General features: G+C 61.7%; 114 protein-coding genes and 1 pseudogene (1 of these 115 cut by a window edge). 46 read left to right on the top strand and 69 right to left on the bottom strand.

Annotated features, from left to right (window positions below; genetic code table 11):
* On the top strand, positions 1–972 hold the 3' portion of the coding sequence (locus AC1DYF_RS07705; RefSeq protein WP_477876114.1) for a 3-carboxy-cis,cis-muconate cycloisomerase. The gene continues 90 nt to the left of window position 1, outside the view; the window shows 972 of its 1,062 coding nt (coding positions 91–1,062); its start codon lies off the left edge, out of view; the stop codon is at positions 970–972.
* 2 nt (positions 973–974) lie between these two features.
* On the opposite strand, the gene AC1DYF_RS07710 is transcribed toward AC1DYF_RS07705, so the two are convergent.
* The 9 genes from AC1DYF_RS07710 to AC1DYF_RS07750 all read right to left on the bottom strand — a co-directional run bounded on the left by AC1DYF_RS07710 (position 975) and on the right by AC1DYF_RS07750 (position 11,208).
* Positions 975–2,054 carry a DUF1513 domain-containing protein gene (locus AC1DYF_RS07710; protein WP_477876115.1) on the bottom strand — a complete coding sequence of 360 codons (1,080 nt, stop codon included), beginning with the start codon at positions 2,052–2,054 and terminating at the stop codon, positions 975–977.
* A gap of 1 nt (position 2,055) precedes the next feature.
* Entirely contained in the window at positions 2,056–3,138 is a 1,083-nt protein-coding gene (locus AC1DYF_RS07715; protein WP_477876116.1) for an imelysin family protein, read from the bottom strand.
* Entirely contained in the window at positions 3,138–4,661 is a 1,524-nt protein-coding gene (locus tag AC1DYF_RS07720; RefSeq protein ID WP_477876117.1) for a di-heme oxidoreductase family protein, read from the bottom strand. Before AC1DYF_RS07720 ends, AC1DYF_RS07715 begins: the two co-directional genes overlap by 1 nt.
* A 48-nt stretch (positions 4,662–4,709) precedes the next feature.
* A complete protein-coding gene (locus AC1DYF_RS07725; protein WP_477876239.1) occupies positions 4,710–5,930 on the bottom strand; it encodes an imelysin family protein in 1,221 nt (406 codons plus the stop codon).
* 274 nt (positions 5,931–6,204) lie between these two features.
* Complete coding sequence (locus tag AC1DYF_RS07730; protein ID WP_477876118.1) at positions 6,205–7,494, bottom strand: RsmB/NOP family class I SAM-dependent RNA methyltransferase; 1,290 nt, start codon at positions 7,492–7,494, stop codon at positions 6,205–6,207.
* An 84-nt stretch (positions 7,495–7,578) separates the two neighbouring features.
* On the bottom strand, positions 7,579–7,914 hold the full coding sequence (locus AC1DYF_RS07735) for a septal ring lytic transglycosylase RlpA family protein (protein ID WP_477876240.1): 336 nt from the start codon (positions 7,912–7,914) through the stop codon (positions 7,579–7,581).
* Between the two features lie 350 nt (positions 7,915–8,264).
* Positions 8,265–9,134, bottom strand: a complete 870-nt coding sequence (locus tag AC1DYF_RS07740; RefSeq protein ID WP_477876119.1) for an SDR family oxidoreductase — start codon at positions 9,132–9,134, stop codon at positions 8,265–8,267.
* A gap of 2 nt (positions 9,135–9,136) precedes the next feature.
* Positions 9,137–10,279, bottom strand: a complete 1,143-nt coding sequence (gene queG, locus AC1DYF_RS07745) for a tRNA epoxyqueuosine(34) reductase QueG (RefSeq protein WP_477876120.1) — start codon at positions 10,277–10,279, stop codon at positions 9,137–9,139.
* A gap of 236 nt (positions 10,280–10,515) precedes the next feature.
* Positions 10,516–11,208, bottom strand: coding sequence for a glutathione S-transferase family protein (locus AC1DYF_RS07750; protein ID WP_477876121.1), 693 nt, complete (start codon positions 11,206–11,208; stop codon positions 10,516–10,518).
* Between the two features lie 330 nt (positions 11,209–11,538).
* Here AC1DYF_RS07750 and AC1DYF_RS07755 point away from each other — a divergent pair.
* Both AC1DYF_RS07755 and AC1DYF_RS07760 read left to right on the top strand, forming a co-directional pair.
* Positions 11,539–12,327 (top strand): annotated as a pseudogene (locus AC1DYF_RS07755) (undecaprenyl-diphosphate phosphatase); the annotation flags it as partial.
* 192 nt (positions 12,328–12,519) lie between these two features.
* Positions 12,520–13,563 (top strand): SDR family oxidoreductase, encoded by a 1,044-nt coding sequence (locus AC1DYF_RS07760; protein ID WP_477876122.1) that lies wholly within the window; start codon positions 12,520–12,522, stop codon positions 13,561–13,563.
* A gap of 44 nt (positions 13,564–13,607) precedes the next feature.
* On the opposite strand, the gene AC1DYF_RS07765 is transcribed toward AC1DYF_RS07760, so the two are convergent.
* The 5 genes from AC1DYF_RS07765 to AC1DYF_RS07785 all read right to left on the bottom strand — a co-directional run bounded on the left by AC1DYF_RS07765 (position 13,608) and on the right by AC1DYF_RS07785 (position 16,764).
* Positions 13,608–13,769: a hypothetical protein gene (locus AC1DYF_RS07765; RefSeq protein ID WP_477876123.1), complete on the bottom strand. Its 162-nt coding sequence runs from the start codon at positions 13,767–13,769 to the stop codon at positions 13,608–13,610.
* A 370-nt stretch (positions 13,770–14,139) separates the two neighbouring features.
* The gene (locus AC1DYF_RS07770; protein WP_477876124.1) at positions 14,140–15,120 is read right to left on the bottom strand and encodes a complex I NDUFA9 subunit family protein; all 981 of its coding nucleotides are present in this window, start codon (positions 15,118–15,120) and stop codon (positions 14,140–14,142) included.
* A 65-nt stretch (positions 15,121–15,185) separates the two neighbouring features.
* Positions 15,186–15,473 (bottom strand): DUF1330 domain-containing protein, encoded by a 288-nt coding sequence (locus tag AC1DYF_RS07775; protein ID WP_477876125.1) that lies wholly within the window; start codon positions 15,471–15,473, stop codon positions 15,186–15,188.
* A 42-nt stretch (positions 15,474–15,515) separates the two neighbouring features.
* A complete protein-coding gene (pyrF, locus tag AC1DYF_RS07780) occupies positions 15,516–16,208 on the bottom strand; it encodes an orotidine-5'-phosphate decarboxylase (protein WP_477876126.1) in 693 nt (230 codons plus the stop codon).
* Between the two features lie 100 nt (positions 16,209–16,308).
* Positions 16,309–16,764: a carboxymuconolactone decarboxylase family protein gene (locus AC1DYF_RS07785; protein WP_477876127.1), complete on the bottom strand. Its 456-nt coding sequence runs from the start codon at positions 16,762–16,764 to the stop codon at positions 16,309–16,311.
* Between the two features lie 113 nt (positions 16,765–16,877).
* On the opposite strand from AC1DYF_RS07785, the gene AC1DYF_RS07790 reads away from it, so the two are divergent.
* Entirely contained in the window at positions 16,878–17,750 is an 873-nt protein-coding gene (locus AC1DYF_RS07790; protein ID WP_477876128.1) for a sigma-70 family RNA polymerase sigma factor, read from the top strand.
* A 9-nt stretch (positions 17,751–17,759) separates the two neighbouring features.
* On the opposite strand, the gene AC1DYF_RS07795 is transcribed toward AC1DYF_RS07790, so the two are convergent.
* From AC1DYF_RS07795 to dnaN, 3 genes are all read right to left on the bottom strand, one after another.
* Positions 17,760–18,365: a histidine phosphatase family protein gene (locus AC1DYF_RS07795; protein ID WP_477876129.1), complete on the bottom strand. Its 606-nt coding sequence runs from the start codon at positions 18,363–18,365 to the stop codon at positions 17,760–17,762.
* 2 nt (positions 18,366–18,367) lie between these two features.
* On the bottom strand, positions 18,368–18,964 hold the full coding sequence (gene pmtA, locus AC1DYF_RS07800) for a phospholipid N-methyltransferase PmtA (RefSeq protein WP_477876130.1): 597 nt from the start codon (positions 18,962–18,964) through the stop codon (positions 18,368–18,370).
* Between the two features lie 101 nt (positions 18,965–19,065).
* Positions 19,066–20,184, bottom strand: coding sequence for a DNA polymerase III subunit beta (gene dnaN / locus AC1DYF_RS07805; RefSeq protein WP_477876131.1), 1,119 nt, complete (start codon positions 20,182–20,184; stop codon positions 19,066–19,068).
* 227 nt (positions 20,185–20,411) lie between these two features.
* On the opposite strand from dnaN, the gene rsmI reads away from it, so the two are divergent.
* The 8 genes from rsmI to gshB all read left to right on the top strand — a co-directional run bounded on the left by rsmI (position 20,412) and on the right by gshB (position 28,289).
* Entirely contained in the window at positions 20,412–21,272 is an 861-nt protein-coding gene (gene rsmI / locus AC1DYF_RS07810) for a 16S rRNA (cytidine(1402)-2'-O)-methyltransferase (RefSeq protein ID WP_477876241.1), read from the top strand.
* Positions 21,269–21,637 carry a YraN family protein gene (locus AC1DYF_RS07815; protein ID WP_477876132.1) on the top strand — a complete coding sequence of 123 codons (369 nt, stop codon included), beginning with the start codon at positions 21,269–21,271 and terminating at the stop codon, positions 21,635–21,637. The genes rsmI and AC1DYF_RS07815 overlap by 4 nt, the downstream gene beginning before the upstream one ends.
* Positions 21,638–21,862: 225 nt before the next feature.
* Positions 21,863–23,212: an extracellular solute-binding protein gene (locus AC1DYF_RS07820; protein ID WP_477876133.1), complete on the top strand. Its 1,350-nt coding sequence runs from the start codon at positions 21,863–21,865 to the stop codon at positions 23,210–23,212.
* 121 nt (positions 23,213–23,333) lie between these two features.
* Positions 23,334–24,218, top strand: coding sequence for a carbohydrate ABC transporter permease (locus AC1DYF_RS07825; protein WP_477876134.1), 885 nt, complete (start codon positions 23,334–23,336; stop codon positions 24,216–24,218).
* A gap of 10 nt (positions 24,219–24,228) precedes the next feature.
* Entirely contained in the window at positions 24,229–25,143 is a 915-nt protein-coding gene (locus AC1DYF_RS07830; RefSeq protein ID WP_477876135.1) for an ABC transporter permease subunit, read from the top strand.
* A 13-nt stretch (positions 25,144–25,156) separates the two neighbouring features.
* Positions 25,157–26,257, top strand: coding sequence for a sn-glycerol-3-phosphate ABC transporter ATP-binding protein UgpC (ugpC, locus tag AC1DYF_RS07835; RefSeq protein ID WP_477876136.1), 1,101 nt, complete (start codon positions 25,157–25,159; stop codon positions 26,255–26,257).
* A complete protein-coding gene (locus AC1DYF_RS07840) occupies positions 26,254–27,240 on the top strand; it encodes an endonuclease/exonuclease/phosphatase family protein (protein ID WP_477876137.1) in 987 nt (328 codons plus the stop codon). Before ugpC ends, AC1DYF_RS07840 begins: the two co-directional genes overlap by 4 nt.
* A 101-nt stretch (positions 27,241–27,341) precedes the next feature.
* Positions 27,342–28,289, top strand: coding sequence for a glutathione synthase (gshB, locus tag AC1DYF_RS07845; protein ID WP_477876138.1), 948 nt, complete (start codon positions 27,342–27,344; stop codon positions 28,287–28,289).
* A 162-nt stretch (positions 28,290–28,451) separates the two neighbouring features.
* Here the strand turns inward: gshB and AC1DYF_RS07850 are convergent, their stop codons facing one another.
* Complete coding sequence (locus AC1DYF_RS07850; RefSeq protein WP_477876139.1) at positions 28,452–28,685, bottom strand: hypothetical protein; 234 nt, start codon at positions 28,683–28,685, stop codon at positions 28,452–28,454.
* A gap of 571 nt (positions 28,686–29,256) precedes the next feature.
* Between AC1DYF_RS07850 and AC1DYF_RS07855 the strand changes: the two genes are divergently transcribed.
* Together AC1DYF_RS07855 and AC1DYF_RS07860 are read left to right on the top strand one after the other, a co-directional pair.
* Entirely contained in the window at positions 29,257–30,789 is a 1,533-nt protein-coding gene (locus AC1DYF_RS07855; protein WP_477876140.1) for a YifB family Mg chelatase-like AAA ATPase, read from the top strand.
* A gap of 14 nt (positions 30,790–30,803) precedes the next feature.
* Entirely contained in the window at positions 30,804–31,250 is a 447-nt protein-coding gene (locus tag AC1DYF_RS07860; protein WP_477876141.1) for a hypothetical protein, read from the top strand.
* Here AC1DYF_RS07860 and cysK read toward each other — a convergent pair.
* The 4 genes from cysK to dut form a co-directional block, all read right to left on the bottom strand.
* Complete coding sequence (cysK, locus tag AC1DYF_RS07865) at positions 31,247–32,215, bottom strand: cysteine synthase A (RefSeq protein ID WP_477876142.1); 969 nt, start codon at positions 32,213–32,215, stop codon at positions 31,247–31,249. The genes AC1DYF_RS07860 and cysK overlap by 4 nt on opposite strands.
* Positions 32,216–32,341: 126 nt before the next feature.
* Positions 32,342–32,959 (bottom strand): LysE family translocator, encoded by a 618-nt coding sequence (locus tag AC1DYF_RS07870; protein WP_477876143.1) that lies wholly within the window; start codon positions 32,957–32,959, stop codon positions 32,342–32,344.
* A 156-nt stretch (positions 32,960–33,115) separates the two neighbouring features.
* A complete protein-coding gene (locus AC1DYF_RS07875) occupies positions 33,116–34,012 on the bottom strand; it encodes a GNAT family N-acetyltransferase (RefSeq protein WP_477876144.1) in 897 nt (298 codons plus the stop codon).
* Positions 34,009–34,482 carry a dUTP diphosphatase gene (gene dut, locus AC1DYF_RS07880; RefSeq protein WP_477876145.1) on the bottom strand — a complete coding sequence of 158 codons (474 nt, stop codon included), beginning with the start codon at positions 34,480–34,482 and terminating at the stop codon, positions 34,009–34,011. The genes AC1DYF_RS07875 and dut overlap by 4 nt, the downstream gene beginning before the upstream one ends.
* 91 nt (positions 34,483–34,573) lie before the next feature.
* Here dut and AC1DYF_RS07885 point away from each other — a divergent pair, with 91 nt between their 5' ends.
* A complete protein-coding gene (locus AC1DYF_RS07885; protein WP_477876146.1) occupies positions 34,574–36,157 on the top strand; it encodes a peptide chain release factor 3 in 1,584 nt (527 codons plus the stop codon).
* 369 nt (positions 36,158–36,526) lie between these two features.
* Here the strand turns inward: AC1DYF_RS07885 and AC1DYF_RS07890 are convergent, their stop codons facing one another.
* The 3 genes from AC1DYF_RS07890 to AC1DYF_RS07900 all read right to left on the bottom strand — a co-directional run bounded on the left by AC1DYF_RS07890 (position 36,527) and on the right by AC1DYF_RS07900 (position 39,224).
* Complete coding sequence (locus tag AC1DYF_RS07890) at positions 36,527–37,111, bottom strand: IMPACT family protein (protein ID WP_477876147.1); 585 nt, start codon at positions 37,109–37,111, stop codon at positions 36,527–36,529.
* A 43-nt stretch (positions 37,112–37,154) separates the two neighbouring features.
* Positions 37,155–38,099, bottom strand: a complete 945-nt coding sequence (locus AC1DYF_RS07895) for a threonine/serine dehydratase (protein ID WP_477876148.1) — start codon at positions 38,097–38,099, stop codon at positions 37,155–37,157.
* A gap of 240 nt (positions 38,100–38,339) precedes the next feature.
* A complete protein-coding gene (locus tag AC1DYF_RS07900) occupies positions 38,340–39,224 on the bottom strand; it encodes a LysR substrate-binding domain-containing protein (protein WP_477876149.1) in 885 nt (294 codons plus the stop codon).
* A gap of 106 nt (positions 39,225–39,330) precedes the next feature.
* Between AC1DYF_RS07900 and AC1DYF_RS07905 the strand changes: the two genes are divergently transcribed.
* Positions 39,331–40,038: a glutathione S-transferase family protein gene (locus tag AC1DYF_RS07905; RefSeq protein ID WP_477876150.1), complete on the top strand. Its 708-nt coding sequence runs from the start codon at positions 39,331–39,333 to the stop codon at positions 40,036–40,038.
* Positions 40,039–40,088: 50 nt separating this feature from the next.
* Here the strand turns inward: AC1DYF_RS07905 and AC1DYF_RS07910 are convergent, their stop codons facing one another.
* The gene (locus AC1DYF_RS07910) at positions 40,089–40,460 is read right to left on the bottom strand and encodes a VOC family protein (RefSeq protein WP_477876151.1); all 372 of its coding nucleotides are present in this window, start codon (positions 40,458–40,460) and stop codon (positions 40,089–40,091) included.
* Positions 40,461–40,661: 201 nt separating this feature from the next.
* Between AC1DYF_RS07910 and AC1DYF_RS07915 the strand changes: the two genes are divergently transcribed.
* Positions 40,662–41,645: an NAD-dependent epimerase/dehydratase family protein gene (locus tag AC1DYF_RS07915; protein ID WP_477876152.1), complete on the top strand. Its 984-nt coding sequence runs from the start codon at positions 40,662–40,664 to the stop codon at positions 41,643–41,645.
* On the opposite strand, the gene AC1DYF_RS07920 is transcribed toward AC1DYF_RS07915, so the two are convergent.
* The 6 genes from AC1DYF_RS07920 to AC1DYF_RS07945 form a co-directional block, all read right to left on the bottom strand.
* Positions 41,630–42,601, bottom strand: coding sequence for a sugar phosphate isomerase/epimerase family protein (locus AC1DYF_RS07920; RefSeq protein ID WP_477876153.1), 972 nt, complete (start codon positions 42,599–42,601; stop codon positions 41,630–41,632). The two genes, AC1DYF_RS07915 and AC1DYF_RS07920, sit on opposite strands and share 16 nt — an antisense overlap.
* Positions 42,598–43,473 carry a phosphotransferase family protein gene (locus AC1DYF_RS07925; protein ID WP_477876154.1) on the bottom strand — a complete coding sequence of 292 codons (876 nt, stop codon included), beginning with the start codon at positions 43,471–43,473 and terminating at the stop codon, positions 42,598–42,600. The genes AC1DYF_RS07920 and AC1DYF_RS07925 overlap by 4 nt, the downstream gene beginning before the upstream one ends.
* The gene (locus AC1DYF_RS07930) at positions 43,473–43,877 is read right to left on the bottom strand and encodes a GFA family protein (protein ID WP_477876155.1); all 405 of its coding nucleotides are present in this window, start codon (positions 43,875–43,877) and stop codon (positions 43,473–43,475) included. Before AC1DYF_RS07930 ends, AC1DYF_RS07925 begins: the two co-directional genes overlap by 1 nt.
* A 4-nt stretch (positions 43,878–43,881) precedes the next feature.
* On the bottom strand, positions 43,882–44,490 hold the full coding sequence (locus tag AC1DYF_RS07935; protein WP_477876156.1) for a glutathione S-transferase family protein: 609 nt from the start codon (positions 44,488–44,490) through the stop codon (positions 43,882–43,884).
* A 124-nt stretch (positions 44,491–44,614) separates the two neighbouring features.
* Complete coding sequence (locus AC1DYF_RS07940) at positions 44,615–45,556, bottom strand: class I SAM-dependent methyltransferase (RefSeq protein ID WP_477876157.1); 942 nt, start codon at positions 45,554–45,556, stop codon at positions 44,615–44,617.
* A 141-nt stretch (positions 45,557–45,697) separates the two neighbouring features.
* A complete protein-coding gene (locus AC1DYF_RS07945) occupies positions 45,698–46,609 on the bottom strand; it encodes a pirin family protein (RefSeq protein WP_477876158.1) in 912 nt (303 codons plus the stop codon).
* 240 nt (positions 46,610–46,849) lie between these two features.
* Between AC1DYF_RS07945 and AC1DYF_RS07950 the strand changes: the two genes are divergently transcribed.
* The 4 genes from AC1DYF_RS07950 to AC1DYF_RS07965 all read left to right on the top strand — a co-directional run bounded on the left by AC1DYF_RS07950 (position 46,850) and on the right by AC1DYF_RS07965 (position 49,630).
* Positions 46,850–47,278 carry a hypothetical protein gene (locus AC1DYF_RS07950; protein ID WP_477876159.1) on the top strand — a complete coding sequence of 143 codons (429 nt, stop codon included), beginning with the start codon at positions 46,850–46,852 and terminating at the stop codon, positions 47,276–47,278.
* 397 nt (positions 47,279–47,675) lie between these two features.
* Positions 47,676–48,494, top strand: coding sequence for a class II glutamine amidotransferase (locus tag AC1DYF_RS07955; protein ID WP_477876160.1), 819 nt, complete (start codon positions 47,676–47,678; stop codon positions 48,492–48,494).
* An 81-nt stretch (positions 48,495–48,575) separates the two neighbouring features.
* Positions 48,576–49,226 carry a DUF433 domain-containing protein gene (locus AC1DYF_RS07960; protein WP_477876161.1) on the top strand — a complete coding sequence of 217 codons (651 nt, stop codon included), beginning with the start codon at positions 48,576–48,578 and terminating at the stop codon, positions 49,224–49,226.
* On the top strand, positions 49,223–49,630 hold the full coding sequence (locus tag AC1DYF_RS07965; protein WP_477876162.1) for a DUF5615 family PIN-like protein: 408 nt from the start codon (positions 49,223–49,225) through the stop codon (positions 49,628–49,630). Before AC1DYF_RS07960 ends, AC1DYF_RS07965 begins: the two co-directional genes overlap by 4 nt.
* A 1-nt stretch (position 49,631) precedes the next feature.
* Here the strand turns inward: AC1DYF_RS07965 and coaBC are convergent, their stop codons facing one another.
* Positions 49,632–50,840 (bottom strand): bifunctional phosphopantothenoylcysteine decarboxylase/phosphopantothenate--cysteine ligase CoaBC, encoded by a 1,209-nt coding sequence (gene coaBC, locus AC1DYF_RS07970; RefSeq protein WP_477876163.1) that lies wholly within the window; start codon positions 50,838–50,840, stop codon positions 49,632–49,634.
* 165 nt (positions 50,841–51,005) lie between these two features.
* On the opposite strand from coaBC, the gene AC1DYF_RS07975 reads away from it, so the two are divergent.
* Positions 51,006–52,244: an aminopeptidase gene (locus AC1DYF_RS07975; RefSeq protein ID WP_477876164.1), complete on the top strand. Its 1,239-nt coding sequence runs from the start codon at positions 51,006–51,008 to the stop codon at positions 52,242–52,244.
* Here the strand turns inward: AC1DYF_RS07975 and AC1DYF_RS07980 are convergent, their stop codons facing one another.
* The gene (locus AC1DYF_RS07980; RefSeq protein ID WP_477876165.1) at positions 52,245–53,129 is read right to left on the bottom strand and encodes an EamA family transporter; all 885 of its coding nucleotides are present in this window, start codon (positions 53,127–53,129) and stop codon (positions 52,245–52,247) included.
* An 82-nt stretch (positions 53,130–53,211) separates the two neighbouring features.
* On the opposite strand from AC1DYF_RS07980, the gene AC1DYF_RS07985 reads away from it, so the two are divergent.
* Positions 53,212–53,706, top strand: coding sequence for a MarR family winged helix-turn-helix transcriptional regulator (locus AC1DYF_RS07985; RefSeq protein ID WP_477876166.1), 495 nt, complete (start codon positions 53,212–53,214; stop codon positions 53,704–53,706).
* Between the two features lie 4 nt (positions 53,707–53,710).
* Here AC1DYF_RS07985 and AC1DYF_RS07990 read toward each other — a convergent pair whose 3' ends face one another.
* Both AC1DYF_RS07990 and xseA read right to left on the bottom strand, forming a co-directional pair.
* The gene (locus tag AC1DYF_RS07990; RefSeq protein WP_477876167.1) at positions 53,711–54,301 is read right to left on the bottom strand and encodes an NAD(P)H-dependent oxidoreductase; all 591 of its coding nucleotides are present in this window, start codon (positions 54,299–54,301) and stop codon (positions 53,711–53,713) included.
* Positions 54,298–55,887, bottom strand: a complete 1,590-nt coding sequence (gene xseA / locus AC1DYF_RS07995) for an exodeoxyribonuclease VII large subunit (protein WP_477876168.1) — start codon at positions 55,885–55,887, stop codon at positions 54,298–54,300. The genes AC1DYF_RS07990 and xseA overlap by 4 nt, the downstream gene beginning before the upstream one ends.
* 176 nt (positions 55,888–56,063) lie before the next feature.
* On the opposite strand from xseA, the gene AC1DYF_RS08000 reads away from it, so the two are divergent.
* From AC1DYF_RS08000 to AC1DYF_RS08010, 3 genes are all read left to right on the top strand, one after another.
* Positions 56,064–56,405 carry a hypothetical protein gene (locus tag AC1DYF_RS08000; protein WP_477876169.1) on the top strand — a complete coding sequence of 114 codons (342 nt, stop codon included), beginning with the start codon at positions 56,064–56,066 and terminating at the stop codon, positions 56,403–56,405.
* Positions 56,406–56,746: 341 nt separating this feature from the next.
* Entirely contained in the window at positions 56,747–57,961 is a 1,215-nt protein-coding gene (locus tag AC1DYF_RS08005; protein ID WP_477876170.1) for an alpha/beta fold hydrolase, read from the top strand.
* A 3-nt stretch (positions 57,962–57,964) separates the two neighbouring features.
* A complete protein-coding gene (locus AC1DYF_RS08010; protein WP_477876171.1) occupies positions 57,965–59,341 on the top strand; it encodes a cytochrome P450 in 1,377 nt (458 codons plus the stop codon).
* A 34-nt stretch (positions 59,342–59,375) separates the two neighbouring features.
* On the opposite strand, the gene AC1DYF_RS08015 is transcribed toward AC1DYF_RS08010, so the two are convergent.
* Complete coding sequence (locus AC1DYF_RS08015; protein ID WP_477876172.1) at positions 59,376–61,220, bottom strand: hypothetical protein; 1,845 nt, start codon at positions 61,218–61,220, stop codon at positions 59,376–59,378.
* A gap of 124 nt (positions 61,221–61,344) precedes the next feature.
* On the opposite strand from AC1DYF_RS08015, the gene AC1DYF_RS08020 reads away from it, so the two are divergent.
* Both AC1DYF_RS08020 and AC1DYF_RS08025 read left to right on the top strand, forming a co-directional pair.
* Complete coding sequence (locus AC1DYF_RS08020; protein WP_477876173.1) at positions 61,345–62,358, top strand: glycosyltransferase; 1,014 nt, start codon at positions 61,345–61,347, stop codon at positions 62,356–62,358.
* Complete coding sequence (locus AC1DYF_RS08025) at positions 62,355–62,729, top strand: GtrA family protein (protein ID WP_477876174.1); 375 nt, start codon at positions 62,355–62,357, stop codon at positions 62,727–62,729. The genes AC1DYF_RS08020 and AC1DYF_RS08025 overlap by 4 nt, the downstream gene beginning before the upstream one ends.
* On the opposite strand, the gene AC1DYF_RS08030 is transcribed toward AC1DYF_RS08025, so the two are convergent.
* Both AC1DYF_RS08030 and AC1DYF_RS08035 read right to left on the bottom strand, forming a co-directional pair.
* Positions 62,702–63,487 (bottom strand): helix-turn-helix domain-containing protein, encoded by a 786-nt coding sequence (locus AC1DYF_RS08030; RefSeq protein ID WP_477876175.1) that lies wholly within the window; start codon positions 63,485–63,487, stop codon positions 62,702–62,704. The genes AC1DYF_RS08025 and AC1DYF_RS08030 overlap by 28 nt on opposite strands.
* Before the next feature lie 115 nt (positions 63,488–63,602).
* Positions 63,603–64,475, bottom strand: a complete 873-nt coding sequence (locus tag AC1DYF_RS08035) for a LysR family transcriptional regulator (RefSeq protein ID WP_477876176.1) — start codon at positions 64,473–64,475, stop codon at positions 63,603–63,605.
* A gap of 151 nt (positions 64,476–64,626) precedes the next feature.
* On the opposite strand from AC1DYF_RS08035, the gene AC1DYF_RS08040 reads away from it, so the two are divergent.
* The 3 genes from AC1DYF_RS08040 (at position 64,627) to AC1DYF_RS08050 (ending at position 66,974) form a co-directional block, all read left to right on the top strand.
* Positions 64,627–65,316: an isochorismatase family protein gene (locus AC1DYF_RS08040; protein WP_477876177.1), complete on the top strand. Its 690-nt coding sequence runs from the start codon at positions 64,627–64,629 to the stop codon at positions 65,314–65,316.
* A 144-nt stretch (positions 65,317–65,460) separates the two neighbouring features.
* Positions 65,461–66,357 (top strand): aldo/keto reductase, encoded by an 897-nt coding sequence (locus AC1DYF_RS08045; protein WP_477876178.1) that lies wholly within the window; start codon positions 65,461–65,463, stop codon positions 66,355–66,357.
* 56 nt (positions 66,358–66,413) lie between these two features.
* Positions 66,414–66,974, top strand: a complete 561-nt coding sequence (locus tag AC1DYF_RS08050) for an isochorismatase family protein (protein ID WP_477876179.1) — start codon at positions 66,414–66,416, stop codon at positions 66,972–66,974.
* A gap of 93 nt (positions 66,975–67,067) precedes the next feature.
* Here the strand turns inward: AC1DYF_RS08050 and AC1DYF_RS08055 are convergent, their stop codons facing one another.
* Positions 67,068–68,045, bottom strand: a complete 978-nt coding sequence (locus AC1DYF_RS08055; RefSeq protein ID WP_477876180.1) for an aldo/keto reductase — start codon at positions 68,043–68,045, stop codon at positions 67,068–67,070.
* Between the two features lie 98 nt (positions 68,046–68,143).
* Between AC1DYF_RS08055 and AC1DYF_RS08060 the strand changes: the two genes are divergently transcribed.
* On the top strand, positions 68,144–69,043 hold the full coding sequence (locus tag AC1DYF_RS08060) for a LysR family transcriptional regulator (protein WP_477876181.1): 900 nt from the start codon (positions 68,144–68,146) through the stop codon (positions 69,041–69,043).
* A 58-nt stretch (positions 69,044–69,101) separates the two neighbouring features.
* On the opposite strand, the gene AC1DYF_RS08065 is transcribed toward AC1DYF_RS08060, so the two are convergent.
* Positions 69,102–70,088: a Gfo/Idh/MocA family protein gene (locus AC1DYF_RS08065; protein ID WP_477876182.1), complete on the bottom strand. Its 987-nt coding sequence runs from the start codon at positions 70,086–70,088 to the stop codon at positions 69,102–69,104.
* A gap of 163 nt (positions 70,089–70,251) precedes the next feature.
* On the opposite strand from AC1DYF_RS08065, the gene AC1DYF_RS08070 reads away from it, so the two are divergent.
* The 3 genes from AC1DYF_RS08070 to relB all read left to right on the top strand — a co-directional run bounded on the left by AC1DYF_RS08070 (position 70,252) and on the right by relB (position 71,622).
* On the top strand, positions 70,252–70,698 hold the full coding sequence (locus AC1DYF_RS08070) for an N-acetyltransferase family protein (RefSeq protein WP_477876183.1): 447 nt from the start codon (positions 70,252–70,254) through the stop codon (positions 70,696–70,698).
* Positions 70,699–70,811: 113 nt separating this feature from the next.
* Positions 70,812–71,270: a calcium-binding protein gene (locus AC1DYF_RS08075; RefSeq protein WP_477876184.1), complete on the top strand. Its 459-nt coding sequence runs from the start codon at positions 70,812–70,814 to the stop codon at positions 71,268–71,270.
* A 133-nt stretch (positions 71,271–71,403) separates the two neighbouring features.
* A complete protein-coding gene (gene relB / locus AC1DYF_RS08080; protein ID WP_477876185.1) occupies positions 71,404–71,622 on the top strand; it encodes a type II toxin-antitoxin system RelB family antitoxin in 219 nt (72 codons plus the stop codon).
* Positions 71,623–71,769: 147 nt separating this feature from the next.
* On the opposite strand, the gene pheT is transcribed toward relB, so the two are convergent.
* The 6 genes from pheT to AC1DYF_RS08110 form a co-directional block, all read right to left on the bottom strand.
* Positions 71,770–74,199 carry a phenylalanine--tRNA ligase subunit beta gene (pheT, locus tag AC1DYF_RS08085; RefSeq protein ID WP_477876186.1) on the bottom strand — a complete coding sequence of 810 codons (2,430 nt, stop codon included), beginning with the start codon at positions 74,197–74,199 and terminating at the stop codon, positions 71,770–71,772.
* Positions 74,196–74,615: a GFA family protein gene (locus AC1DYF_RS08090; protein ID WP_477876187.1), complete on the bottom strand. Its 420-nt coding sequence runs from the start codon at positions 74,613–74,615 to the stop codon at positions 74,196–74,198. The genes pheT and AC1DYF_RS08090 overlap by 4 nt, the downstream gene beginning before the upstream one ends.
* A complete protein-coding gene (gene pheS, locus AC1DYF_RS08095; protein ID WP_477876188.1) occupies positions 74,612–75,694 on the bottom strand; it encodes a phenylalanine--tRNA ligase subunit alpha in 1,083 nt (360 codons plus the stop codon). The genes AC1DYF_RS08090 and pheS overlap by 4 nt, the downstream gene beginning before the upstream one ends.
* A 109-nt stretch (positions 75,695–75,803) precedes the next feature.
* Complete coding sequence (gene rplT / locus AC1DYF_RS08100) at positions 75,804–76,208, bottom strand: 50S ribosomal protein L20 (RefSeq protein ID WP_477876189.1); 405 nt, start codon at positions 76,206–76,208, stop codon at positions 75,804–75,806.
* Positions 76,209–76,247: 39 nt separating this feature from the next.
* Complete coding sequence (gene rpmI / locus AC1DYF_RS08105) at positions 76,248–76,451, bottom strand: 50S ribosomal protein L35 (RefSeq protein ID WP_477876190.1); 204 nt, start codon at positions 76,449–76,451, stop codon at positions 76,248–76,250.
* Between the two features lie 278 nt (positions 76,452–76,729).
* Positions 76,730–77,719, bottom strand: a complete 990-nt coding sequence (locus AC1DYF_RS08110; protein WP_477876191.1) for a lysylphosphatidylglycerol synthase domain-containing protein — start codon at positions 77,717–77,719, stop codon at positions 76,730–76,732.
* A gap of 93 nt (positions 77,720–77,812) precedes the next feature.
* Between AC1DYF_RS08110 and AC1DYF_RS08115 the strand changes: the two genes are divergently transcribed.
* On the top strand, positions 77,813–78,811 hold the full coding sequence (locus AC1DYF_RS08115; protein ID WP_477876192.1) for a glycosyltransferase family 2 protein: 999 nt from the start codon (positions 77,813–77,815) through the stop codon (positions 78,809–78,811).
* A gap of 1 nt (position 78,812) precedes the next feature.
* Positions 78,813–80,309 (top strand): glycosyltransferase family 39 protein, encoded by a 1,497-nt coding sequence (locus AC1DYF_RS08120; RefSeq protein WP_477876193.1) that lies wholly within the window; start codon positions 78,813–78,815, stop codon positions 80,307–80,309.
* Positions 80,310–80,312: 3 nt separating this feature from the next.
* On the opposite strand, the gene AC1DYF_RS08125 is transcribed toward AC1DYF_RS08120, so the two are convergent.
* From AC1DYF_RS08125 to infC, 5 genes are all read right to left on the bottom strand, one after another.
* Positions 80,313–81,668 (bottom strand): ATP-binding protein, encoded by a 1,356-nt coding sequence (locus AC1DYF_RS08125; RefSeq protein WP_477876194.1) that lies wholly within the window; start codon positions 81,666–81,668, stop codon positions 80,313–80,315.
* The gene (locus AC1DYF_RS08130) at positions 81,665–82,330 is read right to left on the bottom strand and encodes a response regulator transcription factor (RefSeq protein WP_477876195.1); all 666 of its coding nucleotides are present in this window, start codon (positions 82,328–82,330) and stop codon (positions 81,665–81,667) included. The genes AC1DYF_RS08125 and AC1DYF_RS08130 overlap by 4 nt, the downstream gene beginning before the upstream one ends.
* Positions 82,331–82,337: 7 nt before the next feature.
* Positions 82,338–82,796, bottom strand: coding sequence for a PepSY domain-containing protein (locus AC1DYF_RS08135; protein ID WP_477876196.1), 459 nt, complete (start codon positions 82,794–82,796; stop codon positions 82,338–82,340).
* 159 nt (positions 82,797–82,955) lie between these two features.
* Positions 82,956–83,327, bottom strand: a complete 372-nt coding sequence (locus AC1DYF_RS08140; RefSeq protein ID WP_477876197.1) for a hypothetical protein — start codon at positions 83,325–83,327, stop codon at positions 82,956–82,958.
* A 183-nt stretch (positions 83,328–83,510) separates the two neighbouring features.
* Positions 83,511–84,047, bottom strand: a complete 537-nt coding sequence (gene infC / locus AC1DYF_RS08145) for a translation initiation factor IF-3 (protein WP_477876242.1) — start codon at positions 84,045–84,047, stop codon at positions 83,511–83,513.
* Between the two features lie 169 nt (positions 84,048–84,216).
* On the opposite strand from infC, the gene AC1DYF_RS08150 reads away from it, so the two are divergent.
* Together AC1DYF_RS08150 and AC1DYF_RS08155 are read left to right on the top strand one after the other, a co-directional pair.
* Positions 84,217–85,020: an alpha/beta hydrolase gene (locus tag AC1DYF_RS08150; protein WP_477876198.1), complete on the top strand. Its 804-nt coding sequence runs from the start codon at positions 84,217–84,219 to the stop codon at positions 85,018–85,020.
* A gap of 117 nt (positions 85,021–85,137) precedes the next feature.
* Positions 85,138–85,749, top strand: a complete 612-nt coding sequence (locus tag AC1DYF_RS08155; protein ID WP_477876199.1) for a transglutaminase-like cysteine peptidase — start codon at positions 85,138–85,140, stop codon at positions 85,747–85,749.
* 42 nt (positions 85,750–85,791) lie between these two features.
* Here the strand turns inward: AC1DYF_RS08155 and mbfA are convergent, their stop codons facing one another.
* The 7 genes from mbfA to AC1DYF_RS08190 all read right to left on the bottom strand — a co-directional run bounded on the left by mbfA (position 85,792) and on the right by AC1DYF_RS08190 (position 93,995).
* Positions 85,792–86,775 (bottom strand): iron exporter MbfA, encoded by a 984-nt coding sequence (gene mbfA / locus AC1DYF_RS08160; protein ID WP_477876200.1) that lies wholly within the window; start codon positions 86,773–86,775, stop codon positions 85,792–85,794.
* A gap of 116 nt (positions 86,776–86,891) precedes the next feature.
* Entirely contained in the window at positions 86,892–87,257 is a 366-nt protein-coding gene (locus tag AC1DYF_RS08165; protein ID WP_477876201.1) for a hypothetical protein, read from the bottom strand.
* A gap of 317 nt (positions 87,258–87,574) precedes the next feature.
* On the bottom strand, positions 87,575–89,959 hold the full coding sequence (locus tag AC1DYF_RS08170) for an aldehyde dehydrogenase family protein (protein WP_477876202.1): 2,385 nt from the start codon (positions 89,957–89,959) through the stop codon (positions 87,575–87,577).
* 93 nt (positions 89,960–90,052) lie between these two features.
* On the bottom strand, positions 90,053–91,048 hold the full coding sequence (gene deoC, locus AC1DYF_RS08175) for a deoxyribose-phosphate aldolase (RefSeq protein WP_477876203.1): 996 nt from the start codon (positions 91,046–91,048) through the stop codon (positions 90,053–90,055).
* A gap of 126 nt (positions 91,049–91,174) precedes the next feature.
* Positions 91,175–91,906, bottom strand: coding sequence for a DeoR/GlpR family DNA-binding transcription regulator (locus AC1DYF_RS08180; RefSeq protein WP_477876204.1), 732 nt, complete (start codon positions 91,904–91,906; stop codon positions 91,175–91,177).
* A 97-nt stretch (positions 91,907–92,003) separates the two neighbouring features.
* Positions 92,004–92,768, bottom strand: coding sequence for an HpcH/HpaI aldolase family protein (locus tag AC1DYF_RS08185; RefSeq protein ID WP_477876205.1), 765 nt, complete (start codon positions 92,766–92,768; stop codon positions 92,004–92,006).
* A gap of 18 nt (positions 92,769–92,786) precedes the next feature.
* Complete coding sequence (locus tag AC1DYF_RS08190; protein ID WP_477876206.1) at positions 92,787–93,995, bottom strand: NAD(P)/FAD-dependent oxidoreductase; 1,209 nt, start codon at positions 93,993–93,995, stop codon at positions 92,787–92,789.
* Positions 93,996–94,215: 220 nt separating this feature from the next.
* Between AC1DYF_RS08190 and AC1DYF_RS08195 the strand changes: the two genes are divergently transcribed.
* Positions 94,216–95,094, top strand: a complete 879-nt coding sequence (locus AC1DYF_RS08195; protein WP_477876207.1) for a phosphotransferase — start codon at positions 94,216–94,218, stop codon at positions 95,092–95,094.
* A gap of 12 nt (positions 95,095–95,106) precedes the next feature.
* Positions 95,107–97,554: a GcvT family protein gene (locus tag AC1DYF_RS08200; RefSeq protein ID WP_477876208.1), complete on the top strand. Its 2,448-nt coding sequence runs from the start codon at positions 95,107–95,109 to the stop codon at positions 97,552–97,554.
* Between the two features lie 33 nt (positions 97,555–97,587).
* On the opposite strand, the gene AC1DYF_RS08205 is transcribed toward AC1DYF_RS08200, so the two are convergent.
* From AC1DYF_RS08205 to AC1DYF_RS08250, 10 genes are all read right to left on the bottom strand, one after another.
* Positions 97,588–98,574 carry a type II secretion system F family protein gene (locus tag AC1DYF_RS08205; protein WP_477876209.1) on the bottom strand — a complete coding sequence of 329 codons (987 nt, stop codon included), beginning with the start codon at positions 98,572–98,574 and terminating at the stop codon, positions 97,588–97,590.
* A gap of 13 nt (positions 98,575–98,587) precedes the next feature.
* Entirely contained in the window at positions 98,588–99,598 is a 1,011-nt protein-coding gene (locus AC1DYF_RS08210; RefSeq protein WP_477876210.1) for a type II secretion system F family protein, read from the bottom strand.
* 77 nt (positions 99,599–99,675) lie between these two features.
* Positions 99,676–101,163: a CpaF family protein gene (locus tag AC1DYF_RS08215; protein WP_477876211.1), complete on the bottom strand. Its 1,488-nt coding sequence runs from the start codon at positions 101,161–101,163 to the stop codon at positions 99,676–99,678.
* A 30-nt stretch (positions 101,164–101,193) separates the two neighbouring features.
* The gene (locus AC1DYF_RS08220) at positions 101,194–102,489 is read right to left on the bottom strand and encodes a CpaE/TadZ family protein (protein ID WP_477876212.1); all 1,296 of its coding nucleotides are present in this window, start codon (positions 102,487–102,489) and stop codon (positions 101,194–101,196) included.
* A 22-nt stretch (positions 102,490–102,511) separates the two neighbouring features.
* On the bottom strand, positions 102,512–103,243 hold the full coding sequence (locus tag AC1DYF_RS08225) for a CpaD family pilus assembly protein (RefSeq protein ID WP_477876213.1): 732 nt from the start codon (positions 103,241–103,243) through the stop codon (positions 102,512–102,514).
* A gap of 9 nt (positions 103,244–103,252) precedes the next feature.
* A complete protein-coding gene (locus AC1DYF_RS08230) occupies positions 103,253–104,791 on the bottom strand; it encodes a type II and III secretion system protein family protein (protein ID WP_477876214.1) in 1,539 nt (512 codons plus the stop codon).
* A 19-nt stretch (positions 104,792–104,810) separates the two neighbouring features.
* On the bottom strand, positions 104,811–105,641 hold the full coding sequence (gene cpaB / locus AC1DYF_RS08235; protein ID WP_477876215.1) for a Flp pilus assembly protein CpaB: 831 nt from the start codon (positions 105,639–105,641) through the stop codon (positions 104,811–104,813).
* A 119-nt stretch (positions 105,642–105,760) separates the two neighbouring features.
* On the bottom strand, positions 105,761–106,273 hold the full coding sequence (locus tag AC1DYF_RS08240) for an A24 family peptidase (RefSeq protein WP_477876216.1): 513 nt from the start codon (positions 106,271–106,273) through the stop codon (positions 105,761–105,763).
* Positions 106,274–106,283: 10 nt separating this feature from the next.
* Positions 106,284–106,445, bottom strand: coding sequence for a Flp family type IVb pilin (locus tag AC1DYF_RS08245; protein ID WP_477876217.1), 162 nt, complete (start codon positions 106,443–106,445; stop codon positions 106,284–106,286).
* Between the two features lie 203 nt (positions 106,446–106,648).
* Positions 106,649–106,819: a Flp family type IVb pilin gene (locus AC1DYF_RS08250; protein ID WP_477876218.1), complete on the bottom strand. Its 171-nt coding sequence runs from the start codon at positions 106,817–106,819 to the stop codon at positions 106,649–106,651.
* Positions 106,820–107,262: 443 nt separating this feature from the next.
* Here AC1DYF_RS08250 and AC1DYF_RS08255 point away from each other — a divergent pair, with 443 nt between their 5' ends.
* The 5 genes from AC1DYF_RS08255 (at position 107,263) to upp (ending at position 111,026) form a co-directional block, all read left to right on the top strand.
* On the top strand, positions 107,263–107,676 hold the full coding sequence (locus AC1DYF_RS08255; RefSeq protein WP_477876219.1) for a pilus assembly protein N-terminal domain-containing protein: 414 nt from the start codon (positions 107,263–107,265) through the stop codon (positions 107,674–107,676).
* A gap of 110 nt (positions 107,677–107,786) precedes the next feature.
* Positions 107,787–108,398 (top strand): TadE/TadG family type IV pilus assembly protein, encoded by a 612-nt coding sequence (locus AC1DYF_RS08260; RefSeq protein ID WP_477876220.1) that lies wholly within the window; start codon positions 107,787–107,789, stop codon positions 108,396–108,398.
* Between the two features lie 9 nt (positions 108,399–108,407).
* Positions 108,408–108,992: a TadE/TadG family type IV pilus assembly protein gene (locus tag AC1DYF_RS08265; RefSeq protein WP_477876221.1), complete on the top strand. Its 585-nt coding sequence runs from the start codon at positions 108,408–108,410 to the stop codon at positions 108,990–108,992.
* Between the two features lie 76 nt (positions 108,993–109,068).
* A complete protein-coding gene (locus tag AC1DYF_RS08270) occupies positions 109,069–110,289 on the top strand; it encodes a phosphopentomutase (protein ID WP_477876222.1) in 1,221 nt (406 codons plus the stop codon).
* 107 nt (positions 110,290–110,396) lie between these two features.
* Entirely contained in the window at positions 110,397–111,026 is a 630-nt protein-coding gene (gene upp, locus AC1DYF_RS08275; RefSeq protein WP_477876223.1) for a uracil phosphoribosyltransferase, read from the top strand.
* The last annotated feature ends 52 nt before the right edge of the window (positions 111,027–111,078 follow it).

Raw genomic sequence — 111,078 nt, forward strand, 5'->3', positions numbered from 1 at the left:
ATGCTGCGCTTCGAGGTGGCGCTCGCCGAGGCGGAGGCCGGATGTGGCCTGATCGGTCGCGAAGCCGCCGATCACATCGCGCTCAGTGCCAAGAGCTTCCGCCCGGACCTACCGCATCTCGGTGACGCGACACTGAAGGACGGTGTCGTGGTTGCTGACTTCGTCAAGCAGCTCAAGGCGCATGTCGCTGCGCCGCATGACGGGTCGGTGCATCTCGGCGCCACCAGTCAGGATGTGATCGATACGGCGCTGGCGATGAAGCTGCGTGGTGTCTTTGAACTCTTCGATGCGCGGTTGAACGGGTTGCTCCCGATACTGGATCGCCTGATCGGAGAATTCGGCCAAGCCGAATTGATGGGACGGACCCGGATGCAGGCAGCGATCCCGGTTTCCGCCGGCGATCGGCTTGCCGTCTGGCGCGGCCTCGTCAAGCGCGTCCACCTGGCGCTCGGACCCGTCCGGTCGCAAAACCTTATCCTTTCCCTCGCAGGGCCGGCCGGCACCGCGGAGAAATTCGGCGACAAGATCGATGCCGTCAGACAGGCCCTGGCCGCCTCGCTGGACCTTTCCGTCCCCGATTACGTGCCTCATGCCGCGCGGGATCGGATCGCAGCGCTGGGCGACTGGCTGTCGCAGGTCACCGGCGCGCTTGGCAAGATCGGCCAGGATGTCGCGCTGATGGCGCAGAACGAGATCGGCGAGATTGCGCTTTCGGGTGGCGGTGGCTCGTCGGCCATGGCGCACAAACAGAACCCGGTGCGCGCCGAGGTGCTGGTGTCGCTCGCCCGTTTCAATGCCGTGCAGGTCTCAGGCTTGCATCAGGCGCTGGTGCATGAGCAGGAACGCTCAGGCGCCGCCTGGACGCTCGAATGGCTGATCCTGCCGCAAATGCTGAATGCGACGGGGATGGCGCTGCTCCACGCGCACGCTTTGCTGGAAGCGGTGAAGCGGATCGGCAAAGCGTCCGGCTGAGGTCACGTCAGCGGCGTGATGTGATTGTCCCAGGCAACATCCGAGTGCTCACGATCGAACCATCCCTCTTCCGTCGAGCGCGCGAAGAGCTTTTGATCGCGCGCCAGGCCGCAGACGCTGGCGATTTTTTCCTTGTATGCGAGCTTGCCGGTCGTGGTTTCGAAGGCGGCCCATTGACCGCCGTGGGGCGACGAGATCGCGACAAGGTCCGCCTGGCGGTTGACGTCGACCGTGCCGACATAATTGGCGAAGCCCTCGAGCACATCTTCGGGCATATCGATGAACGTCAGGTCCTCGCCGCGCTTGAAATGGCCGAGCAGCGGCGGGTGGCGGTCCCGAGCGCCTTCGAATTGGCAGCCGAACCAGATGCGGCCCTGATTGTCGGTATCCATGTGGCGGGTCGAGAGCTGGCGTATATCGGTCGGCAGATCATGCTTCTCGACCATCCGGCCATCCCTGAGATCGACGATCACCAGCGACGGCTCCATGTGGTCGAGATTGAGCTTGGCGCGGCCGCTATCGGGATGCTGCTTGATGCCGCCATTGGCAATGGCGAGATAGCGGCCGCCTTCGATCATCTGGATGTCGTGGGTGTCCATGCCGTGGGCTGGGAACTCGCCGATCTTCCGGTAGCCGGAGCGGGTGTCGTAGATGCCGATCATGCCGGCAAAATTGTCAAAATCGTTCTCGGCGACGTAGAGCAGCTTGCCGTCGGCGGAAAAGGCACCGTGGCCAAAGAAATGCCGGCCCTCGGCCGCCTGGATAAGCTTGACCGGCTGGCCTGCGGCGGTGTCGAAGACGAAGGCGAATGTGCCGGGCCGGCGAGCGAAGGAGACCGCCCGCGAAGACACCGGATCGAAGGAGATATCGTGACCGCGCGCCGGAAGCTTCAACTGCGTGATCGGCTTGCCCTCCTCCGTCAGCAGCGCCACACCAAAACTCTTGTCCGCAGCCATGAAATTGGTGGCGAAAACCGCCTCCGCCCGCTCCAGCGCTTCGGACTGGCGCGGCAGCAGGCTCAAAGCAAAGCCGGCTCCGGCTGCTTTCAGGAAAGCGCGCTTGCCGATCGGGTCGGTGAACATATCAGTCTCCGTCTGCGAAGGAAAAGCCAGCTTCGAGGCCGACGGCGGCGCCGACATCATTGTTGATGCGCGTGGTGGCATCCTTCAGCGTGGAATCGATAAAAGCGAGTTTCGCCAGATATGTCTTATCCGCCAGGTTTTCGGCGCTCGGCGACGGCAGCTTGGCGACCGCTGCGGCGGCGGCCTTGTAGTCGAAGGTGACATTGCCGGCGAGAGCCTTTTTTTCCTCAGGCAGGAAGATGCCGGGATCGGCGGCTTGCCAGAGCTTTTCGAGGCCCTCGACATTGGCGGTGATGGTGCGGATCGTGTTGCCGGAGCGGCGGAAGATCGCGGCATTCGGCGTCGTTTTCTGGTTACTGCCGTCGTAGAAGGGCCGGATGCGCTTGTCGCGAACCATTTCGATACCGTGCACATGAATGCCGATCAGCGCCTGCATCGCCTCTTCGCCGGTGCGATAGACGGCATTGTCCTTGGACGGGTTTTTCCAGTCCTTGGCAACACCCTTCGGGTCATCCCAGGCTGCCTGCAGTTCCGCGGCTATGCTCTCGACATTCCTGGCAATCGCCAGGCCATAGCGGCAGCGGAAACCGTTCTTCTCGGCCATGATGCCTTCCGGATAGGAGCCGAAGAAGACATAGTCGAAGGCGCCAAGGCCCTGGATGCCGACGCTGCGCTCTTTCAGCGCCTTGGGGTCGGTTACGGCCTCGTCCGGCGTGGCGATCAGTGCCTGGACCTGTTTCAGCCCGATCGACTTGCGATCGGGATAATAGAGCACGCGCTCGAAGCGGTTCTCCTGCATGACCGGTCCTTCGGTGACGATCGATACCTTGTTCCAGGATTCGATCGCATCGGCGAAGCGGATGCTCATCGCTTTGAATTCGGCATCCGAGGGCGCGCTGCAAAGCTTTGCCGTTTCATTAGCAAGGGCAGATGCCTTGGCATGGAAATCGGCATAGGCGGGCCGGATATAGCCGTCCACCGCCTTGACCATGACCTCTCTGGCCAGCGTCTGGTCGATCGCCAGTGCCGGCGGGGCGGCAGCCAGCATCAACAGGGGAGACACGAGCCAGGCGAGCTTAATCATCAGAGCGACTCCAGGAAGGCGATGAGTTTGCGGCGATCCTCGGCCGCGAGTTTGGCATAGGCGTCCCGCGCCTTGGCGGCCTCGCCGCCATGCCAGAGGATCGCTTCTTCGAGCGTGCGGGCGCGGCCGTCGTGCAGATAGGCTTCATGGCCGCTGACCGTCTTGGTCAGCCCGATACCCCAAAGCGGCGGCGTGCGCCATTCCTTTCCGTCGGCCAAGCCCACCGGCTGGCCATCGGCGAGATCGTCGCCCATGTCATGCAGCAGGAAATCGGAATAGGGCCAGATCAGATGGAACGCGAGCGGCTTTTCCGGCCAGTCGCGGCGGGTGACATATTTGGCGCGGTGACAGGCGACGCAACCGGACTCATAGAAAAGCTGCTTACCCTTGAGCACATCGGCAAAGCCGGATTGGCGGCGGGCGGGAACGGCAAGGTTTTGCGAATAGAAGGTGACGAGCGACAGGACCTGTTCGGGTGCTTCACCCTTGCCGAGCCGCGTCTGCTCGCCGTTGGGCATTTTCAGGCAATCGGCCTCGATGGCGGTGCAATCGCCGCTGGGGTCCGGCAGGTCCGGCGTCGAGATCCCGATATCGCCGGAAAAGGCGTGTGCGGCCTGGTCGCGGATCGTGGCATTCTCTGCCTTCCAGCCGAAGCGGCCTATGCGCAGCTTGCCCTTGCCATCGGTGACCATCTGCAGCCTGCCGGAAATGCCATCATGGTCGCGATCATCGGGATCAGCATTGGCTTTGAGGTCGTCGTCGGAGAGCGCCTCGATCAGGCCGAGACCGATCATGGCCGGGGTCACGCGGGCGGAGACCGTCGTCGTCTTGTCGAGCGGGCCATAGCGCAGGTCGGTGGCCGTATAAGTGGGCTTGCGGAGATCGATCTTCGTGCCGTCCGGGAAAGTGAAGGGCACGGTTTCATAGGTGATCGCCATCCGGCCTTCGGCCGCAAGCCCCGGCACAGCCTTGTCCTGCAACTGCCGGCCATAGATGGGATCGGGGAAATTCAGCGCCAGATGCTGTTCCAGCGCTTGCTTTTCCTTGTCCGTGGCCGGCGCACGGGCCAGCCGCAAGAACATCGAGGTCATGTCCGCGGCACCATCCGGCGTATGGCCGCGGCCATCGTCCTTATGGCAGCTCTCGCAGGAACGCGCATTGTAGAAGGGACCGAGACCATCCGTCGCATGTGTCGAGGCGGGTGCCGCGACCCACATCTGGCGGAACAGCGCATTGCCGAGATGGAAGCGCATCACCAAATCGCTATGCAGATTGGTGGTGAAATGCGAGAAAGCGAGATGGTCCGGTTCCTCAACCGAGGTCGTCGCGCCGGCCTGCAGCGCCTCGAAGTGCTCGGCCTGGGAGAAATCCGTCGTCGGCCGGATCACCGCTTCGACACGGGCGCGGTCCTTGACGGAAAGATCCTTGCGTAGCGGCATATTGTCGGGCTGATCGCCGGATACGGCTTGCCCCGCCAGCACGAGCGCCAGCAGGGGAAGCGAAACGAGAAATGGACGCATCATGGTTATGCCGGGCGACGCTGGATTTTGGCCCGCGCCGCCGCGCCTTGCTTATTTGAACACGGCGCTAGGTTTATCGAGGCTGTCGGAACCTTCAAGTTCGATCTTGCCCAAATCCAGCGCAGTCACGATACGTTGAACGGTCTTGGCCTGGTCGACCAGGCCATCGATCGCTGCCTGGACGACGGCATTGCCTTCCTTGTTGCCCTCGGCGATCATCTGGTCATATTTCTCGATCGTCTCGCCACGCTTGACCATGAAATGCATGGCGTCGAGCGTGTGGTTGAGCTTGCCCATCATTTCCTTGTCGAGCGCCGGATTCTTTTCCGCCACAAGGTCATGCAGCGAAGCGCCTTCGATCTTGGTGCCGTCGAGACGCGTATATTTGCCGGTATAGACCTCGGCGATGCCGATGGCGTCGTTGAGATGCGAATTATAGGTATTGTCGGAGAAGCAATCGTGCTCCTGCTCCGGATCGTGGAGCAGCAGGCCGAGCTTCATCCGCTCGCCGGCCAATTCGCCGTAGGAAAGCGAACCCATGCCGGTCAGCATGGCCGACAGGCCCTTCTTCGCGTCGGCAAGGTCGTCCTTGGGCGCTTCACCCTCCGGCGACCATTGCTTGACCATATAGGTCAGGTCGCTGACCAGGAGCGTGGTGGCGGATTTCAGATATTCGGCGCGGCGACCGCAATTGCCATGCGTGCAGTTCTTGAGGTCATAGTCGGTCGCCGGACGCTCGCCGGCGCCCGGGCCGGTGCCGTGCAGGTCCTGGCCCCAGAGCAGGAATTCGATGGCGTGATAGCCGGTCGCGACATTGGCTTCGCTCTTGTCGGCTTCCTGCAGCGTGTTGGCGAGCAGGTCGGGGGTGATTTTCGTCGCGTCGACGTCCTTGCCGGCAATCTTGAAATGCGGATTGGCGATGACGTTGAGCGTATAGTCCGGATTCTCGTCGCTCTCGGTGCCATAGGACTTGGCGACATAGTCGATCAGCCCCTCGTCGAGCGGCCAGGAATTGACCTTGCCTTCCCAGTCGTCGACGATCTTGTGGCCGAAGCGGTAGGCTTCGGTCTGCTGGTAGGGAATACGGGCCTTGATCCAGGCGTCACGCGCCGCCTTCAGCGTTGCATCATTGGGATTGGCGAGCAGCGCGTCGACAGCCTTGTCGAGCGCCTTGGCGGTGATCAGCGAATCCTCATATTTTGCATGGCCGATCGCGACATAGTTCTTGACGATCGCCGCGGGATCGGTGGCGGCCTGCGCCGCGCTGGACATGAGGATGGCGGTGGCCGACGCGATCGTGAGCGCCAGCGGGGCAAATTTGCTGATCATGGTACTCCCCTTAGAGCAGCGGATGGGCTGGGCGGTGTCATGACTCAGAATGAAACTAGTGTCAAATAGTCTAGTTTAGAACAATTATAGGATCAATGGATCTGGATTTCCCTCAACCGGTCGCGTGGGAGAAACCGCCCTTGTCGTCACGTTGACGGTGGGCGCGACCGTGCTGCGCCAATGCCGCGGCAATATCCGCCGCGGAGCACGAAGTCGATCAGCCTTTTTTCCGGAGCATGGCGAAATAGAAGCCGTCGGTGTCGGTGAGCGCCGGCGACAGCGTCAGCGTCTTGCCGTCGCTGCTGTGCGGCCTGACCTGCTTGTCGCCGAACAGCTTTGTCCAGCTGTCGAGGGCAGAGACGACCTCGAAACTCGGATCGGATTGCAGGAAGAAATCGACCTGTGCCTGGTTTTCCTCCGGCAGGACCGAACAGGTGACATAGCAGAGCCAGCCGCCGGGACGCACATAGTTGGACGCCTTGGCCAGGGCTTCGCGCTGCTGACCGAGGCGCTCTTCGAGGTTCTTCGGTGTCAGCCGCCATTTGGTGTCGGGGCGACGGCGCCATGTGCCGGTGCCGGTACAGGGTGCGTCAACCAGCACGCGGTCGCATTTGCCGCGCAGACCGGCGAGCGATTTCTCATGCTCCTGGACCTGCACATTGCGCGTGCCGGCGCGACGCAGGCGTTCGATAATCGGCGCCAGACGCTTGCGGTCGGCATCGAAGGCATGCACCTGGCCCCTGTTGTGCATCGTCGCGGCAAGCGCCAGCGTCTTGCCGCCGCCGCCGGCGCAATAGTCGAGGATCTGTTCGCCGTCCTCAGCCATCACCAGGTCGGCGACGATCTGCGAGCCTTCGTCCTGCACTTCGAACCAGCCCTTGGCGAAGGACAGTTCCGCTGTGACATTCGGTAGCCGCGATGGTCCCTCACCCGGAGGAATGCGGATGCCCTGGCGGGCAATCGCGGCAGGCTGGGCCTGCGCCTCTTCCAGCGCCTGCACCACTTTATTACGGTCGGCCCGGAGTGTGTTGGTTCTGAGGTCGAGCGACGGGCGGGTGGCAAGCGCTTGCGCTTCCTTGAGCCAATCGTCGCCGAAATTTTCCTCAAGCAACGGTACGACCCATTCGGGCACATCCGCCTGGATATAGGAGGCAGCGTCTTCGAGCCGGCGCGTGGAGAAGGCTCTGAGCATTGCCTCGTCCAGCGGTTCGGGCGCGAACTTGTCGCCCTCGAATTCGGCAGCGAGCGCCTCCGGCGCAAAGCCCCACTGGCGCAGCATCACCGCATAGCCGAGAGCCGCGGGCGTGGCACTGTCCATGAGCCAGGCGTGCGAGAGCTTCATCCTGAGCGCATCATAGACGATGTTGCCAACTGCTGCCCGGTCGCCCGAGCCGGCAAAGCGCCGTGACAGTCCCCAGTCCTTCAACGCATCGGCAACGGGGCGACGTCGGGTCTCAATGTCATTGAGCACTTCGATCGCTCCAGATAGCCGTCCGCCCAAGCGCATTCACTGATCTCCATTGGTCCAAGCGGGCGTGGTAACCGCGATTGGCCTGAAGAGCAAGCTTTTGGGAAGGAAGGCGACCGGAAATCAGCCGACGACGTCGTAGCAGACACGCGCCGTGCCGCTATGGATCATGCCGATGCTGTTGGCGGCGGCACGGGAAAGATCGAGAACGCGGCCACGAATGAAGGGGCCGCGATCATTGACGCGAACGATGACAGCACGGCCGTTGCGGCTGTTGGTCACTCGCAGCCGGGTGCCGAAGCGGAGCGAGCGGTGGGCGGCAGTGAGCATGCCCGGATTCATCCGCTCACCCGAGGCAGTGCGGGAATGCGCCGCGTACCAGGAGGCGCCACCACAACCGTTTCTGGCCACGGCGACCCCCGACGACAGACTACAGATGAGAGCGGCGGAGGTAGCCATGGCCAAAACGCGGTACTTTTTTTCGAACATTAACCCGTCCCTGAACGTTTATTTCTGGGAACGAGTTTTGCCGGGTCAAAAGTGGCAAAAACTTGCCTGATGCGATCACGCAATGTTAAAATTGAAATATTAATCGATTGGCTAAATGGAACATGATGGAAACAAAATTACAACTTACAGTTTTTTATACCAAAGAATCAGTGTGAAGACCTTTTACGGTCGGGTGCGACATTTTATTCTGCCCGGCTTCACGAATTTCACGAAATTTTTCACAATTAACCTGATGTTAACCGGATATTTTAGGCTTTCATCCGCCGACATGACAGAATTGTGGCAGCTTTTGCCACAATTCAGCCCCGCCAGGCGCCCTCTTGCCACATCTGATCAAGGGAAATCCTGTAGTCCGGGAAGCGGAATTCGAACCCCAGGGCGCGGATGCGCGCATTGGAGACCCGCTTGTTCTCCGCATAGAAGGAGCGCTGCATCGGGCTCAGTTCCGCAGTATCGAAATCAATGTCCGGTGGTATCGGCAGGCCCATGAGCCTGGCCGCATATTCGACCGTATCCTGGGTCGGCCAGGGCAGGCTATCGGTGATGTTGAAGATGCCGCCTTCGTCGCGACCGATCAGGAACGCGGTTGCCAGACCGATATCCTCGACCCGGATGCGGTTGAAGACCTGATCCTTCTTGACGATGCGGCGCGCCGTACCGTTGGCGAGATTGACGAAGGGATTGCGCCCCGGACCATAAATGCCGGAGAGGCGCAGCACGGCGACCGGGATTGCCAGCCGCCGGCCGATGTCGAGCCATTGGTTCTCGGCCAGCACCCGTTCCTTCGAGCGATTGGACAGCGGCGTCGGCTCCGCAGTCTCATCCACCCAGGCGCCGTCGCGGTTGCCATAGACACCGATAGTCGAGAGATAGCCGATCCACTGCAGGCGCGGCATCCGTGCCCTGAGGTCTGGCGTGAGCCTGAGGAAAATGTCGCCGCCCTCGCCGGGCGAGATCGACTGGACCAGATGGGTGGCATCCGCCAATGCGGCCTTAAGCTCCGGCGAAATGGAATTGCCGTCGAAGAGCCGCGGTTTGATGCCGAGAGCGGCAAGTTCCGAGAGATTCTCGAGGCTGCGGCTGGTGCCATGAATCTCATCGAAATCCGGCGCACAGATCCGGCCAATCATCTTGCCTGAAAAGCCGGCACCGAGAATCACCATTTTCATATTCAAAACCCTGCCCTCTGCCATTCCGCGATCACGCCGGGATCTGTCTCTTCGGCACGAATGCGTCTGACTTCGTCATCGTCCATCGTCTTTTCAAGTCTGGACAGCGCCCAGACCGCCATGCCGCGCACCTCCGCCGAGATATCGGATAACAAAGCCCGACAGTGCGCAACAAGCGACGGATCGCCGGAATTGCCGGCAGCGATCAGACAATTGCGGACAAAGCGGTTGCGCCCGATGCGCTTGACCGGAGAGCCTGAGAACAATGAACGGAAAGCAGCATCGTCGAGCCTGAGCAACTCGCCGAGCGGGGGCGCGATTAGGTCTGGCCGGGCCGCAAGTTTCATCTCGCGGCCTGCTGAGGCGAACTTGTTCCATGGGCAGGCCGCCAGGCAATCGTCGCAGCCATAGATACGGTTGCCGATCAGCGGCCTGAATTCGGGATCGATCGACCCCTTGTGCTCGATGGTAAGATAGGAGATGCAACGCCGTGCATCGATCCGGTAGGGCGCTGGAAAGGCCGATGTCGGGCAGGCGTCGAGGCAGGCGCGGCAGGAGCCGCAATGATCGACCTCCGGCTCGTCCGGGATCAGGTCCGCGCCGGTGAAGATCGAACCGAGGAACAGCCAGGAGCCGAACTCACGGCTAAGCAGGTTCGTATGCTTGCCCTGCCAACCCAAGCCGGCGGAGGCAGCCAGCGGTTTTTCCATCACTGGCGCCGTGTCGACGAAGACCTTGATCTCAGCGCCCGAGCGGGCAGCAAAGCGTGTGCCGATCTCCTTGAGCTTGCCTTTGATCACGTCGTGATAGTCTCGATTGCGGGCATAGACGGAGATATTGCCCGTGCTTCGCCGGCCAAGATTTTCGCGAGGATCGGTCTCGGGGCCGTAATTCATGCCGAGCATGATGATGGAGCGGGCGTCCGGCCAGAGTGTCTTGGGGTCCGAGCGGCGCTCACGCGTCTCCGGCAGCCAGTCCATGGTGCCGTGAAAGCCCTGGCCGATGAAGGCAGCGAGATCATCGCCGGCATCGGGGATGGCGTCGGGGGTGGTGATGCGGCAGAGGTCGAAGCCGAGTTCGTGCGCCAGGGATTTGACGTGGGCGGTGAGCTTGGCGGCGGCCGGGGCGTTAGAAGGGGCGGCCATGAGGAGGCCTCGTATTTGAGCACCGAAGCTGCGGCACCCCCCTCTGGCCTGCCGGCCATCTCCCCCTCAAGGGGGGAGATTCGATGGGGCAGTGTCCCGGACCTCTCTTCTGTCGCATGCGCAGCGCTCGACAGTTATTCGGGACGGAGCGCGTGCCTCCTGCCGATCTCCCCCCTTGAGGGGGAGATGGCCGGCAGGCCAGAGGGGGGTGGCCGCGAGGCACGGCGATCAACGTCCTAAAAATCCAGATCCGCATAATGCGGCGCCGGTGTCACGCCCCTGATCCTATCATTGAGCAGCGGCCGGAAGCCGGGGCGCGATTTGATCCTCTGGTACCATTCCTTGATCTGCGGCATATCGTTCCAGTCGATCTCGCCGAGATAGTCGAGCACGGAGACCGCCGCTGCCGCGGCAAGGTCGGCATAGGTCAGGCGGTCGCCGGCGAGCCAGGTGCGCGAACCGGCAAGCCAGGTCAGATAGCGCATGTGCTGCTTGATATTGCCGCGCGCGGTGCGCAAGATTTTCGAATCAGGCGCGCCGCCGCCCTGCTCGGGCGTCATGTAAAGCTTGAAGACGCGCTCGCGCACCAGAGGCCGCGTCACGTCCTGCTCCATCTTGTTGAGGAACCATTCCGTCAGGCGGCGGATTTCGGCGCGCTGGAAAGGGTCTTCGGCCAGCAGGCGGCGGTCGCGTTTCAAGACGCCGCTCGTCTCGTCGAGGAATTCCGAGATGATCGTGGCGCCGCACAGCGCCCGCATATTATCGTCGACATAAACAGGCAGCGTGCCGGCCGGATTGAGCGCGATGAAATCCCGCCTTTTGTCCCAGATCGGCTCCTCCACCAACTCCGACGGCACGGCATATTCCGAGAAGATCAGCCGGACGAAACGGGAGGCGGTCGACATGGGATGGTGGTAGAGCAGGGTCATAGGGTACCGGCAGAAAGTTGGCTGCGGCGCTCCCGACCGCGCCAAAGCGGGAATCGGAAATTGCCGTCAGTGGATTAGACAATTGACAGGTATAGAAATTTGGCTCCGCCGACACAAGCAGTTCGGCTCATTCTTCGCACCCGCCGGCGGTTTCCGGTAAATGAATCGACAATTTGAGCCATCATTCCGATAAAATCTTAACGTTTACGAATCTGTAAACTGACTCCTTCAAAGAATGCTGGTAGAGCGAGTCGCGCCCTGCCGGCGGAACTCAGGCGGGCCACAGCATTCTCGGCCGGCTTCCTCCCAGCCCATCACCAAGAGGCATCCATGGATTATTTCAACGCCCTTATCCTAGGCATCGTCGAGGGATTGACGGAATTCCTCCCTGTTTCGTCAACCGCGCATCTGCTGCTCGTCGAGCATTTTCTCGGCTTCGACAAGAACAAAGTCGCCGCCTCCTTCACCATCCTCATCCAGCTCGGCGCGATCCTCGCCATCCTGCTGGTCTATTTCCGCAAGCTGCTCGACGTGGCGCTGACCCTGCATTCCAGCCAGCGGTCACGCTTCTTCGTCCTCTCGATCCTCGTCGCCTTCCTGCCCGCCGCGATCATCGGCTTCTTCGTGGCAAGTCACCTCGAAGCCCTGTTCGGCGATCCCGTCCGCACCTGCTTCGTGCTGATCATCGGCGGTATCATCCTGCTCGCCGTCGACCGGCTGAAGCTCAGGCCAAAATATTTCGACGCCATGGCCTATCCGCTGCCGCTGGCCCTCAAGATCGGCCTTTGCCAGTGCCTGGCGATGATCCCGGGCACGTCGCGCTCCGGCGCAACCATCGTCGGTTCGCTGCTGATGGGCACCGACAAGCGCTCGGCTGCCGAATTCTCCTTCTTCCTGGCCATGCCGACCATGGTCGGCGCCTTCGTGCTGACCGTGTGGAAGCAGCGTCACAATATCAGCGTCGACGACATGACCTATGTCGCGATCGGCTTTATCGCAGCCTTCGTCTCCGGCCTCCTCGTCGTGCGCTCGCTGCTCGCCTTCGTCTCCCGGCGCGGCTATGCGCCGTTCGCCTGGTGGCGCATCGTCTTCGGTCTCGTCTGCCTGTTCGGTCTGTATTTTTATCCGGCCAACAAGCCGGCGGAAGCGCAGCCGGCGGCGACGCAGACCAGCACCACGACGCAGTAATTGTCAGTCGGGCGGCAAGCCCGACCTTGCTACTCGCAATCAACCGTCAAACGACTTGCCAACCGGCAGTATTTATCCATCTTAACGTGAGGCCGGGCAATCTCGGCCTCAAAGAGGGTGGCCATGAGCAGAGTTCTCGTTACCGGCGGCACCGGCTTCGTCGGCAGCCATTGCATTGTCGCCCTGCTTGCCGACGGCCACGAGGTGCGTGCGACGGTTCGCAGCCTCAGGCGTGAGGCCGATCTGCGCGCCATGCTGAAGGTCGGCGGCATCGACGCTGGCGAGCGCCTGTCATTGTTTCCGGCGGACCTGGACCGGGATGCCGGCTGGGCGGACGCGGTCGCCGGCTGCGACTATGTGCTGCAGGTCGCCTCGCCCTTTCCCGCCGACGTGCCGCAAGACGAGGATGAATTGATCCGGCCGGCCCGCGACGGCGCGCTGCGTGTGCTCCGCGCCGCCCGCGACTCGGGCGTGAAGCGGGTGGTGATGACCTCGTCTTTCGCCGCCGTCAGTTACGGCCACCTGCCCGAAGGCGGCGTGTTCACCGAAAAGGACTGGACCGATCTCAACGCCCCTGACGCCCAGCCCTATGCGAAATCCAAGACGATCGCCGAACGTGCCGCCTGGGATTTCATCTCCCGCGAAGGCGGTGGGCTGGAACTCTCGGTCATCAATCCGACCGGGATTTTCGGACCAGTGCTCGGGCCGGATCTCTCGACCTCGATCGAACTGATCAGGATGCTGCTCTCCGGCGCCGTGCCCGGCGCGCCGCGCATCAGTTTCGGCGTGGTCGACGTGCGCGATGTCGCCCAACTGCATCTCACAGCCATGACGCATGCGAAAGCGGCCGGCGAGCGCTTTATCGCCGTTGCCGGTCCACCCATGTCGATCCATGAGATTGCCTTGCTGCTAAGACGCCGGCTGGGCGAAGCGGCATCCAGGACGCCGCGCTATCAGCTTCCGGATTGGATGGTGCGGATTGCCGGATTGTTCAATCCGGCGGCGCGGGCCGCGATTCCCCAACTGGGCCTTGTCCGACCTGGCAGCAGCGCCAAGGCAAGGGAATTGCTTGGCTGGAACCCGCGTTCGAACGAGGCGGCGATCCTTGCCAGTGCCGAAAGCCTGATCCGGCTCGACCTTGTCGGCACGAAATTCAAGGCAAAATAATAGGGCCGCATCCCGCGACCCCATATTCATCGTTCACAKATCGCTCAATGACCCGCGGGGATGGTCCCCGTGACCGTGCAGGGATCGACGCCGTAGGCCGGCGCGCATTTGGTCTTGTCGGCGGCGACCGTATGCGGCGCGACGAAGGAACCGGCGAGAATGACAAGCGCCGCAGACGCAAAGAACAATGCGATCGATTTGCCCATTAAAGTCCCCTAATGACTTGGATATTTGCCCGTGCATCCGCCAAATCAGTCGCATCCAATCGGGTTGTTGTTGGGGCGGGTTTTATTCAGTCGTGCACATCTAAGCAATAAAACATCGATGCTGAACGGCGGGTTAATGCGCTATAGTGAATTTGTGCGGCTTTTGTGCAACTTGTGCATAAATCGCCCGAAATTCGGCAATTTCCRGCCACAAAAAAGCCGCCACCAGGACCGGCAGCGGCCATATTTTTGCTAGCCAGGCCGAGGCTTAGAGCGCTTCGCGTTCTGATGGAATCAGAACCGCGCTCTAAACCCTTGTTTTGCGCATGTCGTTGTCCTGAAACCGGTTCCCACTTTCAGGCGACATGCTTCAGGCAGCAGAGCCGGAATGGGTGAACTGGCCTTCCGGCCGATAGCGAACGAGATAGCTCGGCAGGATGGCGCCGGCGAGCGTCGGTTCGATGCCGAGGCCCTGCAGCGTACGGCCCTCGGCCATGGCGGCGCCCGAAACGACGTTGTCGGAGCGCAGCAGCGTCACCTGGTCCGACGTGATCGTCGGCTTGACGAAGGGGATCAGCGAATTGACCGAGCCGATCAGGGACGCAAGGCCGAACGGCAGCGTGGCCATGCGCTTCTCGCGATAGGTGATCGCCATGATCTCTTCATAGATGTCCTTGAGGCTCTTCACCTCCGGACCGCCGAATTCATAGATCTTGCCGCCAGGGACGCGGCCTTCGACCGACCGCGCCACCGCCTCGGCGACATCGTCGACGAAAACCGGCTGGAAACGCGTCTGGCCCCCGCCGATCAGCGGCAGGAACGGCATCGACAGCATCATCTCGGCAAAGCGGTTATAGAACGTGTCCTCGGGCCCGAAGATCACGGACGGACGGATGATCACCGCATCCGGCACGGTGGCGAGGATCGATCGCTCGGCGCGGCCCTTACTCTTGGCATAAACGGAGGGCGAATCGACATCGGCGCCAATCGCGGAAATCTGCGTCAGGCCGCAGCCCTGGGCACGGGCCGCTTCAGCTATGGCGCGGGCGCCGAAATCCTGCACGGCATCAAACGTGTTGCGGCCCGACGGATAGAGCAGGCCGACGCAGTTGATCACATGGTCCGAACCCTTGACCGCCGCGTCAACCGAGGCGCGATAGCGCAGATTGGCCTGGGCGAAGGAAATCTGGCCGACATTGCCGAGCGGTTGCAGAAAGAAGGCGAGATCGGGACGGCGCACGGCGACACGGACGCGAAAGCCGCGCCGCGCCAGACTGCGAACCACGTGGCGCCCCAGAAAGCCCGATCCGCCGAACACGGTCACGAGTTTCGGTACATTCGCTAGCGTCATCGTCGTTCTCCTATAGGCCGCCTTTAATCCGTTCCTTAGCTGAAAGCGTCTCTGAGGTGAAGCGGCTAAATGCCTTCGACGACCACCATTTCGGCGTCGGCGACCTGATGGCGGATCGCGGCGGCGATCTGATATTCCGGCGAGTTATAGCAATCATAGGCCGCCTGCAGCGAAGGGAACTCGATCACCACGTTGCGTGCCCGGACCTCACCCTCGAGACGGTGATATTCGCCGCCGCGGGCGAGGAAATTGGCGCCATACTTTTCGAAAGCCGGCTTGGCGGCGGCGACATAGTCCTTGTAGCGCTCCGGATCACGCACATCGACGCGGGCGATCCAATATCCCTTGGCCATTTCTACCTCCGACGGTCAGTCTGTTGGGCTGTGCAAGGGGGTCTAAAGCACGGAATCGATTTCGGCAAGGATGGCGCGCGCCGCTTCCAGGGGCTCGGGCGCCTTGACGATCGGTCGGGCGACGACGAGATGGCTTGCGCCGGCGAGGATGGCTTCGGAGGGCGACATGACCCGCTTCTGATCRTCCCTGTCGATGCCGATGGGACGTATGCCGGGCGTGACAACGGCAAGGTCGGGACCGACGACCTTGCGCACCACCTGCGCCTCCTCGGCCGAGCAGACAATGCCGCCCATGCCGGCACGGCGGGCCTGTTCGGCGCGCCGGAGAACAAGCGCATTGGGGGCATAGTCATATCCCGCCTCGATCATGTCCTGTTCATCCATGGAGGTCAGCACCGTGACGCCGAGCAGGCAGAGGCTGGAACCCTTGGCCGCCTCGACGGCGGCGCGCATCGCCTTGGGATAGGCGTGCAAGGTGAGCATGGTCATGCCCATCTTGACGATGTTCTCGACGCCGCTCGCCACCGTGTTGTCGATGTCGAGCAGCTTCATGTCGAGGAAGATCTTCTTGCCGTCGCGTGCAAGCTCACGGGCGAAATCCAGTCCGCCGGCGAAAACGAGCTGATAGCCGATTTTGTAATAAGCGACGGCGGATCCGAGTTTCTTGACGATATCGGCGGCTTCGTTGACGTTCGGCACGTCCAGCCCCACGATCAGCCTGTCCCTCGCCGCCATGCCAAGCTCCCTTGCCTTGATTTGACCGGCCGACCAGTGCCACGCATGCCACCGGCCTGCAAGAAGAAAGGCAGGGAAATCACCGCTATTTATGGCACTATTACTTCCAGGGCGCGCCGACCACCTGTTTGACGGTGGCGTTCAGGCGGTTCCAGACATTGATCAGCGCAATCTCGACGATCAGTGCGGCGAGCGGCTTGTCGTCGAAATGCTTGCGCGCCTCTTCCCAGATGTCGTCCGGCACGGGATCGGCGCGGTCGGCGAGCCGGGTCACGGATTCGGTGAGAGCCAAAGCAGCCCGCTCCTCGTCGGTGAAGAAGGGCGTGTCGCGCCAGGCGGCAACGGCGAAGATGCGCTCGTCGCTTTCGCCGGCCTTCTTCAACTCATCCGCATGCATATGGACGCAGACGCTGCAGCCGTTGATCTGGCTGGCGCGCAATTCCACCAGCTTGCGGATGGTGAGCGGCAGTTCCTTTTCGGTCGATTTGCCGACGGCGTGAAGTGCGGTGAGCGTCTCGGGCAGCAGTCCGACCGGATGTTTCATTCTCACTTGCATGGTTGGTCTCCATCAGGTTTATCAATTTTCCGACGATCTTGCCGGCGACCCGTCACGCGGCCCGGCTTTCGTTCGTCATCGGTGTGACGGAGCGACAAAAGGAAACGTGACCGATGGACGAAGAAAATTTTCTCGCCGAACAATTCAGGGCAAATCGCACCCAGCTGAAATCCATTGCCTACAGGATGCTGGGCTCGACCAGCGAGGCGGAAGACGCCGTGCAGGAGGCGTGGATCCGCCTCTCCCGCGCCGATACCGTCGGGGTGAAGAATCTCGGCGGCTGGTTGACCACCGTCGTCTCCCGCGTCTGTCTCGACATGCTCCGATCGCGGAAATCGCGCCGCGAGGACGGGATCGACACCGCCAGCCATGAGCCGGCCGTCGAGCCGGAGGCCGCGGTGATCGAGAGAGAGGCGATGCTGGCTGACTCGGTCGGGCTCGCCATGCTGGTCGTGCTCGAACAATTGTCGCCGGCCGAACGCATCGCCTTCGTGCTGCACGACATGTTTGACCTGCCCTTCGACGATATCGGCCCGATCGTGGATCGGACGCCGATTGCGGCGCGACAGCTCGCCAGCCGCGCGCGCCGCCGCGTGCAGGGCAGGCCGGTACCGGACGAGGCCGAACTGGCCGGTAATCGTGAGGTGGTACGGGCATTCCTCGCCGCTTCACGTGACGGCGATTTCGCCGGCCTGCTGGCTGTGCTCGACCCCAACGTGATCTTCCACGCCGACGAAGCTGCCGTGCGGCTGGGTTCACTTGGGGAAATCCGTGGTGCCGATACAGTTGGCAAAGTCTATCTCGGCCGCGCCAAGACCGCCGAGGTCGCGCTGCTCGACGGCGAGGTCGGCATCCTGGTGGCCCCGGTCGGCAAACTGCTGTTGGTGTCGAAGGTGATCGTGCGCGACGGCAGGATTACCGAGATTTATGCGGTGGCCGATGCTGGCAGTCTTGCGGAGATGGAGATTATGGATGCCGGGAACTGACGGTCTGTGTCAGCTCGCCAAAATCTCCCGCCGTTCGCCCGTCCATTCATCCATCGGCACCCAACCGGTCAGCAATTTCCGGTCATGGAGACGGAAGGCGAATAGATTGCCGCCGCCGGCAGGCTGGTCTCCATCGCGGGCGATCGGCAGGCCGCCGAGATGACATTTCAGCAATGTGCCGACGCCGCCATGGCCGACAAAGGCAATCGGCTGGGCAGGATCATGGCGGTCGAGAATCCGCGTCACCGCCGAGACGATCCGCCACTGCGCGTCGATCGCGCGCTCCCAGCCGCGAAAGCTTTCTTCCGGATGGGCAAAGAACCAATCGGCTGCCGCTTCGAATTCGTCAGGCACGAGGAAACCGGTGGCAGAGCGATCGTTTTCGCCCATGCCCTCGACAATCTCCGGCGTCACATTCGAGGCATTGCTAAGGATTTCCGCCGTCTCTATTGCCTTGGTCTCATCACTGCTGACGATGCGGCCAAGCGCCTTTGCCCATGGCAAAGTGGCCGCCAATGCGGCGCGCGCCTTGCCCTTGTCGGACAGGTGCCAACGAGGTACCGCCAYCGCTGGATCCACGATGATCTGCGGATGGGTGACGTAGAAGCCGAGCATGCTCAGGCATGCGCCTTCTTGTAGTGCCAGATCTGCGCCGGCGGGATGTTGCGCAGAATAATGTCGAAATGCTCGACCTTGTAGATCTCCGGCCGCTTGGCGACAGGTGATTTCGGGCCATAAGAGAATTGCACCACCGGCCGGCCCGGTGCCATCAGGTCAAGCAGGCTCTCGACCAGCTTCACCCGCGCATGCATGGGGAAATTGAGGAGAGGAATGCCGGAGATGACGCAATCGAATTTCTGGCCGCGATAGGCTGCGAGCGTCTCTTCGATATTGAAGGCGTCGCCATTGATGAAGTGCACGCCGGGGAATTTTTCCACCAGATGGTCGTAGAACTGCGTCGAATATTCGACGGAGACCAGGTTTTCCGGCTTCACGCCCATGGCAAGAATCGCCTTGGTGATCACGCCGGTGCCGGGGCCGAGTTCCAGGACGGGAAGGCCGGAACCGGTGTTGATGATACTGGCCATCTTGGCCGCCATGCGCGCCGACGTGGGCATGATCGCGCCCACCGTCTTCGGCTCAGCCATCATGCCACGGATGAAGCGGATTTCGTCGTCGAATTTCGACGCCAGGCGTTCCTTGAGTGCGCGCATATTTTCCCCTTTTGATTTGCATCATAGATGCAATCAAAAAAGGTGAAAGCAAGACAAGCGGTTATGCAGGCCTAAATTTTGTCCGCAGAATTTACAGCCGCTCAAACGCGCATCGGCATCAGAACGTAAAGCGCGTCAGCGCTGGAGGAATCGAGGATGATGGTCGGCGAGCCTGGATCGGCGAGCTTGAACACCGCATCATCGCCTGTCAGCTGACTGGTGATGTCGAGGAGATAGCGGGCATTGAAGCCGATTTCCAGCGGGTCGCCCTCAAAGGAGACCGCAAGTTCTTCCGTGGCGCTGCCGGAATCGGGATTGTTGACGGTAAGCGTCATCTGGCCGTCGGCCAGCGCCAGCTTGACGGCGCGGCCGCGCTCCGACGAAATCGTCGAGACGCGGTCGACGGCGCTGGCGAAGGTGCCGCAGTCGACGCGCATTTCCTTGTCGTTGCCCGAAGGGATGACACGCTGGTAATCCGGGAAAGTGCCGTCGATCAGCTTGGAGGTCAGCACGATCTCGCCGAAGGACAAGCGGATTTTGGCGTCCGAGACCTCGAAGCGGATATTGGCCTCCGGGTCCTCGATCAGTTTCTGGATCTCGCCGACCGTCTTGCGTGGAATGATGATGCCGGGCATGCCCTCACAGCCCGAAGGCGCTTCGATCTCGGATCGGGCCAGGCGGTGGCCGTCGGTGGCGACCGCGCGGAGTTTCAGAGCGCCAGAAGCCTCGACGGCGTGCAGGAAGATGCCGTTGAGATAATAGCGCGTCTCTTCGGTGGAAATTGCGAACTGGGTGCGCTCGATCAGCATCTTGAGATCGGATGCCTTGATGGTGAAGGCATGGCTGAACGTGCCGGCGGTCAGATCCGGGAAGTCGGCTTCCGGCAGGCATTGCAGCGAGAACTTCGAACGGCCGGAGGTGACGCTCATGGTCGAACCGTCGGCATTGGTCGACAGCATCACTTCAGACCCATCCGACAGCTTGCGGACGATTTCGTAGAGCAGATGCGCCGGCACGGTGGTGGCGCCGGCCTGTTCGGCCATGGCCGGGGCGCCTTCGGTGATTTCCAGATCGAGGTCGGTTGCCTTCATCATCAGGCTGGAGCCTTCAGCCTTCAACAGCACGTTGGAAAGGATCGGGATCGTGTTGCGGCGTTCCACGACGCGGTGAACATGGCCCAGAGATTTCAGAAGGTTGGAACGCTCGAGTGTAACACGCATGATATCTACCGTTTTCGTTATTGGTGCCGGCCCTGCCGGAAAACCCGCCCCCGGTGCGGACGCGCAAAATGGCAGAAATAATGCGGCTATGGCAAGCGATTTCGCTTGAGCGCCCGCTCTCTTGCACATCTCGCCGCTGCCGCCCATAAAGAGAAACAGTTGAATTTCCGGAGCAGGCCTTGGCCGCAGACGATCAGACAGACAATTCCGCCTCCGGCAGTTTCCGCATCCGCACGCTGGAGATACAAGCGCGGCCGCTGGAGCCCGCGCTCTACCTCGTGGCGACGCCGATCGGCAATCTCGGCGACATGACGCTCCGGGCGCTCGAAACGCTGGCCGGCGCGGACATCCTGGCGGCAGAGGACACGCGGGTGACGCGCGTCCTGCTCGACCGCTACGGCATTTCCAGGCGCGCCTATGCCTATCATGAGCACAATTCCGAAGAGGCTGGACCAAGATTGATCGCGGCGATCACAGCCGGCAAATCCGTGGCTCTGGTCTCCGATGCCGGCACACCACTGGTCTCCGATCCGGGCTATCGGCTGGTGCGCGAGGCGGTCGAGGCCGGATTGAAAGTCGTTCCGATCCCCGGCCCCTCCTCGGTGGTGACGGCGCTCTCCGCCGCCGGCCTGCCGAGCGATTCCTTCTATTTCGCCGGCTTTCTGCCGCAGAAGGAAAAGGCCCGCCGCGACCGGCTGGCGGAAATCGCAAGCATTCCCGGCACGCTGATTTTCTTCGAATCGCCAAACCGACTGCCTCAGAGCTTGAAGGACGCCGCCGATGTTCTCGGCAGGACCCGTCAGGCTTCGGTCTGCCGAGAACTGACCAAGACATTCGAGGAATTCCGCCGCGGCACGCTCGGCGAGCTGGCCGCGTATTATGACGCCAATCCGAATGTCAAAGGCGAGATCGTCGTCGCAGTCGCGCCGCCGGAGCCTGAAGCGGCGCCCCAGGGCGAGACGTTGGACGAGATGTTGAAAACGCTCGCGGCCCAGATGCCGGCTGCCAAGGCTGCGGCGGAAGCGGCGCGACAGACCGGCCTGCCGCGCAAAGAGCTTTACCAACGTCTGCTGGAGCTCAAGAGTTGAAGCCGCCGCGCTCCGGACATGACCGGCGCAAGGCGCTCCTCGTCGGATGGCTGTCGGAATATTACGCCGCCTTGTACCTGATCCTGCGCGGCTACCGCGTCGTCGCCATGCGCTTCCGCGTCAAAGCCGGCGAAATCGACATCATCGCCAGGAAGGGCGATCTCGTGGCGTTTGTCGAGGTCAAGGCGCGGCGGATCACCGGTGACGCGATCTTCGCCGTCGATCCGTCGACGCAGCGCCGCATTCGCAATGCCAGCCTCGCCTGGATCGCTCGGCAACCCGATGCATCACGCCTCGCCTACCGTTACGATATCGTCGCCGTCACCCCCTGGAGCCGGCCGCAGCATTTCAGCGATGCGTTTTAAAGCTTTTTGACTTACACGCTTCAACTTCGGCCAAGCTTGATCGACGGCGACCCGAAGGCTGGCGGCAAAGCGCCGCAAACGGCCGGACGCTACCCCAACTGAACCTCGCCAACACCATGATATCCGGGATTGCTAGCCGTCATATAAACTTCATTGGCCGGGATAAATCGAAGCCGCTAATAGGGCCTCGCGCAAAAATCTGCGTTTCTCTTTCTCGAGGTTCTCATGCAAGCCAAGCTCCTGGGCGCTGTCAGCGCCTTTCTCGCCGTAGCCGTCCTTGCTGGCCCCGCCGCCGCCGAAAAGACCAAGATCGACTTCTGGTTCGGCAATTCCGGCGATATCGCCAAACGCGTTCAGGAACAGTGCGACCGCTTCAACAAGTCGCAAAACGATTACGAAGTTGTCTGCACCAGCCAGGGCTCGTACGACGCCTCGCTGCAGAACACCATTGCCGCCTACCGCGCTGGCAAGCAGCCGACCATTGCCCAAGTGTCGGATGCCGGCACGCTCGACATCATGCTGTCGGGCGCTTTTTACCCGGCTAACAAGCTGATGAAGGACATGGGCTACACTGTCGACTGGAAGGACTATTTCTCCGGCATCGCTTCCTATTATGCGACGTCGAAGGGCGAAATGTACTCCTTCCCCTTCAACTCCTCGACCGCTCTGCTCTACTGGAACAAGGACGCCTTCGCCAAGATCGGCAAGGATCACGCTCCGGCGACCTGGGAAGAAGCTGGCGAAGACTTCAAGGCGCTGAAGGCCGCCGGCTATGCCTGCCCGCTCGGCTTCAATATTTCGCGTGACGAAGTCTGGCAGTATGAAGAGCAGTTCAACGCCATTCACGGCGAACCTGTCGCCACGAACAAGAACGGCTATGAAGGCCTCGATGCCGAGCTGACCATCAACAAGGGCAAGTGGGTCCAGTTCGTCAGGGATCTGAAGGGCTGGTATGACGCCAAGGAAGCGCTGATCAAGTCCAAGGAAACCGGCCAGACCTTCGTCGAAGCCTTTGCTGCCGGCGATTGCCAGGTCATCCTCACCTCGGTCGGCGACCACGGCAATATCGGCCGCACCGCCAAAGCCGGCATGAACTGGGGCACCGCCATGTTGCCCGTCTACAAGGGCACCGAGCGTCACAGCTCGTTCGTCGGCGGCGCATCGCTCTGGGTGCTGAAGGGCCATTCCGACGCCGAATACAAGGCGGCTGCCGCTTTCTTCAACTTCGTCGCCAAGCCGGAAGAAGCGCTGACCTGGTCGACCGTGACCGGCTATATCCCGGTGCGTAATTCCGGCTATCAGTACCTGGTCAAGAACCACTTCTACGACAAGGCGCCCTATGCCGGCCGCGAACTCGCCATCAAGAGCCTGACCGCTTCGCCGGCCAACGACAATGCCCCGCATGGCGTCCGCCTCGGCGGCCTGCTGCAGATCCGCCAGGAAATCTCCAACGCCCTGCAGGACATCTTCATCAACAATGCCGATGTCCAGACGTCGCTCGATGGCGCCGCCGATCGCGGCAACCAGATCCTGCGCCGCTTCCAGGCGACCTATAAGGGCGTCCAGCTGCCGTAAGGCCTCGCGCATCCAGGCCCTATCTGGCGCCAGGGCGCCGGATAGGGCTTCACACGATCTCGGGTCCGGATGCGTTTACCGCGTGTTTCGGACCGTCCTTTAACTCCGATTGAAGCGATTCATGGAAAAGCGCGTCACCTTCTCCTCGACGACGATCGGCCTGCTGTTTGCGGCGCCGATGCTCATCCTGATCTTCATCTTCTTCTACTGGCCGGGCTCGCAGGCGCTCTATTGGGCGTTTACGCTGGAACAGCCGTGGGGCGGGGGAAACCGCTGGGTCGGGTTCGATAATTTCAGGCAGTTGCTGAGCGATCCGATCTATTGGAACTCTATCGTTCGAAGCCTGGTCTTCGGCCTGTCGTCGACCGCCATTTCCATGGTGCTGGCACTGACACTGGCGATCCTTACGGACCGCGAACTGCGCGGCCATAAGCTCTACCGCTCGATCTTCATCTGGCCCTATGCGATCGCCGCACCCGCGCTCGGTCTTGCCTTCCGCTTCATCCTGGCGCCGGAGGCCGGCCTGCTGTCGATCATCAACCATATCTGGCCGGACATCTGGAATCCCGCGCTCGACGGCAAGGACGCGATGATCGCCGTCATCGTTACCTTTTCCTGGAAATATATCGGCTACAACTTCATCTTCTTCCTGTCGGCGCTGCAAGGCATTCCCCGCTCGCTGATCGAGGCAGCCGCCATGGACGGCTCCGGGCCGATGCGCCGCATCTGGGATATCCAGCTGCCGTTGCTGACCCCGACTTTGTTCTTCCTGCTCGTCATCAACATCACCGAAAGCTTCCAGGATTCCTTCGGCATCGTCGACGTGATGACGCAGGGCGGTCCGGCCCGCGCCACCGAGCTCATGGTCTACAAGATCTATTTCGATGGCTTCAAAGGTCTCGACTATTCAGGCGCCGCTGCGCAGTCGATCATCCTGATGCTGCTCGTCATCCTGCTCACCATTTTCCAGTTCCGCTTCATCGAGCGGCGCGTGCACTATAAGTGAGGTCCGGGCCATGGTCGAACGCACGCCGATCTTCAATTTCATCAGCTATCTGCTGCTGGCGCTTGGGCTGGTCATCGCGCTCTTGCCCTTCGCCATCGTCATCATCGCCTCGACACTCGATCTCAAAGCGGTCAACACGGTGCCGATGCCACTGACGCCGGGATCGCATTTCTGGGAGAACGTCCAGACCGCGTGGGTCCGCGCTGATCTCGGCAACAAGCTCTTGCACAGCATCATTTTCGCCGCCACCGTCGGGGCCGGCAAGGTGATCCTCTCGTCCATGGCCGCCTTCTCGATCGTCTATTTCCGCTTCCGCGGTCGCATCGTGATCTTCTGGATGATCTTCATTACCCTGATGCTGCCGCTCGAAGTGCGCATCGTCCCGACCTATTCGATCGCCGCCAACGTGCTGGAGCCCTTCCAGGCGATCTCTGATATCACCGGCATCAGCTGGCTCGTCGCCCATCTCTTCGGCATCGAAGTCAAGCTGCAATGGGGGCTATTGAACTCCTATACCGGCCTCGTCCTGCCGCTGGTCGCAACGGCGACCGGCACCTTCCTCTATCGCCAATGCTACCTGACGGTCCCGGAAGAGTTGGCCGAAGCCTCGAAAATGGATGGCTCAGGGCCGATCCGGTTCTTCTGGGATATCCTGATGCCGCTGTCGCGCTCGAACATGATCGCGCTTTTCACCATCATGTTCGTCTGGGCCTGGAATCAATATCTCTGGCCGCTGCTGATCACCACAGATCCCAAATTCGGCATCGCCGTCACCGAACTCAAGACGCTGATCCCGTCCGAATTCGGCCTGCCGGACTGGAACGTGGCGATGGCTGGCACGCTGATCATCATGTCGCCGCCGCTCATCCTCGTCATCCTGATGCAGCGCTGGTTCGTGCGCGGCCTTATCTCCACCGAAAAGTGAAAGGATTCTGGCCTTGGCACCAATCTCCCTGCGTGGCGTCAAAAAGAGCTACGGCAAGAATGCCGTCGTCCATGGCGTCGATCTCGAAATCCAGTCGGGCGAATTCGTCGTCTTCCTCGGACCGTCCGGCTGCGGCAAGTCGACCCTGCTCAGGATGGTCGCCGGACTGGAGGAAATTTCCGCCGGCGAAATCTCCATTGCCGGCCGCGTGGTCAACAAGCTCGAACCTCGCGAGCGCGGCTGCGCCATGGTGTTCCAGAACTATGCGCTCTATCCGCATATGACGGTGGCCGAGAATATCGGCTACGCATTGAAGGTCGCCGGCGTCTCCAGGGCCGAGCGCACCAAGCGCGTCGCCGACGTGGCCAAGTCGCTCAATCTCGAACCCTTCCTCGACCGTCGCCCGGCGGCACTCTCCGGCGGCCAACGCCAGCGCGTCGCCATGGGTCGTGCGATCGTGCGCGAGCCGGTCGCCTTTCTGTTCGACGAGCCGCTCTCCAATCTCGACGCCAAGCTGCGCGTGTCGATGCGCGGCGAGATCAAGCAATTGCAGAAGCGGCTCGGCACGACCGCGATCTACGTCACCCATGACCAGACCGAAGCAATGACGCTGGCCGACCGCCTCGTCGTGCTCAACAAGGGCCTGGTCGAGCAGATCGGCAGCCCGCTGGAAGTCTATCACAAGCCGGCTTCGACCTTTGTCGCGGGCTTCATCGGCTCACCGGCGATGAACCTGGTCAATGCCGAGAATGGCCCTGACGGCATTCGCATCGGTGATCAGTCAGTGCCCGCCAGCGCCGGTGCCCCGAAAGAACCAAAGCTGATCGTCGGCTTCCGTGCCGAGGATGCAAAGGCCTCGCTCGATATCGAAGGCCGGATCGCGTTCCATCTTGATTATGTCGAGGAACTCGGCGCCCAGCGTCTGCTGCATGGCACGGTCGGTGGCCAGCAGATCACGGTCGCCGCCCCCTCGGCCCAGCCGTTTGGCGAGCGCATGGGCCTGACGATCGCGACCGACCATTTTCACTATTTCTCTGCCACTGATGGCAAGCGCATCGCCGGCAGCCCGATCCCGGCGGCGGATATCGCCGCAGTCCAGGCGCAGGTGCAATGATCCGTGCCGCAGTTTCCGCCCTCGATGTGATTTCGCTCGAAGAGCGCGCCCAGCTGGTTGGTCCCAAAACCGTCGAAGCGCATGATGCGATCATGAGCCGGCTCGGCGCGATGGGCACGGTCGAGACCGGCGGATCGCCGTCCCGCACCCTGCCGCTCGCCTTCCCGTTCAACGTCTCCGCCTGGAACCTGGAACGCTGCCTGTTCGTCGAGGATAGCGCCGCGCATGTAGAAAAGAGCGAACCAGCCGTCGTATTGCTGTCCGAGATGGACAATGGCATGGCCCGCACCGCCCAGCGCCATACGACCGCAGATTTGGCGAGCGCGATGCGCATGGCCTATGCCTATGGCGTCGAATTCCTGGAAATGGGCCTCGGCTCGGACACCGAGCGTGGTTTCTGCCGCGACAGCATCAACGAGAAAGGTTTCCACGGCAACGGCCTTGTCTCCTCCGTGCCGATCGAGCAGCCGTTCATGATCCGCCTCTTGGGCGAGCGTCTGTGGCGCAACGATGCCGATCAGCCACGCATCGGCGAACGCTGCGCCGTCGGCGGCCTGATCTCCACCGAAGCAGGGCCTTTCGTCGCCGTCTCCGTGCATCTCGAAAGCGCCACCACGGCCGCTTATCGCGAGCGGCAGACGAAGGAACTGATTGACGAAATCGAAGCCGCCTTCCCTGCCCTGCCGATCCTCATCGGCGGCGATCTCAACACCGGCAACCACGCCGGCGGCGATTTCGAGGCCGAGGGCCTGTTTCCGATGAGCGCTACGCGTGGCTTCACCCGCCATGGCGGCCCGATCGAACAGATGACGACGCGGCCGAGCCTGATCACCCGCTGGCCGGAACGCGCGATGAAGCTTGACTGGTTCCTGTCGCGCGGCCTGATCATCGGCCATTCGGAGATCACGCCTTCGCTCGATGGGACCGGCCGGCCGCTCTCCGACCACGACCACATCACCTGCCGCATCGACGGCTTCGCCTGATCCCAGACTGGCTAGCCAGACCGGCTGGCCGGATGGGCTTGCCAGACCGGCGTGCCCGTCCTACATCATCCGCACGCATTCAGGGGCAGGAGAGCATTCCCATGGCAAAGATCAAGAACGTCGCCGTGCAGATGGACCATGTGTCCTCGATCAACATCACCGGCGATTCCACCTTTGCCATGAGCCTCGAAGCTCAGACCCGCGGCTACAATCTCTTCCACTATACGCCAAGCCGCCTCTCCATGCGCGACGGCAAGATTATCGCCACTGTCGAGCCGATGACGCTGCGCGATGTCAAGGGCGACCACTATACGCTCGGCGCGCCGGAGCGCGTGGATCTGTCAACGATGGATGTGGTGCTGCTCCGCCAGGACCCGCCCTTCGACATGGCCTATATCACGTCGACGCATCTGCTCGAGCGCATCCATCCGAAGACGCTCGTGGTCAATGATCCCAACTGGGTGCGCAATTCGCCGGAAAAGATCTTCGTCACCGAATTCGCCGACCTGATGCCGAAGACGCTGATCACCCGCGATCCCGCGGAGATCGCCGCCTTCCGTGCCGAAATGGGCGACATCATCCTGAAGCCGCTTTACGGCAATGGCGGCGCCGGCGTCTTTCACTCGTCGCGTGACGACCGCAATTTCACCTCACTGCTCGAAATGTTCAACCAAATGTTCCGCGAACCGTTCATCGCCCAGCAATACCTGCCCGACGTCCGCAAAGGCGACAAGCGCATCATCCTGATCGACGGCGAGCCCGCCGGCGCCATCAACCGCGTGCCGTCCGAGACCGACAGCCGCTCCAACATGCATGTCGGCGGCCGGGCTGAAAAGACTGAACTCACCGAACGCGAACAGGAAATCTGCCGCCGCATCGGCCCCGCGCTCCGTGAACGCGGCTTCATCCTCGTAGGCATCGATGTGATCGGGGATTATATGACCGAGATCAACGTGACCTCGCCGACCGGCATCCGCGAAGTGCGGAAATTCGGCGGTGCCGATATTGCGGCATTGTTCTGGGATGCTGTCGAGAGACGGCGGGGTTGAGGGCAATCGCGGCGGTTCCACGGCCGCCTCTGCTGCCGCTTTAAAATTCTCTGCAAACTTGCTGCGCCGGCCTACAATTTTGTTCGCTTGTCGTTCTTTTTTGTGACTTGGCCTGCCGAAATCTGCAAGATCGGAAGCGGCTGTCGCAGCCGTGGTCGGTGATTACTTAGGCAGCATGTTCCGACCTGCGCCCCTGATGGCCAAGCTCGCGTCCGACATGCTTACGAGCAGGCCGGCGGCAATGGCGCTGTCGAGTGCCCTCGTATAGTCGGCCCCCTTGAGCAGGTGTCTCCTGGCATGGCTCTCCACGGCGCTTCTCGTAGCAGTGGGGGATACGCCGTAGCGGCGATTATAAAAGGCATCGAGAATGATTTGGTGTTGTTCGTTGAATTTCACAATGATTCTCCAATCACAAAAACTCTATCATAAATTGAACCACTTGGATATGGACAAAGTTAAGGGTGTTGACTATGAACCAAGATGGTATCAAGCCGATTTATCGCAGCCTTGTTCATACCACGCTCCGTTTCCGCCGTTGGCAAATTAGCTGTTCGTCGGGTGGTCGGTGGTGGCAGCGCGCGGTGGACGACTTCCCCGGACGTTGACGAGATGTTCACTCATCTCGTGCCGATTTCTGGCGTTGCATCAAGCACAACAGCATCCATGTCGCTGAAGACGCTCATGCGCCGTCACTATGCGACGGGGCCGGCTGGCATCAAGCCGGCGGAAAACTCAATGTGCCCGGCAATATTACAATTTGCGATGCTGACCTGCCATGGGTAATTTCCTCCAAGGTGGTTTGGTGTCCGCCCGTTGGTAGGAACGATGCTTTAGGCCAGACACCAGCGGGGCAGATTTTTGTTCGTTCATTGTTCTTGTTTTATTCCTTGACCTGTGTTTAGCTGCAAGCTGTTGCCGTTGACCAGGGAAAGTTGTTTCACGGCAGCATTGAGCAGGGACAGGCCGCATGGTTGGAAGAGTCAGGACGGTTGCATTTCAGGGCATTGAGGGCGTGCCGGTGGATGTGCAGGTGATGTTCGGGCCGGGGAAGATCGCCGTACAGATCGTCGGACTCCCGGACAAGGCCGTGGCTGAGAGCCGTGAACGGGTGCAGGCCGCCATTCATGCCTCCGGCCTTGCGATGCCGCCGAAAAGGCTGACGGTCAATCTGGCGCCGGCTGATTTGCCCAAAGAGGGCAGTCATTTTGATTTGCCGATTGCGCTGGCGATCATGGCGTCACTTGGCGCGGTGCCGGCTGATGCGTTGGCGGAATTTCTGGTCATCGGCGAGCTCAATCTCGATGGCACGATCGGTCCGGTCGCAGGTGTGCTACCGGCGGCGATCGCGGCCAATGCGATGAACCGGGGCCTGATCTGCCCGCATGAATGCGGACCGGAGGCGGCCTGGGCCGGGCCAGGCTTCAATATCCTAGCTCCGCGCAGCCTGATCGGGCTGGCAAACCATTTCCGCGGCACGCAGGTGTTGACCCGACCCGAGCCTGCGGTCCGCCAGAATCCGGCCAATCTCCCCGATCTCGCCGACATCAAGGGCCAGGAAAGCGCCAAGCGGGCGCTGGAGGTCGCGGCGGCTGGCGGGCATAATCTGTTGATGGTCGGGCCGCCCGGTTCGGGCAAGTCGATGCTGGCGCAGCGTCTGCCCTCGATCCTGCCGCCGCTGACATCAGGCGAATTGCTTGACGTGTCGATGATCCACTCGATCGCCGGCCAGCTTTCCGGCGGCAAGCTGTCGGACCGGCGGCCGTTCCGGGCGCCGCATCATTCCGCCACCATGGCGGCGCTCATCGGTGGTGGAATGAAAGCGCGGCCGGGAGAGGCGTCGCTCGCGCATAATGGCGTGCTTTTCCTCGATGAATTGCCGGAATTCCACCCGCAGGCGCTCGATGCGCTGCGGCAGCCGCTTGAAACCGCCGAATGCGTCATCGCCCGCGCCAACCATCATGTCAGCTACCCCGCCAGGATCCAGCTGATCGCGGCGATGAATCCCTGCCGCTGCGGCATGGCGGGCGAGCCGGGGCATACCTGCCAAAGAGGTCCGCGTTGCGTCAGTGACTATCAGGGCCGGATCTCCGGGCCGCTGCTCGACCGCATCGATATTCGCGTCGACGTGCCGGCCGTCTCGGCCTTCGACCTGATCCGCCCGGCAGCGGCCGAGTCGAGCGCGGTCGTTGCCAAGCGCGTCGCCAATGCGCGGCAATTGCAGCGCGACCGCTTCATCGCCGCCGGCCAGCCGGAGACGGATTGCAATGCCCGGTGCTCGACAATGCTGATCGAAAAGATCGCCGAGCCGGATGCCGGCGGATTGCAGCTGCTGCGCGAAGCAGCCGACCGGATGAAGTTTTCCGCCCGCGGCTATCATCGGATTCTGAAAGTGGCGCGGACGCTCGCCGATCTCGACGGTGCGGCGCATGTCGGCCGCATTCACCTTGCCGAGGCGATTTCATACCGGATTGCTGGTGATCGATTGCTGAGTGCGGCGTGATCGGGGAATGGCCGATGCCGGATTTCATCAGGTTGAGCACGATGTGGGATGCTTGCCCGGGCTCGCCGGAGCCCGAATGCTCCGTTGTGGGGTCGGCGCTAACCCTCCGCTTTCTCCTCGGCCCATGGACGAATGAGGCGGAGCATGACGCGTGGGGAACCTTGACGTTTGCCGGCTGCAGCCGCTGGCGCCTGGGCCGGACGAATGACGAAGGCTGGTATCTCGGGCAGTGCCGCTATAGCGGAGTGGCCCCGGGATGGGGAGAGTTCTACGAAATTACCGGACCTGACGATCGCCGCGACGCGCCGACCGACTGGCGCGCGCTGAAAGGTGGCGGAGACCGACATTTCCTCTACTATTTCAAGGACGAGACCTTCGAGTGCCTCGCATCGGACTGGCGATATGAAGGGGCCAGCATGGGGCCGGCCCAAATCGGTCGTCGTAAAAGCTGGCCGAATTAACCGCCCAATCCATCGAACAGCACGGTCGACAGATAGCGTTCGGCAAACGAGGGAATGATCACGACGATATTCTTGCCGGCATTTTCCTCGCGCTGTCCGACCTTGATCGCCGCCGTCAGTGCCGCGCCGGAGGAAATGCCGACCGGCACGCCTTCGAGTTTTGCCACCAACCGGGCATTGGCGAAGGCGTCGTCGTTGGTGACGGTGACGACTTCGTCATAAACAGATGTGTCGAGGATTGCCGGGGCGAAGCCGGCGCCGATGCCCTGGATCTTGTGCGGGCCGGGATTACCGCCGGAGAGGATTGGCGAATCCGCCGGTTCAACGGCGACCACTTTGATCGACGGTTTTTTTGCCTTCAGCACCTGGCCGGCGCCGGTGATCGTGCCGCCGGTGCCGATGCCGGCAACAAAGATGTCGACCGTACCGTCGGTGTCGTTCCAGATCTCCTCGGCCGTGGTCTTGCGGTGGATTTCCGGATTGGCGGGATTTTCGAACTGTTGCGGGATGATTGCGTCGGGCAGCGTCAACGCCAGTTCCTCGGCCTTGGCGATGGCGCCCTTCATGCCCTTCGAGCCTTCCGTCAGCACCAGCTCGGCGCCGAGCAGCAGCAGCATCTTGCGGCGCTCCACCGACATGGTTTCGGGCATGGTCAGGATCAGCCTGTAGCCTTTGGCGGCCGCGGCGAAGGCGAGTGCGATGCCGGTATTGCCGGAGGTCGGCTCGATCAGCACTGTCTCGCCGGGCTTGATCTTGCCCTGGGCTTCCAGCGATTCGATCATCGCTACGCCGATGCGATCCTTGACCGACGAAATCGGGTTGAAGAATTCGAGCTTGGCCAACAGATTGGCCTTGACCCCCTTCTCCTTCGCCAGCTTGTCCAGCCGCACCAGCGGCGTGTCGCCGATGGTTTCCGTAATCGAATTGTAGATCCGGCCCCGACCGGGCTTGCGTGTTTCCGCCATGGCGTTTCTCCCTGTTGTCGGGAGGAAACTAGGCTGCAAGTGCCGATATTTCCAGAGAGATTTGCATGCGCCAACCGGGTTTGCGGAAATAAACTCCCAAAGGCGGCCAGACGGCAGCGTCTTGCCTCAGTTCGAGCGAAGCGCGATATAGGCCGCTGTGCCGGCCAGGAAGCTGGCCGAGATCCGGTTCACCCGCTTCAGCGCGGCGGGATGGCGGAGGAAATTGCGCGCTTTGGCCGCCAGCAGAATATAGGGAACCGTGACGACCGTCAGCACGATGAAGGTGATCGCGACCAGTTCCAGGTAGCTGGCAAACCGGATCTGGTCGAGACTGACCAGTGTCGGAACCAGTGCCACATAGAAAATCATCGCCTTTGGATTGCCGAGCGTGACGAACAGGCCCGACAGGAAGGAATGCGTGATGGTCCGGCGCGGCACTGTCGTGATATCCGTCTTGATGATGCCGGCGCGCCACATCTTCAGCGCAAGCCAGGCGAGATAGGCGACGCCGAGAAACTTGATGACCAGAAAAACAGTGCCGAAGGCCTGCGCCAGGACGGACAGACCCAGCACCACGGCCGACAGGAAAATGATGTCGCCGAGCATGATGCCAAGCGCCATGGCAAAACTCTCGGCAAAGCCGGCGCCGAGGGCGCGCGCAACCAGCGCCGTGATCCCCGGCCCGGGAATCAGGGCGACGACAAACAAGGCGAAAGCGTAGGCGGCGATGGTGGAAAGCGTCATGGCGGCACTCCAGCTTGGTGCGTATACAGCCATACGCAATCGGCAGCGTCAGGTCAACCACCGAAATAAGAAATTTATGGACATGTTTTAACTATTCCGTATTTTATACGGCTATTTCTTCTTTTCCCGATTGATGATCTGTCACACGAGAAAATGTCAGAAATCCGCCATCGGCGAAAGCATGACTTGCCTGTCCTTCAACACATCCAGAAGCGCGCCTTTGACCATAAGATAGTCGAGCCGGGGCCCTCGCATCGGCACATGCTGCAAGCCGAGCCGATCGGGCGGAAACATTACCTCCACCTCTTCCATTTCGATACCGATTGCCGCGACGATCTCGGCGAGGTTCGGGATCCTGCGGCCGACGACATCGAGCAGCCGGAACCGGCCGTCGACCTCAGCCCATGCGACCACCACATCGACATCAGGCAGATAGCTCAATCGCGCCGCTGGATTGAAGCAGGCGTTGAGCATGAATTCGATTGCGTGGCCTGCGACCGCAAAGCGCTCCGACACCGGTACGCGGGCATCGAGCAGCGCACGGATCAGCGCGGCATCGGCCGGTGCATCGATCGACAACGGCCGCGCGGCAGCGACCGTCGTCTTCGCCGGCCTCGGCACGAGGAAACTCCATTGCGGCACAGAGCGAAAACCGTAGGGCTCGTAAAGCGCCGGCGTTTCGGTGAGTAGCAGACCGGATGCGTAACCCTGGTTTTCAGACCATTGGAAGGCCCGGCGCRTCACATCGCGATAGAGACCGCGGCCACGGTATTCCGGCCTGACGGCACCCGATTGGTAGCCCACGGCCCGAACCGGCTTGCCGTCGACCATCAGCGGCATGGCAAAGGCAGAGAAATTGGCGACGCATTGGCCGCTCTTGTCGAACCAGCCGAATGGCATGGAACTCGGATCGGGGCCGCCGAACCGGTCAACCAGCGTTATGTCCAGCGAGAACGTGTCGAAGATCAGATCCGCCAGCGCCTGGAATGCCGCGGGGTCGTTGAAATAGCCAGCCTTCAGCGTAAGCCCATCCCGCTCGCCCGGGCCTTTCATTGCAACCCGGTCGAGCCGAAGCCGCCGGCGCCGCGCGTTGTCACGCCGGCCAGTGCCCGCTCCTCCATCACAGCCTGGACCACGGGTGCGACGACGAGCTGGGCGATGCGCATGCCGCGCTCGACGACGAATTGCTCCTCGCCGAGATTGATCAGCAGTACATGCACTTCGCCGCGATAATCACTATCGATCGTGCCGGGCGTGTTGAGGCAGGTAATGCCGTGCTTGGCCGCCAGGCCGGAGCGCGGCCTGACCTGCACCTCATAGCCGGGCGGGATTTCCATGACAAAGCCGGTCGGGATCAGCGCCCGGTTGCCGAGCTTCAGTACGATCGGCTTGTCGGCGGGAATGGCGGCGCGGATGTCCATGCCGGCCGCCCCTTCGGTCTCATAGGATGGCAGCGGCAGGTCCTCGGCGTGCGGCAGGCGGACGAGGCCGATAACGGGCGTGATCATGCTTTTCTGGGTCATGGCGCTTTGTTGCGCAGGCGGTGCTGCCGGTCAATTGCAATTGCCGGCCCAAATCGCTAGATAGCCGGCAACCAACAGGATTTTCACGACGATGACAGACGAATTGGCCGAGGCGATTTCCCGCCGCCGCACCTTTGCGATTATCGCGCATCCGGACGCCGGCAAGACGACGCTGACGGAAAAGCTGCTGCTGTTCGGCGGCGCCATCCAGCTCGCCGGCGAAGTCAAGGCGAAGAAGGATCGCATGCAGACCCGCTCGGACTGGATGAAGATCGAGCGCGAGCGCGGCATTTCGGTCGTCACCTCGGTGATGACCTTCGAATATGAAGGCAATGTCTTCAACATTCTCGACACGCCCGGCCACGAGGATTTCGCCGACGACACTTATCGCACGCTGACGGCCGTCGACGCCGCGGTGATGGTGATCGACGCCGCCAAGGGCATCGAGCCGCGGACGCTGAAACTGTTCGAAGTCTGCCGGCTGCGCAACATTCCGATCATCACCTTCATCAACAAGATGGACCGAGAGAGCCGCGACGCTTTCGAGATCCTCGACGAGGTCGAGGAGAAGCTGGCGCTCGATACCGCGCCGCTGACCTGGCCGATCGGCCGCGCCAAGACTTTTTGCGGCTCCTATCACCTGGCGGAAAATAGCGTGCGCGGCTCCGACACCGAGATCGTGCCGGTCTCGGTCAACGGCCCGGAAGCGGTGGCCAACCGGCTGCCCGAAAACGAACGTGACGTTTTCATCGACGAAACCAATCTCGCCAAGGAAGCCTGCAGGCCGTTCGATCGCGACGCCTTCCTCGACGGCCATATGACGCCGGTGCTCTGGGGCTCGGCTCTGAGGAATTACGGCGTCCGCGACCTGATCAATGCGCTCGGCGATTTCGCCCCGCCGCCGCGCGACCAGGTGGCCGATATCCGCACCGTGCATGCGGCCGAAGACAACATGACCGCCTTCGTTTTCAAGATCCAGGCGAACATGGACCCCAACCATCGCGACCGTATCGCCTTTGCCCGCGTCTGCTCCGGCAAGCTGGAGCGCGGCATGAAGGCCCGGCTCGCCCGCACCGGCAAGCAATTGGGTCTGACGGCGCCGCAATTCTTCTTCGCCTCGCAGCGCCAGCTGGCCGACACAGCCTATGCCGGCGATGTGGTCGGCATCCCCAACCACGGCACGCTTCGCATCGGCGATACGTTGACCGAAGGCGAGCAGCTTGTGTTCCAGGGCGTGCCGAACTTCGCGCCGGAAATCCTGCGCCGCGTGCGGCTCGAAGACGCGATGAAGGCGAAGAAGCTCAAAGAAGCGCTGCAGCAGATGGCTGAAGAAGGTGTCGTGCAGCTTTTCTCGCCGGAAGACGGCTCACCCGCAATCGTCGGTGTGGTCGGAGCGCTGCAGCTCGACGTGCTTAAGGAGCGACTGTCAGCGGAATATGGCCTGCCGGTCAGCTTCGAAGTGTCGCGCTTCTCGGTCTGCCGCTGGGTATCGGCCGACAACCCACTCGACCTCGAAAAATTCGTCACCGCCCGGCGCGGCGACATCGCCCGCGATCTCGACGGTGACCCGGTTTTCCTGGCGCAGGACAGCTTTTCGCTGCGCTATGAGTCGGAGCGCTATCCGGCGATTAAGATGGTGGCGATCAAGGAATATCAGGTGGCGAAGGCGGCATGATCCATTGACATCGGAGGGTCGGCTCCAGATGGATATGCATGTCCGGCATTTTATGTTCGGGCTCATATGCGACCTGCAACCAGCGGGCGTCTCGCTCCGACCGGATGTGGACAGACATGACATGAGGCATGTCCAGGTGAAAGACGTCGCCGCCTTGAATGCTCATTGAAATTACGAGATACCGTCGCCATTCACTGTAGGTAACGACGAGTTCCGTTTCCTGGGACCGAAATGTGTATGTGAGCGATTGGAAGAATTCATCGACCTCCGCCTCTAGACCAAATGCGGCTAGCATGTCTGTCCGGTCCGGGAAGCTGTAGGGCGATCGTTCTTTGTGCAGTATGGTCACGGGACTCCCCGCTGGTCTGTTTACTGTGGCGAAAGTCCGGTTCGCCCATTGGTCATATCGGAAATCAAGCGCGACAGAGCCTCGAAGTCGGCTTCTGCAAGACGAATGGTAATGTCTGCGCCTCTCTCGGTAAACCGCTCTTCGAGAAGCTGCACGTCTTTGTGAGCCACCAGTTTCGCTTTTACACGTGCAAGCTCGGAAAATTCGAGACGAACAGCCGCTTCCACTGACGGCTTCACTTCAACCAGAGGCGCGCTCTTGATACAGGCGGCCGCCGTGCCGCCATAGGCGCGCACGAGGCCGCCGCTGCCGAGCAGGATGCCACCGAACCAACGGGTGACGATGACCAGGACTTTATCCAGCGACTGGCCGTCGATTGCCGCGAGAATCGGTTTTCCGGCCGTGCCGCTCGGCTCACCATCGTCGGAAAACCGGTAGGCGGCGCCGATCCGCCAGGCCCAGCAATTGTGACTGGCGTCGACATGACCGTGCATCGCGATCGCAGCCTTTGCTTCCTCATCGCTGGCGATGGGGAACGCCACGGCGAGAAACCTGCTCTTCTTGATAACCTGTTCGAAACAGGCCGATTGTTCTAGCTGGAACATGGCATAGCATTATCGCCGGCATGCCGCGAAGCAAGGTGCCGTCTCAATCGAATTTCACCGCCGTCGTGTTCGACCCGCAGACCAGCACGGCGACGCGCTCGTCCTTCTCCGGTCTATAACGGCCGGAGAGGATCGCGGCCAAAGCGGCGGCGCCGCCCGGTTCTGTGACCACACGGACATGATCCCAGAGCGCCCTCTGCGCCGCGCGGATCGCGTCGTCGGTGACCAGAACGGAGAGGCCGACATGCTTCTGTGCGATGGGAAACATCAGCTGGCCGACCTGCTTCGGCGCCAGAGAATCCGCCGCAACGCCGCCCGCCGGCGCGTCGACCGGATGGCCGGCTTCGAGGGCGTGGTTGAGTGTCGGCGCCTCTTCCGGCTCGACAGCGACAACACGGATGCGGCTCTGATACCAAGCGGCGATGCCGCCGATCAGCCCACCGCCGCCGACGGCGACCAGCAGCGTGTCGATATCGGGAAGGTCCGCCTCGATCTCCTTGCCGAGCGTGCCCTGGCCAATCAGTGTCTCGGGCTGGTCATAGGCGTGGATCTGCATGGCACCGGATTGCGCGGCAAAATCCTGGCTGGCGGCGAGCGCGTCTGCATAACGGTCGCCGCCGATGACGAGATCGGCGCCAAAGCTTTTGATCCGGTCTGTCTTGGCCTGAGGGCTGATCGACGGGACGAAGATCGTTGCCTTGATGCCGCGCTTCATCGCGGCATAGGCCACGGCTGCGCCATGATTGCCGCCGGAGGCCGCTACGACACCGGCAGGCGGCACGTCGCGGGTCAGGAGATTGGTGAAGGCGCCGCGCGCCTTGAAGGAGCCGGAATGCTGCAGGCATTCGAGCTTGAGGTCGAGCGGTCCGCCGAAAAGCCCGAAATCCTCCATGGCAACCGTCATCACAGGCGTATGGCGGATATGCGGCCGGATCAACGTCTCGGCTGCGATGATGCGTTCGGGAGTGATGTCGGTGATATCGGTCACGATTCTGGCCTCGCGGAGATTGATATTACTTCGTTACTTGGCAAAAAACGAAATGCAAGATGCCGACCTCTACAAAGCGCCGGCAGGGACAAAAGACCAGCCGTTCTCGAGTGGCTCAAGGACCCACACATGTCCCGCCACAGCTTGACGGCGATCCGGTCGAGGACGGCGTCTGCGCGCTCTACATCGCCGAAAAGTCCTGCGTCGGGCAGGCGACGCTGAGCGAATATAGGCGTGAATCTAGTCACCCAGCCGTTCCTGCAGGAAATCGACGACGGCGCGTACGGCCGGCAACTGGCCGCGGCGATGGGGCATCAGGATGGTTGTCGTCACGCTGCCGGCTGTCCAATCCGGCAGCAGGTGGACAAGCGTGCCATCCTCAAGTGCGGGACGGCAGATGGAGGTCGGCAGGCAGGTGATGCCAATGCCTGCAGCGGCGGCTTTCAGCAGTACGAAAGGTTCGTCGGCGGCGAGCACCGGCTGGAGATCAAGAGTAATCTTTTCGCCCTCATCGCTCTCCAGCCGCCATGTGACATCGCTGGCGCCAGCGGCGATGATGCGATGCGATACCAGATCTTCCGGCTGCATCGGCGCACCATGGCGCGCAAGATAATCCCGTGAGGCGACCACCAGGAAAGCATGTGTTGCGAGCCGCCGCTGCACCAGCGCCGAATCCGGCAGCGGTTGGACATGGCTGCGGATCGCCAGATCAAACCCTTCCTGCACGATATCGACGAAGCGGTCGGTGACATGCAGCGACAGAACGAGCTTGGGATAAAGCTCAGAAAGTTCCGGCAGGTGCGGGGCAAGCGTGAACTGGGCCGTCGGGACCGAGGTGGTGAGCCGCACCGTGCCGCTCGGCTCGCCGAGATGAGTGCGGACGAGATTTTCGGCATTCTCCGCCTCGATGACCGAAGCACGCGCATGCTGGAAGAAATCGCGGCCAAGCTCGGTCAACGAAAAACTGCGCGACGTGCGATGGACGAGGCGGACGCCCAGCTGCGCTTCAAGCTCCGCCACCCTTTTGCTGACCGTCGATTTGGGAATGCCGAGGCGCTTGCCGGCGGCGGTGAAGCCGCCGCTTTCGATCGCCTGAACGAAAATCTGCAGATCGTTGAGATTCATTGTCTACATCTGTGGACATTGCTGTGCAAATTGAACGTCTTCTGCTCCAGCTTCCACGAAAGCATATAGATCGGGTCGATATCAATCAACCCGAAAGGAATGACCGATGCCCCTGACCCTGTTCTATGGCGTGCCGGAAGGCTGCTCGTTCGGTTCGATCGTGGCGCTCGAATGGTCCGGCGCCAAATACCATCTCTGCCGCGTCGACATGCCGAAGGTCGTCTCCAGCGAGGATTTCAAGCGGATCAATCCCATTGGCGAGACGCCGTCGCTGATGCTGCCGGATGGCAGCACTCTCAGCGAGAGCATGGCGATCCTGCACCATATTTCGGTCAAGGCGCGCAGCAAGGGCCTCGGCTTCGAGCCGGCATCGCCGGAGGACGACCGCCTGCACCAGATGCTGGCCTTTCTCAACACCAGCTTCTTCGGCGCCTTCAGCCCGCTCTGGTATTCGTTCGAGCATTCGCTCGATCCTGGGGCGAAGCAGGCACTGCGGAACTATGGCGTCAAGAAAGTCGAAAAGCGGCATGCCCAGCTCGAAGCGCTGCTTGGCGATCGCAAATGGCTGGTTGGCGACACGAAGAGCCTGGCAGATGCCTATTTTATCGGGATCGCCCGCTGGAATGATTTCCACCAGGTGGTCGACCGCCGGAAATTTACCGGGCTCAACAGTCTCTACGAACGTCTGCTCGAAGATCCGGCCGTACGTTTTGCCCATGCAATCGAGCATGGGGAGCCTGCGCAAAGCAGCGGCGGCTTCCAGGGACATGTGGGTCTCGATGAGGTGCTTGGACAGATGCAACAGGCAGCCTGACAGGCGCATCAACGGAGACAGGCCCGGCATTCGGATGCCGGGCCGGCAGACTATTCCGGCTTGTGGCAGACAACTTCGAGATTGTTGCCGTCCAGATCGATGACGAAGGCGGCGTAATAATGCTCGTGGTAATCCGGGCGCGGGCCGGGTCCACCATTGTCCTTGCCACCGGCCGCCATTGCCGCCTTGTAGAAGGCATCGACGGAAGCGCGATCCGGGCTGGTCAGCGCCAGATGCACGGATGATACAGTCGCTTCACCCTCCGCCTCGCCGAGCCAGAGCGGCGCCTCGTTCGGCTTGCCGAAACCGACCGCGACGCCAAAATCCATCTGCTTGCTAGCGCCGAGCGGCGCGAGCACGGCTTCATAAAAGGCTGTCATTTCCTTCAGTCGCTTGGTCCTGAGACCGACATGATCGAGCATGGTTTCCTCCATTTGCCGACGGCCCGCACCATAGCGGCGCTGGTGCCAGTTTCTGTCAGGGTGTGGTGTCACTCCTGCTTGGCGGCTTGGCCAATTCAGGCACGCATGCCGAGCTCGAATCTGATCCAGTTTTTCTGAATTGTCCAACCGCCGAAGCGACTGCTAGGGTCCGCCATAGTCATGGTGGAAGGAATTGATTTCATGACGATATTGGTTACAGGCAGTGCCGGCCATCTGGGCGAAGCGCTGATGCGGACATTGAGGGGCGCGGGCCAGCCGGTGCGCGGCATCGACATCAAAGCCTCGGATTTCACCGACCATACCGGCTCGATCACCGACCGCGACACCGTGCGGCAGGCCATGGGCGGCGTCGAGGTCGTGTTGCACACCGCGACGCTGCACAAGCCGCATGTTGCCACGCACAGCTACGACGCCTTCGTCCAGACCAACATAGCCGGCACGCTCAATCTCCTGGAGGAGGCGCTGGCTGTCGGCGTCCGCGCCTTCGTCTTCACCAGCACGACCAGCACTTTCGGCGCGGCACTTTCCCCTTCGCCAGATCAGCCCGCGGCCTGGATCGACGAAAGCGTCACGCCGGTGCCGAAGAATATCTACGGCGTGACCAAGGCCGCGGCCGAGGGGCTCTGCGAACTCTTCCATCGGCGGCACAAGCTGCCGGTGATCATTCTCCGCACGTCCCGCTTCTTTCCTGAGGAAGACGACGATCCGGACGTTCGCGGCCTGTTCAGCAAGGAAAATTCGCAAGCCAATGAACTGCTCTACCGCCGAGCCGATATTGCCGACATCGTCTCTGCACATCTGCTCGCGGCAGAAAAGGCGGGCGTGATCGGCTTCGGGCGTTATATCATTTCGGCGACGACGCCATTCTCGAGAGATGACCTCGCCGATCTGCGTGGCGGCGGCGTGAATGTGGTCGAGCGGCTCTTCCCCGGCGCTGCAGCGCTCTATACCAAGGCCGGCTGGACGATGTATTCCGATTTCGACCGGGTCTATGACAACCGCGCCGCCCGCGAAGCACTGGGCTGGCAACCCCGTCACGATTTCGCTCATGTGCTGGCATCATTGCGGGCGGGCCGCGATTTCCGCAGCGCGCTCTCGATCGAGATCGGCAGCAAAGGTTACCACGACGAGGTGTTCGCCGACGGCCCCTATCCGACCGCCTGAAGCGATGAGCGATAACCGGTGACGGCGAGCTCGGCGAGCGTCTGCTTGAACGAGGCGAGGCCGCGGATCAGGGCATCTTGTTCGAGGCGGACGAGATCCTGCGGCGCGACGTTCGACTGGTCCAGAACCAGGAAGGCAGGGTCGAAGGGCGGCTCGGCATAGGTGAACGCGCCTTCGCCAAGCACGACGCCTTCGAGCGGTTGCCGCCCGGCCTGGATCGGCGCGCTATAGGCCCAGACATTCTCGAAAGTAATGCGCCGCAGCCCATGCTCAAGCAGCCGCCGCGTCAATTCCTTGACTGGCAGGGCGCCCTCGCCGATCGGCACGCCGGCCACGGTCAGCCGTCCGGCATGTTCGGGCCGCACCATCATGTGGTCCTTGACATGGACGGAATGGACATGCGGCAGCACGGCGTCGAGCGCGGCTTCCGGATCCTCCAGCACCATTTGCGAATTGCCGTAGTCATAGAGGATTTTCAGTCTGTCGTGGCCGACGGCCTCGACGATCTGCGTCAGTTCCGGACCGGTGAAATCCTCGTGGTTTTCGATGACCAGCACGATGCCGGCCCGTTCCGCATCCGGCATGACGGCGCGGAGATCGGCGATGGTGCGCTCCATCATCTCGGTCGGCGTGCCGCGATGGCGGGTGTAGAGCCGCATGCTCTGCGCGCCCATGCTTTCGGCGACGCCGATCAGGGTGCGGAGATGCGTGGGCTCGGTGCCGCTGGTGTCGATTTCGAGGCTCAGGCCGGAACGGGCCAGCCGCTCGCGCACCCGATCCATCCGTTCCGGCTCCCTGCCGCCGAGATGACGATAATTCTCATCGTTGAGCGACAGGTTGATGCCGGTGAAGCCGAGGCTTTCCATCGTGTCGATATAGGCGATCGCGTCAAAGCCCGGCGCGTGGCGGAAATGGTGCCACATGCTGAAGCAATGTGCGGCAAGATCGATGATCATGGCGTCTCCTCGACATGGGCAAGCTCGGCAAGCATGGCGGCGTGGTAGCGGTCGTGGAGTTGGCTGTCTTCGCCGGCGCCCTGATAACGCAGGCAGCAATAGGCGGCCATGCGAAAGGCGAAATAGGGGCGGAGCGCCCGATACCGCTGGCGCACTGCCGGCATGGCCAATGCGTCGAAAAAGCCGTCCGTGCCGGCGAGCGGCATCCGCTCGTTGAGGATCTGGAAGGCTGGCGAGAGGAAGGCATAGACATCTTCCGCCAGGTCGCCCTCTGCCGGGCATTGCCAATCGATCAGCCTGAGGTTTTCGCCCGAACCAACCAGGTTGCCGGCACCGATATCGGTGTGGATCAAGGACATTTTGGCGGGCGGCGCGATGTCGATCGGCTGCGGCCGGGCGGCTCGCAGGCGCGCACTCAGCACGTCATCGCCACATCTCGCCAGAAGGCCGTCGCCCTGCTGCAGAATGTCCTTCGGCCGCCGAGGAACCTGGCGGAAACCGGCCGGATCGGCGCGCTCCTTGCGCCGGAGCAGGTCGGCGACCGCCGCCAGGTCGCCAGACCAGAGATCACCCTCGGCATAGCCGTAGACGAGGATTTTCTCCTCCGGCCAGAAACCCATCGGCTCCGGCGCGACGCCAAGCCCTTGCAACCGTTCGAGAGTGGCAGCCTCCGCCTCCGGCAGATTCGGGAACAATGAATTGGGCAGAACTTCCCTATAGCGCTTCAGGACAAACCGGCCTTCCGCAGAAGTGACCTTCATCACCAGGTTCCAGTAACCGCCGCGGAGGATGGAAATCTCGAACGGCGGCGCAAAACCATGAGATGAGAGGAAATCGGCTGCCTGGTCGATCCCGAAAGCAGCCTCGGCCATCAGTCGCCCTCGGAGCGCGGCAGGCCGGAAATGTCGTCGACCCAGGGCAGAGCCGAGCTGCACCATTTCTGCCGCTTCGGGCTGAGCGCGCGTCGCTGGGTGATCGTGCCCACCCTTATGCCCCAGATGGCGGCATCCTCGCCTTCGCCGGTGGTGAACAGCGGCGAGCCGCATTCGGGGCAGAAATATTGCAGCCGCGGACGGCCGTTATCGCCGAATTTCCTGTAGATTTTCGGCGGATTGGCCGTCAGCCTGACATCCTCGGCCCGGGCGCGGGCCGTCACCCGATAGGCCGTGCCGGTCAATTGCTGGCAATCGGTGCAGTGGCAGATCGACACCATGTCCGGATCGATCTCGGCCTCATAGCGCACATGGCCGCAATGGCAGTGACCGTCGATCTGCATGGACTTAACCGAAATGCGCCTGGTGAATCGGGGCGATCAGCGGCCGGGCGGCGACGGTGTCCGCGATAGCTTTCACTTTCGGGCAATTGGCAGCCAGCCAATCCTGGTCCATCCAGAAGGCCAGCATCCAGAGATAGATGTCGGCCGTGGTCACGGTCTCACCGACCAGAAAGGGACCGCTGATCGCATCCTCGATGATCCGGTAATGACGATTGACATAATCTTCGGCGATAGCCTTTACGCTCGCGGCGTCGTCAGAATAGCGGCTCGAATAGGCCTTGCGCAGCTCGCCCTCGTAAATGTTGATCGCCATGAAGATCAGCCAGCGGTCATGCTGCGCACGCGCTGCGGTGCCGGGCAGCGGCGCCAGGCTGGAATGGGGGAAGGCATCGGCCAGATGCAGCATCATGGCCGAGCCCTCGGTCATGACCGAACCATCCGGCAATTGCAATGCCGGCACTTGCTGGCGCGGATTGATCCTGCGGAATTCCTCCGTCAGGTGTTTGCCATCGGCGGTGCTGATCTCAGCCACTTCGTAAGTCGCACCCGCTTCCGCCAGTGCCGCTTCGACCGAGACGCTGCCCGAGCCGGATGATCCATACAGTCTGTACATGCCTGCCTCCCCACACGATGGGCGGCAATCTAATCAAAGCCCGCGCGATGGGAAGGCCCATTTGCGGCGTGGATCAAATTCTTCCGGGGAGAAGCGAGAATCCAGATCCGCCCTCGGCGAATTGTCAGCCGACCGCGTCGGCGGCGCCGAGCGTCGGCACGGGCCGCCAGATTTCCGGGTGCTCATGAAATCCCTCGCCGACCAACGATGTCCAACTGGTCTTCAGCACGTAGCCATAGGTATCAGTGCCGTCGATGCGGCAGAAATCATAGTCATAGCGGATTTCGATACAGCCTTCCGGCGGCTCCTCGACCAGCCAATCGGTGTTGCGGCGCGTATGCCGGTAGAGCGACACGAGACCGGGCGGCGAGGGAGCAAGTCGCATCGTCTCAATAGCCGGAGCGTCGGCCGTCCGTTTCTTCTCGAAAATGCTGTCGGCCAAGTCCTCGTCGTCGCGCGGCAGGAAGCGGCCGCGCTTTCTGAAGACGACGCCGCCAGCCGATGGGACGCGCAGCAGATAGGGCTTGCCGCGGCGATTGAACACATCGACGAAGCCGGCGCTGTCGATGATGTCTGCGCGCAATGTGGTGTAGTTTTCGGCAACCGGCGTTTCGACGAAGCGGTAGGACGCATTGGTGATGACCAGGAGGCCGCCGGGATTGAGGTTCTGATCGAAAAGCTCGATCAGTTCATCGAAGCGGGAGACGGGAAACTGCTCCGCGAAATCGTCGGGAGTCGGAAAAAGACAGAGCACGGCCGAGGCGAAGATCAGATCATAGGGGCCGTGCGCTGCGATTTCCTCTGCAGACGAGGTGAAGACCGTGACGATGTGGCCGACCGAGCGCTGGCTCGTCTCGACCAGCTTGTCATTGATGTCGCAGCCATAGATCTCGTCCTCCGGGAAGAGATAGCGCAACGTCACCAATTCCTCGCCGATCGAGCTGCCGAAGGACAGGATCCGGAGCTTTTCGCCGGGCTTCGTCTCGCGCAACCGGGCGCGCGCTGTCAGCAAATGGCTCGTCTGCCGGAACAATGCGGTGTGGAAATTATGTTGTGCTTTGCGCATGTTCGACTGAAGGCCCGGCTCTTACAGGCGGAATGGCCGCCGTGTTCGAGTTTCCTAAACCATCAAAAACGACATCACAACTACCGGCTCGGCGAGCCGGTAGAATTTTTGGACCGGGCCAAACGCATCAGCGCTGAGCGCTCAGTGCTCCGCCTTGATGAACGTGCCGTTCTGCAGGTCACGCATCGCCTGCATGATCTCTTCACGGGTGTTCATCACGATCGGGCCATGCCAGGCGACCGGCTCCTCGATCGGCTTGCCGGAGACGAGCAGGAAACGGATACCTTCGTCGCCCGCTTGAACGGTGACTTCATCGCCGGTGTCGAAGACGACCAGCGTGCGATTGCCGCTCATGTCGCGGATGTTCAATTCCTCGCCGTTGACTTCCTTCTCGACCTTGACGCCGAACGGTTTCGAGGCGTCGCGGAATGTGCCGGAGCCGGCGAAGATGTAGGCGAAGGCTTTGCGATAGGTGTCGACCGCAAATGTCTTCTTCTTGCCCGGCGGCACGGAGATGTCGAGATAGACCGGCTCGGCGGCAACACCATCGACGGGACCGGTCTTGCCCCAGAAATTGCCGGTGATGACGCGGACAGCCGTGCCGTCATCGTCGACCACGACCGGAATGTCTGCCGACTTGATGTCCTGGTAGCGCGGCGCGGTCATCTTCAGCGATGAGGGCAGGTTGGCCCAGAGCTGGAAGCCGTGCATGCGGCCGGCGAAATCGCCCTTCGGCATTTCCTTGTGCATGATGCCGGACCCGGCCGTCATCCACTGCACGTCGCCGGCGCCCAAAAGGCCGTGATTGCCGAGGCTGTCGCCATGTTCGACCGTGCCAGCCAGCACATAGGTGATGGTTTCGATGCCGCGATGCGGATGCCAGGGAAAGCCGTTTCTATACTTCGCCGGGTCATCATTGCGGAAATCGTCCATCATCAGGAAGGGATCGGTCAGCGACGGATCGCCGAAGCCGAAGACGCGATGCAGATGGACGCCGGCGCCTTCCATGGTCGGCTGGGCGCGGGATTCGGATTTTACGGGGCGGATAGACATGTTCGCTCCTCACTGTTCAACTTGACGTGAATATAGGCTGCGCCGTGTCCCGTGACAGCCGGTGCTGGAAGAACAGAGCGTTCAATATTCTGACTGCCTCCGCTGCAGCGGCGGTACATTGGCCTATCTAGCGCCAAGAGGTGACAACTTGTCACCGGGATGATCTGACAGGAATTCGTTTGTCCAATCAGGGATAAGGAAACGCTCCCGCCCCACTGCGTAACTATGAGAAAGGCACCTATGCTTAGGATCGCAATCATCACATTATCGGCAATCTTGTGGGCCGCTCCTGTGCTCGCTAATGACAACTCTATAGCAGGGCTGAAAGCTGAACCTAAAGTGGCGCAAGCCGAGTTTGAACTCCTGTACAAAAGCGACCCCGTCGATGCGGGTTACGCGCTTGTTCAACTTGCGGCAGCCACGTGCGATCTTCCCGAACAATCGCAAGATCTGCCGATGCTTGTTCGCAGAATGGCGACAGGACGAAATCGAGAGAGGATTGCTGTCGCCACCAGAGCTGTGGTGCTCCTCGGATATCCGGAGCCCGGAGATCACAATGGCATGTGTGAGAAGGCGCGAACTAGCCTCAAACAAATTGAAGCCGCGGCGACGAAGTGCCGTAAAATGCTGAAACATAATTCGTACTTTGGCTTCGCTAGCTGCTTTTGACTATGGCTACGCGATTATCGATCAGTATCAAAAAGGTCATTTCAACAGATTTTCCTCGGAGACCTCGATAACGCGCGGATTACCCCCTCGCATTCCGAAAGATGAACTCGCAGTTGCCAAAATTGTAGGCGGTGAGCGTCGGGGGAACCGCGTGTCACCCTTGGAGGGGTGTGCAGAGATGTGCGACGAAAAGGCGTCAAGATTGACGTCATCCAGTTCCGGGAGAGGGAGCCATTCGAAAGCGGCGAGACAGCAGCGGCCACGCCATCTGTGGATATCGAGCAACGCGCACCTCAGAATGCAGGAATACCACGAGAAATCGACCGAGGTTTACACTTCGTTAACTAAAATGGGGAGATCATTGACATTCAACAGCAAAAGCCTCGCAGGATTTCCCATGTGCCGCTGGGCCGCTTATCGCGGAGATGCATTGTTCATCGAGGACCTGGTTTCCTCGCCCGCCCATTCGCTGGTCGCGCAGTCGCATTCGGCCGTCGAAGCCCGCACCGCCACCAATGGCGACGGTTTCGGCGTCGCCTGGTATGGCGAGCGCGAGACGCCCGGCCTCTACCGCGATATCCTGCCCGCCTGGTCGGACTGCAATCTCAAGAGCCTCGCCAACCAGATCCGCTCGCCGCTTTTCCTCGCTCATGTGCGGGCGGCGACCTCGGGCGGAACGCGGCGGGACAATTGCCATCCCTTCGTGCATGGCAAATGGTCGTTCATGCACAACGGCCAGATCGAGAATTTTGAAAAGCTGCGGCGGCCGCTGGAAATCATGCTGCCGGACGATCTCTATCTCTCCAGGCACGGCACCACCGATTCCGAACTGATCTTCCTGCTCGCCTTCCATTTCGGGCTCGAAAGCGCGCCGCTTTTCGCCTTCCGTGAAACGATCGCCTTCATCGAACGGCTGGCCAGCCATCTCGGCTTCCGGCCGGACGTGCGCTTCACTTCGGCCTTCTCCGACGGCAAGTCGCTCTACGCCGTCCGCTACGCGACCGGCGAAGTGGCGCCGACGCTCTATGCCGCACCGATGGGTGGGGACGGCGGCTATTGCCTGGTGTCGGAGCCGCTGGACGATAACAGGCAGAACTGGATGGCGATCCCGAACGGCAGTGCGGTGGTGATCGGACCGGATGGGCTGGAAGTGTCGGTGTTCGATACCGGCAATGGCGAGCAATGCGACGCCCTGCCCGCTTCCGTGTCAGCGTGATCGGCGCAATCTCATCCAATTGAAAATTCACGGCGCCTGATATATATTCCGATGGATCGGAAGATTAATAGGAATACGGTCGTGAACGATATTGCCCTGCTGAAAAGCACAGAAGCTGCGGTCGTGGCGCGCGTCACGCTTAGAGACATAAACAGAGCGATCGACGAAAGCATCCTGCCGAGCCAGTTCACCTCCTTGGACAATGGGCGACAGATCTGGGCTGGGGCCTGCTGGCTGGTGGGGTTCTATCTGCACAGCGCCGGACGGCTCACCGCCGAGGAGCGAATGAAGGCCATTCACTGGGCAGAGCCGCGGGTGGAGGAAGGCCGGACGATGCCATTGCGGCAATTGGCAGAGCAGGACTGGATCATGCATCACGATTTCCTGACAATCGATCTCCGCCCCTTCGTTGCCGATTCTGCGCGCGCGATGAGCGAATTGGAGGCCGCGCGCGATACCGCCACGTCATCCGATGACGTTCTGGGTGGTACGCTGGTATTTCGCGGCACACGTATCCCAATCTACGACGTGGCGGCCTTATCTGCCTTGGGTCATTCCAATGATGCCATCCTTGCTATGTATCCGGCACTGGACGCCAGGCGCATTGGTCTGGCAAAAATCTATGCTGAAGCCTATCCGCAGCGCGGCCGGCCCAAGGCCGCGACGCAGCTTCCGACAGGTTCCAGGATCATTGCCGACCGCCGCGTCACCCGCCGAAGGCAGGCGAATTGAAATTCCTGATCGACGAATGTCTCAGCCCGGAGCTTGCCAAGGCCGCTCGCCACTCCGGCTACGTCGAATCGAGCCATGTCTTCTGGCTGGGCAAAAGCGGCTGGAAGGACTGGGAGCTGAAACCCTTCATCCTTGACGGCGACTGGACGTTCGTCACGAAGAATTCGGTTGATTTTCGTGGGCCGCCGGACGATCGCGGCTCAGAGGGTCAATATGCCGATGTCGCCATCCATGCGGGCCTGATCTGCCTGAATGGACCGGTCGGCATGAATCTGAGCATGCAGATCGAGCTGTTCGAAGCCGTTCTCGAAGAGCTGGCTGGGGACGCTGACTTGGTGAACCAAGTGCTTGAGGCGCCCCTGGAAGAGGAAGCGATTCATATCCTCAGATATGGATTGCCCTGACCTATGAATTGATCTTCGCAGCGATCATCGCCACCAGCTTCTCCGCCACCTCTGCCTTGTCCATATCCGGCCAATGATCGATACCGTCACGGCTCAAAATCGCAACCCGATTGCGCTTGCCGCCCATGATGCCGGTCTCGGGTGAGACGTCGTTGGCGACGATGAAGTCGGCGCCCTTGCGCTCCAGCTTGGCGCGGGCATTGGCTTCGACATCGCTGGTTTCCGCCGCAAAGCCGATCACCAGTTTCGGGCGTTTCGCGTGATGGCCGACGGTCTTGAGGATATCAGGGTTTTCGGTCAGCGACAGGACCGGCGGCTCGCCATCGGCTTGCTTCTTGATCTTCTGGTCGGCCGCGCTGGCGACGCGCCAGTCGGCGACAGCGGCGACCATGACGGCGATATCGGCCGGCAGAGCAGAGATGACTGCGTCGCGCATTTCCTCGGCGCGTTCGACATGCACGACCTTGACGCCCCTGGGGTCGGCGAGCGTTACCGGGCCGGAGACCAGCGTCACGTCGGCGCCGGCGCGGGCCAAGGCTACGGCGATGGCGTGCCCTTGGGTGCCGGAAGAGCGGTTGGCAATGTAGCGCACCGGATCGATCGGCTCGTGCGTCGGGCCGGAGGTGACGACCGCCTTTTTGCCGGCGAGCGGTCTTGGCGCGGTGTCGAGCAGCTTTTCGACTTCGGCTGCTATATCGAGCGGTTCGGCCATGCGGCCGATGCCGCCTTCGCCGCTTTCGGCCATTTCGCCGCGCATCGGGCCGATGAAATAGGCACCGTCGATCAGCAACTGTTCGGCATTGCGGCTGACGGCCGGATGCGACCACATCTTTGGGTTCATCGCCGGAGCCAGCAGCACCGGTCCATCGGTGGCAAGCAGGATGGTCGAGGCGAGGTCGTCGGCCAGGCCATTGGCCATCTTGCCCATCAGGTCGGCGGTCGCCGGCGCCACCAGGACGAGGTCGCAGTCGCGCGCCAGGCGGACATGGCCGACATCGATCTCGTCGTCGCGCTCGAAGAGATCCGTATGCACCTTGCGGGCGGCGAGCGCGCCGACGGCGAGCGGGGTGACGAATTCCTGCGCCGCCCGGGTCATGACCGGGATGACGGTGGCGCCGCGTTCGCGCAGGCGGCGGATCAGGTCGAGGCTCTTATAGGCTGCGATGCCGCCGGCGATGATCAGAAGAATGCGTTTGTTCTTGAGGATCATTTTCCCGTGCCCCAATTTCGCCTTATCGGCACAAATAGTCGAGCGGGACCGGTTCGGCAATGCGGTAGGATGGCTGCATGGCGACGATATTTCCGCGCCCAACCTTCACAAAGCCAATCAAATCATCCACATAGACTGCAAATGACAGATGATGGAGCGATCACGATGACTGAGGGTGTAATCGAAAGCACGAAGCTCGAAAAACTGGCCGAAGTGGCGGTGAAAGTAGGCCTCGACCTGCAGAAGGGCCAGGACCTGGTGATCACGGCGCCCCTGGCCGCAGCACCGCTCGTCCGTCTGATCACCAAGCATGCCTATATGGCTGGCGGTGGTCTCGTCACCACCTTCTACAGTGACGAAGTGGCGACACTGATGCGCTATGCGCATGCGTCCGACGACACGTTCGATCGCGCCTCGAGCTGGCTCTACGAGGGCATGGCCAAGGCCTATGAAAACGGTTCAGCGCGCCTCGCCGTCTCCGGCGACAATCCCATGCTGCTTTCCAAGGAAGATCCGTCAAAGGTGTCGCGCGCCAATCGGGCGCAGTCGGCTGCCTATAAGCCGGCGCTGGAGCATATTTCCAATTTCGACATCAACTGGAACATCGTCTCCTATCCCAACCCGTCCTGGGCGAAGCAGATGTTTCCGGACGATCCTGAGGAGATTGCGGTGCAGAAGCTGGCCAAGGCAATCTTCGCTGCGAGCCGCGTCGATCTCGACGATCCGGTCGCTGCCTGGAAGGAGCACAATGCCGAGCTCGCCCGGCGCGCCGGCTGGCTGAATGGCCAGCGCTTCGCCTCGCTGCATTTTTCAGGCCCGGGTACCGACCTGACGGTTGGCCTCGCGGATGAGCATGAATGGCATGGCGGCGCGACCAAGGCCAAGAACGGCGTTACCTGCAATCCCAATATCCCGACCGAGGAAGTGTTCACCACACCGCATGCCCATCGCGTCTCCGGCACGGTTTCCTCGACCAAGCCGCTGTCGCATCAGGGGACGTTGATCGACAATATCCAGGTGCGGTTCGAAGCCGGCAAGATCGTCGAGGCCAAGGCATCGCGCGGCGAGGCTGTGCTGAAGAAGGTGCTGGAGACCGACGAAGGTGCGGCGCGGCTCGGCGAAGTGGCGCTGGTGCCGCATTCCTCGCCGATCTCGGCCTCGGGCCTGCTGTTCTACAACACGCTGTTCGACGAGAATGCCGCCTGCCATATCGCGCTTGGCCAGTGCTATTCGAAATGCTTCGTCAACGGCGCGTCGCTGACGCAGGACGAAATCGCCGCCAAGGGCGGCAATTCCAGCCTGATCCATATCGACTGGATGATCGGCTCCGGCCAGATCGACATTGATGGCATCACCGCTGACGGCMCGCGCGTGCCGGTTTTCCGCAAGGGTGAATGGGCGTAGTCAGGCCTTAGCGGTGGCTACGGTGACTGCAGGCCGGACGCCGGCCTGCGCCCGCTGACTGGCATAGGTGCTGGCCAGAACCAAAGCGATGCCGAGGATCTGCAGCGCATTCAGCGACTGGCCGGCAATCGCCCAGCCGAGGATGACGGCCACGGCCGGGCTGAGGAAGCCGAGCGTCGAGGCGGCGGCCGGCTCGATGCGCGACAGCCCGCGGAACCAGAGCACGTAGGTCAGCGCCGTCCCGACAAGGCCGAGCTGGAGGAAGCCTATCCAGTTCCGCGCGGTCAGCATGGGAAGGGACGGCTCGAATATCAGCGCGACCGGCACCAGCAGCAGGCCGCCCGCGGTCATCTGCCAGGCGGTGAAGGTCAGAGGCGACACCGGCGGTTGCCAGACGCGGGCGAGCGTGACACCGAAGGCCATCGACACGGCACCGGCAAGACCAGCAATCACCCCGATCGGGTCAAGTGCCGCCGCCGGGGTCAGCACCAGCAGCGCCACGCCGGCCATTCCGATGAACCCGGCCATCACCGCCAGCGCCCGGATCGGCGAGCCCAGGAGAAAGCGCGACAGCACGATGACGATCAGCGGCTGAATGCCGCCGACCGTGGCCGCCACGCCGCCGGGCAGCCGATAGGCAGAGATGAAAAGCATGCAGAGAAAGAACGAAAAGTTCAGCGCGCCAAGCAGGAAGACGCGGCCCCACCAGATGCCTTCAGGCAATTTGCGCACCAGGAGCAAGAGCAGGAGCCCTGCCGGCAGGGCGCGAAGCATGGCGACATGCAGGGGAAAGCCCTGCGGCAGGAGTTCGGTCGTGACGATATAGGTTGAACCCCAGATCATGGGGGCGATTGCCGTTATCAGAACGTCCGAAGTCTTGGCCATGATCTTGCTCCACCAAAATATCTTGACGTCAAGATATCTCATTTTATCTTGACGTCAAGACAAATCCGCCGATAGTGACGGCATGGACCACCTCGACAAAATCCTTGCCCAATGGAAGCGCGAGCGGCCCGACCTCGATACGGGGCCGATGGGTACGCTCGGCCGCATCGCGCGGCTGCGCTCGGTTCTCGGACGCGAGATCGACGTGGAACTCGCCAAACACGGCCTTTCCGGCCCGAGCTTCGACGTGCTGGCGACCTTGCGGCGCTCCGGCGCGCCTTATCGGCTGTCGCCGGGCGAACTGCTCGTCTCGACCATGGTGACATCGGGGACGATGACCAACCGCATCGACCAATTGGAAAAGGCGGGTCTTGTCGAACGTCTCAGCAATCCAGGCGACGGACGTGGCGTGATCATTGCGCTGACCGAGAAAGGGTTCGCGACGGTGGACGCGGCTGTCACCGCCCATGTCGCCAACCAGCACCGGCTGGTCGCAGGGCTTGACGAGGACGAGCGGCGAACGCTGGATGGATTGTTGTCGAAGTTTTTGCGGGCGCTGGACGATCCGACGGAATAACCTTTCAGAGTGTGGAAATCGCCTTGCGGACCCTTTCATGGAACGCGGCCCGCTTTTCCGGCGTCGCCTGGTCCATATTGTGCAGCGACAGCATGCGGAAAACGACGCGCTTGGCGCAGAAAGCGGCGACACCGCGCTTGAGGATGCGCTTCACTGGATTGCCCATGTAGAAATGCACGATCCACCAGGGTGAGCCGGTGGTGGTGATCACCCAGAAATGCTTGATATGGTCGAGCTTGGGGATCAGCCGACCGCCGGCCGCGTCCAGTTCGAAGGCGACGCCGGGGACGAAGACGCGATCGATAAAACCCTTCATCATGGCCGGCAGATTGAACCACCATTGCGGAAAGACCAGGATCAAAGCGTCTGCGGCGCGCAGGCGTTCGACACTGGGCGCAATCGCCGACAGGTCGTAGCGGTCGGTCATGTAGCTCGCGCGTTCGGCGGCAGAGAGACGCGGGTCGAAATCCTCGGCATAGAGGTCGAGAAAATCCACTTTGTGACCACGCGCCTCAAGTGTCTCGACGATCATGCGGGCATTGGATGCGGCAAAACTGTCCGGCAGTGGATGGGCGAGGACGACGAGCGCCCTCAAAACAGGCTGCCTTGATTTGATGTGGCCGATGTCTTGGCAGCGGGCTTTTTCTTCGCCGGAGACGGCGTCGTATCGCTTCCGCCTTCGCCCGCTATCGCTCCGATACGGCCGTCGGCAAATTCGATGGCGATGGCGGCACCGTCCTTGACGGCTGCCGCGGAAGACAGAACCCGATCGTCCTCGCCGCGGATCACGGCATAGCCGCGCTTCAGCACATTCTTGTAGGAGAGCGATTGCAGGATGCGGTCGTGCGCCATGAGCGCCGAGCGTTCGCGCCTGAGGAAAATCCCCAGTGCCGTGTCCCCGCGCCTGATGATGTTGGTAAGCCGCTCGCGGCTGCGCCGGGTCTCAACGGAGAGCCGGGACGGCAGGCCCGAAAGCACCGCATCGGCGCGGGCGATGCGGGCCTGATGCCGGTCGATCGACCGCTCGATGATGCGCTCTGCCTTCAGCATCTGCTCGCCGAGGCGCTGGCGGCGTTCGGCGATGCGGGCCGAGAGGATGTCCGGGCGCAGCCGTGAAGCCGGTCGCTCCAGCATGCGCCGCTTGTTGAGCGCCGTCAGCTCCAGGCCGCGGCCGAGCCGGGCGGTGGCTTCGTCGAAACGGCGGCGTGGAAGCGCCAGCAATTGGTCGAGCGAGGGCAGCGCGCGCATGAGAYCGCGCAGTTCGCGGCGGCTATGGTCCATATGTCGGCTCATGCAGATCGAGAGCCGGGCGCCGAGTGCAGCCAGTTGCGCTTCGAGCTCCGCCTTCACCGGCACTGCCATTTCGGCGGCACCCGTAGGGGTCGGCGCGCGCTGGTCGGCGGCGTAGTCGATCAACGTCCAGTCGGTCTCGTGGCCGACGGCCGAGATCAGCGGGATTTCCGAGGCGGCCGCGGCGCGAACCACGACTTCGTCATTGAAGCACCAGAGATCTTCCAGGCTGCCGCCGCCACGCGCGACAATCAGCACGTCCGGCCGGCTGAGCGCCCCGCCAGGCTCGATGGCATTGAAGCCATTGATGGCATTGGCGATTTCGACGCCGGCGCCCTCGCCCTGGACCTTGACCGGCCAGACGATGACATGCAGCGGAAAGCGATCCGAAATCCGGTGCAGGATATCGCGGATGACGGCGCCGGTCGGCGAGGTGACGACGCCGATGACCATGGGCATGAACGGCACGAGCTGCTTTCGCCCTCTGTCGAACAGGCCCTCGGCCTGGAGTTTCTGCTTGCGCTGTTCGAGCAGCGCCATCAGCGCGCCGACGCCAGCCGGCTCCAGGCTTTCGATGACGATCTGGTATTTCGACGAGCCCGGGAAAGTCGTGATCTTGCCAGTGGCGATCACCTCCATGCCCTCTTCCGGCCTGACCTTGAGTTTCGAGAACGAGCCCTTCCAGATCACCGCTTCGAGCCGCGAACGGTCGTCCTTGAGCGCGAAATAGGCATGACCCGAGGAATGCGGGCCGCGATAGCCGGAAATCTCGCCGCGCACCCGCACATGGTCGAAAGCGGCCTCCATCGTCCTCTTGATCGAGCCGGAAAGCTCGGTGACGGTGTATTCGAGGAGATTGGACGGCGAATCAGTGGCGATTTGATCACTCATGGCGGCGATATTGCGGATTTCAGCCGCAGTTGAACAGCCGCGAAGCCGATCTGGTAAGCAAATGTTATCCAGAATTGACGAAATCCAGGTTCCTTACAGCCCCGACCTCTGGCAAATCAGCGTTTTAGGCGTACCTAATAGGTAAGGGCAGACAAGAGTTTGCTTTCGAGGTGACCATGGGTTCGCATAGCGATTTCCTCAATGGAACCAGCGGGCGCGAAAGGCGGGAGCATCTCCGCCGGGAGGTGCGCCTCGAGGCTGCGCTGCTTTATCTCAAGAAGGGCCTGCATGGCTGCCAGCAGCAGAAGGCGATGGCGCTGAACATCTCGGAAGGCGGCTGCCTGATTGCCTGTCAGCTTCCCGATCTCGTCAGCGAACATCTCTATGTGATCCTCGCAGGCATTCCCGGCAAGATCGCCAGCGCTGTGGTCGGGCGGTCGAAGAACAGCCTCAACATCCGCTTCGGCGACAAGCTGCCGACGGAACTCATCGACCAGGCCGCCCGGCGTCGAGCCTGATAGACGGCCATCAGGTTTTCGGTTAGAGCCTTTCATGGTGAAATGGAAGCATTCTGTTGGCTCAAGCGGAGTCGGATATCAGGCCGGCAGGCGCGCGTCGTAGCTAAACCTACGGCCAAGCCGGCCGGCCTGATAGGCGGCCCGTTTCAGCCAACCCGAAGGGCCGGGCAGGTTTCCGCCAGGAAAGAGATGATCGCCTCGAACGTACCTATGGGTATGCCCGTCGGCGATCATCCCTTTCCTGACGAAAACCTGCTCCGGCAGAATGCTTCCATTTCACCATGAAAGGCTCTAATGAACGGCCTTGCTGTATCAGCCTCGCCTTCACGACCCAGGATCTCATGCCGGAAACCGAAAAGCCCCCCTTCCGCCGACAGGTGTTCTTCATCAGCGGTTTCGATCCGCGCGGGGCGCTTTTCCTGCACAAGAATTGCGTCACTGAAACCGGCAAGTGGAGTGCGACCACCGGTCATAAGGTCGAGACCAGCGCCCGCAAGAATGTCGGCAAGCTGGTCCGGCGCTGGCAGATCACGGCCGACCTGCCGACCGGCAAGGCAGAGACGAATCTCGACTTCCTGCAATGGGACGACATCATCCGGGAGCATTGGGACAAGCGCAACTGGATGGTCTATCTGCAGAATCTCGGCGTCATCTGGCGGCTGATGCTGGACGGCGTGTTCTTCCGCACCATGCGCGAGAGCTGGCCGATCGCGATCGTCATGGCCGCGCCGGCAAGCGTCGCCCTCATCCACGGCCTCGGCGCGCTTTTGCCGCTGATCGGCCTGATCGGGCTCTATTTCTTTCCCGGCGTGATCGGCAAGATCGTAGCACTCGCGCTGATCGCAGCCGGCGCCTACGGCCTCTGGTGGGTCCGCCGCAACATGGACCTCTACAAGCCGGAATGGAACGGCCGGATCGGCATCTTCGCCAACAAGATGATCGTCTCGAAGCAAAACGTGCCCGGCCTCGACGAGCGCCTCGACCAGATGGCCGACCATATCGTCGCCTCGATCGAAGAGAGCAGGCCGGACGAGGCGCTGATCATCGGCCACAGCTATGGCACGGCGCTGGCAACGATCGTCGCCGCGCGCGTGCTCGAACGCCGGCCGGATTGGGGTGGCGAGGATTCGCCGCTCGGCCTGGTGACGCTTGGCCAGACGCAGGCGCTGTCATCCTATCGCAAGAAGCGCAATTGGTACCACGAAGAACTGTCGCGCTTCGCACGCTTTCCGGATTTCACCTGGCTGGACTTCTCCTCGCCGCCGGACGGCGCCTGCTTTGCCATGGTCAACGTGCTGGATTTCCTCGGCAATCCGCCGAAGGGCATGCCCAAGCATCTGAACGCCCAGTTCCATAAGATCTTCACCAAGGCGCATATGGACGAGGCGCGCAACCAGCGCATGATCATGCATTTCTTCTATCTGCAGGCCAATGAGATTGTCGATCTCGGCGGCGACACCTATGATTTCGTGCTGCTGATCGGCGGGCCGCAGAAGGCGCGCGACCGCTATGACGAGAGGCCGAACGCCAAGCCCTATTTCGTGAAAAAGGCCTGACCCATGAGCGCCCATATCATCGGTCCGATGCCAAAGATCCGCAAGGAGCGCCCTTCGCCGCTCACCCGCATCCTCGAGGGCCGGCACTCTTCGCTCGATGTGCTGTTCGAGCAAAGCTATTCGATGAAGATGGGCGAGTTCGGCGGGCTGAGGCGCCGCTTCTACTTCCTTACCCAGCCCAGCACAGTCAACCGCATCCTGACCTCCGATGTCGGCCTCTACCCCAAGAGCGACCTGATGGGCACGGTGCTCTACCAGATCCTCGGCAACGGCATTTTCGTCTCCAATGGCGATGTCTGGAAGCGTCAGCGCCGGCTGATGAACCCGGCCTTCGAATTCGCCCGCATCTCGGAAGTCTTTCCGCTGATGATGGATGCCGCCAACGAGATGAAGACCCGGCTCGACGCCGTCGCCGACGGCCGCGACGTGTCGATCGATTTCGAGATGACTCATGTCACCGCCGATATCATCTTCCGCACCATTTTCTCCGAACCGCTCCCGCGCGAAGAAGCCGCGACGATTTTCAACGCCTTCAATCATTACCAGGAACTCGCCTATATCCACGGCGTCTGGAACATGGCGGGGCTGCCGCAGGCGCTGTCGATCCCGCGGCTACGCGCCATCCGGCACGCGCGCAACATCCGCGGACCGCTGGCGCGCATGGTGCGCAAGCGCTTCGACCTGCTTGCCACCAAGCCGGAAAACCCGCCGCAAGACATTCTCTCGTCGCTGATCGCCGCGCGCGATGCCGACGGCTCCGGCTTCACTGAGAAGGAACTGGTCGACCAGATCGCCGTGATGTTCCTCGCTGGTCACGAGACATCGGCAAGTGCGCTGTCCTGGGCGCTTTATCTGATCGCTCAGGACAAAAGCGTGCAGGAACGGATGCATGCCGAAACCGAACTGGCCTTCGGCCAGGAAGGCGGCTTTGCGCCAAAACACTTCAAGTTCCTGAAGCTGACCCGCGACGTGTTCCGCGAGACGCTCAGGCTCTATCCGCCGGTCTCCTTCGTGCCGCGCGACATCACCGTGCCGGAAAAGATCCGCAACAAGGAGATGAAGAAGGGCTCCGCCGTGTTCATCTCGCTGTGGCTCTTGCATCGCCATCGTGACATCTGGAACAATCCCGACGTCTTCGATCCAGACCGTTTTTCGCGCGAGGACGAGAAGGAAGCGATCCGCGCCGCCTATATGCCATTCAGCCAGGGGCCGCGCGTCTGCCTCGGCGCCTCCTTCGCGCTGCAGGAGGCTGCCATCATCCTGTCGATGATTGCACGGCATTATGAGATCGAGCCGGTCGAGGGGCATGTGCCGAAGCCGGTGGCGCGGCTGACGCTACGGTCGGAGAATGGCATCCGGCTCCGGCTGCGCAAGCGCTGAAGCCATTTTATAGCGAAGGCAGGCGGGACCGCGCCTACCGCAAAATCTTGAACAGCTTGATCTTCGGATCGAGCCCCACATCCACCGGCTCGACGAACTCCGGAATTTCTCCCTCGGCCAACCGCGCGAACAGTCCCATCGGTGCCTTGGTCTTGATGATCGTCACCTGCGGATCATCCTCGCAGAGCAGGATATAGTCCACCTTCTCGGCCCGCAGCTGATCTGCGGCTTCCGCGGGCGAAGCCATTTCAGCCTCGAGCGCCGCCAGCATGCCGCGCTGGTTGCGATGATAATTCGCCGTCAGCACCGAATGCGGCGTGAAACGCAGGAGATAGGAGCCCGGATTGGCCGTCGCAAGCAGGCGACCGGCCGGCAGTTGGGACAGGGGCGCAAGCTTGCCGGGAATGCCGCACGCATCCTTCTTGTCGACGATTTCGTTGCGCGTGCCGGCGATCGCCGATCCCGCTTCGGCAATACCGACGCCAGCAAAGGTCCAGACCGAGGGGATGCTGGCGAGTGCGGAGAGCACGAAGGCGCTGGCGGCGCGCACATCATTCTGGCGGGCGCGATAGACGTCCCGGAGGTCGGCGATCAGCGCGGAGAGCGGCACGAAGGCGAGGAAATTGGCGAAGATCATGCCGCGCACTTGATAGGCTGTGACCGCCCAGCTCACGGCGATCATGCCCAGCAGGATCGCATGCGGCAGCGCCTGCTGCCGCCGGACGATGCGCATGATGCAGACGACCGTGCCGATCAGGCCGACGGCATAGAAGCCACCGATGGCGGACGGTTCGATGGCCGCTTCGGCGGCGATCGATTGTGCCTCGCGGATGCTGCCGAGCCACATGCTCTTGAGCAGCGGATCGAGATGATCGAGCGGGTTCTGCAGGCATTGCGGCACGACGAGGACAGCAAAGAGAGCGACGACCACGCCGACGATCGCAAGTGCGGCGAAACGGATGGCCAGGCGCTTGCGGGTAACGAAAGCCGCGGCAGTCGCCAAGCCCAGACCGCCAATCACGACAAGCGACAGGAAGCCGAAGGACAGCGTGTCGGCCGTCACCATCATATAGAGCCTCGGCGGCGTCGTGGCGAAAAACAGCACAAGCGTGGCGATTGCGAACGTGAGGCCGAAGCCCAGCGCCGCCCGCTGATAACGCACCCCATACCAAGCCCAGAGAACCGATACCGTCACGGCGGTGACGGCCACCAGCGGCGTCGTCTCGACGCCGATCGCCAGCGCCATGCTGCAGGCGATCGCCGCCACAGCGAAATTCGAAAGCCGTGCCAAGGGGTCGATCAGCATGGCGGCGATAACGATCGCCAGCACCATCTGCATATTGTGATGATCGAGCGCCCCAGGACGGAAGCGGATGATCGCACAGGTAAACAGCACCGCGAGCCCGAGCGCCATCGTCATCGCCTGCCGGCCGCCGATGCGGAACCCGGCGAGCGCCGTTGCCGCCAGAAGCGGCACCAGCAACAGCGGCGGCCAGACGAGGGCGGCGGCGGCTTCGGCACTTTCCGGCGACATGAACGGGCGGAAGAATAGGATGAGGGCGGCGATCGGCAAGTCGATGAGCCGCGACCAGTGCATCAGCGTGCCGCCATCGAGGCCGAGACGATATTGCGTCAGATCGAACCAGCTCTGGCCATTGATGAGATCGCGCACTTCGACCAGCCGCATGGAATCATCAGGATCGGGGCCGATATAATCGAGATAATGCGCGAAATGCGCCCCGACCTGGAACAGGATGGCGACGAGGCTGAACAAAGCCACGATCGTCCAGAAGCCATAACGGCCCGAACTGTCGTCCTCGGCGCGCCAGCTATGCACCGGATGCCAGGAAGTGGCCGCTTCTTTACCATTTTTCGTCATCGGGGGAACTCACGCACGCAGACCCGCATCAATCGAAACCTAGCCTTAACCTTCTCAAGAAATAGTAAAGGCCGACCTCCGGAAAACCCGGAAAACGACCGCAATCCGGGAGAAGGTGGAAGCCATGAGCGACGGCTACGAAATCGCGGTGCTGATCCCCTGCTACAATGAGTCCCTGACCATCGGTCATGTCGTGACCGGCTTCCGGCGGGCGCTGCCGACCGCGCGCATCTATGTCTATGACAACAATTCGCGTGACGACACCGCCATGTGCGCGGCGCTCGCCGGCGCCACCGTGTTCCGCGAGCGGCGGCAGGGCAAGGGCAATGTCGTGCGCCGCATGTTCGCCGATATAGAGGCCGACATCTATATCATGGCCGATGGCGACGGCACCTATTCGCCAGATGATGCCGAGACGCTGATCAACACCTTGGTCACCGAGCGCGCCGACATGGTGGTCGGAACGCGCCGCGACGTCACCGTCGATGCCGGACGGCAGGGACATGCCTTCGGCAACAAAGTGTTCAACCGGCTTTACCGGTCGATCTTCGGCAAGGATTTCACCGATATCTTCTCCGGTTACCGGGTGTTCTCACGCCGCTTCGTCAAGAGTTTCCCGGCAGTTTCCGACGGTTTCGAGATCGAGACGGAAATGTCGGTGCATGCCTCACGGCTGAAACTGCCTGTCATCGAGATCGAACTCGACTATGGCAGGCGGCCGGAAGGCTCGCATTCGAAACTCTCGACCTTCGGCGATGGCCGCCGCATCCTCTGGATGTTCGCCATGCTGATGAAGGAGACGCGGCCCTTCGCCTTCTACCTGTCGATCAGCAGCGCACTGCTCGGGGCGTCGCTGACCTTCATGACGCCGGTGCTGATCGAATATCTGCAGACCGGGCTGGTGCCGAAAATGCCCACCTGGATTCTCTCCATGGTGCTGCTGATGATGTCGGTGATGACATTCACCGCCGGCCTGATCCTCGACAGCCTGGCGCGGTCGCGCGCCGAATTGCTGCGCATTCATTATATGGACCTGCCGGCTTTGTCTGCCCAGCGCAACGTCGGTGATGCCGTGCCGCTGTTCCCCGACAAGACCAAGCCTGCCAAGGCACCGGCCCGGAGGACGAAAGCGGCGTGAAGCGCTTCGGCTGGTTCCTGGTTGCCGGCAGTCTCGGCTTCGTCGCCGATGCCGGCATGCTGACGTTGCTGATGGCTGCGACGCTGCTCGGGCCGCTGCAGGCGCGCATTGTCGCCATCCTCTTCGCATTCGCCGTGACCTGGGGCTTCAATCGCAGCCTGACATTCGGCAGGAGCCGCTTTCCGCTGCTGCTCGAAGGCGCCCGCTACGGTAGCGTCGGGGTGCTCTCGGCAGTGATCAACTACGGCATCTATGCCGCCATCATCCGCTTTGCACCAGCCGCGCATCCGCTGGTCGCGCTGGTCATCGCCTCGATCGGCGCCATGGCCTTTTCCTGGACCGGCTATTCTCGCTTCGTCTTCGTGAAATAGTCCCGCGTTGCATCGTCGGCGGGGAAGAAGGATTCGATCATCACGCCCTCGACCAGAGCGTCCTGCACCGAGCCGAAGCTTGTCAACGTGGTAATCCAGCTCAGGCGCGTTTCGCCGAGCCGCATGTCGATCGGCAGGATCGGCAGCCGCTCGCTCTGCGGATGAATATCGAGGGCTTCGGCGACTTCCGGCAACTGCGCCAGACGTTTTACCCGTCGCGACAGCGATGACCTTGGCCCCTGCAACCAGGCTTCAGCACGGATGCGATGCACGAGGTCGGCCGCCGATTCCTGCCAATTGAGGATGATCGGCCTGAGCGCCGGGGTGTCGAGATAGGCGTCGAGGAAATTATCGCCCTCCGAGAGAGCCGCGCCGGATGCACTTGCCAGGCCGACGAAGGCAGGATTGGCAGCCAGGATGTTGTATTCATGGTCGAAGACCACGCCGGGATAGGGATCGTGGCGATCAAGGATAAGGCGGATGGCCGCGGCGATGGCCGGCGGCAGGCTCGCAAGCGTGCGGGCCGGCCTGGTGGCGAAACGCGGGCGAAAACCGGCAGTGGAGAACAGAATGCCCTGGTCGCGCGCCGGGATGTCGAGCACGGAGGACAGGCGCAGGATCATGCCTTCGGTCGGCCGCGAACGCCCCGTCTCGAGGAAAGAGACATGCCGCGCCGAAATGCCCGCCTCGTTGGCGAGATCGAGCTGGCTCATGCGCCTGTGGCTGCGCCATTCCTTCAATTGTTCGCCGAATTGCATGGTGGTGTCTCCTGATGTCGGAGGCATCAGACAGCAATGCGGTAAGGAAATCCATTACCTCAGAGGTAATGGATTTGGTTGAGATTCGCGACGACAGGCCGGGGAATCTTTTCGCTCATGCGCTCTTCCGATACCGCAATCGATCGACAAGCAAGTTGAACGCGGAAGAACTTTGCCGACGGCTCGGGTAGTAGAGGTGGAATCCGGAGAAGGGTTGACACCAGTCTTCGAGCACACGGGTCAACGAACCGTTAGCGAGATGAGTTGCTGCGCTGCTTTCCAAGACACAGGCGATGCCATGCCCTTTCAATGCCGCTTCAACCAATAGACCGGCGTCGTTAAACACCAGCTGGCCTTGCGGGCGCGTTTTGACATCCAGCCCGTTCCTGGCGAACTCCCAGGCATAAATTGCGCCCGTTGCGGATCGGCGATAGCCGAGGCTCGCATGCGATGCCAGGTCATGAGGGGCGTTCGGGACGCCACGCTTCTCCAGATAATCCGGTGACGCCACCACCGCCATTCGGAGATCGGGGCCGATGGGGACGGCAATCATATTCTTGGCAAGCTCTTCGCCAATTCTGACCCCGGCGTCGAAGTGTTCGCTGACGATGTCGGCGCGGCGTCCCGATAAAGTCAGCTCAACGTTTATCTCGGGATATTGCGACACGATGTCGTCGATCGCCGGCCACAAAATGGTGCGGGCAGCCCGCTCCGGTGTGAGGATTCTGATCGTTCCGCCAATCGTGTTCCGCATCGACGTGATGGCTGTGAGCCTCTCCGAGACCTCGTCGAGCGCCGGGCGCAATGTCTCGATAAGCTGACGCCCTGCCTCTGTCGGTGCGACGCTCCTGGTCGTCCGGTTGAGAAGCCTGATATCGAGCCGAGCTTCCAGCCGACGTATGGCCTGGCTCAGGGCCGATTGGGAAATGCCGAGCCTGGCGGCAGCACGGGTGAAGCTGCCCTCTTCCGCAACGACAAGCAAGTTCATGACGTCTCCGAGGTCTTCCCGTTTCATCGGCCGATCCCTGTCTATTCATAATAAATTATAATAAGCCCATGCCAAATTATCCATCTAATCGTTGAATGCTATCGCGACTATGTTGATCGGCGAACCGAACGAGCATGGAGCGAACGATATTATGAACAATTTAGTTGCACGACGGGACCTGTTCCGCGCGAGCCTGGCAGCATCCATGCTGGCCGTTATTCCCGGTCTTGCAATAGCGCAGGACAAGACCGGCAAGGATATCGCGGCCAGGGGTGATGGAGCGCGGATCGACTATAGCGACGTGCAGGTCCTGTTCGCAGATCTTCAGGTGTCGCTGGTCGCGGGCAGCAGGACAGTCTCCCCAGAAGCCCTGGGCCGTTCCGCCGCGGCACTGGCAAAGGTCGCCACCATCCTTGAGCTTCCAATGCTGTTCAGCGTGGTGCCGGAGCGCAAGGGAGAGCCCGTCCTGATACCGGAGCTTCTGCCCTACGCGACACGCGCCAACACTTTGAAGCGGACATTGACAGGTCCGTTCATGGACAAGGCGACAGCTTCGGCGCTCGCCTCCACTGGGCGCAAAACGCTGATCCTTGCCGGATTTGCTGCCGAGGTGGTCGTTCTGCAGACTGTCTTGGACGCTGTCGAGGCGGGCTACAAGGTCCAATATGTGGTCGATGCGGTTGGCGGGCTGTCTGAACGGACGGAAGATACGGCATTGCGCCAGGCTGAGCTCGCCGGCGGCGTCCCAACGACGGTCGTCAGTCTGACGACACGGATGACACCTGACCTGTTCCAATTCCCCGGTTCCGAAGCGTTCGCCGCCATTCGGCCGCTGCTGTAGTCCAGTGCGCCGATTCTGGTCGACGACCGGCGGCGTAAGTCCCGTGCGGTTTGTCGCCTCTCCGTGCCGGAAAGGCGGCGGAGCACAGCATTGTTTCCGGTGTGCGCGTTGCGAGCGCCGGACATCATCCTCAGGAGTGAAGAAATGACAGAGAAAAGCCCAACCCTGACGCTGAACAACGGCGTTCGCATGCCAGCGTTCGGACTGGGAGTGTTCCAAAGCACGCCGGAGGAGACGTCTTCCGCGGTGATGATCGGCATAGAGGCCGGATATCGGCTGATCGACACGGCCGCGGCCTATATGAACGAGCAGCAGGTTGGCGAAGGGATCGTCGGCAGCGGCATCGATCGTTCCGACCTTTTCGTCACGACGAAGCTGTGGATCGGCGACTACGGAGATGACAAAGCGCGCCATGCCTTTGACAGAAGCCTGCGCAAGCTCGGTCTGGACTATCTCGATCTCTATCTTCTTCATTGGCCGGTCCCTTCGAATTTCGAAGCGACGGTCGCATCCTTCAAGACTGCGGCCAAGCTTCTCGAAGAAGGCCGTATCCTGGCGATCGGGGTCTGCAACCACAACCCCCGCCACCTTGAGATGCTGATCGAACGCACCGGCATCACGCCGGCAGTGAACCAGGTCGAGCTGCATCCCTTCTTCATCCAGCGCGATGTCCAGAACGCCAACCAGCGCTTTGGTATCGTGACCCAGGCTTGGTCGCCGATCGGCGGTGTCAAACGGTATCGCGGTGCCGGTGCGAATTCGCCCACCGACCCTCTCTCTCATCCAGCGATCGCAGAAATTGCCATCAAGCACGGCAAGACCCCCGCCCAGATCGTTCTGAGATGGCATATCGAGAAGGGGTTCTCCGTCATCCCCAAGTCGGTCCAGGCAAAGCGGATCAGGGAGAATATCGACATCTTCGATTTCAGTCTGTCAGCGGATGAAATCCTGGCGGTCGACAGTCTCGACGTCGGTGGACGGGGAGGCCCGGATCCGGACGTGGTGCATCCGGGACTGTACAGCTTCAAGATCGAGGACTGACAAGCCGTCGCCGCCGGTCGGTTGGCTTCGCTTGGAAGATTGAATGAGGTAGGAAAATGATGGATATCGGTGGCGTTCAGTTTCTGTTTGCCGACCTGCAGCCAACGCTCGTCGCTGGTGGCGCGACGATACCTCCTGAGGCTTTGATGACTTCGGCTGTCGTCCTCGCACGCGCCGCGCCTGCATTCGGCATTCCGACGACGTTCAGCATCGTGCCGGAAAGAGGCCAGGCCGGAACACTGCTCCCCGATTTGCAGGAATTCTCAACCCGCCAAAACACATTTCAGCGAACCACGGCCAGTGTATTTCTCGATCAGCCAACCGCATCGGCAATTGCAGCAAATGAGCGAAGGACGATTGTTATCGCAGGGTTTTCTGCCGAGGTCGTGATTCTGCATTCGGCTCTCGCAGCCATCGAGGCAGGTTACCGCGTCCATCTCGCGCTTGATGCCATCGGCGGGCGCTCGCAGCGGACGGAAGAGGCTGCCTTCAGGCAGATAGAGAGAAACGGCGGCATTCCCACTTCCGTTCTCAGCGTCATCACTGGCCTCGCACCGGACTTTTCGTGCGCTCCCGGTAATATGGTTCTCGAACTGACAAGCGCATTGAGACGGTAGTAACAGGTATGTGTCCTGTAGGGCTGTGATGGCATTTGAAAATGCCGGCCGCCCAGCCAGCGGCGTTAGGTCGCCCCTGGCTAACCCGCCGAATCAGCCGTTCACGATCTTCATCATATGCTCGTTGTAGCGAGCACCCAGGACCTGTTGCGTTGCAAGCATTGCGTCGAGATCGGCAAGATCCGCCGTCGAAAGATCGAGCGCGGCGCCGCCGATATTCTCCTTTAGGCGATGCAGCTTGGTCGTGCCGAGAATCGGTACGATCCACGGCTTCTGGGCCAGCAGCCAGGCAATCGCGACCTGTGCGGGCGTTGCCTGCTTGCGCGTAGCCATCTCGCCAATCAGAGCTGCGAGCTTGGCATTGGCGTTGCGCGCGCCGCCGGCAAAGCGCGGCAGGGTGCTGCGAATGTCGCTTTCCGGGAAGATCGTGGAATTGTCGATCTTGCCGGCGAGGAAACCTTTGCCCAAGGGTGAAAAGGGAACGAAGCCGACGCCAAGTTCCTCCAGAGCGGGCAGAATTTCGGCTTCCGGATCGCGGGTGAACATCGAATATTCGCTCTGAAGAGCCGTCACCGGCTGGACTGCATGCGCTCGGCGGATCGTCTGGGCTCCAGCTTCCGACATCCCGAAATGCCTGACCTTGCCTTCCGCGATCAGATCCTTGACGGTTCCGGCGACGTCTTCAATGGGCACGTTCGGATCGACGCGGTGCTGATAGAAGAGGTCGATCACGTCGGTCTTCATCCGCTTCAGTGATTGTTCCGCAACGAAGCGGATACGCGCAGGGGTGCTGTCGAGCCCATATTTGGCGGAGCCGTTCTTCCAACCGAACTTGGTGGCCAACACGACCTTGTCGCGAAACGACTCGACGGCCTCGCCAAGGATTTCCTCGTTGTCGGCGCCATATGACTCTGCGGTGTCAAAAAACGTCACGCCGTTTTCGTAGGCCGCACGGATCAGGCTGATGGCTTCCGATTTGTCTGTTGCCGGGCCGTAGCCGATGGTCAGCCCCATGCAGCCGAAGCCGACGGACGATATGTCGAGGTTCTTTCCGAGTGTGCGGGTCTTCATGATCATTCCCTTCCTGATGCGTGTGAACAATATAGGCGGCTTCCCGCTCGTCGATTAGCTGCTATAAACCGCATAGGGTTATAAGCAGAGCTAATATCGTGGCGCGTGAAAACACTCAGGATATCTCGGCATTTCTGGTTGTCGCGAGGGAGCGAAGTTTCACCCGCGCGGCCGCGAAGATTGGCGTTTCGCAATCGGCTCTCAGCCAGACCGTCAGAGGATTGGAGGAGCGCCTTGGTATCCGGCTGTTGACACGGAACACGCGTGGCGTCTCGCCCACCGAAGCGGGCGAACTCCTGCTGCAAACCGTAGGACCGCATTTCGACGGCATCTATGCCGGGATTGCCGCCCTGAGCGGGCTCAGGGAAAAGCCTTCAGGAACGGTTCGCATCACTGCCGACCAGCATGCCGCCGAGGACGTGCTCTGGCCCGTGCTCGACCGGTTCCTGCCCGATTATCCCGATATCAAGGTGGAGATCGTCATCGACTACGGGCTGACGGACATCGTCGCGGAACGGTACGATGCCGGTGTCCGCAGCGGTGAGATCATCGCCAAGGATATGATTGCCGTGCCGATCGGTCCAGACATCCGCATGATCGTGGTCGGGTCGCCGGAATATCTGGCGGCGCATGATCTGCCCTTGAGGCCGCAGGACCTAACCAATCACAACTGCATCAATCTTCGCCTGCCCACCTATGGCGGCCTCTATGCATGGGAGTTCGAGAAGGACGGACGAGAACTGGCCGTCCGCGTCGATGGTCAACTGATGTTCAACAACATCGGCATGATCATCAAAGCGGCGGTTGCCGGACATGGTCTTGCATATGCGTCTCAAGACCGGATCAGAGACCACCTTGAAAGCGGCAAGCTTGTTCAGGTACTTCAGGATTGGAGCGCGCCATATTCCGGGTACCATCTCTACTATCCAAGCAGGCGTCAGCCCACGGCAGCCTTCCGGGCTTTGGTTGATGCGCTCCGATATCGAAAGAAAAGCTGATTGAGCGGAGAATGTCAGGCACCCTCCGCGTCAAACATCAGCGCTTTATCGGCTGCAGTCACACAGTCTCCCAGCCATCCTTCTCCGACGCGCGATAGATGGCGTCGATGAGCCTCTGGTTATTCTTCGAACTCTCGAGCGTCACCACTTCTTCCTTCTCGCCCAAGGCGGCGCGGGTAAAGGCTTCGGCTTCGAGCTTGTATTGACGGCAGTCCTGGAAGCGGAAATGCTTGGATTCGCTGTGGTTCTGGTTGGTGAGTTCGAGTTCCTCGGCACCGTAGCGGTTGGCGTTGAAGGGCGATTTCACCTCGATGAAACCTTTGTCGCCGTGGAAGATCATGACCTGGCGGGCAGCGAGCTGGGTGGAGATGTAGAAGGAAAGCTCGAAATCACCGAAATCGGCGCGCACCGAGGAATAGATATCGGTGCCGAATTGCTTGTCGCGCTCGGTATTGGCCTGGACGCGCTGCGGCTCCTTGCCGGTGACGAAGCGGGTGGAAATGGTCGGGTAGACGCCGATATCCGGCAGGCCGCCGCCGCCAAGCGAGGCGATGTTGCGCATATTGCCGGGGTCGCGGTTGAAATAGGTGAAGGCGCCCTGGACGTGCTTGAGCGTGCCGATCGCGCCCTCCGCGATCAGCGAGCGGACTTTCCGCCAGACCGGCGAATAGGTGACCATATAGGCCTCGGTCACCAGGACCTTGTTGCGGTCGCGGGCGGCGATCAGCTGGTCGATCTCGCCGGCCTGAAGCGCAATCGGCTTTTCGCAGAGCACATGCTTGCCGGCATCGGCCGACTTGATCGTCCATTCGACATGCTGCGAGGTCGGCAACGGGATATAGACGGCGTCGATCTTGTCGGACGCCAGCATCTCCTCATAGGAGCCGAAGGCATGCGGCACGGAGAAGCGGTCGGCCATGGCGCGGGCCTTGGCGAGATCGCGGCTGGCAATCGCGCTCACCACGCAATTGGTGGCGTCCTGGATGGCCGGGATAACGAGTTCCTCGCCGATCCGTGCCGTTGAGATGATCCCGAAGCGCAGCATTTTTCTCTCCCTTGATCTGTGCGAGCGGACATTATTGAGAGAGCGGAACTCTGGCAATTGCGAAATGCTGCACTATTTCTCTTGAAAGCCCAGGTCGCAATTTGCGGCCAAATGGCTGCCGAGGCGATGACCTCAGGGAAATGGGACGAGAGGGAGCAGATTGATGGCGTTTGAAATCAGGAATGTGCAGCAGCAGGACAAACCGGAATGGCTGATGCTGTGGAACGCCTATCTGGCTTTCTACGGGGTGGGCCTCGATCCGGCGATCACCGATGCCACCTGGAACCGTGTCCTCGATCCGACGTCGCAGGTCTGCATGCGGGTTGCGGAAGTCAACGGTGCGCTTGGCGGATTTGCCATCCATCTCTCGCATCCCTCCACCTGGGTGATGAACAATGACTGCTACCTTGAAGACCTGTTCCTCGACGAACGCCATCGCGGCGAGGGCATCGGCCGGGCGCTGATCGACGACCTCATCACCATCTGCAAGGAGAATGGCTGGGAGCGACTTTACTGGCACACGAATGAAGGCAATGTCCGGGCGCGAAAACTCTATGACAGCTATGTCATGCCGGACGGGCATGTGCGCTACCGGATGCGGGTGCGCTGACGGCGGTTCACGGCGGCGTCACAACAAGTTGAGCCGATATCACCGGGTTGTGGTGTGTGTTTTCCGGTGAACGGTCGCATTCTCTCCTCACCATTCGAGCGGGAGGCAGAGCAATGGCGAAAACCATCACCAATGGCAGCAAAAGCGGCGACATCGACGGAACCGATCATGGCGACGTCATCAACGGCATGGGCGGCGACGACGAGATCTATGGTGGCCATGGTCACGATGTCCTGACCGGCGGCCCCGGCAACGACACGTTCGTGTTCACGGAATTCGGCAAGGGCGACACCGACCACATCACCGACTTCAAGCACGGCGACAAGATCGGCATCGATCCCACCGTGTTCACGGCGTTCAAGAACGGCCATTTCATGTCCGGCGAATTCTATATCGGGCCGATGTCGCTCGATAGCGATGACTATCTGAATTACGACCCGACCACCGGCCACCTCTATTATGACGACGATGGCAACGGCCCGGACAAGCAACACCTGCTTGCGACCTTCGACCACAAGCCGATGCTGCACGCCCACGATTTCGTGCTCGTCCACGAGCACGACGTGATGTGAGGTTTTCGCAGGGCGCGGTGGCTTCCGGAGGGAGGTTGCTCCTCCCGGAAGCCGCTTTTGCATGTTGCCACAGCCTAACTTGAATTCAACGACGTCCGTGCTACGTGCAACATTGTTGTACGAGGATCATTTCATGGCGACGGTTAGCATCCGCATAGACGATGAAACGAAATGCCACTGGAATGATCTGGCCAAGGCCCATGGCCTCAATCAAAGCGAGCTTTTTCGCCAGGCGATCATCGAAAAGCTGGAAGAGCTCGAAGATTTTTACGTCGTGAAGGACCGTAGAGTAAAACCTTTCAAGACCCTCTCGAACGAGGATGTCTGGAAGGAACTGGGCCTTGAGGATTGAACGGCATCCGGGAAGCACTCGCGATCTACGCCAAAAGCTGGTTCCCTATTCCGGCAATATGAAAGGCTTCGTGCCGGTCATAAGCGTCGCACATCGAAGCGTCGCCTATGACCAGCGCCATCTCAAGCAGCCGGAAAACCGGAAGAATTAGCCGCGCAGCGCACCGCCGGTCGATTTCTCGACATTCGACACGATCCGGCCGGTCAGTGCCTCGAAATCCTCATCCGTCAGCGTGCGATCGGCCGGCTGGATCGACACTTCGATCGCTACCGACTTCTTGCCCTCACCCAGCGAACCGCCTTCGAACACGTCGAAGAGGGTGACGCCGGTGATCAGCTTGCGGTCGGCGCTGCCGGCGGCCTTGATGATCGCACCGGCCTCAACGCTTCTGTCGACGACGAAGGCGAAGTCGCGCTTGACGGCCTGGAAGGGCGAGAGTTCCAGCACCGGCTTGGTGCGGGTGGCCTTCTTCTTCGGCTCCGGCAGGCGGTCGATGACGATCTCGAAGCCGGCGAGCGCGCCGGAGACATCCAGCGCTTCGAGCGTCTTCGGATGGAATTCGCCGAAATGACCGATAACCAGTTTCGGCCCCATCTTGATCGTGCCGGAACGGCCAGGGTGATACCAGGCCGGGCCGCCCTGCTCGATCTGCAGGTTGGCAACCGGGAAGCCGCAGGCTTCGAGCACGGCCAGTGCATCGGCCTTGGCGTCATAGACGTCGACCGGCTTGCCGCCGCCCTTATCCTTGTTGGACCAGAGGCGGCCCGCACCATTCAGGCTCGCCGTGCCGCGGCGGATGCCGCCGGCGATGCGGCGCTGGCCGTCCGGCAGATCATTCTCATAGGTGCCGGAGACTTCGAAGATCGCCACGTCGCCGTGACCCTTGTCGGCATTGCGCTGGGCTGCGGCCAGCAGGCCGGGCAGCAGAGACGGCCGCATGTCGGACATGTCGGCAGCGATCGGGTTTTCGAGCTTCAGACTGGCGRCACCGCCGCCGAACAGGACGGCATGCTCGGTCGGGATGAACGACCAGGTCACGGCTTCCAGCATGCCGCGCGAAGCGAGCGCGCGCTTGGCGAGACGGGTGCGGATCTGTAGCGTCGTGAGGATGCGACCGTTGACGTCGCCGAGCCGCGGCAGCGGCTGCGGCTTGATCTCGCTGATGCCGTGGATGCGCATGACTTCCTCGACCAGATCGGCCTTGCCGTCGACATCCGGGCGCCAGGAGGGGACATAGGCCTTGACCGTGTCGCCTGAGCCTTCGGTGCGGAAACCGAGACGGTTGAGGATATCGAGGCTTTCGGCCTTCGGCACGTCGAGGCCGGTCAGGCGCTTGACCTCGGAAAGCGGGAAGGTGACTTCCTTGGCCTTGTGGCCTTCATAGCCGACGACATCCGTCTTCGCGGCCAAGCCGCCGCAGAGTTCCAGCACCAGTTCGGTGGCGCGTTCGAGGCCGGGCACCATATAGTCCGAATCGACGCCGCGTTCGAAACGATAGCGGGCATCGGTGATGATGCCGAGCGAGCGGCCGGTGCGGGCAATGCTGAGCGGGTCCCAGAGCGCCGATTCGATCAGGACGTCGACGGTGTTCTCGTCGCAGCCGGAATGCTCGCCACCCATGATGCCGCCGATCGATTCGACGCCGTTCTCGTCGGCAATGACAACATTAGCCGGCGAAAGAACATATTCGCGGGTGTCAAGCGCCATGACTTTTTCGCCGTCCTTGGCGCGGCGGACGGTCAGATTGCCCTTGACCTTGGCGGCGTCGAAGACATGCAGCGGCCGGCCCTGGTCGAAGGTCATGTAATTGGTGATGTCGACCAGTGCATTGATCGGCCGCTGGCCGATGGCGCGCAATTGCTTCTGCATCCAGGCGGGGCTCGGGCCGTTCTTGACGCCGCGCACGAGKCGGAGCGCGAAGCCGGGGCAGAGCCCCTTGTCCTCATCGCTGAAATCGAGCTTGACCTTGACCGGCGTCTCGCCTTCGACCTTGAAGCTCGGAGCGGCGCGCGTCTTCAGCGTGCCGAGGCCGGAGGCAGCGAGATCGCGGGCGATGCCGTGGATGCTGGTGCAGTCCGGACGGTTCGGCGTCAGGTTGATCTCGATCACCGGATCGTCGATGCCATAATAGGCGGCGAAGGACGTGCCGACCGGTGCATCGGCCGGCAGGTCGATGATGCCGTTGTGGTCGTCGGAAATCTCCAGTTCCTTTTCCGAGCACATCATGCCGCGGCTTTCGACACCGCGGATGGCCGAGATGCCGAGCGTCACGTCGAGGCCGGGAATATGCGTGCCGGGCGCAGCAAAGGCGCCGACCAGGCCGGCCCGCGCATTCGGCGCGCCGCAGACGACCTGCACCGGAGCACCAGTGCCGGTGTCGACCGACAGAACCTTCAGCTTGTCGGCCTGGGGATGCTTTTCCGCGGTCAGAACCTTGGCGATGATGAAGGGCTTGAAAGCCGCCTTGTCATCGACGCCTTCGACTTCCAGACCGATCAGCGTCAGCCGCTCGCAGATCTGATCGAGCGTGGCGTCGGTTTCGAGATGGTCCTTCAACCAGGAGAGTGTGAACTTCATTCGTGTGCTCCATCGGGTCGCGGCACGCTCGTCCGTTCCAACTGCGGCAAGCCGTCACCAATATGAAAATAGGGCAGTTTCTGGCCGACCCAGGCATGGAGGGTTGGAACATAGCGTTCCTGATGATCCATGGCGCCGAGGGTCAGGTAGATGTCGTCGGGCAGGCGGGCGTCCAGATAGGCAAGTGGCGTGCCGCAGACCGGGCAGAAGTGGCGCGTCACCGTGCCGTTCACATAGTCGGCCTTGGTGCCGGTAAAGGTGGATGCTTCCGCCTTGAAGCCGACGAAAGCCGAGAGCGGGGCACCGCTTGCCTTGCGGCAATCAACACAGTGACAATAGCTGACATGGAACGGCTCGGCGCGCGCCTCAAAACGCACCGCACCACATCGGCAGTTGCCTGTGTGAAGGCTCGTCATGCGCTCAAACCGCCGAACAGCGTCGGCAGGTCGAGCGGGCGGAAGCCGTAGTGGGTCATCCAGCGGACATCGGCATTGAAGAAGTCGCGCAGGTCGGGCATGCCGTATTTCAACATGGCGATGCGGTCGAGGCCCATGCCCCAGGCAAAGCCCTGATATTCATCCGGATCGAGCCCGCCGGCGCGCAGCACATTGGGATGCACCATGCCGCAGCCCAGGATCTCCATCCAGTCGGTGCCTTCGCCGAACTTGATCACGTCGCCGGAGCGGTCGCACTGGATGTCGACCTCGACCGACGGTTCGGTGAAGGGGAAGAAGGACGGGCGGAAGCGCATGTTGACAGAAGGCACTTCGAAGAAGGCTTTGCAGAACTCTTCCAGCACCCAGCGCATATTGGCGACATTGGCCGATTTATCGATCACCAGGCCTTCGACTTGATGGAACATCGGCGAATGGGTGGCGTCTGAATCCTGCCGGTAGGTCTTGCCCGGAATGATGATGCGGATCGGCGGTTTTTGCGTCTCCATGGTGCGGATCTGCACCGGCGAGGTGTGCGTGCGCAGCACCTTGCGCTCGCCCTTGGCGTCCGGCGGCAGGAAAAACGTGTCGTGCATTTCGCGGGCCGGATGGCCTTCCGGGAAATTCAGCGCCGTGAAATTGTAATAATCGGTCTCGATATCCGGACCTTCGGCAATCGAGAAACCCATGTCGCCGAAAATGGCGGTGATCTCGTCGATGATCTGGGTGATCGGATGGATGCGGCCGCGCTCGGCCGGCGAATTGCGGACGGGCAGCGTCACGTCCAGCGTCTCGCGCTTCAGCCGTTCATTGATCGCCTGGTCCTTGAGGTCGGCCTTGCGGGTGGCGATCTCGGCGGTCACTTCGTTCTTCAGGACGTTGATGGCGGCGCCGCGGGTCTGGCGCTCTTCCGGGCTCATCGTGCCCAGCGTCTTCAGGAGCTCGGAGATCGAGCCCTTCTTGCCGAGAGCATTGACGCGGACATTTTCGATCGCCGCTTCATCGGCAGCAGTGGCGATTTCCGCGAGGAGGGTCTGTTTCAACTGGTCGAGATCGGACATGCTGCGCTCGTATTTTGCGGAGGAAATGCGGACGGATAGTCAAGAAAAAACCCGCGCTAGCCTGCCAGCGCGGGTTTCCCAAAAGTGCAAGTGAGAGGGAAGCGCTGGCTTACTTGACCACGCTTTCAAACTCATTGGTGGTGCCGGCGTCCTTGAGGTAGCCGAGCGCCTTCTTGGAAGCAGCGACGAGCGCGCCGAAAGCCTCGGCTTCGGTGATCGCCATGTTGGACAGAACCTTGCGGTCGACTTCGATGCCGGCCTTGGTCAGGCCGTCGATGAAGCGGCCATAGGTCAGGCCATGCTCGCGGACGGCGGCATTGATGCGCTGAATCCAGAGAGCGCGGAAATTGCGCTTCTTGACCTTGCGGTCGCGCGTCGCATACTGCATCGAGCGATCGACGGCAGCCTTTGCGGTGCGGATCGTGTTCTTGCGGCGGCCGTAGAATCCACGGGCTGCCTTCAAAACCTTCTTATGCTTGGCGTGGGCGGTAACGCCTCTTTTTACACGTGCCATGTCATGATCTCCTTACGTAAACAACAGATACCGCTAGTCTCAGAGACCGTTCGGCAGATAGTTCTTGATGACCTTCTTGCCATCGGGCTCGGCGAGCACCATGGTGCCGCGCGCGTCGCGAATGAACTTGTTGGAACGCTTGATCATGCCGTGGCGCTTGCCGGCAGCAGCCGACAGAACCTTGCCGGTGGCGGTGATCTTGAATCGCTTCTTGGCCGCCGACTTCGTCTTCATCTTGGGCATTTTGCTACTCCATTGTTCTGGTTATTGAGAAGCTTGGCTGATGAGGCCTGCTTCAAGCATAAGAACGGCCACGGCATGCCCTGCCGGACCGTTCGGACGCGCGCTTATAACCGCATGTCCGGGAAAGCGCAACGGGGTGGTGGGGGATTCTTTTTCGGGAGTTTTCGGCCGGGGCTACCCCCCTCTGTCCTGCCGGACATCTCCCCCTCAAGGGGGGAGATTGATATGCCGCCACCTCCTTGCCCAAAGCGACGGCAGTTCAGGATTCTTCGGCAGCGTCAAGGTCGGGGAGCGCGCCGCTTGCCAATCTCCCCCCTTGAGGGGGAGATGTCCGGCAGGACAGAGGGGGGTGCTGGCAGCAGGAGAGAGATTCCCGTTCCCACGACGGCAGAAACGATCACCAACAAATGCGCATTGATGCTCGCCTTCGCCAGCAGTGACAGCGACGCCTTGCTAATCCCAAACGCCGCCGCCCCCGCCGCAATGCCAGCCGGATATGTCCCGACGCCACCCGGCGCATGCACCGGCAGCACAGACGACAATTCTCCACCCAGCGCCCCGCCAAAACAGGCCGCGATCGGGTCAATGCCCATCAGGCGCAGCACCCAGGCCAGCACGATGACTTTGACGCCCCAATTCAGCACGGTGAGAAACCAGGCGCGCAAAAAAGCTGCGACGTCGCGCGGAATGCCATCCTCGATCTGATCGGCAAATTTGACGATCTTTTCCGGCAGCTTCCGCCGGGCCAGCCCGACGGCCGGCTCTTTCAACGGAAAGAGCAGAAGCGGCAGGACAAGAAAAATCAGCCAGACCACGCACGCCCACACCTTATATCCTGTATCCGCCACCAGCCCCACCCCCSCCGCCGCCAGCAGCGCATGCAGGTCGAGCAGGCGCAAAACCAGCAGTGCGGCCGTACCATGCGCCAGCGGCACGCCGAATTCCGAGCGCATCAGCAGCGGAAAGCTGGTCTCGCCGGCGCGGAAGGGCAGCATGATGTTGAGCAGATTGTGAATCTGCGTCACCCGGAACAGCCAGAGGAAGCGGCCGGCCGTCTCGCGCGGAAAATAATCCTGCATGCGATGCGTCCGGATGACATAGGTGCCGACCAGCAGCGCCAAGGCCGCGAGAATGGTCCAGACGCCGACAGCGCGCCAGCCTTCCAGGATGACGCCCCAGCCCCAGATCCATTGCACGAAGCCGGCATAGGCGGCGATCACCAGAACCGCCAGAAGTGCTATGCGGTTTCGGCGAAACCAATCCTGCATGGAACTGTGGGCCTTCCCTATCGATTGCTTTGCTGCGGCGCCTGCTATAACAGAAGGCGCTTGCAAAACCAGCCCATTCCGGAGCAACCCGCGTTGTTACAGTCACCATCCGCCTTGCAGGCCGACACCGAGCCGGCATATGCGATCGAGCTCTCCGTCCTCATCCCCCTGCACAATGAGGAAGAGAACGTCACCTTGATGATCGAGCGGGTCGCCGAGGCGCTCAAGGATTTCGGCAAGCCGTGGGAACTGATCATCATCGACGACGGCTCGACCGATGCAACGCTCGCGCGCGCCCGCAAGGAGCTCGGCAAGCCCGGTTTCGATCTCAGGATCATCGAGTTCCAGCGCAATTTCGGCCAGGCAGCCGGCCTGCAGGCGGGTTTCGATGCGGCGCGCGGCCGGCTGATCGCCACGCTCGACGGCGATCTGCAGAATGATCCCTTCGACATTCCGCGGATGATCGTTGAACTCGAAGAGCGCGAGCTCGACATGCTCTGCGGCTGGCGCAAGAGCCGGCAGGACGGGCTATGGCTGCGGCTCATTCCCTCCTGGATCGCCAACCGGCTGATCGGCAATATCACCGGCATCAAGATTCATGACTATGGCTGCGGGCTGAAACTCTATCGCGGCGAGATCGTCAAGCAGGTCCGGATCATGGGCGGCATGCATCGCTTCATTCCGGCCTGGGTGGCGAGCGTCGTGCCGTCGACACGCATCGGCGAGGTGGTAGTCAACCACCATGCCCGCCAGTTCGGCACCTCGAAATACGGCATTTCCCGTACCTTCCGGGTGATCCTCGACCTGCTCGCCGTGCTGTTTTTCATGCGGTTCCGCGCGCGGCCGGGCCATTTCTTCGGCATGATCGGGCTCTCCTTCGGCGGCATCAGCGCCTTGATGTTCCTCTATCTCTTCATCCTGAAATTCGGCTTCGGCGAAAGCATCGGCACGCGGCCGATGCTGACCATTGCCATGATGCTGTTCGTCGGCTCGGTGCAGATGATCACCACCGGCATTCTCGCCGAAATGCTCGCCCGCTCGCATACCGGCACGATCAGCTATGTGATCCGCAAGACCTACGGCGAGGATTGATGTGGCGTCCCGGATCGCGCGGCCCGTCAGCCTGCTCTTCCTGGTTCTGGCGCTCTATTTCGCCGTCAATATCATCGTTCGCCTGAGCCTGCCGGCATCGCTGGAGCTCGACGAAGCCGAGCAGGTGTTCTTCTCGCAATGGCTGGCGCTCGGCTACGGGCCGCAGCCGCCGCTCTACAACTGGCTGCAGATCGGCACCTTCGCTCTGGTCGGCAGATCCTTGCTCGGGCTGAGCCTGCTCAAGAATGTGCTGCTGTTCTCGACCTATCTGTTTTCCTGGCTGGCGGCGCGCCAGGTGCTCAGGGATCGCAGTCTTCAGATCGTTGCCGTCCTCGGTCTGCTCACTTTGCCGCAGGTCTCGTTCATGGCCGAACAGGATCTCGCCCATACCGTGGCCCTGATCGCGGCAACCGCTCTCTTCCTTTATGCCTTGTGCCGCATCCTGGTCCGGCCGGACATTGTTGCCTACCTGATCGCCGGCCTTGCGGTCGCATTGGGGGTGCTGGCGAAGTATAATTTTGTGCTCCTGCCGGTGGCCGCCCTGCTTGCCGTGTTGCCGGAGCAGGATTTGCGCGACCGGATATGGAACTGGCGGCTTCTTGTCGCCCTGCTTCTGGCCTTCGTGCTTGTCCTGCCGCATGCAATCTGGTTGATCCGGCATCTGGATTTCGCGACCGCCGAGACCCTCGGCAAGATGAAGGATCACCACAAGACCTCACCCGGGCTGGTCTCGTCGATCAGGGGCGTGGCGTCCCTGGCCGTGGCCTTTCTCGCATTTTCGGCGCTGACGCTGGTGATTTTCGCCGGCGTCTATCGCCGGCAGGCGTGGACCGTGCTGACGGCATCGTCGCCGACGATCCGCATCATCGAGCGGATGCTGCTGATCCTGCTGGCCGCCTTGCTGCTGGTCATCATCGGCACGGGGACGGTCATGGTGCGCGAACGCTGGCTCGATCCCTTCCTGCTGATCCTGCCGCTTTATCTCTGCCTGAAGATCGAAGCGGCGGACGCTGCCGACCGCCTGAAGCGTCCCGGCCTGCTGGCGATACCGCTGATCATCCTGATCGCGGTGCCGGCCAGCATCGCGCTCCGCGTCCTGCTGGCGCCTTCAGGGGGCTATACGCGGCTCAACATTCCGACCGACCGCTTTGTCGAAAGCGTCGTGTCCGAGCCCAGAATCGCTCCCGCAGTGGTGATCGCCGGCGACCGGCGCCTCGCCGGCAATATTGCCCTGCTGCTTCCGGGTGTGCCGGCGATGACACCGCAACATCCCGATTTTACGCTGTCCTTTGCCGCCAGCGCCACGCGACCGCTGCTGCTTGCCTGGTCGATGCCTGGAGATGGCGAGATGCCGGAAGCGCTTCGCCAGTGGCTGGCGGCCAACGGATATGCCGAGGCCAGGATCGATGCGCGCTCACTCGCACTGCCCTATCATTTTGCGCATAATCAGGACAGCTACGCGTTCGGCTACGCCTGGATTTCTCCCACGGCAAAATAGAGGTCACACCGGCCTCGCCACCGTGTGGCGCGGCGGATTGACCGGCATGTCAAGTGTGATTTCCAGCCCTCCAAGGTCCGAGCGGCCCGGCACGACACTCGCGCCATAGGCCTCGGCGATATCACGGGTGATCGCCAGTCCGAGGCCGGAGCCGCCCGTCTCATCATCGGCATGCTGGCCGCGTTTGAGGATGTCGTCATACTGGCTTTCTTCGACGCCGGGGCCATCGTCGGCAACGACGAGCATCACCCGCTCGCCGCGTCTCTCAGCCGTCACCGCGATCACGGCATTGGCCCATTTCGTCGCATTGTCCAGCACATTGCCGATGGCTTCGGCGAGGTCGGCCGGATCGATCGTCACCTTCAGGTCGCCAGTCATGTCGACCTTCCAGCGCAATGCACGCTGGTCGGTCAACGGCTTCAGGACCTGGATCAGCCTATGCGTCAGCTCCCCGACATCGGCGGTCGCCATGCGCTCGACACCCAGGCGGGCGGCCTGCAATTGCCGGTCGGCACGCTGGCGGATGGCATCGACCTGCTTGAATGCCATCGCCGCCGATTCCGGGTCCATCGATGCGGCGAGTTGCGCCAGCACCGTCAGCGGCGTCTTGAGGCCGTGGGCGAGATCGGAGGCGCGGCTGCGCGCCCGCTCGACGGCGGTTTCGCGCTCCTTGAGCAGAAGGTCGATCTCGCGCACCAGCGGCAGCACCTCGCTTGGTCCTTCATTGCCGAGTTCGGTCAGCGTGCCGGCGCGGATCTCGGCTATCTTGCGCCTGAGGCGATCGAGCGGTGCAAGACCGGCTGCCGCCTGGATCGTGGCGCCGGTGGCCAGCAGGGCGGCGGTGATCAGCAGCATCAATTGCAGCTGGCCATGAAAGCCGGTGAGAGCCACGTTCAGCTCGGATTTGGGGAAAGCGGTGTAGATGCAGAAAATCTGGGCATTCCGCCCCTCCCCGATCCGAGATTTCTGCGCCATGACCAGGATATCATTGCCGTCCGGCCCGGTGCCGATTCTGAAGTCGCGGTATTTCGACGCCCTAAGGCTTTCGTCGGCGATCACCGTGTCCCAGAGCGAGCGGGAGCGCTCAACGACCTTTTCGCCAACTTCAAGCTCCCAATAGCGCCCTCCGGCCGGGAGGTTGAGCCGCGGATCGGATGGGGTGCTGGAAAGCCGGGGCCGGCCGTTCTCGATTGTCACCGCCGCCGTCAGACTGTCTGAAAGCACGGTCATCTCTGTGCGATATTGGTCGACAACATAGTCTGTGAAGACACGACTGAGGGTCCACCAGACGAGCAGCAAGGCCACCGCGATCGCCACCGCGGCGCCGACTGCCAGCCGGAACCGCAGGGAGCGGATCATTCCGCATCGCCTGTGATGAGGTAGCCGAAGCCGCGCCGGTTCTGGATCGAATCGGGCGCCGTCTTCTTCCTGAGCCGCGTCACCATCGCCTCGATGGCGTTCTTGGCCGCGTCGTCGTCGCGCCCCTGCACATGCGTCGCCAGTTCCATCGCCGATACCGCCTGGCCCGGCCGACTGACGAGATAGGAGAGCAGCCGGTATTCCATCGGGCTGACTTCGATCGGCTGGTTGTCGAAACTGATGCGTTTGGCGATCTCATCGAGACCGAAACGGCCGGCGGTGATGAGAACCTGGGCGCGTAGCTGCGAGCGGCGCAAGAGCGCGCGCAGCCGTGCCAGCAGTTCCTCGGCGCGAAACGGTTTTGGCAGATAATCATCTGCGCCGGCGTCGAAACCGTCGACGCGCTCCATCCACGAACCGCGCGCTGTCAGCACCAGGACGGGGGTGACGACGCCTGCCTGGCGCCAGCGGCGAAGGATGGAAAGGCCATCCATGCCCGGCAGGCCAAGGTCGAGAATGATGGCGGCATAGTCACCCGTCTCGCCACGTTCCCAGATCTCCGGCCCATGCGTGGCGCGCTCCGTCAGGTAGCCGGCGGCGTCGAGCTGGCCGGCTACCAGGGCAGCAATCGCGCCATCGTCTTCGGCAAGCAGAATGCGCATTTTATCCTCAGAATCCCAGAATTCCCACGAAGGCGCCGGTCTTGGCGTCCAGCCGGATGGTCGAGATCACGCCGTCCGAATGCCGCATCTTGATCCGGTATTGTGCCCGGCCGAAGACCGAGACCAGCTTGACGTCAATGACCTTGCCGCGAAAGCGCGTGTCGACGATCCCGAGCGCCTTCTTCAACGAAATGATACTGCCGTTCCTGACCGCACGCAGGGCCTGGTCCTGGTCGGTGCCAGGATGATTGCTGGTATTGGCGCCGTTGTCATTGTTGTTGTCGCCGCCGCCGTCATCGTTGTTGTGCCCGCCATCGTCATGCCCACCGTCATCATGGCCTCCATCGTCGTGACCGCCATCATCATGACCGCCGTCGTCCGCATGCGCAGGCCTGAGCGGGCCTGGCGCCGGCAGAAGCAGCGTTGTCAGCGCCACAAGCACGATAAATGAGCGCCTTTCGATCATGCGGACCGCCTCAACTCGGAAAACCAATCATGGACGCAGCCCGGGCGACGGTCAATCAAATCGAATCGGCAGTGAGGCCCGCCACCGGGGGGAGTGGCGGGCAGGTTCGCCGGTGCTGGGCGGCGGGGGCGGCGAACCGTTTGGAAAATTCAAGCAGGATCAGTCGTCGACGCCGCCGGCATCGTCATCGGTGCCATTGTCGTCGGTGCCGCCGCTATCGTCGTCGGTGCTGTCGTCATCCGTGCCGTCGTCGTCGGAACTGTCATCGTCCGAACTATCGTCGTCATCATCGGTGGTCGTCTGGGTCGTCGAATTGCTTTTGCCACCACGATGGTTGTGATGCGTCTCGGTCTTGCCATGGTGGGTGCCGTGCTTGCCGCCGACGCCTTGATCGTGCTGGCCGTGATTGCCTTTTGCGAAGGCGGCGCCTTCGAGGTTCGGCAGCAGCGGGTTGGTCACGAGCCATGAGAACGCGACCGTGGACGCGAGGATTGCCCGACGTCCTTTTACTCCCAGGGATTTCAATTGCATGTTGACCTCTCCTAGATCGCGGGTCCGACCCGCTTTCGCTGGAATCGCCGTATCGATTCCATGAGAGGATGATGCCGCATCCATGCTGACAGCTTGCTGAGTCCGCCTGTCAGCGTCCTGTCAGCAAAAAGCCGTCCGGGGCGCGCGCCGGACGGCTTTTTCTGGGAATCTGCCGGATGGCGCTTATTTCGGCGCCAGGACCATCATCATCTGACGTCCCTCGAGCTTCGGCTCGGCCTCGACCTTGGCAATGGCCTGAGTGTCGTCGCGAACCTGGTGCAGGAGCTTCATGCCGAGCTCCATATGAGCCATTTCACGGCCACGGAATTTCAAGGTCACCTTGACCTTGTCGCCGTCGTCGAAGAAACGCTGGATGGCCTTCATCTTCACGTCGTAATCGTGCGTGTCGATGTTGGGACGCATCTTGATTTCTTTGATTTCAATGATCTTCTGTTTCTTGCGGGCTTCGGCCGTCTTCTTCTGGGTCTGATACTTCAGTTTGCCCAGATCGAGGATCTTGCACACCGGCGGTTCGGTGTTCGGCGAGATCTCGACGAGATCGAGGCCGGCGGCTTCCGCCATGGCCAGTGCCTGGTCGGTCGGCACGATGCCTTGATTGGCGCCTTCTGCGTCAATGAGCTGAATGCGGGGGACGCGGATTTCCCTATTCGAACGCGGTCCGTCTTTGGTAGGGCCTTCCGCCTTGAAAGGTCTGCGAATGGTCGTATTCTCCTGGATTGTTTACAATAGCGGTTTCCTCTGCCATCAGCGGCATTCGAATGCAATGGCGATCCGGCTGAGAGAAGACTTCGTAGCATGACTTCTGACAAAAATCATCCCTGAAAATGGTGCAATTTCACCGGTTTGCAAGAGCCGACAAGGACTTTCGATGACTGCTTCCACACAATCGCCGACATTCATTGCCGCGGGCGCCGGTGACAGCCCGCGCGATATCGCCGTTATCGCCTGCGAGCCTGCGGGCAAGAAGGCGAAAACGGTGGTCGTCTGGTGCGGCGGCTTTCTCTCCGACATGACCGGCACGAAAGCCGTGGCGCTCGAGGAATTTTCGCTGGCGCACGGGCTTGGCTTCGTGCGATTCGACTATAGCGGGCATGGACGGTCGAGCGGACACTATACCGGTGGCACGATCTCCATCTGGCTCGAAGACGCCATGGCCGTGCTCAAGGCCTTTACCGGCAAGCGGCGCCTGATCCTGGTCGGCTCGTCGATGGGCGGCTGGATTGCACTCAGGATCACGCAAGAACTGCGCAAAGCCAAGCAGGGCAAGCGGCTGGCCGGCATCGTGCTGATCGCGCCGGCGCCGGATTTCACCGCCGAACTGATCGAGCCGCGGCTGACCGACAAGGAGCGCGGCGAGCTCGACCAGAAGGGCTATTTCGAAAAGCCGTCGCAATATTCCCCGGAACCCTATCGCTACACCAAAGCGCTGATCGAGGACGGCCGCGCCAACCGGGTGATGGACGGGCTGATCGAAACCGGCTGCCCGGTGCATATCCTGCAGGGCATGAAGGACCCCGACGTCCCTTATAAGCACGCGATGACGGTCATGGAGAAAATCGTCGGCGACGACGCGATCCTGACCTTGATTCGAGAAGGCGACCATCGCCTGTCGCGGCCGGAGGACCTTGAGCGAATCTGTTCGGCTGTGCTCGCAATGTCACAAGATGCTTAAATACCGCCCCGCTCTTAACCATGTTAAACGAACATTATGGTTAACGGTTCCTTAACGCGTTGACAATTTCGCCCCTGATCCTGTTTACTCTTTGTTAACGGATGAATGGGGCGGGCAATGACCGGGATCATCACAAAGGCTGGCTGGACGATTGCGTCCGTGTTGGCAGGGCTTCTTCTGAGCTCCAATGCAGATGCGGCTTCCCGCTTCATGCAGGTGGGCGCGATCACCTCGCAGCCGATCGGCCATTACGAATTCTGCCAGATCCATGAGGACGAGTGCAATATCAAGTCGGCCAACACCGTGGCGCCGCGCGTTACCGAGCATGGCTGGGATATCGTCCAGGACGTCAACCTCAAGGTCAATCACGACATCATTCCGATGACCGACCAGGAACTCTACGGCAAGGATGAGGTCTGGGCCTATCCGACCTATGCCGGCGATTGCGAGGATTTCGCGCTGCTCAAGCGCCGCATGCTGCTGCAGGCGGGTTTCTCGCCGGCCGACCTGCTGATGACCGTGGTGCGCAAGCCCGATGGCGAAGGCCATGCGGTGCTGACGCTCCGGACCTCCGATGGTGACTATATCCTCGACAACCTGACCAGCGAGGTCAAGCTCTGGTCCGACACGCCCTACCGCTATCTGAAGCGGCAGGCCTCGTTCAACACGGGCCGCTGGGTGACGATCGAGAATTCCGACGAAGTCGTGGTCGGCGCCGTCAACAACTGATCGACGATTTGCTGAGTTTTTACAAACGCCTGACGGTCTCCGTCAGGCGTTTCCTATCAATATGCCGGCCGCCAGCACCAGTGCCCCGCCCAGCACCACTTGCAGCACCGCCTTGAAGAACGGCGTCTCCATATAGCGGTTCTGGATGAAGGCGATCGCCCAGAGTTCGACGAACACCACGATCACCGCGATCGTCGTCGCCAGCCGGAAATTCGGGATCAGATAGGGCAGCGCATGCCCCAGCCCGCCAATGGCGGTCATGACGCCCGAAGCGACGCCGCGCTTGATCGGCGAGCCGCGCCCGGAAATCACGCCATCGTCATGCGCCGCCTCGGTGAAGCCCATGGAAATGCCGGCGCCGACTGCAGCCGACAGGCCAACCAGGAAGGTTTTTGTCGTGTCGCCGGTGGCGAAGGCGGCGGCGAAGATCGGCGCCAGCGTCGACACCGATCCGTCCATCAGCCCGGCAAGACCGGGCTGCACCCAGGTAAGCACCAATTGCCGCCGCGCGGTCTCGTCCTCTTCCTCGCGGGCATCGTCCGGCAGATATTTTTCGCCCAGTTGATGCGCCAGCCCTTCATGCTGCTTCTCGGCAATGGCCAAGTCGCCCAGCAGCTTGCGCGTCGAGGCATCCGTCGACTGCTGTGCGGCCTTGAGGTAGAAGCGATGGGCGGCTTCCTCCATCAGTTCGGCCTGCTTGCGGGCTTCGGCCACCGACAGCGTGCGGATCAGCCAATCGGGCTTGCGTTCGGGGAATTCGCGCACGTGCTCGCGGCGGACCAGCGGAATGCGGTTGCCGAAGCGCACCTTATGCTCATCGATCAGGATCTGGCGGTGATGGCTCTCCTCCTCCGCCATGTCCTCGAACACTTTCGCCGAATGCGGGTAGTCCGTGCGTAGCGCATCGGCATAGGCGAGATAGATGCGGCCGTCGTCTTCCTCATTGGAAATGGCAAGCGCCAAGACCTCCTGCTCGGAGAGAGAAGACAGCGGCCGCTTTGACGGGCTGAAAGGATTGGTGAACATCGCGGCACCTTTTTAGAATAATTCTAAATAGAAGGTCGGACCGCGATGGTCAAGCGTGGTTGGAGCCATCGGAAGGCGCACGGCCATGGATCGCCATGACCGCCTTGCTTGCCTGATTATTCCTGGATCGAGATCAGCCGCGTGCTGCCGCCGTTGCAATGATAGCAGCAGTTCGGGCACGATCCGCGCTGGCCTGGGCCGACGCCCCAGTAGATGCCGTTCTTGTCGCCCGAGACCCAGGCGCCGTAGCAGATATTCTCGTCGTCCTGGCAGGACAAGGTGATGTGCTGGCGGCCCTCGAGCAGCGGATAGATCTGGCCATTGCCCGGCCAGACATGGTCGCGGTCCTGGCTGTAGAACTCCATATCCACCGCGCCATAATCATTGCTGAGCTGGAAAGTCAGCGTTTCGGCGGATGCCACCGCGCCGCCGAGAATGCCGATCAAAGCCATCGCGACGACGGAAAGTCTCAGAAATTTCATCACGTCTCTCACCCCTTGAATGCCGGCTTCCCCACAAAGCATGATCCCGGCGGTGAGACCTTGGCAGATTCTCGCCATCGGTTGTCCGACCATTTTTGGGACTGTCGAAGAATGGGGGGATATGCCGCGATATGGACCCTTCGAGGCTTTTCCGGCTGCGCCGAAAACTGCCCCGGGGCGAGGTGGAATGTGCATCGCCGCTGGCGCCCCAAGTTCTCCTTGCTGCGGCAATGCTTCGGTGAAGAAGACACTCCCCCCTATCGAGAGGAGTGTTCAGTGCATCGGTGATTGACCTGCCCGTCGAGCGGAGGAAACCCTCATTCCCCGTAGGGAATCCAGACGTTCTTCACGTCCGTCGCGCGGCGCAGGAAAAGCGGGCCCTCGCCCTGGGCGGGGTCCATCCAGTCGAAGCCCTTGCCGTAATCGGTAAACACACGCTTCAGATTGCCGATCGAGGCCTTTTCCGCCATCGCCGACAGCGCCTGCGAGCCGAAAGCCCAGAGTGCGTCGACATCGTTGTGGCTGGCGAGCGACTTGCCGAGCTCCATCGCCGAACCGGTGACGATGTTGATCACGCCGGCCGGGACATCGGAGGTTTCGAGCACGGTGTAGAAATCCGTGGCCGACAGCGGATAGGGTTCGCTCGGCACGGTGACAACGCGATTGCCGACGGCGACCAGCGGGGCGACCAGCGAGATGAAGCCGAGCAGCGGCATTTCCGGCGGGCAGATCACGCCGACCACGCCCTGCGGTTCCGGCAGCGCCAGTGCCACGCCCCGCAGCGGCGGCGTGTGGATCAGGCCCTCATATTTGTCGGCCCAGGCGCCATAGGTGAAGAGACGCGAGACGGCAGCCTCGACTTCCGCTTTGGCCGAGGCCGGGCTGCGGCCGGTCTGGGCGGCGATGCGGGCGGCGAATTCATCCTCGCGGGACGCCAGGTTCTCGGCGATGTAATAAAGGATCTGCGCCCGGTTATGCGCTGTGGCGGAGGCCCAGCCGGAGGCGGATTGCGCCGCGGCAACGGCATTGCGGATGTCCTTGCGATTGCCCTCGCCGACTTCGCCGACCACCTTGCCCTTGGGCGACAGGATCGGCCGCGAATAATTGCCGTCCGGCCGCGCCTGCTTGCCGCCGACGAAAAGCTTTGCCGTACGGTCGACCACCGGGGCTGCGAAATCGCCGGGCGTGGTCTTGAGCTGCGGCACGGCGATTTCCGCACGTGGCTTGGCATTGGCCCAGGCCTTCGGCTTCAGATATTCGTATGCGCCTTCCTTGCCGCCCTCGCGGCCAAAGCCGGACTCCTTCTTGCCGCCGAAACCGGCCGAGGCATCGAAGAGATTGGTGGCATTGACCCAGACGACGCCCGCTGCGAGCTTTGCCGCGACATGCAAGGCTAGGCCGATCGTCTCGCTCCAGACGGATGCCGCGAGGCCGAAGCGGGTGTGATTGGCAAGCTGCACCGCCTCTTCCGGCGTGCGGAAGGTCATGGAGACGGCGACCGGCCCGAAGATTTCCTCGGTGGCGACGATCGAGGTCGGTTGGACGTTGGCAAGCAAAGTGGGGCGATAGAAAGAGCCAGTCTTCGGCAGGTCGATTTCGCTCTGGAAGAGTTCGGCGCCTTCCTCGACGCCCTGGTTGACCAGTTTTTYGATGCGGCGGAGCTGCACCGGGTCGATGATCGCGCCCATGTCGATCGCCTTGTCGAGCGGATGGCCGACACGCAGCGTCTGCATCCGGCGACGCAGCCGGGCATGGAATTTCGGCGCCACGCCTTCCTGCACCAGAATGCGCGAGCCGGCGCAGCAGACCTGGCCCTGGTTGAACCAGATGGCATCGACCACGCCCTCGACCGCGCCGTCGATATCGGCATCGTCGAAGACGATGAACGGTGACTTGCCGCCAAGTTCCAGCGTCAGCGACTTGCCGGAGCCGGCGGTTTTCTCGCGGATGATGCGGCCGACCTCGGTCGAGCCGGTAAAGGCGATCTTGTCGATCCCGGCATGGTCAACAACCAGCGCGCCGGTCTCGCCTTCGCCGGTAATGACGTTGAGCACGCCCGCCGGCAATCCGGCGGCAGCCGCCAGTTCGGCGAACAGCAGCGCCGTCAGCGAGGTGAATTCAGCCGGCTTCAGCACCACGGTATTGCCGAGCGCCAGTGCCGGCGCCACTTTCCAGGCAAGCGTCAGCAGCGGGAAGTTCCAGGGAATGATCTGGCCGACGACGCCGACCGGATTGTGATCGGCGAATTCGGTTTCCGTCAGCTGCGCCCAGCCGGCATGGTGATAGAAATGCCGGGCGGCGAGCGGTACGTCGATATCGCGCGTCTCGCGGATCGGCTTGCCGTTGTCGATCGCCTCGATCACGGCGAGCAGGCGGCCGTGCCGTTGGATCATGCGGGCCAACGCATAGAGATGGCGGGCGCGCTGATGGCCGGAAAGCTTTGCCCACTGCGCCTGGGCCTTGCGGGCGGCGGCAACGGCGGCGTCGACATCTGCAGCCGTGCCAATGGCGAGCTTGGCTAGATCGGCGTTGGTGGCCGGTTCATGCGTGGTAAAGGTTTCGCCGTCGGCCGAGGGGCGGAATTCGCCATTGATGAAATGGCCGAAGGTGGAATTGTGCCGCTTCAGCCAGGCGCGGGCTTCGGTATCGGCTTCGGGGGCGGGACCGTAGGACATTTCGTCGAAATAGGTTGCAACGGACATTTTGGGCTCCTCAAGCATTTCGCGGGCAGGGTAGACTGCCCTTGAAACGCGCTAAAACGGGCGGGAGCGGTTCCGAAAAACCGCTCCGGGCGATCAGCCGATCGGATGGCGCACGAACGACGAGTAAGCGCCGGTAAGGTGATGCTCGAGCTGGCGCTCGATATCGGCCAGCAGGCTCGAAGCACCGATGCGGAACAGATCCGGCTCCAGCCATTCGCGGCCCAGCTCGTCCTTCATCAGGAACTGGTAGTTCAGCACGTCCTTGGCGGTGGAAATGCCGCCGGCCGGCTTGTAGCCGACCTTGAAGCCGGTGCGCTCCTCATATTCCCTGATCATCCTGAGCATGACCAGCGTCACGAGCAGCGTCGCATTGACGCCTTCCTTGCCGGTCGAGGTCTTGATGAAGTCGGCGCCGGCCATCATGCAGACCAGCGAGGCGCGCGCGACATTGCGTAGCGTCTTCAGGTCGCCGGTGGCGAGGATCGCCTTGACATGCGCGTCACCGCAAGCGGCACGATAATCCTGCATTTCGCGATAGAGCGCTTCCCAATTGCCGGTCAGCACATGTTCGCGGGTGATGACGATGTCGATTTCCCGAGCGCCATCGGCGACGGAAGCCTCGATCTCCTTCAGCTTGGTGTCGTGTGGCGACAGGCCGGCGGGAAAGCCGGTGGAAACGGCAGCCACCGGAATGCCGGTGCCATCCAGCGCCTCGACGGCGGTCGAAACGAAGCGGTGGTAGACGCAGATGGCGCCAGTGGTGATCTTGCGGTCACCCATGCCGAGCGCGTCGAGCAGGTCCTGCCGCACCGGGCTCGCGGCCTTGGCGCAGAGGCGCTTGACGCGGCCGGCGGTGTCGTCGCCGTTGAGCGTCGTCAGGTCGATGCAGGTCACGGCCTTCAACAGCCAAGCGGCCTGTGCATCGTTCTTGACCGTGCGGCGGCCCGGCAGCGTGGCGACGCGGCGCTCTCCCGCGGAGAGATTGACACGCTGGTCCATGACCCAGCCGAGGTCGAGTTCCATGCCCGGATTGCGCGGCCAGCCGTGATTGACGAGCCCAAGCGGTTTATCGATCGTAGATTTGTCCATGTCGGCCTCCCGACCCTGCCAGCGGCAGATTTGTTATAATTCTAACAGATACTGTTCTATTTACATCAAATCGGCAAATCGTCAAGGGACTATGGGCTGAAACGGCGGCTGGAATGCGGCAATATCTCATTCCTCGCCTTCCGGCTCCCATGCCCCCTCTTCCGTATAGATCGCATCGAAATCGTCGGCCTTGGCGAAGAAGGCCGGCCTGATCCTCCCGAGCTTGGAATTGTCGAGCACCAGGATATTGCGCGCCGAAATGTTCATCGCCTTGCGCTTGATCTCCGCCTCATGGAAGTGGATGGCGGTGGCGCCGCGCGCCGCGTCGAGGCCGGCGGCGGAGAGGAAGGCGGTGTTGACGCCAAGCTGGTCGAGCAGTGTCAGGCCCGCCTCGCCGGAGAAGGAAGCGGAGGCGGGGTGATAGAAGCCGCCCATCATGATCAGCCGCACATGCGGCTTGGAGGCTAGCCGCTCGGCAATGTTGAGCGCGTAACAGACCACGGTCAGCGGCATGTCGTTCGGCAGCAGGTCGACAAGATGGATCAGCGTCGTGCCACAGTCCATGAACACCGTGTCCTCGGCGCGCAGATGCTCGACGGCGAACTGGCAAGCCTTGCGCTTGGCCGATGCATGCTTGTCGGCGGCAATGGCAAGTTCGTAGGGCTGTTCCGGCTCGACCGCCTGGGCCGGCATGATATGGCCGCCGAGATAGACGAAGCGGCTCGATTCACCGGCAATGTCGCGGCGGATGGTCATTTCGGAGACGCCGAGCGCCTGGGCGGCGTCCCGCAAATGGATGACGCCGCGCTCCAGGATCAACGCTCCGAGCCTGTCGAGCCGTTCCCTGTTGCGTACCATCAGCTTTGTCCCCATTCACGGTTCGACCAGAGGATGCCGGCTAATCTGTGAACCGTCAACCGGTCTTGTTATTTTTTTAACAAAATTGACCGAGCCGCTATGCGTAGATCTGCTTGATCTGCTTGAGCCCGTTGACCAACGTGCCGACATCGGAGGCGACCGTAATCATGTTGGCGCCGAGGTCCTGGTAGTGCTTGGCATGCTTTGGGTCGAGCATATAGATGCCGGCTGCCTTGCCATGGGCGCGGATACGCTTGATCGTATCCTCGATCACCGCCTGCACCTCCGGCGCGAAGGGATTGCCGAGATGGCCCATGTCGGCCGAGAGATCGGACGGGCCGATGAACAGGCAATCGACGCCGTCCACCGTGGCGATTTCGTCGAGGGCTGCGATTGCCGCGCGGCTTTCGAGCTGCAGCATCAGGCAAATCTGGTCATCGGCCGTGGCCAGATAATTATCGACCGTGCCGAAAGCGGCGGCGCGGGCCGAGCCGGCGCCGACGCCACGCACCCCGCGCGGCGGATAGCGCACTGCCCTGACCAGCATCTCGGCCTGTTCACGGCTTTCCACCATCGGGATCAGCAGCGATTGCGCTCCCATGTCGAGAAGCTGCTTGATCAGGTAGGTTTCGCCGATCGGCGGCCGCACGCACACGGATGAAGCCGAACTTTTCAACACCTGCAGCTGCTCCATGATGGTGCGCAGATCGTTCGGCGAATGTTCGCCGTCGATCATCACCCAGTCGAAGCCGATCGTGCCCGCCAGTTCGGCCGTATAGCTGTTGGCCAGCGACAGCCAGAGTCCGGTGGTGGCCACGCCGCGTTTCAGGCGGGCCTTGAGCAGATTTTCAGGGGCGGGCATGGCAACTCCGTGGGCGGATCAGAGGAGGAATTTCAGCACGAAAGAATGATCCTGCACCTGCGCCCGCGTCAAGGTCTTGCCGCCTTCGAGAATGCGCCGGGCGACCATATAGGTGGCGCCGTCATTGAGGCAGTCTGCGGCGAGGAATTCGTCGCCGCGGAAATAGAAGTGCGACTTCGCCCCTTCGCGCGCGCCGGGGCGGGTGATCACGTGGTCATAGCCGATGTTCAGGCCGGCAATCTGCAGCTTGAGTTCAAACTGATCGGACCAGAACCACGGCACGGGCCTGTATTCGACATTGGCATGCATGATGTTTTGCGCCGCGACAATGCCCATGTCATTGGCGTTCTGCACCGATTCCAGCCGGATCATCATGTGCCGGTAAGGGAAGGAGACGCAGTCGCCGATGGCGAAGATCGACGGGTCGGAGGTGCGCAAATGCTTGTCGATGACGATGCCATTGGCGACAATGAGCCCGCAGGCCTCGGCCAGCGCCGTGTCCGGCACGACGCCGATGCCGGTAATGACGAAATCGGCCGCGATGATCGAACCGTCGGTCAGTTCGACGCCATCAGCCTGGCCGTCTTTCTCGACGATCTTCACCAGGCTGGCATTTTCGAAGATGCGCACACCATGCTCATGGTGCAGCGTGCGGACATCGTCGGCCGTCTCTTCGCTGGCAACACGCTTGAGAATACGGTCAGCCGCCTCGATGACGGTGACGGAAACGCCCTTCTTGGCAGCCTCGGAGGCTGCTTCGAGGCCGATATAACCGCCGCCGATCACGACCAGCCGCGCGCCGTCCTGCATCCGCGCCATCAGATCATGGGCATCGGAGAGATCGCGCATGACGAAAACATTCGGCAGCGTGCCGCCGATTGCGGCGGGCAGGCGCCGCGGCCGGGCGCCGGTGGCGAAGACCAGATGATCGTAGGACAGCGTCTCGCCATCCGAAAGCGTCGCCGTCTTCTTCTCGCGGTCGATCGTCTCGACCCGCATGCCGTTTTTCAGCGCGATGCGATTGGTCTCGTACCAATCGGCCGGCCGGAACAGGATCTGGTCGAAACTCACCTTCTGCGACATATAGGCCTTGGAGAGCGGCGGCCGCTGGTAGGGCAGTTCCGGATCGGCGCTGACCAGTGTGATTTCCGCCTCAGGCGAAAGCTTGCGCAGTTCCGCGGCGAGCGCCAGTGCGGCATGGCTGCCGCCAATCACGAGTGTCTTCATTCCGGCCCCCAAGGTCGAACCAAGCTCCAATAGAGCATGTGTTGAACATGATTTCCGGATTTTCGGCAAGACGTGCGCCGTCATGCGACGGCCGGTGGTCCGCTTTGCGGCGTAATTGACGGAAAACAAGACACATTTCCGCGAGGCAATTTACAATCGTCCCGCCGCTATTCTATGGTGCCGCCCATCGTTTCTATCTCTTACCTTCGGGAAGCAATGCATGGTGGAAAGTCCGGAGGACCGCATCCGAAATCTCGACTTCTGGCGGGGGAAGATCGAAATCGAGCCACTCTCAGGCGGGATGACCAATCGCAACTACCGCGTGAAAGACGGAGGCAGAACGGTCGCCGTGCGGCTGGGCGACGACATCGCCGTGCACATGATCAGCCGCGCCAATGAACTCGCCGCGTCTCGCGCAGCCGAGGCCGCCGGCATTTCGCCCGCCATCCTGCATCATGCGCCGGGCGTGCTGGTGATGGACTATGTCGAGGCGAAGACGCTCTCCTCCGCCGACATCGACAATCCGGCAATGATCAAGCGGATCATTCCGCTCCTGCGCAAATGCCATGAGGACATTCCGAAATATTTCCGCGGCCCGGCCATGATCTTCTGGGTGTTCCAGGTGATCCGTGACTATGCAAATACGCTGAAGGACGGCGACAGCGAATACCTGCCCGAAGTCAAGATTCTGCTGCAGAAATCGCAGAAACTCGAAGCGGCGGCCGGTCCCTATTCTGTCGTCTTCGGCCACAACGACCTGCTGGCGGCCAATTTTCTCGATGACGGCAAGCGGCTCTGGCTGATCGACTGGGACTATGCGGGGTTCAATTCGCCGCTTTTCGATCTCGGCGGCCTTGCCTCCAACAACCAGCTTTCGGAGGAGCGCGAGGCGTCGCTGCTGGAAGCCTATTTCGAGACCATGCTGAGCGAGCCGCTCTGGCGCCGCTACAAGGCGATGAAATGCGCTTCGTTGCTGCGCGAAACGATGTGGAGCATGGTGTCGGAAATCCACTCCACCATCGGCTTCGATTACAAGACCTATACGGCCGAAAACCGTGCACGCTTCGATGCGGCCTATGCCGCCTTCCAGGAAATCTGAGGATCCACCGGCATGAAAGAGCTCCCCTCAACGGCAAAGATCGTGGTGATCGGCGGCGGCATTGTCGGCTGCTCGACGGCCTACCATCTCGGCAAACTCGGCCTCATCGACACCGTGCTGCTCGAACGCAAGAAGCTGACCTCCGGCTCGACTTTCCATGCCGCCGGCCTTGTCGGACAGCTGCGGACCAGCGCCAATATCACCCAATTGCTCGGCCATTCGGTGGCACTCTACAAGACGCTCGAGGCCGAAACCGGACTCGCCACCGGCTGGAAGATGAATGGCGGCATGCGGCTCGCCTGCAACGAAGAGCGCTGGACCGAGGTGAAGCGCCAGGCGACCACCGCCCATTCCTTCGGCCTGGAAATGCACCTTTTGTCGCCCAAGGAAGCGCAGGACTTCTGGCCGCTGATGCAGGTCGACGACGTCGTCGGCGCAGCCTTCCTGCCCACCGACGGCCAGGCCAATCCATCCGACATCACCCAGGCGCTCGCCAAGGGCGCGCGCATGGCCGGGGTGTCGATCTTCGAGGATATCGAAGTCACCGATCTCGAAATCGCCAATGGCCGGATCAAGGCCGTCGTCACCGAACGCGGCCGGATCGAATGCGAGAAGGTCGTGGTCTGCGCCGGGCAATGGACGCGCGCCTTCGCCGCCCGCTTCGGCGTCAATGTGCCGCTCGTCTCGGTGCAACATCAATATGTGATCACCGAGGCCTTCGGCGTGCCCTCCAACCTGCCGACGCTGCGCGACCCGGACCGGCTGACGTATTACAAGGAAGAGGTCGGCGGCCTGGTGATGGGCGGCTATGAGCCGAACCCGATCGGCTGGGCCGAAAAGGGCATTCCCGAGGGCTTTCACTATACCCTGCTCGACAGCGATTTCGATCATTTCGAGCCGATCATGGAGTTCGCGCTTGGCCGGGTGCCGAAATTGCAGGAGATCGGCATCAAGCAATTGCTGAACGGTCCGGAAAGCTTTACCCCCGACGGCAATTTCATCCTCGGCGAGGCGCCGGAACTGAAGAATTTCTTCGTCGGCGCCGGTTTCAATGCCTTCGGCATCGCCTCGGGCGGCGGCGCCGGCATGGCCCTGGCTGAATGGGCCGCCAAGGGCGAGGCGCCCTATGATCTCTGGCCCGTGGATATCCGCCGCTTCGGCCGGCCGCATTTCGACACCGACTGGGTGCGCACCCGCACCTACGAAGCCTATGGCAAGCATTACACCATGGCCTGGCCGTTCGAGGAACATTCCTCCGGCCGGCCGGCGCGCAAATCGCCGCTTTATGACCGCTTGAAGGCCCAGGGCGCCGCCTTCGGCGAAAAGCTCGGCTGGGAGCGGCCGAACTGGTTTGCCGATGCAGCCAAGGGCGAAAAGCCGGAAGATATTTACACGTACGGCCGTCAGAACTGGTTCGTCGCGGTCGGCCGGGAGCACAAGGCCGCGCGCGAAACCGCCGTGCTGTTCGACCAGACATCTTTCGCCAAGTTCACGCTCAAAGGGCGCGACGCCGAAGCCGCGCTGCAGTGGATCGCCGCGGGCAATGTCGGCCGCAAGCCCGGCTCGCTCACCTATACCCAGATGCTCAACGATCGCGGCGGCATCGAATGCGATCTCACCTGCGCCCGCATCGCCGAGGACGAATATTACATCGTCACCGGCACCGGCTTCGCCACGCATGATTTCGACTGGATCAACCGCAACATTCCCGACAGCGCCCATGCCAGCCTGATCGACGTCACCTCGGCTTATACCGTGCTGTCGTTGATGGGGCCGGCGTCGCGCGACATCCTGCAGGCGGTGACCGCGGCGGATGTCTCCAACGCCGCTCTGCCCTTTGCCCAGTTCCGCACCATCGGCATCGGCGGCGCCCCGGTCAGGGTGCTGCGCATCACCTATGTCGGCGAACTCGGCTACGAACTGCACCTGCCGGTCGAATATGCCGCGGGCATCTACGATCTGCTGATGCAAGCGGGTAGCGCGCATGGCCTCGTCAATGCCGGCTACCGCGCCATCGAAAGCCTCCGACTGGAAAAGGGCTACCGCGCCTGGGGCTCCGATATCGGTCCCGACCATACGCCCGTCGAGGCCGGCCTTGGCTGGGCGGTGAAGACGAAATCCAAGGTCGATTTCCGCGGCCGCGCCGCCGTCGAAGCGCAGTTGAAAAATGGCGTCAGAAAAATGTTCGCCGGATTCACGGTCGACGATCCCGATGTCGTGCTGCTCGGCCGCGAGACCATCTACCGCAACGGCCAGCGCGTCGGCTGGCTGAGCTCCGGCGGCTTTGGCTATACGATCGGCAAGTCAATCGGCTATGGCTATGTCCGCGATGCCAGGGGCGTGACGGAGGATTATGTCCTGTCCGGCGAATATGAGCTCGAAGTGGCGACGGAGCGGGTCAAGGCGAATGTGTCGCTGACGCCGTTCTATGATCCGGAGAATGCGCGGGTGAAGGGGTAGCGTCAGAGCCTGTGGTACCCCCTCTGTTCTGTCTCAGAACTTGTCCGACACCTGAATACCCGCCGGCCCGAGAATAACCGCGATCAGCACCGGCAGGAAGAACAGGATCATCGGCACGGTCAGCTTGGGCGGCAGTGCCGCGGCCTTTTTCTCGGCCTCGTTCATGCGCTGGTCGCGGCTTTCCTGGGCGAGCACGCGCAGTGCCTGGGCCACCGGCGTGCCGTAGCGTTCGGCCTGGATCAGCGCCTGGGTCACGGCCTGGACGATGTCGAGCTGGGTGCGCTTGGCAAGGTTTTCGTAAGCCTGCCGCCGTTCCTGCAGGAAGGAGAGTTCGGCATTGGTGAGGATCATTTCCTCGGCTAGTTCCGGCGAGGCCTGGGCCAGTTCGTCGGCGACCCGGCGGATCGCGGCTTCGATCGAGACACCGGATTCGACGCAGATCAGCATCAGGTCGAGCGCATCCGGCCAGGCGCGGCGGATCGATTTCTGTCGCTTGCCGATCTTGTTGGAGATGAAGATATTGGGCGAATAGAAGCCGAGATAGCTGACGCCCACCACGGTCAGGAGCCGCACCATGAAGGTCTGGTTGGCCAGGTAACCGAGCACGAAGATGTAGAACGCCGCGGCGGCGAGAAACACGAAGGGCAGGAAGAAACGGGCGAACAGGAACATGTTCAGCGCGTTCTGCGAACGGTAGCCCGCAGCGCGCAGCTTGTCGACCGTGCTGGTATCGACCAGCGCCTCGCGCAGATTGAGCCGGTCGACGATCTGTCGGACCGAGGAATTGTTCTGGACGCGCAGGCTGGCCTTCTGGCTCGACGCCTCGGCGTTCAGCCGGGCGCGCTCGCGGCCGCGGATTTGTTCGCGCTCGGTGGTAACGGCGCGCATGCGCTTGTCCAGCCCGCCCTGGTCGAAATAGGGCAGGATCAGGCTGTAGATGGTCGCGAACACTGCGATCGCCACCAGGCCGGCGATGATGATCGTCGGGTTCGTCAGCGTGCTTACCAGTTCGTTATGCATCGTGCCGTCCCCGTCAGATATCGAAATTGATCATGTTGCGCATGACGAAGATGCCGATCGACATCCAGATGCCCGAAGCGCCAAGGATCAGGTGACCGCGCGGATCGGTGAACAGGATCATCATATATTGCGGCGAGGTCAGGTAGACGAGGACCATGACGATAAAGGGCAGCGCGCCGATGATCGCCGCCGACGCCTTGGCTTCCATGGACAGCGCCGAGACCTTGGCCTTCATCTTCTTGCGCTCGCGCAGCACGCGCGCGAGGTTGCCAAGCGCTTCGGAAAGATTGCCGCCGGCTTGTGCCTGGATCGTGATGACCACCGAGAAGAAGTTGACCTCCTGCAGCGGCACGCTCAAATTCATGCGGCTGATGGCTTCCGGCACGGAGAGCCCAAGCTGCTGGGCTTCGACGACCTTGCGGAACTCGCCCTTGACGGGTTCTCTCGCCTCACCGGCGATGAGACGGATCGCGTCGTTGAGCGGCAGGCCCGACTTGATCGATCGCACCATGACTTCGAGCGCGTTGGGCAGTTCCTCGATGAACTTCTTCATCCGCCGCTTGAACATGAAGGAGACGAAGAACCGCGGCAGGCCGACGCCGACGACGAAGGCGATGCCCAGCGTCAGGAAGAGCGGCATGCCGAAGATGAAGCCGACGACGAAAATCGTCGACCCGAGCACCGCATTGACGATATAGAACTGCGTTTCGGTGAAGCCGAGGCCCGCCTGGGCGATCTTCGCCTTCAACGTCACCTGCTTCTTCTTGTTGGCTTCGGCCTGCTTCTTTTCGAGTTCCTTGAGCGAATCCTGCACGGATTTGCGCCGCTTGGTCATTTCCGACAGGCGGTCGCGCGAGGCCTTGACCTTGACGCGATCGGTCTCGGCCGTGGCGACCTTGCTGACGCGGCTCTGTGTCCGCTTGTCGGTCTCGATGCGCGAGAACAGCACGCCATAGCTCACGGCGCCTGCGGCGAGCGCCGCAAGCGCGATGATTGCAATCACTGTCGGGTCGAGGCCAAACATTCCCAAAACCTTTCTTCCGCCGCGCCGCATCCACGCAGCCAGCGGTTCATTCCCTTATTCCGCCAGTCGAGCACACATCATTTCGACTTGGCTTCCATCTCGTCGAGTGCCTGGGCCAGCCGCTTGTCCTCGCCGAAATAGCGGGCGCGATCCCAGAAATAGGGCTTGCCGATGCCGGTCGACTTGTGCCGGCCGATGATGCGGCCATTGTTGTCTTCACCTTCGATCTCAAAGCGCATCAGSTCCTGGGTGATGATGACGTCGCCTTCCATGCCGAGCACTTCGGTGATGTGGGTGATGCGGCGCGAACCGTCGCGCAGGCGCGCGGCCTGGATGATCACGTCGACCGAACCGGAGATGATCTCGCGCACCGTCTTGGCCGGCAGCGAGAAACCGCCCATGGCGATCATCGACTCCATGCGGCTCAGGCATTCGCGCGGCGTATTGGAGTGGATCGTGCCCATCGAACCGTCGTGGCCGGTGTTCATCGCCTGCAACAGGTCGAAAACCTCCGGTCCGCGCACTTCGCCGACGATGATGCGTTCCGGCCGCATACGCAGGCAGTTCTTGACCAGTTCGCGCATGGTCACCTCGCCTTCGCCTTCGATGTTCGGCGGACGGGTTTCGAGGCGCACGACATGCGGCTGCTGCAATTGCAGTTCCGCCGAGTCTTCGCAGGTGATGATGCGCTCATGCGTGTCGATATAGCGCGTCAGGCAGTTGAGCAGTGTCGTCTTGCCCGAGCCGGTGCCGCCGGAGACGACGATATTGCAGCGGACGCGGCCGATGATCTGCAGCAATGTCGAGCCTTCCGGCGTGATCGAGCCGAAGCGGACGAGCTGGTCGAGCGTCAGCTTGTCCTTCTTGAACTTGCGGATCGTCAGTGCCGCACCGTCGATGGCGAGCGGCGGGGCGATGACGTTGACGCGCGAACCGTCCGGCAGGCGAGCGTCGCAGATCGGCGAGGATTCATCGACGCGGCGGCCGACCTGGCTGACGATGCGCTGGCAGATCGACAGCAGTTGCTGATTGTCGCGAAAGCGGATCTCGCTTTCCTCGATCTTGCCGTTGACTTCGATGAAGGTCTTGCCGGCGCCGTTGACCATGATGTCGGCGATGTCGTCGCGGGCGAGCAGCGGCTCCAGCGGGCCGTAGCCGAGCACGTCGTTGCAGATGTCCTCGAGCAGTTCTTCCTGCTCGGAAATCGACATCGCATAGCTTTTGATGGTGATGATATCGTTGACGATATCGCGGATTTCCTCGCGCGCGCTCTCGGCGTCGAGCTTGGCGAGCTGCGACAGGTCGATCGTGTCGATCAGCGCCGAGAACACCTCGGTCTTGGTGTGGTAGTAGTCCTCCGAGCGCGTGGTCTTGCGGCGCGCCGGCTGCGGGGCGGCCGGCGTGCGGACGGATTGGCTGTCGCGCGCGGGTTCCTGCAAGACCGGCACCTGCTGCGGCGCCAGCGGCGGCGGTGCCGTCATCACGGCTGCGGCAGGCTGCGGCGCGGTGACCGTCGGAGCAGCCGGCCGGCTGACAGGACCCTCGTTTCCACGTTTACCGAACATTGGTTCTACCGCTCCATACGCGTTCCAAGTTTACTTCTTCTTGCTGCCAAGCCTGCCGAGAATACTGCCCAGCGCGCTGCCGCCCTTGCGGGCCTTCTTCAGCGTGGCCCTGCCGGTGACGATATGGGCAATCTGGCTCATCACCTCCGCCGTCGGCGCCTTGGCGTCCATCTCGGCGATCATCCGGCCGGAATTGGCGGCATTGCCGAACAATTGCGCATCGAACGGAATGATCGCCGTCGGCTGCACTTCCAGCGGCTCGCAGAAATCGTTGGGCAGGATTTCGGGCCGTTTCGGCAGGCCGACCTGGTTGAGTATCAGATGCGCGACCTTGTCGTTGGGCCGGAGCTTCCTCAGCTGGTCGAACATGTTCTTGGCATTGCGCAGATTGGCGAGATCGGGTGCGGCGACGATCACCACCTCGTCGACATCGGCGAGAAGCGAGCGCGTCCATTCATTCCAGGCATGCGGCACGTCGAGCACGCTGACAGGGGCGGCGCGCTGCAACACTTCCAGCACCGGCTGGAACGCCATGCGCTCGAAGTCGTAAGTGCGGTCGAGCAGCGACGGTGCGGCGAGCAGCGACAGATGTTCCGAACATTTGGTCAGCAGGCGGTCGAGGAACACTTCGTCCAGGCGATCAGGCGAATAGACCGCCTCGGCCATGCCCTGGCTCGGATCCTGGTCGAAATCGATATTGGCGGTGCCGTAAGGCAGGTCGAGATCGGCGAGGATGACCTCCTGGGTGAACAGCGACGAGATGCCCCAGGCGATGTTGTGGGCGATGGTCGAGGACCCGACACCGCCCTTGGCGCCGATGAAGGCGACCGAGCGGCCGAGCGGCTCGGCTTCCGGATCGACGAAGATCGAGGAGATCGCCGCAAGGATGTCGCCGAGCGAGATCGGCGCCACCATATATTCCGACACGCCGTTGCGGATCAGGTCGCGGTAGAGCGGGATGTCATTGTGGCGACCGATGATCACCACCTTGGTGGAGGGATCGCAGACTTCGGCCAGCGGCGCGAGCTCGTCCATGATTTCGTTTGGCGCCGCACTGGTTTCGAGCAGGATAAGATTGGGCGTCGGCGTCGAGGCGAACATGTTGGCCGCGGCCTGGATGCTGCCCTGGTTGATGCGGAAACTGACCTTGGCCATGCGCCGGTCTTCGGCGAGCTTCTCCATCAGCGCATACATGCTTTCCGTTTCGCAGAAGGCATGCACGGAAATGCGCGGCAACGGCCGGAGCTGGTCGAGATCGCCGGGGCGGGTCAGGACTTCGGCGGCCGGCTCCTCGCCACTGTTGATGCCGTATTCCACAGCGTTCATGGTCTTCGACCCCTGTTCTTTCTCACTGGCCGCTTGAGCTGCTCGACGTATCCGACGTCGTACCGGAGCGGTATGTCTCGATGATCGTCGCGCGGTTCTGTGCGTCGATCGCCGACATGCCGCGCGGGCCGACGAGATCGTTCGGGTTGGCGATCTGGGCGGCAAGGTTCTGCTGGCTGGCGCAGCCGAAATTCTCGTAATTGCGGTTTTCGATCACCGACGGCCCGGTCACCAGGTCGCTCGGCCATTGCCCGCATTCGTTGGTCATCGCGGTGACGGCGACGAAGCCGAGCCTGACCGGTGCCGAGACGTTGCCGCCGGGAGCGTCATAATTGGTGAAGACGATGCGCGAGGCCGGCACTTCGTTGTCGGTCAGCGCTTTGCGGATCTCGCCGCGCAGCCGCAGGGCCGTGGGAGAATTGGCGGCATTCAGCGGCAGCGCAATGCGGATGGTGCTCTTGCTCAGCGCCGCATAATCCTGTGCGAAGCCCTTGATCAGGTCGCGCGTCGACGGTGTCAGGCCATGCTCGCCGGCGGCGAGCGGTATGTCGAGATTGTGCTCGGCTTCGGCAAGCGTGATCGGATGGCTTCTGCGATAATCATCGGGGATCGAGCCCGTCGTCGTATGGTCGGGCCGGGTCGTGCCGCAGGAACTCAGCAGCGTGGCGGCGGCGATGATCGTCGCCATGCCGGCGAGCCTCAGCAGGTCTTTATGCCTGGCGCGGGGGAGGAGCGGTGCCTGGTTGTTCAACATGTCGTCCCCTCATTTATAGATGAAGCCGATAGTGCCATTGTATTGGCCCGGCTGCTGGTTGTTGTCGCGCCGGCCATAGACCTTGTTGACGCGGTTCATGAAGAAGGTCGCAACATCGCCTTCCGGATTGAAATTGTCGTCCGGGCGGGCGAGCTTGGAGCGTTCGACGGGCCGCACGAGATAGGGCGTGGCGATGATCACCAGTTCGCTCTCGTTGCGCTGGAAATCCTTCGAGCGGAACAGCGTGCCGAGGATCGGCAGCTTCATCAGCCCCGGCAGGCCGCTGGTCGCCTGACGAATGTCGTCGCGGACGAGGCCGCCGATGACGATCGAGCCGCCCGACGGCAGTTCGACCGTGGTCGAGGCCGTGCGCTTGCGGATGCCGAGATAGGTCACCCCCGGCACGCTGCTGGTTCCGCCCCAGGCGAACGATCCCTCGAAGGTCGGCTCCGACACTTCCGTGTCGATCACCAGCGAGATGCGGCCGGGAGAGAGCACGACCGGCTTGAAGTTCAGCTTTATGCCATATTCGACGGAGTCGACGTTACGGACGATTTCGCCGTCCTTGCTGATGTTCTGTTTCGAGGGCACGCGGAATTCGCCGCCGACATAGAAGTTGGCCTGCTGGCCCGAGATCGCCGTCAGTGACGGTTCTGCAAGCGTGCGCATCACGCCGGCCTGTTCCATGGCGTTGACGAAAGTGGAGATGTCGAAACCGCCGAGCTTGCCTGCGAGCGTATTGCCGCTCACCCAGTCCGTCGAAGCGCCGAGATTGGTCGGGTTCTGGAAGCTGATGGCGCCGCTCTGGCCGGAAATCGTGCCCGAGAAGCCGAGCTGCTTGACGATCTGGCGGCTGACTTCGGCCACCGTGACCTTCAGCGTCACCTGGTCCTCGGCCTCGATCGTCAGCATGTCGACGATCTGCGAGGTCTGCCGCTGTTCGTTGAACAGCGCCACGGTGGCATCGCCGGTGGCCGTGGTCGAGCTTGCGGAGATGTTGCGTGTCGTCGCTTCACCGCCGGTGACGAAGATCTGCGCCAGACGCTCGGCCTGGGCAGCATCCTGCGGCGTGCGCACCGAGCCGGTGAGCACGATATTGTCGGAGATGATTTCGACATTGATGTCGGAGTCGGGGATGAAGCGCTTGAGCTGCGCCTGCAGGGTGGAAATGTCGCGTTCGATCACCAGGTCGAGCGTCACCAGTTCCTCGCCATTGGCGCCGAAGATGAACACATTGGTCTGGCCGACGGCCTTGCCGAACAGGTAGAGCCGGGTCGAGGTGCGGGTCACGGCATCAGCGACTTCGGGATCGGCGACCATGACATCATGCGCGTCAACAGGCAGATCGATCACCAGCGCCTTGTTGAGGCCGAGTTTCAGCGTCTTGCTGGCGCCGGGGCCGACCTTCGAGATCCGGTAGATCGATTGCTCGGCATGGGCGACCGATGGGCCGATCAGCGTGTAACTGTGGAAATTCGGCACGCCGGCGGCCGTGAGCACGAGGCTCAGGAAAGCGATGAGCGGAGCCAGAGTTCTGCGATTTGCCATGGTCTTGTCCTTGCTCACGTCAATGGCTTTCCTGGCTGTTGTCTTTGGAAGCGGTGTCGTTCAATTTCTGGATCACGCCTGATTTGATCACCTGGATCGTCGGCTGGCCCGAATCGCCCGACAGAAGATGCTTGGCGACGATCGAATCCGGCTCCTGGGCATCGGCGACCGAGCGCAGCGCCAGCGTCAGCTTCTCGGCCATCTGCTGGGCGACGACGATGACTTTCGCCTGTTCGGGGGAGAGCTCCAGCGTTGCCGTGGTGCCGACCACCGTCTTCTGGCCCTCGTCCTTTTCCTGGATCTGCTGGTCAATGGCGAGCACGCGGATGTTGGTGAGGATGGTCTCGGTGGTGAACTGGCCGTCATCGCCCTTGCGCACCATGATCACGTCGACCCGGTCATTGGGCAGGATGAAGCCGCCGGCACTGGTCGAGACCGATATTTCGGTCGCCACAGCCCGCTTGCCGGAAGGCAGCAGCGACGACATGATGGCACTGCCGGGATCGGCGATCTTTTCGGCCCGTACCGGCTCGCCCTCGAACATCGGCAGGCGGACGATCGCGTTCTTGAGTTCCTTGATCGCGTCCGGCCGGGCTTCGGAGGTGATGAAGCCGTCGACGATCGATCCCTGCGGCCAGCCGGCCCAGCGCATCGAATCGTCGTTGAGCCGAGATCCGACCGGCAGGTTGGCGGCCGCCACCAGCACGTTGATCACCGGCTCCTTCTTGATCAGCGTTTCCGCCGGAATCTGCACGATGGTCTTCTTGCCCGCGAGATTCATCGCAAGGAAGGCTGCTGCACCCGCGGCGACAAGTGCGACGGACAGTATGATGAGTCGGGCGGGCTTCATTCCTTGATCCCTGCATGTGACGAATTCACAGCGCAGAATGGTCAGGAATTGGTGTRATTATGGTTAACGGAATGATTACATCTATAGTTAATTAAACATAAAACCTGGCGCGACCCGGCTTACCCGATCCCATGAAGCGCATGTTCGACCAGCGGCGAGGCCGGGAAGGCGAGGAAGGCCGCGGCGCCGATCGCCAGGCCATAGGGCAGTTTCGTCGGCTGCAATATGGTCGCGGGCAGCGGGATACGCGAGGCCATGATGATGTCGTGATGCGCACGGAGCGTCAGGATCAGCATGGCGAGCACGCCGCCCAGAGCCGACACATAGACAAGATAGGTGACCAGCGACTGGCCGAGCCCGAACCAGATCGCACTGGCCGTCAGGATTTTGGCATCGCCGCCACCCATTTTGTTGAACGCGAACAAGGCGAAGCAGAAGGCGAAGACCGCGGCACCGGCGGCGATATGGCCGAGGAAATCGGTCAGACTCAGGCCGACGAACGGCGCGATGGCGACGAAGCTGACGATCAGGACCACCGAGAGCCGGTTGGGTATGGTCATGGTCAGGAGGTCGCTGACGGCTGCCATTGCCATGCAAAGCGGAAAGATCACCAGGATCGCGGCCGTAACCATGTTCTTGGACTCAGTAATTGATGAGGTTGGCGAGATAGAAGAATTGGGCGTTGAGATTGTTGGCGAAGGCGCCAAGGCCCGTCAGCAAGGCGATGGAGATGATTGCAGTGAGGACGCCGTATTCGACAGCAGTTGCCCCGCTCTTGTCCTTCAGTATCATCCTGAACAGCATATCGTCGCCTTTAGCTATGAGCCCCAACCACGCTATAATCGATGCATCATAAACCCTTAATGGACGTTGAAGCTTCGAAAAAATATCTATGGTTGATACGCCGTTAATGTCGAACAGGCTGATAAAGCATATATGAAAGGGTCCGTCCCGATGGAGACGGACCCTTCTGACACTATGAGCGAATGGCCTTAGGCCTCACCATATCAGGTGGCGTTCAGCTTGCCGGCGAGGGTCTCGAACTGCTTGTTGAGCGCCGTGCCGAGCGCCGAGGCGCCGGTGATCAGAGCGATCGAGATCAGAGCTGCAATGAGGCCGTATTCAATGGCGGTCGCGCCGGACTCATCCTTCATAAAACGTGCGAAAATCGCGGACATCGTTGTCTCCTGTTAGGTACATCAGCACTTCCGCCAACTGTTGCCGTTGGATCGGATGGGCTGAGACTATAGGGGGGGTGTTGCGGCCACCTTAAGAAAAACGGTTAAGATCAGCTTAACGGCCGAGAAGAGAATAACGTAGTAAACCATGGTTCAATGTCTTTGATCAAATTTTACTTGAACGAGAATCGCATGTGTTTTCAACACCCTCGGTGAGCCGAGGTCGCTGTCGCGGACGCCTTCATCGATACTCTAATTTGGTTYTGTCAGTTCCGTTCGGTTGCGCGGGATGAAAATTGCGACGACAGGGCGAAGCCGCCTTGCAAAAAACCTTTCATTTCTCTCTTTGCCGTCGCTCAGGTCCGTTAACCCGCATGCGGCTTAAGCATTCGTTCATCAATCTTGTCCATTGTTCATTCAGCAAATCGAGTCTGGGCCCCTTCATGCGTGCGTCGAACCTTCTTCGCTTAGCCTGTGCAATCGCAACCTGCCTCGCGGCGGGCTTCTGCACTGCTGCCTCGGCCTCCGCCGATGAGGACGGCCTGATGCGCGTGTTCCTCAACCACGCCAAAGTGCTGAAGCTGGACAGGCCGGTTTCGAAGGTCATCGTCGGCAATGCCAAGGTGGCCGATGCCACGGTCGCCGATTCGCAGACGATCGTGCTGACCGGCAAGGCCTTCGGCACCACCAATCTGGTTCTGCTCGACGCCGACGGCAATGCGCTGCTCGACGAGCGCGTGCTGGTGTCGATCGACGAGAGCAACACGCTGAGACTGTTCCGCCAGACCGTCCGCACCGTCTATTCCTGCACGCCCGCCTGCGAGGAACACCAGGCGCTCGATGGCGGCGACAAGTGAACTCTTAACAATTGGTTGACGGAACTGCTCTAATCCGGCCGCTGCCTCATACCCGGGCTTAATTCCTGTGCGTTAGAAACATCTGGATATCCAAGTGATAGGCAGATCCAATGACCGGCGATGCCGCCCGTAAGACAGAGCGATGGAGTTTGCTCAAGCGGTTGAATGACAACCGCGATGGTGCCGCGGCATTGGAATTCGCGATCCTCGCCCTCCCCTTCCTGATGCTGATCTTCGCCACGTTCGAAACCTTCCTCGCCTTCGCCGGCGAGCAGCTGATGAACAATGCCGTCGACGACATGGCGCGCAAGATCCGCACCGGCGAGATCACCTTCGGCCAGGGCAAGTCGACGGACATGACGGAATCGGAGTTCCGGGAGGCCTTCTGCGCCGAGATCGCCGTTCTCAGGATGTGTTCCAGCACCGAAGCGGCCACGCCCTCGAAACTCTACCTCGATATCAGGCAGTTCGCGAGCTTCTCCGACATGCCCAAGGACGTGCCGCGCGTGACAAGCGATCAGTTTTCCGATCTCGACACATCCGAATTCGCCTTCTCGCCCGGCGGATCGGAAAGCAAGAACATGGTGCGCGCTTATTATAAATGGCAGGTGATGACCGATCTGGTGCGGCCCTATATCAGCAATCTCCGCCCCGCCGGCCAGGTCATGCCGACGCAATTCCTCATCGTTTCGACCACGGCAATTCAGAACGAGAAATATTAGGGGGGCGGCATGCTGAAACATCTCGCAACCTCCATCCAGAAGATATCGAGCCGCTTTGCGCGAGACTGCAAAGGCGCCAGCGCCATCGAATTCGCCTTCCTCGCGCCGGTGCTGATCGCGCTCTATGTCGGTTCCTTCGAAGTCACCGAGGCCTATAATGCCGCCGGCAAGGTTTTGAAGGCGGCAGCCACGGTCTCCGACATCGTCGCGCGTCAGTCCGATGTCAGCAAGTCCTTCCTCAGCGAGATGGTCGATACGGCGGAGGCGACCATCGCGCCGCATGCGTCCGATGGCCTGACGCTGAAGATCACCGGCGTCACCATCGACAGCGCCGGCAATGCCAAGGTTCTCTGGTCGTGGAACCAGTCGGGCGGCAAGCCCTATACCGCAGGCAGCGCCGTCAGCGTTCCGGACGACATGCGCACGCCGTCGTCCTTCCTGATCCACGCGGAAGTCTCGGTGCCGCATACATTGCTGCTGTTCATGGCCAAAGGCGCCAGCCTCGGCCAGGACATGCGCACGATCACGCTGTCGCGCGAATTCTTCTATCGGCAGCGGCTCAACAACGACATCAGTTGCACCGACTGTTCTTGAGCGATTGCAAAACCGTCATGACCGGCTTACTTGGACGGATGGGAGCTTTCATCTCGTCCAAGTCTGGGGTCCATTGATGGCGCGTGCCTTGCTTTTCGTGCTCGATTCCTTCGGCATCGGCGGCGCGCCGGATGCCGAGACCTATGGTGACCTCGGCTCGAACACGCTCGGCCATATCGCCGAATTCTGCGCCGCAGGTGCTGCCGACCGCGACGGTCTGCGCGAGGGGCCGCTGTCGCTGCCGAACATGGCAAGCCTTGGCCTGCTGCATGCGCATCGTCTCGCCGCGGGCAGCGTGCCGGATGGCATGATCCTGCCTGAGAAGGTGATCGGCGCCTATGCCGCCGCCGCCGAGACGTCGCGCGGCAAGGACACGCCGTCGGGCCATTGGGAAATCGCCGGCACGCCGGTCATGTTCGACTGGGGCTATTTCCCATCGGAGGGCGATGCCTTTTCGCCGGAACTGGTGGCGCAGATTTGCGAGGCCTGCGACCTGCCCGGCATTCTCGGCAATGGACATGCCTCGGGTACTGAGATTATCACCCGCCTCGGCGAAGAGCATATGCGCACCGGCAAGCCGATCTGCTACACGTCTTCGGATTCCGTCTTCCAGATCGCCGCCCATGAGCTGGCTTTCGGCCTCGACCGGCTGATCGAGATGTGCAAGACGGTGCGGACCATCCTCGATCCGCTCAATATCGGCCGCGTCATCGCCCGGCCGTTTGTCGGCACCGATCGCGCCAATTTCATCCGCACCGGCAACCGCCGCGATTTTTCCGTGCCGCCACCGGAGCCGACCCTGCTCGACCGGCTGGTCGAGGCCGGACGCCAGGTGCATGCCGTCGGCAAGATCGGCGACATCTTCGCCCATCAGGGCGTGTCGACGCTGACCAAGGCAAACGGCAATATGGCGCTGTTCGATGCCACGCTCGATGTCATGGAGCGAGCCGAGGACGGCGATCTGGTGTTCACCAATTTCGTCGATTTCGACATGGTCTACGGCCATCGCCGCGACGTGCCAGGCTATGCCGCAGCACTCGAAGCCTTCGACCGCCGGCTGCCGGAAATCGCCGCTCGGCTCAGGCTCGACGACCTCGTCATCCTCACGGCCGACCATGGCTGCGACCCCACCTGGCGCGGTACCGACCACACCCGCGAACAGGTTCCTGTGCTCGCCTTCGGGCCGCTGATCGCGCCGGGCGAACGCGGCAACCGCCGGAGCTTCGCCGATATCGGCGAGGCGGTCGCCACGCATCTCGGTATCGCCCAAGGCAAATACGGCAGAAGCCTGCTTTGATGGGCCTGCTTTGATGGGGATGATACGCCGAATCTGAAATGCGCGCTTGCAGCGCCGCATCCATCATGGAAAAACGACCTGATGGTACGGTATTTCGAGAGGGTCCCATGGAAGGCGTCACGGTCATCAACCACCCGCTGGTGCAGCATAAGCTGACGATCATGCGCAAGAAGGAGACGTCCACCGCTGGCTTTCGGCGGCTGCTGCGGGAAATCTCGCTGCTGATGTGCTATGAGGTCACCCGCGACCTCGAAGTCACCTATGAAGAAATCGAGACGCCGCTGACGACGATGAAGTCGCCGATCCTCGAGGGCAAGAAGCTGGTTTTCGCCTCGATCCTGCGCGCCGGCAACGGCCTGTTGGAAGGCATGCTCGATCTCGTGCCCTCGGCCCGCGTCTCCCATATCGGTGTCTATCGCGACCACGAGACGCTGAAGCCGGTGGAATATTACTTCAAGGCGCCAGAAGATATCGCCGAACGCCTGGTGATCGTCGTCGACCCGATGCTGGCGACCGGCAATTCGTCGATCGCGGCCATCGACAAGCTCAAGGAACGCAACGCCAAGAATATCCGCTTCCTTTGTCTGCTCGCAGCACCGGAAGGGATAAGGAACTTCCATGCTTACCACCCCGACGTGCATATCTATACTGCCGCCATCGACAGTCATCTCAATGAGAAAGGCTATATCGTTCCCGGTCTCGGCGATGCCGGCGACAGGATGTACGGTACGAAGTAAATCTTTATTAACCGGTATTAACAGAAGGCGGGGCAAACCGGGTTTGTCCCGC

Source organism: Rhizobium sp. P2_G9 (assembly GCF_056403475.1).

Excerpts from the sequence above, each read along its gene's own strand:
- AC1DYF_RS07710 (WP_477876115.1), bottom strand. The coding sequence starts at position 2,054 with ATGTTCACCGACCCGATCGGCAAGCGCGCTTTCCTGAAAGCAGCCGGA.
- AC1DYF_RS07715 (WP_477876116.1), bottom strand. The coding sequence starts at position 3,138 with ATGATTAAGCTCGCCTGGCTCGTGTCTCCCCTGTTGATGCTGGCTGCC.
- AC1DYF_RS07720 (WP_477876117.1), bottom strand. The coding sequence starts at position 4,661 with ATGATGCGTCCATTTCTCGTTTCGCTTCCCCTGCTGGCGCTCGTGCTG.
- AC1DYF_RS07725 (WP_477876239.1), bottom strand. The coding sequence starts at position 5,930 with ATGTCCAGCGCGGCGCAGGCCGCCACCGATCCCGCGGCGATCGTCAAG.
- AC1DYF_RS07730 (WP_477876118.1), bottom strand. The coding sequence starts at position 7,494 with ATGCGCTTGGGCGGACGGCTATCTGGAGCGATCGAAGTGCTCAATGAC.
- AC1DYF_RS07735 (WP_477876240.1), bottom strand. The coding sequence starts at position 7,914 with ATGGCTACCTCCGCCGCTCTCATCTGTAGTCTGTCGTCGGGGGTCGCC.
- AC1DYF_RS07740 (WP_477876119.1), bottom strand. The coding sequence starts at position 9,134 with ATGAAAATGGTGATTCTCGGTGCCGGCTTTTCAGGCAAGATGATTGGC.
- queG (WP_477876120.1), bottom strand. The coding sequence starts at position 10,279 with ATGGCCGCCCCTTCTAACGCCCCGGCCGCCGCCAAGCTCACCGCCCAC.
- AC1DYF_RS07750 (WP_477876121.1), bottom strand. The coding sequence starts at position 11,208 with ATGACCCTGCTCTACCACCATCCCATGTCGACCGCCTCCCGTTTCGTC.
- AC1DYF_RS07760 (WP_477876122.1), top strand. The coding sequence starts at position 12,520 with ATGAGCAGAGTTCTCGTTACCGGCGGCACCGGCTTCGTCGGCAGCCAT.
- AC1DYF_RS07765 (WP_477876123.1), bottom strand. The coding sequence starts at position 13,769 with ATGGGCAAATCGATCGCATTGTTCTTTGCGTCTGCGGCGCTTGTCATT.
- AC1DYF_RS07770 (WP_477876124.1), bottom strand. The coding sequence starts at position 15,120 with ATGACGCTAGCGAATGTACCGAAACTCGTGACCGTGTTCGGCGGATCG.
- AC1DYF_RS07775 (WP_477876125.1), bottom strand. The coding sequence starts at position 15,473 with ATGGCCAAGGGATATTGGATCGCCCGCGTCGATGTGCGTGATCCGGAG.
- AC1DYF_RS07785 (WP_477876127.1), bottom strand. The coding sequence starts at position 16,764 with ATGCAAGTGAGAATGAAACATCCGGTCGGACTGCTGCCCGAGACGCTC.
- AC1DYF_RS07790 (WP_477876128.1), top strand. The coding sequence starts at position 16,878 with ATGGACGAAGAAAATTTTCTCGCCGAACAATTCAGGGCAAATCGCACC.
- pmtA (WP_477876130.1), bottom strand. The coding sequence starts at position 18,964 with ATGCGCGCACTCAAGGAACGCCTGGCGTCGAAATTCGACGACGAAATC.
- dnaN (WP_477876131.1), bottom strand. The coding sequence starts at position 20,184 with ATGCGTGTTACACTCGAGCGTTCCAACCTTCTGAAATCTCTGGGCCAT.
- AC1DYF_RS07820 (WP_477876133.1), top strand. The coding sequence starts at position 21,863 with ATGCAAGCCAAGCTCCTGGGCGCTGTCAGCGCCTTTCTCGCCGTAGCC.
- AC1DYF_RS07825 (WP_477876134.1), top strand. The coding sequence starts at position 23,334 with ATGGAAAAGCGCGTCACCTTCTCCTCGACGACGATCGGCCTGCTGTTT.
- AC1DYF_RS07830 (WP_477876135.1), top strand. The coding sequence starts at position 24,229 with ATGGTCGAACGCACGCCGATCTTCAATTTCATCAGCTATCTGCTGCTG.
- AC1DYF_RS07840 (WP_477876137.1), top strand. The coding sequence starts at position 26,254 with ATGATCCGTGCCGCAGTTTCCGCCCTCGATGTGATTTCGCTCGAAGAG.
- gshB (WP_477876138.1), top strand. The coding sequence starts at position 27,342 with ATGGCAAAGATCAAGAACGTCGCCGTGCAGATGGACCATGTGTCCTCG.
- AC1DYF_RS07855 (WP_477876140.1), top strand. The coding sequence starts at position 29,257 with ATGGTTGGAAGAGTCAGGACGGTTGCATTTCAGGGCATTGAGGGCGTG.
- AC1DYF_RS07860 (WP_477876141.1), top strand. The coding sequence starts at position 30,804 with ATGCCGGATTTCATCAGGTTGAGCACGATGTGGGATGCTTGCCCGGGC.
- cysK (WP_477876142.1), bottom strand. The coding sequence starts at position 32,215 with ATGGCGGAAACACGCAAGCCCGGTCGGGGCCGGATCTACAATTCGATT.
- AC1DYF_RS07870 (WP_477876143.1), bottom strand. The coding sequence starts at position 32,959 with ATGACGCTTTCCACCATCGCCGCCTACGCTTTCGCCTTGTTTGTCGTC.
- dut (WP_477876145.1), bottom strand. The coding sequence starts at position 34,482 with ATGACCCAGAAAAGCATGATCACGCCCGTTATCGGCCTCGTCCGCCTG.
- AC1DYF_RS07885 (WP_477876146.1), top strand. The coding sequence starts at position 34,574 with ATGACAGACGAATTGGCCGAGGCGATTTCCCGCCGCCGCACCTTTGCG.
- AC1DYF_RS07890 (WP_477876147.1), bottom strand. The coding sequence starts at position 37,111 with ATGTTCCAGCTAGAACAATCGGCCTGTTTCGAACAGGTTATCAAGAAG.
- AC1DYF_RS07900 (WP_477876149.1), bottom strand. The coding sequence starts at position 39,224 with ATGAATCTCAACGATCTGCAGATTTTCGTTCAGGCGATCGAAAGCGGC.
- AC1DYF_RS07905 (WP_477876150.1), top strand. The coding sequence starts at position 39,331 with ATGCCCCTGACCCTGTTCTATGGCGTGCCGGAAGGCTGCTCGTTCGGT.
- AC1DYF_RS07910 (WP_477876151.1), bottom strand. The coding sequence starts at position 40,460 with ATGCTCGATCATGTCGGTCTCAGGACCAAGCGACTGAAGGAAATGACA.
- AC1DYF_RS07915 (WP_477876152.1), top strand. The coding sequence starts at position 40,662 with ATGACGATATTGGTTACAGGCAGTGCCGGCCATCTGGGCGAAGCGCTG.
- AC1DYF_RS07920 (WP_477876153.1), bottom strand. The coding sequence starts at position 42,601 with ATGATCATCGATCTTGCCGCACATTGCTTCAGCATGTGGCACCATTTC.
- AC1DYF_RS07925 (WP_477876154.1), bottom strand. The coding sequence starts at position 43,473 with ATGGCCGAGGCTGCTTTCGGGATCGACCAGGCAGCCGATTTCCTCTCA.
- AC1DYF_RS07930 (WP_477876155.1), bottom strand. The coding sequence starts at position 43,877 with ATGCAGATCGACGGTCACTGCCATTGCGGCCATGTGCGCTATGAGGCC.
- AC1DYF_RS07935 (WP_477876156.1), bottom strand. The coding sequence starts at position 44,490 with ATGTACAGACTGTATGGATCATCCGGCTCGGGCAGCGTCTCGGTCGAA.
- AC1DYF_RS07940 (WP_477876157.1), bottom strand. The coding sequence starts at position 45,556 with ATGCGCAAAGCACAACATAATTTCCACACCGCATTGTTCCGGCAGACG.
- AC1DYF_RS07945 (WP_477876158.1), bottom strand. The coding sequence starts at position 46,609 with ATGTCTATCCGCCCCGTAAAATCCGAATCCCGCGCCCAGCCGACCATG.
- AC1DYF_RS07950 (WP_477876159.1), top strand. The coding sequence starts at position 46,850 with ATGCTTAGGATCGCAATCATCACATTATCGGCAATCTTGTGGGCCGCT.
- AC1DYF_RS07955 (WP_477876160.1), top strand. The coding sequence starts at position 47,676 with ATGTGCCGCTGGGCCGCTTATCGCGGAGATGCATTGTTCATCGAGGAC.
- coaBC (WP_477876163.1), bottom strand. The coding sequence starts at position 50,840 with ATGATCCTCAAGAACAAACGCATTCTTCTGATCATCGCCGGCGGCATC.
- AC1DYF_RS07980 (WP_477876165.1), bottom strand. The coding sequence starts at position 53,129 with ATGGCCAAGACTTCGGACGTTCTGATAACGGCAATCGCCCCCATGATC.
- AC1DYF_RS07985 (WP_477876166.1), top strand. The coding sequence starts at position 53,212 with ATGGACCACCTCGACAAAATCCTTGCCCAATGGAAGCGCGAGCGGCCC.
- AC1DYF_RS08000 (WP_477876169.1), top strand. The coding sequence starts at position 56,064 with ATGGGTTCGCATAGCGATTTCCTCAATGGAACCAGCGGGCGCGAAAGG.
- AC1DYF_RS08005 (WP_477876170.1), top strand. The coding sequence starts at position 56,747 with ATGCCGGAAACCGAAAAGCCCCCCTTCCGCCGACAGGTGTTCTTCATC.
- AC1DYF_RS08010 (WP_477876171.1), top strand. The coding sequence starts at position 57,965 with ATGAGCGCCCATATCATCGGTCCGATGCCAAAGATCCGCAAGGAGCGC.
- AC1DYF_RS08015 (WP_477876172.1), bottom strand. The coding sequence starts at position 61,220 with ATGACGAAAAATGGTAAAGAAGCGGCCACTTCCTGGCATCCGGTGCAT.
- AC1DYF_RS08020 (WP_477876173.1), top strand. The coding sequence starts at position 61,345 with ATGAGCGACGGCTACGAAATCGCGGTGCTGATCCCCTGCTACAATGAG.
- AC1DYF_RS08030 (WP_477876175.1), bottom strand. The coding sequence starts at position 63,487 with ATGCAATTCGGCGAACAATTGAAGGAATGGCGCAGCCACAGGCGCATG.
- AC1DYF_RS08035 (WP_477876176.1), bottom strand. The coding sequence starts at position 64,475 with ATGAACTTGCTTGTCGTTGCGGAAGAGGGCAGCTTCACCCGTGCTGCC.
- AC1DYF_RS08040 (WP_477876177.1), top strand. The coding sequence starts at position 64,627 with ATGAACAATTTAGTTGCACGACGGGACCTGTTCCGCGCGAGCCTGGCA.
- AC1DYF_RS08045 (WP_477876178.1), top strand. The coding sequence starts at position 65,461 with ATGACAGAGAAAAGCCCAACCCTGACGCTGAACAACGGCGTTCGCATG.
- AC1DYF_RS08050 (WP_477876179.1), top strand. The coding sequence starts at position 66,414 with ATGATGGATATCGGTGGCGTTCAGTTTCTGTTTGCCGACCTGCAGCCA.
- AC1DYF_RS08055 (WP_477876180.1), bottom strand. The coding sequence starts at position 68,045 with ATGAAGACCCGCACACTCGGAAAGAACCTCGACATATCGTCCGTCGGC.
- AC1DYF_RS08065 (WP_477876182.1), bottom strand. The coding sequence starts at position 70,088 with ATGCTGCGCTTCGGGATCATCTCAACGGCACGGATCGGCGAGGAACTC.
- AC1DYF_RS08070 (WP_477876183.1), top strand. The coding sequence starts at position 70,252 with ATGGCGTTTGAAATCAGGAATGTGCAGCAGCAGGACAAACCGGAATGG.
- AC1DYF_RS08075 (WP_477876184.1), top strand. The coding sequence starts at position 70,812 with ATGGCGAAAACCATCACCAATGGCAGCAAAAGCGGCGACATCGACGGA.
- relB (WP_477876185.1), top strand. The coding sequence starts at position 71,404 with ATGGCGACGGTTAGCATCCGCATAGACGATGAAACGAAATGCCACTGG.
- AC1DYF_RS08090 (WP_477876187.1), bottom strand. The coding sequence starts at position 74,615 with ATGACGAGCCTTCACACAGGCAACTGCCGATGTGGTGCGGTGCGTTTT.
- pheS (WP_477876188.1), bottom strand. The coding sequence starts at position 75,694 with ATGTCCGATCTCGACCAGTTGAAACAGACCCTCCTCGCGGAAATCGCC.
- rplT (WP_477876189.1), bottom strand. The coding sequence starts at position 76,208 with ATGGCACGTGTAAAAAGAGGCGTTACCGCCCACGCCAAGCATAAGAAG.
- rpmI (WP_477876190.1), bottom strand. The coding sequence starts at position 76,451 with ATGCCCAAGATGAAGACGAAGTCGGCGGCCAAGAAGCGATTCAAGATC.
- AC1DYF_RS08125 (WP_477876194.1), bottom strand. The coding sequence starts at position 81,668 with ATGATCCGCTCCCTGCGGTTCCGGCTGGCAGTCGGCGCCGCGGTGGCG.
- AC1DYF_RS08130 (WP_477876195.1), bottom strand. The coding sequence starts at position 82,330 with ATGCGCATTCTGCTTGCCGAAGACGATGGCGCGATTGCTGCCCTGGTA.
- AC1DYF_RS08135 (WP_477876196.1), bottom strand. The coding sequence starts at position 82,796 with ATGATCGAAAGGCGCTCATTTATCGTGCTTGTGGCGCTGACAACGCTG.
- AC1DYF_RS08140 (WP_477876197.1), bottom strand. The coding sequence starts at position 83,327 with ATGCAATTGAAATCCCTGGGAGTAAAAGGACGTCGGGCAATCCTCGCG.
- AC1DYF_RS08150 (WP_477876198.1), top strand. The coding sequence starts at position 84,217 with ATGACTGCTTCCACACAATCGCCGACATTCATTGCCGCGGGCGCCGGT.
- AC1DYF_RS08155 (WP_477876199.1), top strand. The coding sequence starts at position 85,138 with ATGACCGGGATCATCACAAAGGCTGGCTGGACGATTGCGTCCGTGTTG.
- mbfA (WP_477876200.1), bottom strand. The coding sequence starts at position 86,775 with ATGTTCACCAATCCTTTCAGCCCGTCAAAGCGGCCGCTGTCTTCTCTC.
- AC1DYF_RS08165 (WP_477876201.1), bottom strand. The coding sequence starts at position 87,257 with ATGAAATTTCTGAGACTTTCCGTCGTCGCGATGGCTTTGATCGGCATT.
- deoC (WP_477876203.1), bottom strand. The coding sequence starts at position 91,048 with ATGGACAAATCTACGATCGATAAACCGCTTGGGCTCGTCAATCACGGC.
- AC1DYF_RS08180 (WP_477876204.1), bottom strand. The coding sequence starts at position 91,906 with ATGGTACGCAACAGGGAACGGCTCGACAGGCTCGGAGCGTTGATCCTG.
- AC1DYF_RS08185 (WP_477876205.1), bottom strand. The coding sequence starts at position 92,768 with ATGCCCGCCCCTGAAAATCTGCTCAAGGCCCGCCTGAAACGCGGCGTG.
- AC1DYF_RS08190 (WP_477876206.1), bottom strand. The coding sequence starts at position 93,995 with ATGAAGACACTCGTGATTGGCGGCAGCCATGCCGCACTGGCGCTCGCC.
- AC1DYF_RS08195 (WP_477876207.1), top strand. The coding sequence starts at position 94,216 with ATGGTGGAAAGTCCGGAGGACCGCATCCGAAATCTCGACTTCTGGCGG.
- AC1DYF_RS08200 (WP_477876208.1), top strand. The coding sequence starts at position 95,107 with ATGAAAGAGCTCCCCTCAACGGCAAAGATCGTGGTGATCGGCGGCGGC.
- AC1DYF_RS08205 (WP_477876209.1), bottom strand. The coding sequence starts at position 98,574 with ATGCATAACGAACTGGTAAGCACGCTGACGAACCCGACGATCATCATC.
- AC1DYF_RS08210 (WP_477876210.1), bottom strand. The coding sequence starts at position 99,598 with ATGTTTGGCCTCGACCCGACAGTGATTGCAATCATCGCGCTTGCGGCG.
- AC1DYF_RS08220 (WP_477876212.1), bottom strand. The coding sequence starts at position 102,489 with ATGAACGCTGTGGAATACGGCATCAACAGTGGCGAGGAGCCGGCCGCC.
- AC1DYF_RS08225 (WP_477876213.1), bottom strand. The coding sequence starts at position 103,243 with ATGTTGAACAACCAGGCACCGCTCCTCCCCCGCGCCAGGCATAAAGAC.
- AC1DYF_RS08230 (WP_477876214.1), bottom strand. The coding sequence starts at position 104,791 with ATGGCAAATCGCAGAACTCTGGCTCCGCTCATCGCTTTCCTGAGCCTC.
- cpaB (WP_477876215.1), bottom strand. The coding sequence starts at position 105,641 with ATGAAGCCCGCCCGACTCATCATACTGTCCGTCGCACTTGTCGCCGCG.
- AC1DYF_RS08240 (WP_477876216.1), bottom strand. The coding sequence starts at position 106,273 with ATGGTTACGGCCGCGATCCTGGTGATCTTTCCGCTTTGCATGGCAATG.
- AC1DYF_RS08245 (WP_477876217.1), bottom strand. The coding sequence starts at position 106,445 with ATGCTGTTCAGGATGATACTGAAGGACAAGAGCGGGGCAACTGCTGTC.
- AC1DYF_RS08250 (WP_477876218.1), bottom strand. The coding sequence starts at position 106,819 with ATGTCCGCGATTTTCGCACGTTTTATGAAGGATGAGTCCGGCGCGACC.
- AC1DYF_RS08255 (WP_477876219.1), top strand. The coding sequence starts at position 107,263 with ATGCGTGCGTCGAACCTTCTTCGCTTAGCCTGTGCAATCGCAACCTGC.
- AC1DYF_RS08260 (WP_477876220.1), top strand. The coding sequence starts at position 107,787 with ATGACCGGCGATGCCGCCCGTAAGACAGAGCGATGGAGTTTGCTCAAG.
- AC1DYF_RS08265 (WP_477876221.1), top strand. The coding sequence starts at position 108,408 with ATGCTGAAACATCTCGCAACCTCCATCCAGAAGATATCGAGCCGCTTT.
- AC1DYF_RS08270 (WP_477876222.1), top strand. The coding sequence starts at position 109,069 with ATGGCGCGTGCCTTGCTTTTCGTGCTCGATTCCTTCGGCATCGGCGGC.
- upp (WP_477876223.1), top strand. The coding sequence starts at position 110,397 with ATGGAAGGCGTCACGGTCATCAACCACCCGCTGGTGCAGCATAAGCTG.